Here is a 112,323-nt window from a genome sequence, read left to right on the forward strand (position 1 = left end):
GCTGTTGGCCGACCCCAAGCCTTTCGTCATGGAATACCGCATCGTGACCCGTCAGGGCAGCGTGCGCCATATTCGCGGCCAGGGCAACGTGATCCTCGACGATCAGGGCAGGCCGCTGCGCATGATCGGCACCAATATCGACATGACCGAGCTCAAGAGCCTCGCCGAAGCGCTGCACGAGGAGAAAGAGCGTTTGCACATCACCCTCGACGCCATCGGCGAAGGGGTGATCTCCACCGACAGCCACCTGCGCATTACCTTTATGAATCCGGTGGCCGAGCAGATGTGCGGCTGGCCGCTCGATCTGGCGATCGGTATGCCCGTCGCCGGCGTGGTGCGCCTGACCAACGGCAAAGACGGCCCGGAAATCGAAAACCTCACGCAATATCCACGGCAGTGGCCGGCGGATTACGCATTGGTGCTGCACAGCCGCGACGGGCGCTATTTCGACGTGCAGCAGTCTGTCTCACCGCTAAAAACCCTCGACGGTGAAACCATGGGCGCGGTGATGGTGCTGCAGGATGTCACCGCCTCGCGCGAACTGATGAAAAAGCTCAGCTACAGCGCCTCGCACGACGCGCTGACCGGCCTGCCGAACCGCGCCAGCTTCGAGAAGCAGCTGAAAGCGGCAATCGTCGCCGGCGGGGAACCGTCACCGCCGCATTCGCTGGTGTTCCTCGATCTGGATCGGTTCAAGGCGGTGAACGACACCGCCGGCCACGCGGCGGGCGATGCCTTGCTGCGGGACATCGCCCAGCTGATGCGGCACCAGCTGCGCAACAGCGACTGCCTGGCCCGGCTGGGCGGCGACGAATTCGGCCTGATCCTGTTCGACTGCCGGCCGGAGCAGGCCAAATCGCTGATGCAACAGGTGGTCAACCAAATCAGCCAGCATCCGTTCTACTGGGAAGGGAAAATTTATCGCGTCGGCGCCAGCGCCGGCATCACGCGCATCGGCGGCGACGCCAAAAGCAGCGAGCTGCTGGCCCAGGCCGACATCGCCTGCTACACCGCCAAGCACCACGGGCGCGGCCAGGTGTATCTGTATGAAGCGCGGCAAAAACAGCTGCTGGAGCGGCAGCATGAATTGCTGAGCCTGCAGGAAGTGCAGACGATCGTCAGCGAGGGGCAGCTGCGGCTGCTGACCCGCGCGGTCGCGCCGCCGGCGACGCCGCTGTCGGCCGCGTTCCACCAGGTGAAGCTGCAGGTGATGGCGCCGGACGATCGGCCGCTGCCGCACGAGGCATTCATCGCCGCCGCGCAGCTGTACGGCCTGATGCCGGACATCGACCGCTGGACGGTGGCGCAGCTGCTGGTGCACTGCGCCGACGACATCAAGCGCAAGGGGCTGTCGCTCGCGTTGCCGCTGGCCACCGACAGCCTGCTGAACACCGACTTCCAACGCGAGCTGACGGAAACGGTGCGCGCCTCCTCGCTGCCGCCGCGGGCACTGCTGTTCAGCGTCGATGAGGCCGTGGTGCTGGAACACGCCGCGCAGTGCCGGGCGTGTCTTCGCGAACTGCAGCAACTGGGCTGCCGGCTGATCGTCAATGGCTTCGGGCATAACATCAATGCCTTCGATGAACTGGGCGATCAGAAAATCGACATCATTCGCGTCGATGAACGCTTTATCACCAACGTGCACTGCAACCAGATGGATGAACTGATGGTCTCGATGCTCAACGGCGCGGCGCATCGGATCAAAGCGCAGACGCTCGCCGGGCCGGCCCACCAGCCGGTGACGCTGCAGGCGCTGCGCGATATCGGCGTCGATCTGGCGGATGGCGATCAGGTAGCGCTGGAGCAGCCGCTGGCGGTGTTGCTCAGCGACGGCTACTTCGGCATTCGCTAACCCCTCCCCCTCACCGGCGCCGTCTCGCGGGCGGCGCCGCACTCCCGTTATTCACATTGTGTTAACCCATGCGAGATTAGTGATATAAATAACACCTGAAGCTTAAACGATTAAATAAGATGAAACTCCCATGCGAACATCAGCGTATCCGTTGATTTTCCTCGACATGTGATGGCTCAGGGATAAGGGACTATGGAAAAGAAATGGTTTTCCGCCAGGGAACTGATGGGCAAGGCGGGGTTGCCTTCAACCCCGCAAGGGGTCAATTTGATGGCCCGGCGCGAAGGCTGGCTCAGCCGCCGCCGCAGCGGCGTGCAGGGCAAAGCGCTGGAATACCATATCGACAGCCTGCCGTACGGCGCGCGCAGCCTGTCGGCCTTGCGCGAGACAGACCCTCCGGGCTACGACGTCAAACGCCAGGATCCGATACGGGTCTGGATCGAGTATTACTACCACCTGACGCCGGCCGAGCGGGAAAAGCTGCTGGCGTTCCTGATGCGCGAGGGCATGAGCCGCCTGCTGCAGCTGATCGAGCCCCCCCGCTAGCCCGAATGCTCAATCCTCCCCTTCCGGCGCCCAGCCGTCGTTGTGCCACAGATGCAGCGTGGCGTAAGAGCGCCACGGGCGCCAACGTTCGGCATAGCGTTCGATCTGGCGCGGCGTCATGCCGGGGAAACGCTGTTTGATCAGGTAGTCGCCGGCCAGGAACACGTCCGGCCAAGACCAGGCGCGCATCGCGATATAGCTGGCGGTCCAGTTGCCGATGCCCGGCAGCGCGGTCAGCGCCCTGATGCCCTGGTCGATATCCAGCACGTTGTCGAGCTGCAGCCGCCCTTCGCCCAGCGCGCGGGCGATCTCGATCAGCGCCGCCGCGCGCTTCAGCTGCACCCCGAGCGGGCGCAGTGCTTCGGGCTGCAGCTGCGCCACCCGTTCGGCGCTGGGGAAAACGTGGGTAATGCCCTCGTGCGGCGCCGCCAGCGGCTCTCCCCAGCGTTCGGCCATCCGCCCGGCGAAGGTCGCCGCCATTTTCACGCTGACCAACTGCCCCAGCACCGCCCGCGCCGCCTGCTCGAAGCTGTTCACGCAGCCCGGCAGGCGCAGCCCCGGCGCATCGGCCGCCAGCGAGCCCAGCGCCTCATTGATGCGATCCGGCGCGGCGTCCAGATCAAACAGCAGGCGCACGCGACGCAGCACCTCCGTCGTCACCAAACTGAGCGCAGGCGCGATCTCGACCCTGACCCGGTTGCGCGCTTCCTCCGGCTGCACGCTGACCCAGCCGCGATATTCCGTGCCGCCCTGGTTGACGGCGATCGAACGCAGGTAGCGGCGTCCCTCGACCCGTTCCACGCCCTGCACGGCGCGCGCCTGCAGGAAATTCAGCATGCGATCCCAGTCATAAGGCGGCCGATAGCCCAGGTGAAACACCAACCCGCTGGCGGCGGCCCGCTCACCGCGCGCGCCGCCGCTGCGCAGCGCAGACGGGATCAGGCGATAGCGCGCCTTGAACAGCTCGTTGAAACGCCGCAGGCTGCCGAAACCGGCGGCGAACGCCACCTCGCTGAGCGGCAGATCGGTGTCCGCCAGCAGGCGTTTGGCCTGCAGCAACCGGTGCGACTGCGCGTAATCGATCGGCGAAGCGCCAAACTGTTCGGCGAAGATGCGCCGCAGGTGGCGATCGGAAATGCCAAGCCGCGCCGCCAGCGCTTCGCAGCTGTGTTCGGACAGATAGCCCTGCTCGATGAGCTGCACCGCCACCTGCGCATAGCGATTGCCCAGATCGATCAGCGCCAGGCCGGGCGCCAGCTCCGGCCGGCATTTAAGGCAGGGGCGAAAGCCCGCCAGCTCGGCCGCCGCCGCGCTCGGATAAAAGGTGCAGTTTTCCAGCTTCGGCGTGCGGGCGCTGCACACCGGGCGGCAATAGATGCCGGTGGAAGAGACGCCGACGAAAAAGCGGCCGTCGAATTTGCGGTCACGCGCGCGCAGCGCGTCGTACAACGCTTGCTGTTGAGTATTCATGGCAACGCTCGGGTTCGGTTTTTTCTGCATTATAGGGCTCGCCTGGCGCGCTGACGTGCGGAATTCGGACATTAAGTTAAGCATGCCGATGCCGCGCCCGCTAAATTTTTCGACACTCGCGCATTGGCGCATTGCCCGCCGGCCCCGTCTCGGGTAAAGTCGCCCCCCTTCATTGGCATGGGGACAAAAAAGAGATGTTTATTGGATTCGATTACGGGACAGCCAACTGTTCCGTCGCGGTGATGCGCGACCACGGCCCCGAGCTGCTGACGCTGGAAAACAACGAACCGTATCTGCCTTCGATGCTGTGCGCGCCGACCCGCGAAGCGGTGAGCGAATGCCTGCACCGCCATTGGCAGGTGCCGACCGGCAGCGAAGAAAACCAGCAGCTGCTGCGCCGCGCCATCAGTTACAACCGCGAAGAGGACATTCCGGTCAACGGCGACAGCGTATTGTTCGGCCTGCAGGCGCTGGCGCACTACATGGAAGATCCGGAAGAGGTGTATTTCGTGCGCTCGCCGAAATCCTTCCTCGGCGCCAACGGACTGAAACCGCAGCAGATCGCGCTGTTCGAAGACCTGGTGTGCGCCATGATGTTCCACATCAAACGCCAGGCGGAAAACGTGCTGCAGACCGGTATCGAGCAGGCGGTGATCGGCCGGCCGATCAACTTCCAGGGCATCGGCGGCGAAGAGGCCAACCGGCAGGCGCAGGGCATTTTGCAGCGCGCCGCCGAACGCGCCGGTTTCAAAGCCATTGAATTCCAGTTCGAGCCGGTGGCGGCGGGGCTGGACTTCGAGGCGACGCTGAGCGAAGAGCAAACCGTGCTGGTGGTGGACATCGGCGGCGGCACCACCGACTGCTCGGTGCTGCTGATGGGGCCGCAGTGGCGCGACCGCGCCGATCGCCAGCAAAGCCTGCTGGGCCACAGCGGCTGCCGGGTTGGCGGTAACGATCTGGACATCATGCTGGCCTTCAAACAGTTGATGCCGCTGTTCGGCCTGGGCGGCGAAACCGCGAAAGGCATCGCCCTGCCGGCGCTGCCTTACTGGAACGCGGTGGCGACCAACGACGTGCCGGCGCAAAACGACTTCTACAGCGCCGCCAACGGCCGCGTGCTGCGCGATCTGATCCTCGACGCGGCGGAGCCGGAAAAGGTCAAACGCCTGCTGAAAGTGTACCAGCAGCGCCTGAGCTACCGACTGGTGCGCGCGGCCGAAGAGAGTAAGATAGCCCTGTCCGGCCAAACCGCCATCAGCGCGCCGCTCGGCTTCGTGCAGGCCGATCTGGCGGAGAGCATCAGCCAGGCTCAGCTCGCCGACGCCATCTCGCAGCCGTTGATGCGCATCCAGGAACAGGTCAGCGCCGCGCTGGCCAGCAGCCAGACCGCGCCGCAGGTGATCTACCTGACCGGCGGCAGCGCGCGCTCCCCCCTGCTGCGCGCCGCGCTGCAACAGCAGCTGCCAGGCATTCCGATCGTTGGCGGCAACGACTTCGGCTCGGTCACCGCCGGGCTGGCGCGCTGGGCGCAAACGCTGTTCCGTTGACGGCCCAAGGGCGCGGCTCGTCGCGCCCTTGCTCATTGGAGGCTATACATCATGTCAACCATCCTTACCCTCGACAGCGCCAGGCTGCGCCTGCGCCCCTGGCGCGACGAAGATCTGCCGGCCTTCGCTGCGCTTAACGCCGATCCGCAGGTGATGCGCTATTTCCCGGCGACGATGACGGCCGAGGAAAGCCGCGCGCAGGCCGAACGCATCCGCGCCTTCATGCAACAACATGGCTGGGGGCTATGGGCGGTGGAAGTGAAAGACGGCGCGCCCTTTATCGGATTTGTCGGGCTGGCGCGGCCGGGCGACGATCTGCCCTGTTCCCCCTGCGTGGAGATTGGCTGGCGGCTGGCGGCGGCCCACTGGGGCAACGGCTACGCCGCTGAAGCGGCACGCGCGGCGCTGGCGTGCGCCTTCGACACGCTTCACTTGCCGGAAATGGTGTCCTTCACCGCCGAAAACAACCAACCGTCGCGCCGGGTGATGACGCGCATCGGCATGCAATTTGACGGCGAAACCTTCCTGCACCCACGCCTGCCGGCGGGCCATCCGCTGCAAAAGCACGTCTTGTACCGGCTGAACCGGCAAACGTGGCGCGAACGTCGCGGCGATTAATACAGCGTATCCTTCAGCCGCTGCGGCAGCGCCTGGTCGTACTCCTCACCGTCGAAGCGCGTTTGGCTCACCGTGGCCAAGATATGGCCGGGGCTGGGCAGCGCCGAACGTTCGAGGCGGCTGCCCTCTTCCCAGAGTCCCGAACGCAAGATCGCCCGGCTGCACTGGAAAAACACCGCCTCCACCCGAATGCGCAGCACCGAACGCGGCAGCTGATTGCGGTGGGCGAAGCGCTGCAGCACCGCCGGCGCCACCACGATCTCCGCCCGCCCGTTAATCCGCAGCGTTTCGCCGATGCCGGGGATCAGCAGCAGCAGCGCCACCCGGTTGTCGTGCAGAATATTGCGCAGGCTGTCGATGCGGTTATTGCCGCGCCGATCCGGCAGCAGCAGGGTTTTCTCGTCTTCGATATGGATAAAACCGGCCGGATCGCCGCGCGGCGAGACATCCATGCCGTCCGGCCCGACCGTCGAGAGGGCGGCAAACGGTGCCGCCTCGATAAACGGGCGGTACGCCGGGTGAATATAGCTGACTTCTTTAAACACCGAGGGCGCGGCGGGTTTGCCGTACAGCTGTTCCAGCGTCGCGAGGTCGTTGATGGTATCGCCAGACATTGCAGTTTCCTGAATAAGTCATATTGACCCCTTCAGCATAGAGCAAAATCGCCGGCGGCTCTTACTCAGCGCTGGCGTGGTTCAGCGTCTGAATGTCGTCCGCATCCAGCGTCAGGCGGGTGGCGCTGACCAACTCATCCAACTGCGGCAACGAGGTGGCGCTGACGATCGGCGCGGTGATGCTCGGGCGCGCAATCAGCCAGGCCAGCGAGACCTGCGCCGGGGAGCTGCCGTGCTTGCCCGCCACCTGATCCAGCGCCGCCAGAATGCGGAAACCGCGCGGGTTAAGGTAGCGTTCGACGATGCGATCGCCGCGCTGGCTTTTGCCCTCGTCCGCTTTGCTGCGGTATTTGCCGGTCAGGAAGCCGCTGGCCAGCGCGAAGAAGTTGATCACCCCGAGGCCATGGCGCTGCGCCACGCCTTCCAGCTCGGCCTCATACCCTTCGCGTGCATACAGGTTATATTCCGGCTGCAGGGTTTCGTAGCGCGCCAGCCCGTTGCTTTCGCTCACCCGCAGCGCTTCTTCCAGGCGATCCGCCTGATAATTGGAGGCGCCGATCGCCCGCACCTTGCCGGCCTTGATCAGCGCATCGAACGCCGCCAGCGTCTCTTCCAGCGGCGTATCGCGGTCATCGTCGTGCGACTGGTAGAGATCGATATAATCGGTTTGCAGACGGCGCAGCGAGTCCTCCACCGCCTGCTGAATATAGCGCGGCGACAGCCCCTGTTTGCCTTCCCCCATCGGTTTGCCCACCTTGGTGGCGATGATCACCTGGTCGCGCTTGCCGCTCTTCTTGAGCCATTCGCCGATGACGGTTTCCGATTCGCCGCCCCGGTTGCCCGGCGCCCAGCTGGAATAGACATCGGCGGTATCGATAAAGTTGAGCTGATTGTCCACCAGCGCATCCAGCAGGCTGAAAGAGGTCGCTTGATCCGCCGTCCAGCCGAACACGTTGCCGCCGAAGGTTAACGCCGGCACCTGAATGCCCGAACGGCCCAGTTGTTTCTTGCTCATCACAAAGGCTCCATGGGTTAAATGATTTGCCTGTTAATTATTAGCGCCAAATGCAGGAAATCGTTAAAACGCATTGGCTATAAGCCGGAATAAATCACTTATAAACATAGCACGCTCAAATCACCCACTTATTAGGACAATGCTGACGGTTCCTCCATATTTCCTTCATTTTTATGCCGTCTTCGCTGGCTAAACTAGTATCCTGTAAGGAGTGTCATTTTTGTGGCAATGAGTGCCCGCGTCCCTGCCTTTTGGAGAGAATTTTCACCACCATGAATGCAAAACCCCAACGTCGTTCCCTGCTGCTGCGCCTGCTGGTTGCGGCGATTGCGATCATCGTCGCCGTTCTGGCCTGGCGCCATTTCAGCGCCGCCCAACCGGCCACCGGGACGACGCCGGGCGCGCACCAGGCCGCCGGTAAAACGGGAGCGGGCCGCGCGGCGGGCGGCAGACGCGGCGCGCCGATGTCGCCGGTGCAGGCGGCGACCGCCACCCGCCAGACGGTGCCGCGCTATCTTTCCGGCTTGGGCACCGCCACCGCCGCCAATACCGTGACCGTCACCAGCCGGGTCGATGGCCAGCTGATGGCGATCCACTTTACCGAAGGCCAGCAGGTCAAAGCCGGCGATCTGCTGGCGGAAATCGATCCCCGGCCGTTCCAGGTGCAGTTGACCCAGGCTCAGGGGCAGTTAGCAAAAGATCAGGCCACGCTGGCCAACGCCCGGCGCGATCTGGCGCGCTATCAGCAGCTGGTGAAAACCAATCTGGTTTCCCGTCAGGAGCTGGATACGCAAGCCTCGCTGGTGCAGCAGACCGAAGGCGCGATCAAGGCCGATCAGGGCGCGGTCGACAGCGCCAAACTGCAGATCACCTACAGCCGCATCACCGCGCCAATCGACGGCCGCGTCGGCCTGAAACTGGTCGACGTCGGCAACTACGTCACCAGCGGCAGCACCACCGGTCTGGTGGTGATCACGCAAACGCACCCGATCGACGTGGTGTTCACGCTGCCCGAAGGCAACATCGCCGATCTGCTCAAGGCGCAAAAAGCCGGGCCGGTGGGCGTCGAAGCCTGGGATCGCACCAACCAGAACAAGCTGACGACCGGTTCGCTGCTGAGCCTGGACAACCAAATTGATACCGCCACCGGCACCATCAAGCTGAAAGCGCGCTTCACCAACGAAGATGACGCGCTGTTCCCCAACCAGTTCGTCAACGCGCGGCTGCAGGTGGATACCCTGCACGATGCGGTGGTTATCCCGACCGCCGCGCTGCAGATGGGCAACGAGGGCAACTTCGTCTGGACGCTCGGCGAAGACAACAGGGTCAGCAAACATCGGGTCACCGCCGGCGTGCAGGACAGCCGGCAGGTGGTGATCAGCGCCGGCCTCAACGCCGGCGATCGGGTGGTGACCGACGGCATCGATCGCCTGACCGAAGGCATGCAGGTGGAAGTGCTAGCGCCGGCGGCGGCCAACGCCAAGCGCGAACCTGACGTTCAGAGGAAGCCCTGATGCAGGTGATGCCTCCCAACGCCGGCGGCGGTCCGTCCCGCCTGTTTATTCTGCGTCCGGTCGCCACCACGCTGCTGATGGTGGCGATATTGCTGGCGGGGATTATCGGCTATCGCGCGCTGCCGGTGTCCGCCCTGCCGGAGGTGGATTACCCCACCATCCAGGTGGTGACGCTGTATCCCGGCGCCAGCCCGGACGTGGTGACCTCCGCCATTACCGCGCCGTTGGAACGCCAGTTCGGCCAGATGTCCGGCCTCAAACAAATGGCGTCGCAAAGCTCCGGCGGCGCCTCGGTGGTCACGCTGCAGTTCCAGCTGGCGCTGCCGCTCGACGTCGCGGAGCAGGAAGTGCAGGCGGCGATCAACTCCGCCACCAACCTGCTGCCGACCGATCTGCCCTACCCGCCGATCTACAGCAAGGTTAACCCGGCCGATCCGCCGATCCTGACGCTGGCCGTGACCTCCACCGCCATGCCGATGACGCAGGTGGAAGACATGGTGGAAACCCGCGTGGCGCAAAAAATTTCTCAGGTGACCGGCGTCGGCCTGGTGACGCTGGCCGGCGGCCAACGCCCGGCGGTGCGCGTAAAATTGAACGCCGCGGCGGTCGCCGCCTATGGCCTGAACAGTGAAACCATCCGCGCCGCCATCAGCAACGCCAACGTCAACTCGGCGAAAGGCAGCCTGGACGGCCCGACCCGCTCGGTCACCCTGTCCGCCAACGACCAAATGAAATCCGCCGACGACTATCGCCAGCTGATCGTCGCCTATCAGAACGGCGCGGCGATCCGCCTGCAGGATATCGCCACCATCGAACAAGGAGCGGAAAACACCCGGCTGGCGGCCTGGGCCAACAAGCAACAGGCGATCGTGCTGAACATTCAGCGCCAGCCCGGCGTCAACGTCATCACCACCGCCGACAGCATCCGCGAAATGCTGCCGACGCTGATTAAAAGCCTGCCCAAGTCGGTCGACGTCAAGGTGCTGACCGATCGCACCACCACCATCCGCGCCTCGGTCAGCGACGTGCAGTTCGAGCTGCTGCTGGCGATCGCGCTGGTGGTGATGGTGATCTACGTGTTCCTGCGCAACGTGCCGGCGACCATTATCCCCAGCGTGGCGGTGCCGCTGTCGCTGGTCGGCACCTTCGCCGCCATGTACTTCCTCGGCTTCTCCATCAACAACCTGACGCTGATGGCGCTGACCATCGCCACCGGCTTCGTGGTGGACGACGCCATCGTGGTGATCGAGAACATCTCGCGCTACATCGAGAAAGGGGAAAAACCGCTCGACGCCGCGCTGAAAGGCGCCGGCGAGATCGGCTTCACCATCATCTCGCTGACCTTCTCGCTGGTGGCGGTGCTGATCCCGCTGCTGTTCATGGGCGACATCGTCGGCCGCCTGTTCCGCGAGTTCGCCGTCACGCTGGCGGTAGCGATTTTGATCTCCGCCGTGGTGTCGCTGACGCTGACGCCGATGATGTGCGCGCGCATGCTCAGCCACGAATCGCTGCGCAAGCAGAACCGGTTTTCCGCCGCCTCCGAGCGCTTTTTCGACCGGGTGATCGCGCGATACGGCCAGTGGCTGAAAACGGTGCTTAACCATCCCTGGCTGACGCTCGGCGTGGCCGTCGGCACCCTGGCGCTGACGGTATTGCTGTACCTGCTGATCCCGAAAGGCTTCTTCCCGGTGCAGGACAACGGCATCATTCAGGGCACGCTGGAAGCGCCGCAGAGCGTCTCGTTCAGCAATATGGCCGAGCGCCAGCAGCAGGTCGCGGCGCAGATCCTCAAAGATCCGGCGGTGGAAAGCCTGACCTCGTTCGTCGGCGTCGACGGCAGCAACGCCACGCTCAACAGCGGCCGGCTGCAGATCAATCTGAAGCCGCTGAGCGAACGCAGCGAGCGCATTCCGGCGATCATCAGCCGCCTGCAGCAGCAGACGGCGCAGTTCCCCGGCGTGAAGCTGTATCTGCAGCCGGTGCAGGATCTGACCATCGATACCCAGGTCAGCCGCACCCAGTACCAGTTCACCCTGCAGGCGATGTCGCTGGACGATCTCAGCCTGTGGGTGCCGCAGCTGATGGATGAGCTGAAGCAAACCCCGCAGCTGGCGGACGTCACCAGCGACTGGCAGGATCAGGGGCTGGTGGCCTACGTCAACGTCGATCGCGATTCGGCCTCCCGCCTCGGCGTCACCATGAGCGACGTGGACAATGCGCTGTACAACGCGTTCGGCCAGCGCCTGATCTCCACCATCTACACCCAGGCCAACCAATACCGCGTGGTGCTGGAGCACGACGTCAGCGCGACGCCGGGGCTGGCGGCGCTCAATGAGATCCGTCTGAGCGGCAACGACGGCGCCGTGGTGCCGCTGAGCGCCATCGCCAAAATCGAAGAGCGCTTCGGCCCGCTGTCGGTCAACCATCTCGACCAGTTCCCGTCGGCCACCGTTTCGTTCAACGTCGCCGACGGCTACTCGCTCGGCGAGGCGGTCGACGCGGTCACCCAGGCGGAAGAAAATCTCAACATGCCGAGGGACATCACCACCCAATTCCAGGGGGCGACCCTGGCCTTCCAGGCGGCGCTCGGCAGCACGCTGTGGCTGATTTTAGCGGCGGTGGTGGCGATGTACATCGTGCTGGGCGTGCTGTATGAAAGCTTCATTCATCCGGTCACCATCCTCTCCACCCTGCCGACCGCCGGGGTCGGCGCGCTGCTCGCGCTGATGATGGCCGGCAGCGAGCTGGACGTGATCGCCATCATCGGCATCATCCTGCTGATCGGCATCGTGAAGAAGAACGCCATCATGATGATCGACTTCGCGCTGGCGGCGGAACGCGAACAGGGCTTATCGCCGCGCGACGCCATCTATCAGGCCTGCCTGCTGCGTTTTAGGCCGATCCTGATGACCACGCTGGCGGCCTTGCTCGGCGCACTGCCGCTGATGCTGAGCACCGGTGTCGGCGCGGAGCTGCGGCATCCGCTCGGCGTCTGTATGGTCGGCGGTTTGATCATGAGCCAGATCCTGACGCTGTTCACCACGCCGGTGATCTACCTGCTGTTTGACAAACTGGCGCGCAACACGCATCGCCAGCCGGATACGCAGGAGCTACAGTGAAATTCTTCGCCCTGTTCATTCACCGGCCGGTGGCCACCACCCTGCTGACGCTGGCCATCGCCATCAGCGGCGCGATCGGTTTTCGCCTGCTGCCGGTGTCGCCGCTGCCGCAGGTGGACTTTCCGGTGATTTCGATCAGCGCGTCGCTGCCGGGCGCCTCGCCGGAAACCATGGCGTCCTCGGTGGCGACGCCGCTGGAGCGCGCATTGGGCCGCATCGCCGGGGTTAACGAAATGACCTCGATGAGCTCGCTCGGCAGTACCCGGGTCATTTTGCAGTTCGATCTCGATCGCGACATCAACGGCGCCGCGCGCGACGTGCAGGCGGCGATCAACGCCGCGCAAAGCCTGCTGCCGACCGGCATGCCGAGCCGCCCCAGCTACCGCAAGGTCAACCCTTCCGACGCGCCGATCATGATCCTGACGCTGACCTCGGACACCTACAGCCAGGGGCAGCTTTACGATTTCGCCTCCACCCAGCTGGCGCAGAAGATCAGCCAGACCGAGGGCGTCGGCGACGTTTCCGTGGGCGGCAGCTCACTGCCGGCGGTGCGGGTGGAGCTGAACCCTTCGGCGCTGTTCAATCAGGGCGTGTCGCTGGACACCGTACGGCAGGCCATCGCCAACGCCAACGTGCGCCGCCCGCAGGGCGCCGTGGAAAACCCGCAGCAGCGCTGGCAGATCCAGGCCAACGACGCGCTGAAAACCGCCGATGCCTACCGTCCGCTGATCGTTCATTACAACAACGGCTCGGCGGTGCGTTTGGCCGACGTGGCCGAGGTCAACGACTCGGTGCAAGACGTGCGCAACGCCGGGATGACCGACGCCAAACCGGCGATCATTCTGGCCATCAGCCGCGCGCCGGACGCCAACATCATCGAAACCGTCGATCGCATTCGCGCCGAGCTGCCCGCCCTGCAGGAGAATATCCCGGCCTCGATTAAACTCAGCGTCGCGCAGGATCGTTCGCCGACCATTCGCGCGTCGCTGGCCGAGGTGGAACAGTCGCTGGCGATCGCCATCGGGTTGGTGATCCTGGTGGTGTTCATCTTCCTGCGCTCCGGGCGCGCCACGCTGATCCCGGCGGTCGCCGTGCCGGTGTCGCTGATCGGCTCGTTCGCCGCCATGTATCTGTGCGGGTTCAGCCTCAACAACCTGTCGCTGATGGCGCTGACCATCGCCACCGGCTTTGTGGTGGACGACGCCATCGTGGTGCTGGAAAACATTTCCCGCCATGTCGAAGCCGGCATGAAACCGATCAACGCCGCGCTGCTGGGCGCGCGGGAAGTCGGCTTCACCGTGCTGTCGATGAGCGTTTCGCTGGTGGCGGTGTTTATCCCGCTGCTGCTGATGGAAGGCCTGCCGGGGCGCCTGTTCCGCGAGTTCGCCGTCACCCTGTCGGTATCGATCGGGCTGTCGCTCATCGTCTCGCTGACGCTCACGCCGATGATGTGCGCCTACCTGCTGCGCCACCAGCCGCCGCGTTCGCAGCGGCGGGCGCGCGGCTTCGGCAAAATGCTGCTGGCGCTGCAGCAGGGCTACGGACGCTCGCTGAACTGGGTGCTCGGCCACTCGCGCTGGGTGCTGGCGGTGTTCCTCGCCACCCTTGCGCTCAACGTCTGGCTGTATATCAGCATCCCGAAAACCTTCTTCCCGGAACAGGATACCGGGCGCCTGATGGGCTTTATCCAGGCCGACCAAAGCATTTCGTTCCAGGCGATGCGCGGCAAACTGGAAGACTTCATGAAAATCGTGCGCGAAGATCCGGACGTGGAAAACGTCACCGGTTTTACCGGCGGCTCGCGCACCAACAGCGGTTCGATGTTCATCTCACTGAAACCCCTGTCGATACGCAGCGACGACGCGCAGAAAGTGATCGCCCGCCTGCGCGCTCGCCTGGCCAAAGAACCGGGCGCCAGCCTGTTTCTGATGGCGGTGCAGGATATCCGCGTCGGCGGCCGGCAGGCCAACGCCAGCTACCAATATACGCTGCTGGCGGACGATCTCGCCGCGCTGCGCGAATGGGAGCCGAAGATCCGCACCGCGCTGGCCGCATTGCCCGAGCTGGCGGACGTCAACTCGGATCAACAGGATAAAGGCTCGGAAATGGATATGGTCTACGATCGCGAAACCATGGCGCGCCTCGGCATTTCGGTGTCCGACGCCAACAACCTGCTGAACAACGCCTTCGGCCAGCGGCAGATTTCGACCATCTATCAGCCGCTCAATCAATACAAGGTGGTGATGGAAGTGGCGCCGCCCTACACCCAGGACGTGAGCTCGCTGGACAAAATGTTCATCATCAACAACGAAGGCAAGGCGATTCCGCTCTCTTATTTCGCCAGTTGGCGGCCGGCCAACGCGCCGCTGTCGGTCAACCATCAGGGGCTGTCCGCCGCCTCGACCATCTCCTTTAACCTGCCGGACGGCGGCAGCCTGTCGGACGCCACCGCCGCGGTAGAGCGCACCATGACTCAGCTCGGCGTGCCGTCCACGGTGCGCGGCGCGTTCGCCGGCACCGCCCAGGTATTCCAGGACACCCTGAAGTCGCAGCTGATCCTGATCCTGGCGGCGATCGCCACGGTGTATATCGTGCTCGGCGTGCTGTACGAGAGCTATATCCATCCGCTGACCATCCTTTCCACGCTGCCTTCCGCCGGCGTGGGGGCGCTGCTGGCGCTCGAGCTGTTCGGCGCACCGTTCAGCCTGATCGCGCTGATAGGCATCATGCTGTTGATCGGCATCGTGAAGAAAAACGCCATCATGATGGTCGACTTCGCGCTCGAGGCGCAGCGCAACGGCGGCATCAGCGCCCGCGAGGCGATTTTCCAGGCCAGCCTGCTGCGTTTCCGGCCGATCATGATGACCACGCTGGCGGCGTTGTTCGGCGCGCTGCCGCTGGTGCTGACCAGCGGCGACGGCGCGGAGCTGCGCCAGCCGCTCGGCATCACCATCGCCGGCGGTCTGGTGATGAGCCAGCTGCTGACGCTGTACACCACCCCGGTGGTCTACCTTTACTTCGACCGGCTGCAGGCGAAGTTCCGCCGCAACAAGCAACTGGCCCCGCTGCCCCATTAATGGCTGACCGATGCTGATGAAACACACCGCCACGGTACGCTGGCAACTCTGGATAGTGGCGTTCGGCTTCTTTATGCAGACGCTGGATACCACTATCGTCAACACCGCCCTGCCCTCGATGGCCGCCAGCCTGGGGGAGAACCCGCTGCGCATGCAGTCGGTGATCGTCTCCTATGTGCTGACGGTGGCGGTGACGCTGCCGGCCAGCGGCTGGCTGGCGGATAAGGTCGGCGTACAGCGGGTGTTTTTCAGCGCCATCGTGCTGTTCACCCTCGGCTCCATTCTCTGCGCCCGCTCGGAAACCCTGAACGAACTGATCGCCGCGCGCGTGATTCAGGGCATCGGCGGCGCGATGATGGTGCCGGTCGGCCGCCTGACGGTGATGAAGATCGTGCCGCGCGAGCAGTACATGGCGGCGATGACCTTCGTGACGCTGCCGGGCCAGATCGGCCCGCTGATGGGGCCGGCGCTGGGCGGCTTTCTGGTGCAATACGCCAGCTGGCACTGGATTTTCCTGATCAACATTCCGGTGGGGATCGTAGGCGCCATCGCCACGCTGCTGCTGATGCCCAACTACCAAATGCAGACCCGACGCTTCGACCTCAGCGGCTTTATCCTGCTGGCGATCGGCATGGCGTCGCTGACGCTGGCGCTCGACGGCCACAAGGGCATGGGGCTCTCCGGCAGCGCCATCGCCGGCCTGGTGGCGCTGGGCGTAGCGGCGCTGTTGGGGTATGTTTGGCATGCCTACGGCAATAGCCGCGCCCTGTTCTCGCTGCGGCTGCTGCGCACCCCGACCTACAAAATCGGGCTGCTGGCCAGCCTGCTGGGGCGCATCGGCAGCGGCATGCTGCCGTTCATGACGCCGCTGTTCCTGCAGGTGGGCATGGGCTTTACGCCGTTCCACGCCGGGCTGATGATGATCCCGATGATCATCGGCAGCATGGGCATGAAACGCATCGTGGTGCAGGTGGTCAACCGCTTCGGCTACCGCAACGTGCTGGTGGCCGCCACGCTGCTGCTGGCGCTGGTCAGCCTGAGCTTCCTGCTGGCGGCGATGCTCGGCTGGCTGTGGCTGCTGCCGGTGGTGCTGTTCTTCCAGGGGATGGTCAACTCGCTGCGCTTCTCGGCGATGAACACCCTGACGCTGAAAGATCTGCCGGACCGGCTGGCCAGCAGCGGCAACAGCCTGTTGTCGATGGTCATGCAGCTGTCGATGAGCCTCGGCGTCAGCGTCGCCGGCATCTTGATCGGCAGCTTCGCCCATCACCAGGTGGTGGCCGATAGCCCGGCCATCCACGGCGCATTTATTTACAGCTACTGCTGTATGGCGTTGATTATCGCTCTGCCCGCGCTCGCCTTCGCGCGCGTGCCGGCCGATAGCGCGCCCAACCGCACGCTGACCAAAGAGCCGGGTACCGGCTCAACGAGGTTGCAATGAGGATAGGCATTACCGGGAAACTGTTCCTGGCCATTTTCGCTACCTGCATGTTGGTGTTGATCACCATGCATTGGGGGGTGCGCGTCAGCTTTGAGCGCGGCTTTATCGATTACATCAAGAGCAGCAACGAGCAGCGCATCAACATGCTGAGCGAAGCGCTGGAGGAACAGTACAGCCATCATGGCAACTGGGTATTCCTGCGCAACAACGATCAGGTGGTCTACCAAATCATGCGTTCGTTCGAGCAGAACAGCGACAGCAGCCACAACCTGCCGCCCAAGGGCTGGCGCACCCAGTTTTGGGTCGTGGACAGCCAGTTCAATCGCTTGGTCGGGCATTCTGGCCCCCTGCCGAAGGAGGGGCCACGCCACCCGATCCGCTACAACAACGAGATCGTCGGCTGGGTGCTCACCACCCCGGTCGAGCGCCTGACGCGCAATACCGACATCAACTTCGATCGCCAGCAGCGGCGCACCAGTTGGATCATCGTCGCGCTCTCCACCCTGTTGGCGGCGGCGGTGACCTGGCTGCTGTCGCGCGGCATGCTGGCCCCGGTCAAGCGCCTGGTGGCCGGCACCCACCGCCTGGCGGCGGGGGATTTCACCACCCGCGTGGCGGTCAGCAGCCAGGATGAACTGGGCAGGCTGGCGCACGACTTCAACCAGTTGGCCACCTCGCTGGAAAAAAACGAGCAGATGCGCCGCGCCTTTATGGCCGATGTATCGCACGAGCTGCGCACGCCGCTGGCGGTGCTGCGCGGCGAGCTGGAGGCGCTGCAGGATGGCGTGCGCCAGCCGACGCCGGCGTCGCTCAGCTCGCTGCAGGCCGAGGTCTCCACCTTGACCAAACTGGTCGACGACCTGCACCAGCTGTCGCTCTCCGATCTCGGCGCGCTGGCCTATCGCAAGGCGTCGGTGGACTGCGTGCACCTGGTGCAGATCGCCGTCGCCGCCTTCCGCGAACGCTTCCGCGCCAAAGGGCTGGAGATCGTCACCCATCTGCCGGCCCAGGCGCCGCTGTTCGGCGATCCCGATCGCCTGAACCAGCTGTTCAATAATCTGCTGGAAAACAGCCTGCGTTACACCGACGCCGGCGGCCGGCTGGAGATCGGCGCCGAGCTGCAGCCGGGGAGACTGATCCTTTACTGGCAGGACAGCGCGCCGGGCATCAGCGATCAGCAACTGACGCGCATTTTCGAACGTTTCTACCGGGCGGAGGGTTCACGCAACCGCGCCAGCGGCGGTTCCGGGCTGGGGCTGGCGATCTGCCACAACATCGTGGAAGCGCACGACGGGAAAATCCGCGCCGAGCATTCGCCTTTAGGCGGCGTGCGCATTACAGTAGAACTTGCTACCCCGATAAAAAATAAGGCGCCCTGATGGACATTCAGAATCAACCCGTGCAGATCATGATTGTTGAAGATGAGCCCAAGCTGGGCCAGCTGCTGGTGGATTATCTGCAGGCGGCGGGCTACGCCACCCGCTGGCTGACCAACGGCAACGAGGTGGTGCCGACCGTGCACCAGCATCCGCCGGCGCTGATCTTGCTCGACCTGATGTTGCCGGGGGCCGACGGCCTGACGGTGTGCCGCGAGCTGCGCCGCTTCAGCGACGTGCCCATCGTGATGGTGACGGCGAAAATCGAAGAAATTGACCGCCTGTTGGGGCTGGAGATCGGCGCCGACGATTACATCTGCAAACCCTACAGCCCGCGCGAAGTGGTGGCGCGGGTGAAAACCATCCTGCGCCGCAGCTATCGGCCGCAGGAGAACGCGCGGGAAGATGACCTGCTGCACATCGATGAACCGCGCTTCCAGGCCAGCTATCAGGGGCAGTTGCTGGATCTGACGCCGGCGGAGTTCCGCCTGCTGAAAACGCTGGCCAGCCAGCCGGGCAACGTGTTTTCTCGCGAGCAGCTGCTGAACAACCTGTACGACGACTACCGGGTAGTCACCGACCGCACCATCGACAGCCACATCAAAAACCTGCGCCGCAAGCTGGAACTGATCGACGGGGAAAAATCCTTTATCCGCTCGGTATACGGCGTGGGCTACCGCTGGGAAGCCGAGCCCTGCCGGCTGATGAACGGGATTTAGGGGGAAATCAGCGCGTCCAGTCTTCAACCGCCAGCCCAGGCACCAGGGTAAAAGCGCGATCGTTGGTCACCAGCGTCGCACCACGGCTCTGCGCATGAGCGGCGATCAGTTGATCCAGCGCGCCCATGATTTTGCCCCTTCTCTCCATGTTCGCGCGCATTTCACCGTAGCAGCGGGCGGCCTCGCTATCCCATGCATAGACCGTCACCGCGGCAAGAAAGGCCTCGACCGTGCTTTGCAACGCCTTGCTCCGCCGTTTAGCGACACCGTAAAGCAGTTCCGCTTCCGTGACGCTGGAAATGCACACGGCAGAAGGCGGGAGCTTTTCCATGAGGTTAAGCACCTGCGGATGCTGCCGAAACAAGTGGCTGACGGTATTGGTATCAAACATGTACATCGCCTACTCGTCCTCTGAGAATGGATCGCGGTCTGCACCCCCTTGCAGACGATCCTCCGCGCCAAGAAACTCTTGCGGCACCGGCGTTTGGGCGATAATGCTCAGCAGCGGTGCCCAGCTGTCCGGCTTTGCCGGATATTTGGATAAAATCACGTTACCCTCCCGATCGCGACGGATATAGACACGATCCGTATCAAATTCAAATTCCACCGGTAACCTCACCGCCTGATTTCTGCCGTTTTTAAACAGCTTTGCGATTCTTTCCATCCAGACACCTCCACAGCAGGCATAGGCCAAAGCATATGCCTGTAGCGTGTCGATGCCAAGATGCACCGCTCATTTTTTATCCACATTGACGAAACGGCCAAACAGTAACGCGCTATCTCACGGGTTGAAACCCTGTTCCCCTCGTTATGCGGCGCACTGCGCAATCATCGCGCCTTCCCTTAGCTTCCCGTGCGGCGCCAGGTTCACCGAATGAAAACTCCGCGCCGGCGCAAAAAAACTGCGCATTTTTTCGACTAAGCTGCTGTGAGGTTTAGCCGCCGATTTTCAAGCGATTGGCTACACTTACATCACGAATCGGAACCTACAGGAGAAGAACCATGGCAATCGGTCATTATGAGCTGAAAAAAGCAAAGAACGGGCAGTACCACTTCAACCTGAAAGCCAGTAACGGCGAGAGCATCCTGGCCAGCGAAATGTACGCCAGCAAAGCCTCGGCGGAGAACGGCATCGCTTCGGTGCAGACCAATTCACCGCACGAAGCGCAGTACGAACTGAAGCACAGCACCAGCAATCAGCCCTATTTTGTGCTGAAGGCAAAGAACCATCAGGTGATCGGCGTCAGCGAAATGTACAGCTCCGAAAGCGCCGCCAAAAACGGTATCCAATCGGTGATGAAAAACGGCCCGACCACCGATATCCGCGATTTGAGCGCCTGATCTTTCCCTTTCTCCCGCGCGGTGGCCCGCCGCCGCGCATTTTCCGTTTGACCAAGATCAATCTCCCCTGAATAAATCCGGTTAACTGCTGATTTCTTGCCGCGCTGCGGCTACAATTCCCCGCTTTTACTGCGCCATCAGGTGGCGTGGTGCTGACCTGAAATCAGACCGAGACACACTATGTTTACACCGGAACTTCTCTCCCCGGCCGGAACGCTGAAAAATATGCGTTACGCCTTCGCTTACGGCGCCGATGCGGTTTACGCCGGCCAGCCGCGCTACAGCCTGCGGGTGCGCAACAACGAGTTCAACCACGAGAATCTGGCGCAGGGCATCAATGAAGCCCATGCGCTGGGCAAAAAATTCTACGTGGTGGTAAACATCGCCCCGCACAACGCCAAGCTGAAAACCTTCCTGCGCGATCTGAAGCCGGTTATCGATATGGGCCCGGATGCGCTGATCATGTCCGATCCCGGCCTTATCATGATGGTGCGCGAAGCCTTCCCGCAGATGGACATCCACCTGTCGGTGCAGGCCAACGCCGTTAACTGGGCGACGGTGAAGTTCTGGCAGCAAATGGGCCTGACCCGCGTGATCCTCTCGCGCGAACTGTCGCTGGAAGAGATCGCCGAGATCCGCGCCGAAGTGCCGGACATGGAGCTGGAGATCTTCGTGCACGGCGCGCTGTGCATGGCCTACTCCGGCCGCTGCCTGCTGTCCGGCTACATCAACAAGCGCGATCCCAACCAGGGCACCTGCACCAACGCCTGCCGCTGGCAGTACAAAGCGGAGGAAGGCAAAGAGGACGACACCGGCAATATCGTGCACCTGCACGAGCCGATCCCGGTGCAAACCGTCGAGCCGACGCTGGGCATCGGCGCGCCGACCGACAAGGTGTTCATGCTGTCTGAAGCGCAAAAGCCAGGCGAATATATGAGCGCCTTCGAAGACGAGCACGGCACCTATATCATGAACTCCAAGGATCTGCGCGCCATCCAGCACGTGGAGCGTCTGACGCAGCTCGGCGTGCACTCGCTGAAGATCGAAGGCCGCACCAAATCCTTCTACTACTGCGCCCGCACCGCCCAGGTCTACCGCCGCGCCATCGACGACGCGGCCGCCGGCAAACCCTTCGATCCGACTCTGCTTACGACGCTGGAAGGCCTGGCGCACCGTGGCTACACCGAAGGCTTCCTGCGCCGCCACGTGCACGAAGCGCAGCAGAATTACGACTACGGCTCCTCGCTCTCCGAGCGCCAGCAGTTCGTCGGCGAATTCACCGGCGTGCGCCGCGATGGCTGGGCGGAAGTCGACGTGAAGAATAAGTTCGCGCTCGGCGACAGCGTCGAGATGATGACGCCGGGCGGCAACGTGGTGTTCACCCTCGAGAGCATGCAAAATAAGAAAGGCGAGCCGATTGAGGTGGCGCCGGGCAACGGCCATATCGTTTATTTGCCGATCCCGCAGGATATCGATCTCAATTATGCGTTGCTGATCCGCAATTTGGCGGAAGAAAATAGCGCCGGGGCATAAAAATGAATCGCCGTCATTCGGCGGCGATTTTTAGCAAATATTAGAATTGGATCACATCAATGTGCGCGCAGCTTGGTTACTATCACGCTGCTTAAAACGAACAACGAAAATATTTGCATAGCAATACTAGGAACCACCTCCTTAGCCGGCCCAATCTCCCTTGGGCTGGCTTTTTCTTTATGGGTGCGCCTATTTTTTTCGCCGCGCCGATTTCCATAACTTATTCCCGTTATCCGTTTTAATAATAATAATCACGCCGCTTCGATATATAAATAACGCTACAGCGATTAATCCTCTCGTCTTTAAAACCTGGCTTATTTCCGGGTAAAATTCAGATAAATTCGCCTTGTTTCTTATTCACTGAACGCCGGGAAATAACCAGAATTAGCTGAATATTCTGATGGCCTGGTGGCGGCAGCTGGTTTATCTTGAGGCATTCTTGGTTTTCCGCCGGAGGATATCGGCAATGCCTCAACACTCACATGCGCCCGCCCTGCTTATCATCAACGGCAAAGGCGCCGGTAACGAAGAGCTGCGTCAGGCGGTCAAACGCCTGCGCGCAGAGCAAATCACGCTGCACGTGCGCGTGACCTGGGAGCACGGCGACGCCGCGCGCTATGTCGCAGAAGCCACGCAGCTCGGCGTCGGCACCGTCGTCGCCGGCGGCGGTGACGGCACCATCAACGAAGTGGCCGCCGCGCTGGTGCAACTGCCGGCGCACAACCGGCCGGCGCTGGGCATCCTGCCGCTCGGCACCGCCAACGACTTCGCCATGGCCTGCAACATCCCCCCTTCGCCGGAACAGGCGCTGCAGCTGGCGATCAAGGGCCGCTCGGTGCCGATCGATCTGGCGAAGGTCAACGGCGAGCGCTACTTCATCAACATGGCCACCGGCGGCTTCGGCACCCGCATCACCACCGAAACGCCGGAGAAGCTGAAGGCGGCTCTCGGCGGCGTGTCCTACTTCGTGCACGGCTTGCTGCGCATGGATACGCTGCAGGCCGACCGCTGTGAAATCCGCGGGCCGGACTTCCGCTGGGCCGGCGAGGCGCTGGTGATCGGCATCGGCAACGGCAAGCAGGCTGGCGGCGGCCAGGAGCTGTGCCCCAGCGCGCTGATCAACGACGGCCTGCTGCAGCTGCGCCTGCTGATCGCCGATGAGCTGCTGCCGGCGCTGGTCGCCGCCCTGTTCAACGACGAAGAGAGCAACAGCATCCTCAGCGCGGCGCTGCCGTGGCTCGAGATCGACGCGCCGCATGAGATGACCTTCAACCTCGACGGCGAACCGCTCAAGGGTCGCCATTTCCGCATCGAAGTGCTGCCGCAGGCCATCGAATGCCGCCTGCCGCCTAACTGCGCCCTGCTGGGCTGACCTTGTCGGGCGCAGCCGCTGCGCCCCGTTTCTTCCCCCGTTTACCCGCTTCCGCTCGCGATCAAATGTGATCCTCTCCGGCAAATTCATCAAATCATACTTGTATGGTAGTTAGTTCATGACGTATTTTCGCGCTATCTCTCCGCAGCTACAGGATGTGAAGGTTATGAAAATCGTCAACGCCGAGGTGTTCGTCACCTGCCCGGGGCGCAATTTTGTCACGCTGAAAATCACCACCGATGACGGCATCGTCGGCCTCGGTGACGCCACGCTAAATGGCCGCGAATTGCCGGTGGCCTCTTACCTGAAAGATCACCTCTGCCCGCAGCTGATCGGCCGCGACGCGCAGCGGATCGAAGACCTCTGGCAATTCTTCTACAAAGGCGCTTACTGGCGGCGCGGCCCGGTGACCATGTCGGCCATTTCCGCTGTCGACATGGCGCTGTGGGACATCAAGGCCAAGGCCGCCAACATGCCGCTGTATCAGCTGTTGGGCGGCGCCTCGCGCTCTGGTGTGATGGTGTATTGCCACACCACCGGCCACTCGATCGACGAGGTGCTCGACGACTACGCCAAACATAAAGAACAAGGCTTCAAGGCGATCCGCGTTCAATGCGGCGTGCCGGGTATGAAAACCACCTACGGCATGGCCAAGGGCAAAGGCCAGGCCTATGAGCCGGCCACCAAGGGCGACTGGCCGGAAGAGCAGCTGTGGTCGACGGAAAAATACCTCGATTTCACCCCCAAACTGTTCGACGCGGTGCGCAACAGGTTCGGCTTCAACGAACATCTGCTGCACGACATGCACCACCGCCTGACGCCGATCGAAGCGGCGCGCTTCGGCAAAAGCGCCGAACCGTATCGCCTGTTCTGGATGGAAGATCCGACGCCGGCGGAAAATCAGGCCTGTTTCCGCCTGATCCGCCAGCATACCGTCACGCCGATCGCCGTCGGCGAGGTGTTCAACAGTATCTGGGACTGCAAACAGCTGATCGAAGAACAGCTGATCGACTACATCCGCACCACCCTGACGCACGCGGGTGGCATTACCGGCATGCGGCGCATCGCCGACTTCGCCTCGCTGTATCAGGTGCGCACCGGCTCCCACGGCCCTTCCGATCTGTCGCCAATCTGCATGGCGGCGGCGCTGCATTTCGATCTGTGGGTGCCGAATTTCGGCGTGCAGGAATACATGGGCTATTCCGAGCAAATGCTCGAGGTGTTCCCGCACAGTTGGACGTTCGACGACGGCTATATGCATCCGGGCGACAAGCCGGGCATCGGCATCGAGTTCGATGAGAAGCTGGCGGCCCGCTACCCGTATGAACCGGCCTACCTGCCGGTCGCGCGTCTGGAGGATGGCACCTTATGGAACTGGTAAACACCATGCGCAGCGTCGTGATCGAACAGCCCGGGCGCCTGGCGCTGCAGACGCGCGCGCTGCCGCAGCCGGCGGCCGGCGAGGTGCGGGTCAAGGTGAAATTCGCCGGCATCTGCGGCTCCGACGTCCATATCTATCACGGCCATAACCCGTTCGCCCGCTATCCGCGGGTGATCGGCCACGAGTTCTTCGGCCTGATCGATGCGCTGGGCAAAGGCGTCGATCCAGCGCGCCTCGGTGAACGCGTCTCGGTAGATCCGGTGGTGAGCTGCGGCCACTGCTATCCCTGTTCAGTCGGCCGCCCCAACGTCTGCACCTCGCTGCAGGTGATCGGCGTGCACCGCGACGGCGGCTTCAGCGACTACGCCTGCGTGCCGGCGCGCAACGCCTATCCGATTCCGCCCACCATCAGCGATCGCCACGCCGCGATGATCGAACCCTTCACCATCGCCGCCAACATCACCGCCCATCTGCAACCGCGCCCCGACGACATCGCGCTGATCTACGGCGCCGGGCCGATGGGGCTCACGGTGATCCAGACGCTGAAAGGCGTGTACGGCGTCAAGCAGGTGTGGGTCGTCGATCGCATCGCCGAACGGCTGGACATGGCGCGCGCCAACGGCGCCGACGAGACGTTCAACAACGCCGAGGCCGCATTGCCGCAGATGCTGCAGCAGCGCGGCATTCAGCCGACGCTGATCGTCGATGCCGCCTGCCACCCCGCCATTTTGCCGGAGGCGATCAATCTGGCCTCGCCGGCGGCGCGCATCGGCATCATGGGCTTTTCCGGCGACGCCTGCACCCTGACCCAGCAGAGCATCACCAGCAAGGAGCTGTCGATCTTCTCCTCGCGCCTGAACAGCGCGCGCTTCCCGCAGGTGATCGGCTGGATGGCAGACGGCAAGCTAGACCCGCAGCGGCTGCTCACCCACTGCGTGCCCGCCGCCGACGTCGAACGGGCGATGCTGATGTTCGAGCGGGATCAGCGCACCTGCTGCAAGGTGCTGCTGCAGTTCGAGTAACGCCAAGGCAGCATCGGGGCATTGGGCGGCACCCGCCGCCCGTGCAAACAACGAAGCATCACGATTAAAACGACACCCAGTGGAGCGCTTTATGTTTAAAAACCTGCGTTGGACCATCGTGTTCCTGCTGTTCATGGTCTACATGATCAACTACCTCGACCGCGTGGCGCTGTCGATCACCGTGCCAATGATCGAACAGGATCTGATGCTGAACGCCGAACAGTTCGGCCTGATTTTCGGCAGCTTCTTCTTCGGCTACGCCATCTTCAACTTCGTCGGCGGGCTGGCGGTCGACCGTTTCGGCCCGACGCTGGTGCTGGGCGTGGCGGTCGGTCTGTGGTCTATCTTCTGCGGCATGACGGCGATCGCCACCGGTTTTTACTCGATGCTGATCCTGCGCATCCTGTTCGGCATGGCCGAAGGGCCGATCTGCGCCTCGGCCAACAAGATGATCAACGGCTGGTTCCCGAAGAAGCAGGCGGCGACCGCCATGGGCCTGCTCAGCGCCGGTTCGCCTTTGGGCGGCGCGGTGGCCGGGCCAATCGTCGGCTATCTGGCGCTGGCGTTCGGCTGGCGACCGGCGTTTATGATCATCTGCGCCATCGGCATCGTCTGGATGCTGGTGTGGTTCTTCGTGGTGGCGGATAACCCGGCGAAAAGCCAGCGCGTCAGCGCCGAAGAACGGGCGCTGATCGCGCGGCTGAAACAGGAAAACCTCGGCGAGGAAAGCGCGCTGAGCGACGCCGCGCACGGGCTGGGTTACTACCTGAAGCAGCCGATCATTCTGGTCACCGCCTTCGCCTTCTTCTGCTACAACTACATTCTGTTCTTCTTCCTGAGCTGGTTCCCCTCGTATCTGGTGCAGGCGCACAACCTGAACATCAAAGAGATGAGCCTGACCACGATGATCCCGTGGATCGTCGGCTTCGTCGGGCTGGCGCTCGGCGGCTATATTTCCGACAAGATCTTCAACATCACCGGCAAATTGCTGCTGTCGCGCAAGATCGTGCTGGTCACCAGCCTGCTGGCGGCGGCGGTGTGCGTGGCGCTGGCGGGCACCGTCAGCAGCGTGGTGCCGGCAGTGATGCTGATGTCGGTGTCGATCTTCTTCCTTTACATCACCGGTGCTCTCTACTGGGCGATCATCCAGGACGTGGTGCATAAATCCCGGGTCGGCGGCGCCAGCGGGTTCATTCATTTGATCGGCAGCGTCTCCGGCATCATCGGGCCGATCGTCACCGGCTACATCGTGCAGAACACCGGCAAATTCGACAGCGCCTTTATGCTGGCGGGCGGCGTCGCCGCGCTGGGCGCGCTGCTGGTGCTGCTGGTGATCAAGGCGCCGCGCGCGACGGCGGGCGTGCAAATCTTAAAACCATAACGCCAGGCGGGGCGGCTTCGCCCCTTTGCTTACCTCTCCAGGGACATTGAACATGAGACTTTCCGATCACAGCGCGCTGCCGGCCGCCGTTCTCCGGCCCGGCTACGCACGTAAGCGCGTGAAACCGCGCATGGTGCATATCGGCTTCGGCGCGTTTCACCGCGCGCACCAGGCGATGTACGCCGACAGGCTGGCCAGCGAGCACGGCAGCGACTGGGGCTACTGCGAAATCAGCATGCAGCACGGCCAGCAAAAGATCGCCGACCTGCAGCAACAGGATCTGCTGTTCTCGGTGGCAGAGATGGACGACGACGGCTTGCGGGGCCGGGTCATCGGCGTGGTGCGCCAGGCGCTGCACCTGCAAACCGACGGGCTGGCGGCGGTGCTGGCGGCCCTGACGCAGCCTGAGATCGCCATCGTCTCGCTGACCATCAGCGAAAAGGGCTATTGCCACCAGCCCGCCAGCGGCCGGCTGATGACGGAACACCCGGCGATCGCGCATGATATCGCCCACCCGGCACGGCCACAGTCGGCGCCGGGGCTGCTGCTGGCGGCGCTGCGCCTGCGCCGCGAACGCGGGCTGCCGCCGTTCGCCGTGATGTCCTGCGACAATATGCCGGCCAACGGCCGGGTCACGCGCCAGGTGCTGCTCGACCTGGCGCAGCGGCAGGATCCGGCGCTGGCCGACTGGGTGCGTCAAGCGGTCGCCTTCCCTTCCACCATGGTGGATCGCATCGTGCCGGCGATGACGCAGGAAGCCCGCGGGCAGCTGTTTGCCTGCCTGGGCGGCGTCGAGGATGAGGTCGGCGTGGCCTGCGAGCCGTTCAGCCAGTGGGTCATTGAGGATCGCTTTCCCCAGGGGCGCCCGGCCTGGGAAAAGGTCGGCGCCGAGCTGGTGAGCGACGTGCTGCCGTACGAGGAGATGAAGCTGCGCATGCTGAACGGCAGCCATTCGTTCCTCGCCTACCTCGGCTATTTGGCCGGTTATCAGCACATCGGCGACTGCATGCAGGACGCGGATTTTGTCCGCGCCGCCCGTCACCTGATGCTGGCGGAACAGGCGCCGACCCTGCAGGTGCCGAACGTCGATTTGGCGCAGTATGCCGACTCGCTGCTGCGGCGTTTCCGCAACCGCGCGCTGAAGCACCGCACCGCACAGATCGCCGTGGACGGCACGCAAAAGCTGCCGCAGCGGCTGCTGGACGCGATCCGCTGGCATCTGGCGCATGGCAGCCGCTTCGACTGCCTGGCGCTGGGCGTCGCCGGCTGGATGCGCTACGTCGGCGGCCGCGATGGGCAAGGCGCGCCGATCGACATCAGCGATCCGCTGCGCGACCCCATCGTCGCGTTGGTCGCCGGCAGCGAGGAAGGCCGGCCCCGCGTCCTGGCGCTGCTGCAGCTCGACAGCGTCTTCGGCCAGGATCTGCCCGACTCGCCTGACTTCGTCCGCGCCGTCAGCCACGCTTATCATCAACTGCTGAGCCTGGGGGCCAAAGCCGCCGTCGCCGCTCTGCCGCTTACCGACTGGGAGGTTTCCGATGACCGTCACCACGCATAACGCCGTCAATACCGGCAATCAACCGCTGCTGCGGCGCGTCGCCAGCGCTTCGGCCATCGGCACCGCCGCCGAATATTATGATTTCTTCGCTTACGGCACCGCTGCGGTGCTGTTCTTCGGCCAGCTGTTTTTCCCCAGCGCCGATCCACTGATCAGCACGCTGGCGGCCTTCGCCACCTACGCGGTCGGTTTCCTGGCGCGCCCGCTGGGCGGCATCGTGTTCGGCCACATCGGCGACAAGGTCGGCCGCAAGAAGGCGCTGGTGATCACCATCCTGATCGTCGGCCTCGGCACCTTCTGCATCGGCCTGCTGCCCACCTATGAGCAGATCGGCATCTGGGCGCCGCTCGCGCTGATCTTTATCCGCGTGCTGCAGGGCTTCGGCGTCGGCGGCGAACAGGCCGGCGCGGTGCTGATGACCGCCGAATACGCGCCGCCGTCGCGGCGCGGCTTCTACGCCAGCTGGGTACAGATCGGCGCGCCCGCCGGTTTCCTGCTGCCATCGGGGCTGTTCGCGCTGCTGACCGCCGTGCTGTCGCCGGCGCAGATGCTGGACTGGGGCTGGCGCATTCCGTTCCTGCTCAGCCTGCTGCTGGTGATCGTCGGGCTGTTTATTCGCCTGAAGATCGACGAGTCGCCGGTGTTTACCCAGATCCGCGCCACCAAGGCGGTGGAGAGCCGGCCGGTGGTGGAAGTGGCCCGCCGCTACCCCGGCCTTATCGGCAAAGGGGTGTGCGCCAAGCTGATTGAAGCTTGCGCCTTCGCCATGTTCACCGTGATCGTGCTGGCCTACGGCAAGGCCAACCACCTCAACGAAACCATTCTGCTGGAGGCGATGATCGTGGCGGTGCTGCTGGAGATTTTCGCCATTCCGCTGATGGGCCGCCTCTCCGATCGGGTTGGGCGAAAACCGGTATACATCGCCGGCGCGCTGCTGCAGGTGGTGTGCATCGTGCCGTTCTTTATGGCGATCAACCTCGATAATTTCTGGGTGACGCAGATCGCCATGATCGTGGTGCTGACCTTCGGCCACAGTATGTGCTACGCGCCGCAGGCCTCCTACTTCCCGGAGCTGTTCCCCACCCGCGTGCGCTGCAGCGGCATCGCGCTGATCTGGCAGATCGGATCGCTGATCGGCAGCGGCATTCTCGGGCTGCTGGCGGTGAAGATCCTGCAGGTGACCGGCGGCCACTACTACGGGCTGGCGGGTTACATGATGGTGTTGGGCGTGGTGTCGGCCATCGGCCTGAGCCTGATGCCGGAAACCGCGCCAGGGCGGCGCAAGCAGGAATATCAGGATTGGCATCACTGAATTACCCTGCCCGGCGGGTGGATTTATCCACCCGCCCTCAACCAATAATCTGCTAGTATGGTGGCATTCGAATTCCAGCCAGATGCCTGATTGTCGCCATGTCTGAAACGTACAGTCTCACCAACAACGTCCCGGTCAACCAACAGATCTATCGCTTCCTGCGCAAGGATATCGTCGACTGCACCATCCCCCCCGGCACCCTGTTGTCCGAGAAAGAGATTTCTACGCGCTTTTGCGTTTCGCGCCAGCCGGTGCGCGAAGCCTTCATCAAGCTGGCGGAGGCCGGCCTGGTGCAGATCCTGCCGCAACGCGGCACCTTCGTGATGAAAATCTCCGCCAAGCGCGTGGCCGACGGGCGCTTTATCCGCCAGGCGGTGGAATGCGCCATCGTGCGCCGCGCGGCCGAGCGCGCCACCCCGGCGCAGCTGATGACGCTGGAGCATAACCTGCACCGCCAGGCGCTGGCGGCGCAGAACGGGCAAACGCGCGAGTTTCTGGCGCTGGACGACGAATTCCACCAGCTGCTGACCCAGTTCGCCGACTGCCCGCTGGCGTGGGAGACCATCGAAACCATCAAGGCCACCATGGATCGGGTGCGTTTCCTCAGCCTGAGCGAAGTCTCGCCGCCGGAGAGCCTGATCAAGCAGCACTACCGCATCTACGAGGCGCTGAAAGCGCGCGATGCCGAGGCGGCGGAGCGCGCCATCCACGATCACCTGCAGGAGATGATCTACTCCATCACCCCGATTGCCCAGCAGAACACCGAGTGGTTCGAGATCGAATAATCAATCGTTTAGCGCGCCGGGGGCGATCGTCCCCGCGTATTTGGCCTCGCAAATGGCATTTCCTCTCAATCGCATCTATTGTTTGTCCTTGCCGGATCCAGTTCGGTAGTATCGCTTTACAGCTTCAATCACCGCTTTTTTACTGCGCCGGTGGTCAAAAACCCTTGCATTGCCGGTGTATGAAGAAGCTTAATCGGGAGTGAATCATGACTGATATTGTGCAGTTGCTAGGAAAGGAAGCGGAAGATCTGCTGCAACACCGCTGTACCACTATCCCCGCCGAGAATCTCTACCTGCCGGGCGACGACTTCGTCGACCGCGTAATGATCGATAACAACCGCCCCAACAGCGTGCTGCGTTCTATGCAAACCCTGTTCAACCACGGCCGCCTGGCCGGCACCGGCTACCTGTCGATCCTGCCGGTCGATCAGGGCATCGAGCACTCCGCCGCCGCCTCGTTCGCCGCCAACCCGCTGTATTTCGATCCGAAGAACATCGTCGAGCTGGCGATTGAAGCCGGCTGTAACTGCGTCGCCTCCACCTACGGCGTGCTGGCGTCGGTATCGCGCCGCTACGCGCATAAAATTCCGTTCCTGGTCAAACTCAACCACAACGAAACGCTGAGCTACCCGACCCAGTACGACCAGACCCTGTACGCCAGCGTCGAGCAGGCGTTCAACATGGGCGCGGTGGCGGTCGGCGCTACCATTTACTTCGGCTCCGAGCAGTCGCGCCGCCAGATCGAAGAGATCTCGATCGCCTTCGAGCGCGCGCATGAGCTGGGCATGGTCACCGTGTTGTGGGCCTATCTGCGCAACCCGGCATTCAACAAGGACGGCGTGGACTACCACTCCAGCGCCGATCTGACCGGCCAGGCCAACCACATCGCCGCCACCATCGGCGCCGACATCGTCAAACAGAAAATGGCGGAAAACAACGGCGGCTACCGCGCGGTGAAATTCGGCTATACCGACGATCGCGTCTACACCAAGCTGACCACCGATCACCCGATCGATCTGGTGCGCTACCAGTTAGCCAACTGCTACATGGGCCGCGCTGGGCTGATCAACTCCGGCGGCGCCGCCGGTGAGAACGATCTGCAGGAATCGGTGCGCACCGCGGTGATCAACAAACGCGCCGGCGGCATGGGCCTGATCCTGGGGCGCAAGGCGTTCAAGAAATCGATGAAAGACGGCGTGGCGCTGATCAACGCCGTGCAAGACGCCTACCTGGACAAGAAGGTCACCATCGCCTGATGTGACGGACCGCCTGTCCTCAAGCCCGGTTCGCCGGGCTTTTTTGTGCATCGAGGGAGGTCTTGACAAGGAAATAATGCAACCGAATGTATTTTATGAGCAAAAATAAGAGCTGGTTTTTATTTAATCTCCCTGGGCTTTTTTTATTCCAAATATGCGAAAGAGAACGACATAAATCATTAAAGATTGAAAGTTAACCTTATCAAATTTCAAATTCCCCACCTTTTCCGAAAACACAAAAACTTAGCGCATTAATAATTATTATAGTTCATTGTTATTTATGGACTTTTGGCTAAATTTTACGCTAGTTAATCCACATTTTTATGGTGGTGCCATCATGAAAGTCAATATTGTAATCATCTCCCTGCTCATCCTTTCGCTATCGTCTTGCGCGCTATTTAAATCTCCGGCCTCTAGGCATGAGTTGAAACCTGGAGAAACGTATTGGTTTGACTATGACTCAACAAGAAGCAGCGCCATTTATATTCCCGCAGACTCAAATATCAAGTACTGCGTGGCTCCACCGCCTGATGTCGCGCAGTCCGTTATTGCCGCGCTGAAAGCTGAAATGAGCACGGAACAAATTCAAAAAGTCAGTGGCGATGCAGAGTTCAGCACCGCCGTAGTCGATCTGGCTCGGCGCACCACCACGGTAAATTTTATCCGCGATACGTTGTATCGCGTCTGCGAAGCCAGACTACAAGGCCCGCTCACCGCGACGGAAAAAGAAATTTTCCTGGCCGCGATAGCCGCCGCCAAAGATATGGCAATCGCTGAAAAAGACAAACAAAAGCAAGAACTGGCCCAAACGGCCGAAAGAAACGGTGCTTCCGTAGAGACAATACAAAAGATTCTCGAGCAGTAACAGAAACACGCTAACAACGGCGATTTCCGTATACCCCCTCCCCAAAGCCCGGTTCACCGGGCTTTTTTGTGCCCGCGCTCTCCCCCTCATGCCACAGACCTTATCTTTCTTTCACTTTAAACTTTCAAAATAAAATATTTATCTTTCAAATTGTGATCTATTTAAAACAAATGGCCCAACAAAGTGACTACTGTAAGGCCCATGGCGACAGAGCCGCCGTTCGCTCCAGGCCATATCAGTCCATTACAGGAGAACATAATGATTGAGCTAATCACCCACGGCGCCGAGTGGTTTATCGGCCTGTTTCAGAAAGGCGGTGAAGTGTTTGTCGGCATGGTGACCGGCATTTTACCTTTGTTGATCAGCCTGTTGGTTATCATGAACGCGCTGATCAAATTTGTTGGCCAGGAACGTATCGAACGATTGGCGCAGCGCTGCGCGGGCAACCCCGTGTCGCGTTATCTGCTGCTGCCGCTGATCGGCACCTTTGTCTTCTGCAACCCGATGACCCTCAGCCTGGGGCGCTTCATGCCGGAGAAATACAAGCCGAGCTACTACGCGGCGGCCTCCTACAGCTGCCACTCGATGAACGGCCTGTTCCCGCACATCAATCCGGGCGAACTGTTCGTTTACCTCGGCATCGCCAGCGGCCTGACCACCCTCGGCCTGCCGCTCGGCCCGCTGGCGGTGAGTTATTTCCTGGTGGGGCTGTTCACCAACTTCTTCCGCGGCTGGGTCACCGATCTCACCACCAGCCTGTTCGAACGCAAGATGGGCATCCGTCTGGATCGCCAGGTGCAACTTTAATTCGTGGAGTGCAGCATGAGTGCTTATATTCGTATTGAAAAAGGCGCCAGCGGCTGGGGCGGCCCCCTGGAGCTGCCGATAGAGCCCGGCAAGAAAGTGGTGTACATCACCGCCGGCACCCGACCTTCGATCGTCGATCGCCTCAGCGAATTGACCGGCTGGCCGGCCGTCGACGGCTTCAAAGAAGGTGAACCGCCGGCGGAAGAGATCGGGGTGGCGGTGATCGACTGCGGCGGCACCCTGCGCTGCGGCCTGTATCCGAAACGCCGCATTCCGACGGTCAACATCCACGCCACCGGCCAGTCCGGCCCGCTGGCGCAGTTTATCCTCGAAGACATCTATGTCTCCGGCGTGCGCGACCACAACATCAGCCGAATCGAAGCGGCAGATAGCCAACCCGCCGCCACCGTTGCAGCGCCGCCCAAGGCGCGCGACTACGACACCAGCAAGAAGATCACCGAGCAAAGCGACGGGCTGCTGGCGAAGGTCGGCATGGGCATGGGATCGGTGGTGGCGGTGTTCTTCCAGGCCGGGCGCGACACCATCGACACCGTGCTGAAGACCATCCTGCCGTTCATGGCGTTCGTCTCGGCCTTGATCGGCATAATCATGGCCTCCGGCCTCGGGGACTTTATCGCTCACGGCCTGACGCCGCTCGCCAACAGCCCGATCGGCCTGGTGACGCTGGCGCTGATCTGCTCATTCCCGCTGCTGTCGCCGTTCCTCGGCCCCGGCGCGGTCATCGCCCAGGTGATCGGCGTGCTGGTCGGGGTGCAGATCGGTCTCGGCCATATTCCGCCGCAGCTGGCGCTGCCCGCGCTGTTCGCCATCAACGCGCAGGCCGCCTGCGACTTCATTCCGGTCGGCCTGTCGCTGGCGGAAGCCAAGCAGGACACCGTGCGGGTCGGCGTGCCTTCGGTGCTGGTCGGCCGCTTCCTGACCGGCGCGCCGACGGTGTTGATCGCCTGGGCCGCCTCGGCCTTCATTTATCAATAAGCTGATTTCCTGGGAGACGTTTATGCACACCATTTTTCACACCACCATCACGCAGATCGGCGGCTGCGCCCGCGACGCGTTGCTGGACAACATGCTGATCACCTTCCGTGAAGGCGCGCCGGCGGATATCGAAGAGTTCTGCTTCATCCACCGCCACGGCGCGACCGCCGGTGAGCTGCAGGTCGGCGGCGTGATGGAACTGGCGCAGCGGCGCTACGCCATCACCGCCGTCGGCAGCGTCGCCACGCAGAATCTGCGCGAGCTGGGCCACATCACCGTGCGCTTCGACGGCGAAGCCGAAGCCGAATTCCCCGGCTCGATCCACGTATCCGGCCCGACGCCGACCGATATCCCGTTGGGCAGCACGCTGTCATTTATCGCATAAGGAGTAGACCATGTCTGAAGTAGCTGTAGTGATTGGCGGCGGCCAAACGTTAGGCGCCTTTTTGTCCCACGGGCTGGCGCAGGCCGGTTATCGGGTGGCGGTGGCCGATCTGAACGCCGACAATGCCAATCAGGTGGCACAGCAGATCAACGAAGCGTTTGGCGCAGGCAGCGCCTGCGGTTTTCAGGCCGACGCCACCGACGAACAGAGCGTGATGGCGCTGGCGGCGGCGGTTGACCGGGCGTTCGGCCAGGCCAACCTGCTGGTGTACAGCGCCGGCATTGCCAAGGCGGCGCCGATCACCGATTTCCCGCTGGGCGACTTCGATCGCTCGCTGCAGGTGAACCTGGTGGGTTATTTCCTCTGCGCCCGCGAGTTCTCGCGCCTGATGATCCGCGACGGCATCGCCGGACGCATCATTCAGATCAACTCCAAGTCCGGCAAGGTCGGCAGCAAGCACAACTCCGGCTACAGCGCCGCCAAGTTCGGCGGCGTGGGGCTGACGCAGTCGCTGGCGCTCGATCTGGCGGAATACGGCATTACCGTGCATTCGCTGATGCTCGGCAACCTGCTGAAGTCGCCGATGTTCCAGTCGCTGCTGCCGCAGTACGCGCAAAAACTGGGCATCGCGCCGGACCAGGTGGAGCAGTACTACATCGACAAGGTGCCGCTGAAGCGCGGCTGCGACTACCAGGACGTGCTGAACACCCTGCTGTTCTACGCCAGCGACAAGGCCTCTTACTGCACCGGCCAATCGATCAACATCACCGGCGGCCAGGTGATGTTCTGACGCCATCGACGCCCCCTTCGGCGGAAGGGGGCCTAAGGAGAACCCCATGACTCAAGCTCTGATCGCCTTCGCGCTGCTGGCCTGGCTGCTGCAAATCGCCTTTGGCTGGTGGCAACTGCAGCGCTTCAACCGCGCCTTCGACGGCCTGTGCCGGCTGGGCGCCGTCGGCGTCGGCGTCGGCCGTTCCGGCGGCCGTTTCCGCCCGCGAGTGGTGCTGGCGCTGGCCTTCGACGCCGAGCGACGGGTGTGCGGCAGCCTGTTGCTGCGCGGCCTGACCGTTTTCGCCCGGCCCCGCCCGCTGCCTCGATTGCACGGTTTGCATCAGCGGGATTTGCGCCCGGATGTGATCTTCCCCGAGGATCGCGCATGCCAGTCTGCACTATCGTTAGCGATTGAACCCAAATCGTGATATTTTCACATTAAAAGACATTACCTTTCATAGTGAATTATTCAGCGAGGGGAAATGCCCAACTCTTGTGAACGGGAATCGCGATGAAACCAAAGCAGCGGCAGGCCGCTATCCTTGAATATCTGCAGCGGCACGGCAAAACGGCAGTGGATGCCCTGGCCGAGCATTTCTCCACCACCGGCACCACCATCCGCAAGGATCTCACCCTGCTGGAAGAAGAAGGCGAGGTGATCCGCACCTACGGCGGCGTGGTGCTCAGCCGCGACGACGGCGATCAGCCGATCGACCGCAAAACCCATATCAACACCGAGAAAAAACGCCACATCGCCAGCGCCGCCGTGGCGCTGATCGCCGACGGCGACTCGCTGATCTTCGACGCCGGCAGCACGGTGCTGCAGATGGTGCCGCACCTGGCGCAGTTCAATAACATCACGGTGATGACCAACAGCCTGACCATCGTCAACGCGCTGGTGGAGCTGGACAACGATCAGACCATCCTGATGCCGGGCGGCACCTACCGCAAAAAATCGGCCTCGTTCCACGGCAGCCTGGCCGAATCGGCGTTTCAGCAGTTCAGCTTCGACAAGCTGTTTATCGGCGCGGACGGCGTCGATCTCAACGCCGGCGTCACCACCTTCAACGAAGTGCACAACGTCAGCAAAGCGATGTGCGAAGCCGCCGGCCGCATTATTCTGTTGGTAGACTCCTCGAAATTCGGCCGCAAGAGCCCGAACGTGGTGTGCGAACTCAGCGCCGTCGACACGTTGATCACCGACCGAGACATCAACCCCGATTACCTCGCCGCGCTGCAGGCGAAAGGCATCAATATCCTTCTGGTAGGAGACCCCGATGAGTAACGCCAACGCCCTGCTCGCCTTCGCCCGCGAAACGCTGGAGATCGAGCTGACCGAAGCGCAACGCCTGCTGGCGCGCCTGGACGACAACTTCATCTGCGCCTGCGAACTGCTGCTGAACTGCCGCGGCAAAGCGGTGATTTCCGGCATCGGCAAATCCGGCCACATCGGCAAGAAAATCGCCGCCTCGCTGGCCAGCACCGGCACGCCGTCGTTCTTTGTGCACCCGGCGGAGGCGCTGCACGGCGATCTCGGCATGATCGGCGCCGACGACGTGGTGGTGTTCATCTCCTACTCCGGCCGCGCCAAAGAGCTGGATCTGATCCTGCCGCTATTGGCGGAGAACGGCATTCCGGTGATCGCCGTCACCGGCGGCAAAGAGTCGCCGCTGGCGCAGGCCGCCGCCTGCGTGCTGGATATCGGCGTCGAGCGCGAAGCCTGCCCGATGGGGCTGGCACCGACCTCCAGCGCGGTCAACACGCTGATGATGGGTGATGCTCTGGCGATGGCGCTGATGCGCCAGCGCGGTTTCAACGCGGAAGATTTCGCCCGCTCGCACCCGGGCGGCAGCCTGGGGGCGCGCCTGTTGAACCGCGTGCATCACCTGATGCGCACCGGCGATCGCCTGCCGCGCGTGAGCGAAAGCGCCAACGTGATGAAAGCGATGCTGGAACTGAGCCGCACCGGGCTCGGGTTAGTGGCGGTCTGCGACGCGCAGCAGCGGGTGGTGGGCGTGTTTACCGACGGCGACCTGCGCCGCTGGCTGGTGAAGGGCAACAGCCTGCAGGATCCGCTCAGCCCGGCAATCACCCGCCCGGGCTATCGGCTGCCGGAGCAGTGGCGCGCCGGCGAGGCGCTGGAGGCGCTGCACGAACAGCACATCAGCGCGGCCCCGGTGGTCGATATGGACGGCGTGCTGGTGGGGGCGCTCAACCTGCACGATCTGCATCAGGCAGGCATCGGCTGACCAACGCCGGGGGCGCCATCACCGGCGCCCCCGCTCAGATCATTTCCAGTCGGGATTGTTCTCGAACTGCTGCTTCAGCAGCGCCTTCATGTCGTCATCCGGCTTGCCGAGCCACTGATACTTGGCATACTTCTTCGGATGGTCGACGGCTTCCGGCCGGTCTTCCACCGCCACCCGCACGCCCCAGGCCTGGGATTTGTCCGCGCTGAACGCCACGATCAAAAAGTTGTTGCCGCAGTCGTGCGGTTTGCACAGATTGCCGACCAGATACTCTTTGCCCTTCCAGCTCAGGTTCTGCGCCGGCGCCGAGGTGCCGACGCCCTTGCGCGCCCAGCCCGGCATCCGCGCCTGGCCTTTCACCATGTTTTGCCAGCTGGCCTGATACCCCGGCTGCTGAATCAAATCCGACGTGGTGACGATCTGCTGAGCAAAGCTGCCCGCGCTGAAGCTGAGCAGTGCGCCGAAGAGGGCGCAACGCAGCGCCTGGTGTCCCGTCATAGTCCTTCTCCCTAGGTTAAATCAGGTTTCGCCCGTCAAACCGGGCCTGAACTAGTCAGACCACGGTTGCGGCAAAAAGTTGACTCACCACCAGGCGTGGAAATGATGCACCGGCCCGATGCCGTGCCCCACTTCCAGCGTGTCCGCCTGTTGCAGTGCTTGTTGCAGGTAGTCCTTGGCGGCGGCCACTGTAGCCGCCCAGTCGGCATGGCGCGGGCGCAGCGCCGCCAGCGCGGCCGAGAGCGTGCAACCGGTGCCGTGGGTGTGGCGGGTGGCGACGCGCGGCGCGGTAAAGCGCTGCTCGCCTTCTGCGGTAAACAGCCAGTCCGGGCTCTCGCTTTCGCTCAGGTGGCCGCCCTTCATCAGCACCGCCCGGCAGCCCATCGCCAGTAGCGCCCGCCCCTGCTCGCGCATCTGCGCTTCATCTTCCGCCGGCGCGCACGCCAGCAGCGCTGCCGCTTCCGGCAGGTTCGGCGTAATGATCGACACCAGCGGCAACAGCTCGCGCCGAATAGACGCCACCGCCTCCGGCGCCAACAACGGATCGCCGCTTTTCGCCAGCATCACGGTGTCCAGCACCACGAACTCCGGCCGGTAATGGCGCAACCGTTCGGCCACCGCCTGCACGATGTCGGCATTGGCCAACATGCCGATCTTGACGCTGTCGATGCGCACGTCGCTGAACACCGAGTCCAGCTGCGCGGCGACGAACGCCGGATCGATGTAATACACCGACTGCACGCCGCGGGTATTCTGCGCCACCAGCGCGGTGATCACCGAGGTGCCGTAGGCGCCGAGCGCCGAGAAGGCCTTCAAATCGGCCTGAATGCCGGCGCCGCCGCTGGGATCGGTGCCGGCGATGGTCAGGGCGTTAATGCGTTTCATCACAGATCCTCCCCGCGCAGCTGATACAGGGCGTCGAGGAACGCCGGCGTAAAGCTGCCCGGCCCGGTGGCCTGTCTGGCCGCGAGGCCGCCGCAGTGGGACATCACCCGGCAAGCGGTCGCCACGTTGTCCAGGCGATCGCCCGGCAGCGCGCAAAACGCTGCCACGACCGCCGACAGCGCGCAGCCGGTGCCCACCACCCGCGTCATCAGCGGGGAACCGCCTTCGATCGCCCAATCGCGTTGGCCGTCGGTGACGTAATCCACCGCGCCGGTGACCGCCACCACCGCGCCGCTGCGCTGCGCCAGCTCACGCGCGGCGGGCAATGCCGCCAGCGAATCGTCGCCGCTGTCCACGCCGCGGCCGCTGGCCAGCAACCCGCTGAGCGCCATGATTTCCGAGGCGTTGCCGCGTATCGCCGCCGGTTTCTCGTCCAGCAGCTGTTTAGCAAAGGCGGTGCGGTAGGAGAGCGCGCCGACCGCCACCGGATCCAGCGTCCAGGGCTTGCCGGCCTGATTGGCGGCGGCCACCGCCGCCCGCATCGATTCGGCGCGCAGCGCATTGAGGGTACCGACGTTGATCAGCAGGCCGTCGGCCAGCGCGCTGAACTGCGCCGCCTCTTGCGGCTCCACCACCATCGCCGGGGAGGCACCGAGCGCCAATAGCACGTTGGCGGTCAGCGATTGCACCACTTCGTTGGTCAGGCAGTGGATCAGCGGAGGCCGCTGTTGGAATTGGGTCAGACAGGCCGCGGCGCGCGCGCCGGGTAGTGCATCAGGTCGAGCGATCATATTCCTCCCAACCGGCGTTCAAGAAGGCGGCGCCGGCTGGGCGGCCGTGACTTCCCTACGCTGGCATTATCCAGATCAGGTAATACGGGTATTTCTCAGCCTTCACGTAGAAGGGCACCCCGAGTCATGAAAATCAATAGGTTGTGATCAACTTGCGTTAATCCCTGCAGGGGATCATGCCAGCGGCGACGCGGACAAACAAGCGAATAAATTGCCCGGCGGGCATACGCCGCGCTATGCGCTATAGTGAGCACAAACCACCGGGAGATGCCATGCAGATAAGACCTTATCAAGAAACCGATCGCCCCTTCCTGCGCACGCTGTACTTGGCATCGCGCAAGTCGGCGTTCGGCTGGCGCGATACCTCAAACTATCAGTTGGAAGATTTCGACGGCGCGACGCTGGGCGAAGCGATTTGGGTGGCGGAAGACGGCGGCACGCTGCTGGGATTCGTCTCCGTCTACCGCGAAGACAACTTCATTCATAACCTGTATGTCGATCCCCATCAGCCGCCGCGCGGCGTCGGCAGTGCGCTGCTGCAGGCGGCGGAAGCTACCTTCACCGCCACCGGCTCGCTGAAATGCCTGGTGAAGAATGAAAAGGCGCTGGCGTTCTACCGCAAACACGGCTGGCGCATCATCTCTACCGGCAACGACGGCGAAGAAGATTATTACCTGATGCATTCGCCGGCCCGCTAACGCCGCCTTTCCCGTCACAGAACTCATTAATGATAATGGATTTCATTATCACTTAAGCATACCCTTCCTTGTCTCTCTCAATGAACTTTGCAAGGAAGGTTATGCAACATCAAACGGATACACGCTTCCCCGATGCCGCGGCGGCGGACTACGATCGCCGTATTCTGACCCTGGTGCCCGGCTATCAGTTTGCTCAGGCGCTGCTGACGGCGACGCTCGCGCAGACGCTGCCGAATGACGCCATGCTGTTGCTGGCCGGCTGCGGCACCGGCAGCGAACTGTCGGCGCTGGCCGCCGCCAACGCCAGCTGGCGTTTCAGCGCAGTGGAACCCTCCGCCGGCATGCTGGCGGCCGCGCGCGCCAAAGCCGAAGCCGCGGGTTATGCACAGCGGGTGAGCTTCCAGCCCACCTTGCTGCAACAAGCGCCGCAAACCCGCCACGACGCGGCGGTGTGTTCATTGGTGCTGCACTTTATCGCCGACGATGGCGCCAAACTGGATTTCCTGCAGCAGTTGGCGCAGCGCCTTTCCCCCGCCGCGCCGCTGCTGCTGTTCGACTATCAACCGGATGGCCTGCCCGCCAGCCACTACCAACACTGGCTGCAAAGCGCCGGGCATTCCGCGGCGCAGGCGCAGGAGGTGATCGAACGCACCCGCCGCAACTGGCACCCGATGACGGCGGCACGCAGCCGTCTCCTCTTGGCGGAAAGCGGCTTCACCGCGCCTCAGCAGTTGTGCGGTGCGCTGGGCTTCCAGCTTTCACTGCTCCACCGCCGCCGCTGAGGGCGGCATGCCGCGCAGCGTCAGCCGCCAAAACAGCAACGCGCTCAGGCTGACGCCCGCCCCCAGCCAGCAGACGCCGCTCCAGCCCGCCCAGGCATACATATGGGTGCCGGCAAAGGCGCCCAGCGCGCTGCCGACGGCGTAAAACAGCATGTAGCAGCCCACCAGCCGGCTGTGCGACTGCGGGTTGGCGCTGAAGATCATGCTCTGGTTCAGCACGTGGATCGCCTGGCCCGCCAGATCCAGCAGCACAATGCCCGCCACCAGCCAAACCAGGCCGCTGCCGAGCAAACCGAGCGGCAGCCAGGCCAGCGTCAACAGCAGCAGACACACGCCGCTGGCCGCCTGCCCCAGCCCGCGATCCGCCAGATGCCCGGCGCGCACCGCCGCCAGCGCGCCTACCGCACCGACCAGACCGAACGCCCCCACCGCGGCATGGGTGAAGTTGAACGGCGCCTGGCTCAGCGGCAACACCAGCGAACTCCAAAAGAGGCTGAAGGCGCCGAACATCAGCAGCGCCAGCATGCCACGAATTTGTAGCGTGCGGTCATGCAGCAGCAGGGTCAGCATTGAACGCAGCAGCGCGGGATAACTCAGCGTACTGGGAGCGGTGCGCGGCGCAGGTAGCAGGCGCGACAGGATCGGCAGCAATACCAGCGTCACCCCGGCAGAGAAGAAGTACACCGTGCGCCAGCCGCCGACATCCGCCAGCGCGCCGGACAGGATGCGCGCCAGCAGCAACCCCAACACCACTCCGCCCTGCGCCGCGCCGACCACCCGCCCGCGCTCCTGCGGCGCCGCCAGTGCTGCGGCGAAAGCGATCAGCCCCTGCGTCATGGCGGTACCCAATAAGCCTATCAGCAACATCCCCGCCAGCAGCCAGGGCGCGCTGTGCGCCCAGCCCACCAGCAGCAGCGCGCCGATCAGCCCCAGCAGTTGCCCCGCCAGCAACCAATGCCGGTTCAGCCGATCCCCGAGCGGCACCACCAACAGCAGCGCCAGCGCGCAGCCCAGTTGGGTCACGGTGATCACCATGCCGACCGCCGCCAGGCTGATGGAAAAATCATGGGCGATAGCGTCCAGCAGCGGCTGCGCATAGTAAACGTTGGCCACGCTAAAGGCGCTGGCGGCGGCCAACAGCAGCACCAGAGGGGCCGGCAGGCCCCCCAGCGCCGCACAGGGGGGATCCAGCAGTTTGTCGCTCATCGCATACCTCAATCTGGTTTCATTATTAAACCCAATGAACTTTAGGCGCAGAGGTTTTATAATGCAACCAGAATGTGCAGCTGGAGATAACCGTCGTGAAACGTAAAAGCCTGGAAGACGCGCCGTGCCCGGTGGCGCGCACGCTGGATGTGATTGGCGACTGGTGGTCGCTGCTGATCGTGCGTGACGCCTTCGACGGCGTCACCCGCTTCAGCGAATTTCAAAAAGGGCTGGGGATGGCGAAGAACATCCTTGCCACCCGCCTGCGCGCGCTGGTGACACACGGCGTGCTGGAAATCGTGCCCGCCGCAAACGGCAGCGCCTATCAGGAATATGTGCTGACCGAGAAAGGCCGCGCGCTGTTTCCGGTGATCGTCGGCCTGCGCCAGTGGGGGGAAGATCATCTGTTCGCCGAGGGAGAAGCGCACTCAACGCTGGTGGAAAGCGACAGCGGCCGCCCCGTCCCGCGCCTGACGCCGATCGGCAGCGCCGGGCAGACGCTCACCCCGCTGAATACCCGGGTGGTGAAGGTGGAGGAACGGTGATGAGAGTTAGTGGCGGTGCCCGCAGCTCACCCGCTGAAAAACCTGGCGGATAAAGAGCCATTCCAGACACCCGGCCAACAGATAAACCGCGCCAAAAACGAGCGCACCAAACCATTCCGTATCGTTAAAATGGAAAAACCCACTGGCGTCAATCAGCCAAGCGGTTTGATTCTGGTTTAGCTTGGGTACAGGAAAAAGCTTTATTGTCAGCACAGCCAGCCCAACAACAGCCAATGCGTTAGCGAGCAACAGGGCAAGTTTTTTCATAGCCTTTCACCTCGATAGTCCCATATGCCTGTAATGTCGTTCCCGGAACTATGGCTGTTTTCGATTTCAGCAATGCAGCTCGCAGACGATTGAATTCGTTTTGGGAATAAAAGGTTACACATCCTTCGGATAATCCAAGTGGACCGATTGGATGCAACCTGAATTGCCCACGCATAATGCCGTTAATCCATGTTCTATCGTTAACTGTTCCATCATCTCTGTATAAAGCAAACCAACTATTGTGATCTACATTGGTCACAATATCTTTTATGAAAGTAATAGTCTGCGACTTTAAACCACCGGATGGCCGATCCACAATCCAGTAAGTACCGGCTGGTATAGCCCCGTGATTGGGAACATCTGTGCATCCTGGTTGATTTGTATACTGTTTATTACCAGAAAACACAGAGAACATCCCAACCCCTTGACACAACAGTGTGTTTATTTTGTTTCCATTATGAACTAAAAAGCAGCGAAGCATTTTATTTCCCCATCCTTTGGCTGAGCACCGATAATATCCAGCAAATAAGATTCTATCTATCTTATTGATTTTGTGAATATTGTTAACTCGTGATGATAGAATCAGCAATGAGTAAGGCCCAATCAGCATTGATGGCGCATGCATCACCTTCCGCTATTGCATCTATTCTCTAACAGCTTCCGCAATCCCCTGCAGGTAATGTATAGTCCGCGTTTTACGGAGATCCCATGCTGACCAACTCATCCATTCGTTTGAACAAATACATTAGCGAGAGCGGTATCTGCTCACGCCGCGACGCCGATCGATACATCGAACAGGGCAACGTTTTCATCAACGGTAAACGCGCCACCGTTGGCGCTCAGGTATTTGCCGGCGATGTGGTGAAGGTTAACGGTCAGTTGATCGAACCGCGCAATGAAGAAGATCTGGTGCTGATCGCGCTGAACAAGCCGGTCGGCATCGTCACCACCACCGAAGACGGCGAGCGCGACAACATCGCCGACTTCGTCAACCACAGCAAACGCATTTTCCCGATCGGCCGCTTGGACAAGGATTCGCAGGGGCTGATCTTTCTGACCAACCACGGTGACCTGGTCAACAAGATCCTGCGCGCCGGCAACAATCACGAGAAAGAGTATCTGGTGACGGTCAACAAGCCGGTGACCGACGAGTTTATTCGCGGCATGGGCGCCGGCGTGCCGATGCTGGGCACGGTGACCAAAAAGTGCAAGGTGAAGAAAGAGGCACCTTTCGTGTTCCGCATCACGCTGGTGCAGGGGCTGAACCGCCAGATCCGCCGCATGTGCGAACACTTCGGCTACGAGGTCACCAAGCTGGAACGCACGCGCATCATGAACGTCAGCCTGAAAGGCTTGCCGCTGGGCGAATGGCGCGATCTGACCGATGACGAGCTGATCGAGCTGTTCAAACTGATTGAAGGCTCTTCATCCGAGGCCAAGCCGGCGAAGAAGGCCCCGGCCAAATCCGCCGCGGCGAAAAAACCGAGTGCCGGCGGCCCCAAAAGCGCCGACAAAGCCGCTGCGCCGGCCGGCCGCAAGCGCTTTACCCAGCCAGGGCGCAAGAAAAAAGGGCGTTAAACGCCCTTTTACCCTCGCTCAGCCCGCACTTGCGTGGGCTTGGCGAGGGCGAAAGCCTGAGCACCACTTAGACGAGTCTGATTGAAAGCGAGGAAAAACTCAGAGGGTAAGAGTCACTATTTTTTTAACAGCGTGGTCTTACCGTCAGGCTCTTGAGCGAAAGTCTTCCCATCCAGACTGATAAAAACTCTTTTATTAACATCACCATTAATAATCATCGCTATATCCTTATAGATACATTTATTCTTGGTATCACCCTCGCTAAGACAATGATAGTCATCAATACTTCCATCATTGCTGCCAGTCGGAGCGGCAACATAGCCGTCAAAATTCATTACGGCAACGGTAAAATGATTCTCGTCCTTGATAATATGATACTTATCCTGAAGTTTATCTTTATTATCATTCCACCAAGATATTTTACCTTCCGTGGTCAGCGGAAGGTATTGAACATAAACAGCAGCACCATCAACCCGCACAACATTAGCCGGCCTGACAAGCACCCAAACCAACCAAAGAGCCGCTACGGCGACCAAAGAAAAGAACGCAACCTTTTTTTTGTTAAGCATAGTTTTCACCTGTCACTATTATTTTCGCGCCAAAGTTGGTGAAAAAGGGTCTAAACGCGAACTCTTTATACCTTTGAAGTACAAACCAAATCCTGAAAAACCCAATAGAACTAAACTTTAATTTACTAATATCTTCTTTATCTAACCCAAAATGATCCTGAGCTTTATAGCTAATCACAGCAGTATATTTATTATCTTGAAAAAACAAAGAATCAATACTGATCTCTGTACTATTGACCTCATGTACACTGACTCCCATTCCATTTATGCAGTCTTCCCAGCGAACATACTTTGGCAAACGGCTTTGTGATAACTGAAGAGTAAATGCATCTTTATTCAACTGATATGAGTTAAAATCAAAGGTATCGAGAACACTTTTAATTCGAATTAGCGTACTATTTTCTGATTTATCGCTCAGTATCAGCCTTTTATAGGCCAAGTCCATTTGAACATCTTGAAAGTCAGTTCCGTTATTGTACTGCATATGATTGAAAAGTTTAACTATCAACCCTTGATAAACGCCAGTAAAAGAAAAGTATCTCGATGCAGCTCTCAGCTCATCAAAAAGCATTGCAACCGCCTTTTCTTTTCCAGCTGCCGGAATATTTCGCGTTGCCGGATGGTCATAGGGCGATTTATAAGTACTCCAATCGATAAACGTTGATACTTGCCCCAAACGATATCGTTGCTTAAGTGTACGTTCATCCATATCGCCATATTGCATATCATCAGCAAAACGGTCGTTAAAAGGCTTCTTGCTGGTGAAAATCGTTAACGGCCTTGTCAAGTCACGCATTGGAAAATCAGTCCCTTGCCCATGCTAAGAAGAACATTAATCATACAGGCAATCCCGCCCTGCTCATATCGGGAAATGTCTTAGCGCCCCCTTACGCAGGCTCACGGGAAACTTAATGTTCACCATAAAAAAGGCCCGCATCAAGCGGGCCAGTCAGTACCAGAGAAGTCTAGAGGAAGAATCAGAACGACCAGCGCAGGTTGGCGTTGACCGAATTCACGCGGGTATCGGCGCCGAATTGCCCCTGATAGCCGACATCCAGCGTCGCGGCGCGCGACAGTTTCACGCTCACGCCGATATCGCCCACCATCACGTTGTCATCCACGGCCTGGCCCTGAGTGACGAACGCGTCGCTGCCGGCAAACGCCATGCGCGATGAGGTGTTCTTATCGCCGTAGGCGTGTTGCCAGCCGAGCGAGCCATAAAGGCTGACGTTCTTCGGCAGTTCGGTCACGCCGCGCACCCCGAGCGTGGAGTAGAAGGTGTTCATCGTTTCATTGCGCACGCTCAGCGCCGCCGCGCCCCCCGTCTCCTGGAAGCTGTCGGTATGCAGGCGGATATAGCTCAGGTTGATGAACGGTTCGACGTTCATCTCCGGCTGGCCGAAACGGTAACCCGCTTCGGTGAACGCCAGCAGCGAGTTGGCGTCGTAGTCCGACTTCAGCCGATCCGAGAAGCCGCTGAAATCGACGTTGCGCTTGCCTTCAATCTTGTGCCAGGTGTAACCCAGCGCGCCGCGCAGCGAGAACGCATCCTGCTGCCCCGCCGCATACAGGCCGAGGTGGTAGTTGTCGGTATCGGCCTTGGAACGGCGGCTGTCGACGTCGTAGTCGCCGCGGCTGTAACCGAAGTAGCCGCCGATGCGCACGTTATGATCAGTCAGCTTGCGATCCGCCCCCAACAGGAAGCCGGTGGTGTTGCCATCCAGCTTGCCCACGTTGCCGTTGCCGCTGTTTTTGCCCCAGGAACTGAAGGTCTGCCCCCAGACGCCGCTGTTTTGCGCCTGCGCCGGTTGCACCAGCGACATCGCCAACGGCGGTATCGGCAGGCTGTCGTTGTCGAACAGGCGCAGCATGCGCTGGTTCAGCACGTTGAACAGCTGGGTGCTGCTGGCGATCAGGTTAGACTGCATCGACGGATAGACTTCGCCGGACAGCTGATTAAACGCCTCGCGCGCTTCCGGCGCACTCAGCAGCAGCAGCGAGTTGTATAGCGCCAACGAAGGGCCGCTCTGCGTCAGCGTCGAGAGCGCACCGGCGGTATTCCACTGGTTGCCGCTTTCGGCCACCGTTTGGAAAATGCCCGGCTTGCCGCTGCCTGGGTTCTCGCCCCCCGGATTTTCACCGCCTGGGTTTTCTCCGCCCGGGTTCTCGCCCCCTGGATTCTCACCGCCTGGGTTTTCTCCACCCGGGTTTTCGCCCCCTGGATTTTCACCGCCCGTGTCTTTCTGCGCGATGGTCAGATCCACGGCGTTGGCGCTGTGATTCAGCGCTACATCGAGGAAGGCAGACTTGGAGACCGCCGCCGCGAACTGGCCGTCAATGCCGCCGTCCGAGGTCAGAATGCGATAGCTTTGGCCGGTTTTATAGCTGGTTTGCGGATCCAGCGCCGTAACCTGCACCTTGGCCCGATCGCTGATGGTGGTTTTGCCCGCCACCAGCAGCTGGTCGCTGCGGCCGTCGCCGGCGATATCGACGTCGTAGAAGGATTCGCCGATAAAGTTCAGGTAGCGTTTCAGCGTCAGCGTGCCGATATTGCCGTCGCCGGGCGAGATATGGCCGCCGGACTGGATCTCGGTCTGGCCCAGCGTGCCGTTGCCGCCCAATGTGCCGCCGGCCTTGATCGACGCGGCGCTGCTGTAGCCCTGCCCGTTATTGACGTCGGAACCCGCCGTCGCGTTGAGGATCAGCGTGCCGCCGTTCTCTGCGCTGAGGGTTTGGATCTCGAAGATGTCGTCTTCTTTCTGGGTATTGATGTCGCTGGCGATGATGAGCTTGCCGCCGCGCGCGGTGATGTTGGCCTGCAGCTCAGAGAGATCGCCGTTCAGCGTCGTGTGCCCGGCGCTGTTGATCACCTCGCCTTCGCCGCTCATCTTGTTGCTGAAAACGTAATTGCCGTCGGTATGGTTAAAGTACACATAGCTGCGGAACAATCCGCCCCGCAGGGCGATCGCCGTCTGGGCATCGATGGTGCCTGCGGCGCCCGCCGCGCCGAGCGTCGGCTCGGTCAACCCGGTGCCGGTATCCATATTGCCGCGGCTGCCGATAATCAGCGCGCCGCGGTTCGAGCCGGAGCCGGTCTTGCCCAGCACCACTTCGTTGCCGCCGGCGGAGAATGTCCCGCCGTCCATGACCGCCAACACGCCGTTGCCGTAATCGCCGACGTTGACGCTGCTGCCGCTGGTAAACCGTGAGCCGTTGCCGGCGATCGTCAACTCGGCGGTTTTACGCGCGCCGGAGACGCCCGCCACTTCGATGCTGCCAACGCTGACCGCGCCGCCGTTCAGCACGTCCAGATCGCCGTAAAGCGTGAGCGCGCGGCCGACGTTCCATTGGGAATTGGCCCCGGTGACCGTGGCTTTCGGGCTCAGCGTATCGGTCTCGCCCGGCCCGCTGCCATTGCCTATGCGCGCGTCAAAGGCGGTGTTCAGCACCGCGCCGTCTTCAATCGCCAGCGTGGATCGTGCCCCTAAATCGGTGCCGACGCTGAGAAAATTGCTGGTGACGCGGGAGCCGGCGCCGGTGGCGATCAGATGGCTGTCGTAGCCACGCGTGGTGCCGACCACGATCTCTTTCGCGCTGGCCAGCGCGCCGTCTTCAACCCGCAGGGTGCCCCGCCCCAGATTCAGGCCGCCGCGCAGCACGAACTGATCGTTCACCGCGTTCAGCTCGGCGTTCGGCCCGCGGACCGTGACCAGGCTTTCATGAATTTGGCCGTTGAACATCCGGCCGATATTGATGTTATAGGCGCTGATCTTGCCATTATCGATCAGCAGGTTGCCGCTTTGATTACGGCCGACGTAAACGTCCCCGGTGTAGGCCAATGATTCGGTAATTTTTGCGTCGCCATCAAAAATGGCATCATCTGCGCGAGCGATATCGGCGGGCGCCAGCATCAACAGCGGCGCAGAAAATAGAGCGAGGTAAAGTTTGGAAAGCGGTGTTTTAACCGCTAAAGGATGCGATGTCTTGTCATTCACGGGCTATCTCCGTACTCGTTGGCGTGATGGCGCGAAATTTATTGTTATAGGGAAACTCAATGCACTAGAGGAGGTGTAAGGCGTTATTTCGCGCACGCCGGTTTAGTGATCGTCGAAGCAAAAGCTTATTGCCCCCCGGCGCTGACGCTCCGACGATGGAAAACCAGGAAGCGGCAATACCGCCCCCAAAGCGAATTATTTATGCGTGACCACCGGCGTACAGGTCGGCGCGCTCAGCGACGGCGACGAACCTAAAATTCCCGGCATCATCAGCGACGAGCAATCGAAAATGCGGCCTTTTTCCGTGGTGGCGCGATAAGAAAGTTTTTGCCCGCCCAGCGCATCCGGCGGTGCGCCATTGACATTGGTCACGGTAATTTCGTCCGATGAGCCCAGGCCCAGCATTTTGGCGGTTTCCGCCTGCAGTAATGGAATGGCCTGATCGGTTTTCAGGGTGGAACAACCGGCTATCATCATCGTAACGGTTAAAGCGATAAGTGGTTTTTTCATAAATTATCCTTTATAACCAATCAGTTAAAATTATCGATTGGCTTTATGTTTTCTCTTATCCAAATCCTCGAATAATATATTTCCCTTTCCTAAACGAAAAAACCCTCCTAAAGTAGGGAGGGTTGATAATAATTCATCAGACCTATCTGAACTGTGAAGGCGAAAGGAGAATCCTTTGGGGCAGGATTATGCGTTGGTCGTTGATGACCATCCATTGGTAGCAAGCGGTATCGCTAACTTTCTCAGCACGCATTGCCGATTCAAACAGGCACATGTGGTGACCAATGAAGAAAATTGCTACCGTCATATTAGGGAAAATGGCCCACCGCGTTTACTGGTGATCGATTTTTGGCTCTCTTCCGGTACGGCGTTGAAATTACTCAAAGAAGTAAAACAACGTTATTCTCAGGTGCGTATTTTGGTGGTCAGCGGCGACGAAAATAACGATATCTGGCAGAAAGTGCACAATGCCGGCGGGCATGGGTTCGTATTAAAAAATGAACCCCCGGAATTATTCGCCAGAGCGGTTTTTGCGTTGAATAATAATCATGAGTGGTTCCCGGAAGGAAATGAATCCGCCATTAAAAACAGTCATGAACATTTAAATAAATTCAATTTAACGCCGAGACAAATCGACGTATTGACTATGATGCTGCGCGGCCTGCCGAATAAAAGGATCGCGACGCAGCTGTCTATTTCCGAACCCACCGTGAAAGAGCATATCAGTAATATCTTGAAAAAGATCGGCGTCAACAGCCGGGTAGAAGCCATCACGCTGTTGCACGGCAAACGGGATCCGTCGCAATGAAGTTTTTCCAGAATTTACAAAATGATGGCATCTCCTCACGCGCGCAGATCCGCCTGCTGGACAACACCTTCATGCGGTTGGTGTTCAGCTTCACTGCCGTGCCTTTCGTCGGCATCCCGTTCGCCATCTGGATTTATTTGCTGGGGGATGAACTCGGCCCAACCATTGCCTGGATCATGGTTTACCTGCTATGCGCCGTGGCGATCAGAATATGGCATCGGCGCTACCAACGCGAGGCCAAAGAAAATGATGAAGACGCCGTGCTGCGCCGCTGGCTGCCGCGCATTAATAAGGTGGCGTTTATTCACGGGTTGGGGATCTCATCACTCTATTTAATTACCCCGCAGACCCATAACTTTGACTTTTTTCTGCTGCTCAATATCAGCATCGCCGCGATCGTCGCCGCCAACGCAACGCATCTGACGCCGGTTATCAGCACCTTTACCCGCTTTTTCTTCGCTTCCTGGGGGCTGCTGAACCTCGGCATCATCTGGCGGCTGGAAGACGTGATGTTCATCGTGCTGATGCTGAACTTGCTGTACGGCTTCGCCATTTACCGCCACGCGTTAACCTCGCATGCGTTCTTTATCCAGCAGGCGTTGCTCGAAGAACAAAGCTCGCGCCTGGCGGAACAGTTCCGGCAAGCTAAAGAGGAGGCGGAACAGGCGCTGCTGGACAAGAACCAGTTCCTGACCACCGCCAGCCACGATCTGCGCCAGCCGGTGCACGCCATGGGCTTTCTGATCGAAGCCATCATCCACAAGAACCGCGACGACAGCCTGACGCCACAGCTGCTGGATCTGCAGCAGAGCGTGCGTTCGGTGCATTTGATGTTCAATTCATTGCTCGATCTCAGCAAGATCGAGTCCGGCAACGTGCGCACCGCCGCCACCCATGTGGATATCGGCGCCCTGCTCGACTCGGTGATCACCCTGTTCCGCGAAGAGGCCAACAGCCGCGCCCTGGCGCTGCGCACCTGGCGGCCTAAACGGCGCATCAGCGTGATGGGCGATCCGCTACTGGTGCGGCAATCGTTGATCAACCTGATCCAAAACGCCCTGCGCTACACGCAACGGGGCGGCGTGCTGATCGCCATCCGCCCGCGCGGCGCCGAGTGCCTGGTGGAAGTATGGGACACCGGCGTGGGCATCGCCGACGAAGAGAAAAGCAAAATCTTCTCCCCTTACTACCGCCCCGAACTGGCGTGGAAAATCGACAGCGCCGGCCACGGGCTGGGGCTGGCGGTAGTGGCGCGCTGCGCCAAGCTAATGAAGGTGAAGTACGGCATGCACTCCGTCGAAGGCAAAGGTTCGCGCTTCTGGATGCGCTTCACGCAATACATCGGCGAAGACAAAGCGCCGGAAACCGCGGCCGCCTACGACAACACCGCCACGCCCATCCGCTATGCGCCGCTGCGCGGCGCCTGCCTGGTGGTGGACGACGATCCCTTGGTGACCTCCGCCTGGGAGAGCCTGATGAGCACCTGGGGCATCACCGTGCGCTGCGCGGCCTCCGCCGAGGAAGCCTTCGCCATCGTCGACGACGGTTTTACGCCGTTCGCCGTGCTGTGCGACCAGCGCCTGCGTTCCGGCGAGAGCGGTTTCGACATCCTGAAAGCGCTGTTCGAACGCCTGCCGGACGTGAGCGGCGCCATGGTCAGCGGCGAGTTCAACTCACAGATATTGCAAGAGGCCGAGCAGGAAGGCTATCTGGTGCTGCGCAAACCGCTGGAGCCGGCCAGGCTGCATGCGCTGCTGACGCAGTGGGGGGCGGGCTAAGGGTGGTTTGGTGCTGACAACATGGTGATGCCAAGGATCATGCGGAGAGCTCTCTACGAGAAACTGTGCATCCATCTGCTTGTTCAGGCGCTATGATTCAAACACCTTATATCCCGTCGATATGACAAGATTGTATGTATGGTGGAAACGGTCCCTCTCATAATTTTTCCCTGGAGCGCGCGCACTCATCAGATTTATCTTTCATTGAAAATGGCAGCAATCTCAACAAAACAACGGCCTTCTCTCACCACCATCTTGTTCGTAGGATTCTGAAACATGGAAAAGATATATCTAAGGTTTCCGCGTTATTACCGTAGCAATTGCTCTGTTTTCATCCTCGCTCCTCCTGGCGTTTCCTATGAGCTGTCGGCTTTCATATGAACCATAAACATGTTCTTCATCGTCAATAACTTGGCTGGAGCCTCAACATAAAAAACGTTAAAAAACATAAAACTACCCACACTAATAAACTATTAAGCGATGAGAATGTTTAGAATCTTTTCGATTAAAACCAGAAAAAACAATCGTTAATTTGTTATTTTCGAAATAAAAAAAATGATTTTCTAATTAAAAATAGATTTTTACTCCAAAAAAATAAGCTCATGATTAATTTTTGCACTTAAAAACTCACGGGCTTTACAAATTGTCTTTTTATGTAAAAATAGTATGATAAAATCTAAGCAACTGAAAATACTTGCAAGGTTAATTATGTACACAGCTAAGGAATCAATTGAGCGTGATGGTTTTGTCGTCATTCGTAACCTTTTCACCCCAGAAGAAATGGCTCGGATGAACTCTTCCATACACACCTTTTTTCAAAAAAAGGGCGTAACTTACCGTTACGGACTGACTCAACCAAACATTGCTGTTGAAGAGCCTGATTTCTCATGGGTAATTAGTCATCCAAAGGTATTAGAAGCCTACCGTTCTGTATTTGGCCAGGACGAATTTGTTTTTACATCCCATGCAGATATTCATCACAACATGGGATTCGGTTGGCATAAAGACGACGCCAAAGGTGCATATTTTTCCGAGCCATATTTCACGTCCGATTGCCGAGTGTACAAAATGGGGATCTACATGAATGATCACTCCTCTGATGGAAACGGTATGTCGGTAAGGATAGGTTCTCATCTTAAAAACAACCTAACGGAAGGAGAGGCCATCTCATTAGCCACTAAGCCCGGAGATGTTGTAATTTTTGATGTAAGAATTACGCACGCAGGTAAAGAATATGATGTTATTGAGAAAGGATTGCTGAAGATAGGAAGGATGCTTGGTGATATGAATGGCAAGTCAGAAATTGGCCGTAAAGTACGTGACTTTTATTGCAGTTTGAAATCTGGAAAGCCAAAGCGTAGCTTCTTCTTTACATTCGGTGCACCAAACACTTTCACTTACGACTTCTCCCGCACAAATATGCGTAGGCAGCTAGAACAGTCTGGAGGCAACGAATATATTTTATCAGAAAAGTTGTCTAATGAACTGCATAGCAATGGCGTTAGAACTCTGAAATTTGAAGATGGTTTGTAACTTATCTGACCGAGGCAACTCGGTTAGACGTTATCATAACGATATTTTTCTCATTTAAGCGCTTTGAGCATGCCCAGAAAAGAGAATTTCAATGAAAAATAACCGCGTTGAGTCACTTGATTATCTCCGTGGATTAATGGCCTTATCCGTTGTAATCTATCATTATATTTCATGGTCAATGTCTACCGGTTCGTCAGTTGACGTTATCGGCAGTCAGTTCATACTAGGGAAACTGGGTATCTATGCAGTTTCTATTTTTTATATTCTTAGTGGTGTTAGTCTAGCGTATATCTACGAAGGAAAAATAACATCCACACGTCAAGTTTCAGCATTCGCCATAAAGCGTGTATTTAGGATATTCCCTTTATTTTGGATAGCCGTAACCGGGATGATTATTTTTAGCTGGCTTTTGGCGACGGTGAATGGCCTAGCATATGACTTCCCATATTACAAAGCATTTTTAAATTATACACTATTATTTGGATTTATTGAACCAACAGCTTACTTATCCACCGGAGCCTGGTCAATCGGCAATGAACTTGTATTTTATTTCATATTCTGCCTTACTTATTTTTTATCTTCATCGTACAGATATACCTTCCCGATTGTAATGGTGTTAAGTATCATTTCTGGATTTTACTTCGCTTTTAGCGTTCTTGACTCCTCATCACCGCTTGCCGAACAGTGGGCTAACTACATAAACCCTTTTAACCAATTATTCCTCTTTATGTGTGGCGCTGCAATTGGTAAATATGCACCGAAGTTAACAATGCGCAACAGCTCTCTGTTATCAATTTGCTTATTATCAACTTTGGCATTCATTTTTTATCCTGTTTCCGGAGATAAAATAAACCTGGTTTCAGGAAACAATAGAATTGTCATCTCCACTTTATGCGTGGCATTTGTTTTTTCGCTTTACAAATTAAACCCCAGCTACAATAACGTATTGACTAATGCCCTGAGAAAACTGGGTGAAATATCATACTCAATTTACTTAATGCACCCTATAGTAGCAATACCCGTGACGTTTATAGCAAAGAAGATGGGAGTTCCGATCGGCTTTGGATACGCTACATCGTTCATTATTGTCATTATTGTTGGGTTTGCTACCTATCACCTTGTGGAAAAACCCATGATGCGTGTGGGAGCAAACATAGCCTCTTGGTTAAAAAAGGATGCCGCCATCACGCAAAATCTAGTCAAATAATCTTACCAGGATATATTGAATAGTCCGTCTCGTGAACAACTGACTCTCCCAGTTGTTCACCCTGATTGCCGATTCATTGCTATCTAGCGTTCTTACGCCTGTAGCGTAAATATGCCAATACATGACAAATCAATAGTTGATCAGTAATACAAAGCAGCAGCAACTTTGTATGGCGCAGTTTGGAACAACGAGCTCAGTATACGGCAGCACGGGTAGCGTACCTGAGCAAGCACAGATGCTCACAGCACAACCAAGCTCCTAAAAGAGAAAACCCCCGCGTGGCAAAGCCGCAACGGGGGTTTTTAAATAATCACTGATAGTCAGTAATTAGCCGTTCATCATTCCCACTCAATCGTCGCCGGCGGCTTGCCGCTGATGTCGTACACCACGCGGGAGATGCCGTCCACTTCGTTGATGATGCGGTTGGAAACGCGGCCGAGGAAGTCATACGGCAGGTGCGCCCAGTGCGCGGTCATGAAGTCGATGGTTTCTACCGCACGCAGGGAGACCACCCAGTCGTATTTGCGGCCGTCGCCCATCACGCCGACCGAACGCACCGGCAGGAACACGGTGAACGCCTGGCTGACTTTGTTGTACAGATCGGCTTTGTGCAGCTCTTCGATGAAGATGGCGTCGGCGCGGCGCAGCAGATCGCAGTACTCTTTCTTCACTTCGCCCAGCACGCGCACGCCCAGACCCGGGCCCGGGAACGGGTGACGGAACAGCATGTCGTACGGCAGGCCCAGCTCCAGGCCGATCTTGCGCACTTCGTCTTTGAACAGCTCTTTCAGCGGCTCGACCAGGCCCAGTTTCATCTCTTTCGGCAGGCCGCCCACGTTGTGGTGCGATTTGATCACGTGCGCTTTGCCGGTGGCGGAAGCGGCGGATTCGATCACGTCCGGGTAGATGGTGCCCTGCGCCAGCCATTTCACCTGCTCTTGCTTGCAGGCTTCTTCGTCGAACACTTCAACGAACACGCGGCCGATGATTTTACGCTTGGCTTCCGGCTCGTCCACACCCGCCAGTGCGGTCAGGAAGCGGTTTTCCGCTTCGACGTGCACGATGTTCAGGCCGAAATGGTCACCGAACATTTCCATCACCTGCTTGGCTTCGTTCAGGCGCAGCAGGCCGTTATCGACGAATACGCAGGTCAGGCGTTTGCCGATGGCGCGGTGCAGCAGCATCGCGGTCACGGAGGAGTCGACGCCGCCGGACAGGCCGAGGATCACGTGGTCTTCACCCACCTGCTCGCGGATGCGCTCGACCGCATCTTCGATGATGGTGGCCGGGGTCCACAGGGCTTCACACTGGCAGATGTCCAGTACGAAGCGCTCCAGCATGCGCTGGCCCTGACGGGTGTGGGTCACTTCCGGGTGGAACTGCACGCCGTAGAAGCGTTTTTCTTCGTTGGCCATAATGGCGAACGGGCAGGTGTCGGTGCTGGCGACGGTCACGAAGTCGGACGGGATCGCGGTCACTTTGTCGCCGTGGCTCATCCACACGTCCAGCAGCGGTTTGCCGGCCGGGCTGATGGCGTCTTCGATGTCGCGCAGCAGCGCGCTCTCGTTGACGATTTCCACCTGCGCATAGCCGAACTCGCGTTCGGTGGAACCCTGCACATGGCCACCCAGTTGCATCGCCATGGTCTGCATGCCGTAGCACACGCCCAGCACCGGCACACCGGCGTTGAACACATAGTCCGGGGCGCGCGGGCTGCCGGCTTCGGTGGTGCTTTCCGGGCCGCCGGACAGGATGATGCCGCTTGGGTTGAATTCGCGGATCTGCTCTTCGCTAACGTCCCAGGCCCACAGTTCGCAGTAAACGCCGATTTCGCGCACGCGGCGGGCGACCAGTTGGGTGTATTGCGAACCGAAGTCCAGTATCAGGATGCGATGCTTATGGATATTTTGTGTCATGTGAGGCGAATTCCAGCAACAAGAGAAAAAGAGCGAAAATGTGTGTTTCGGGATGGGGCTTAACGCCCCATCCCGGCCTCTCACTCAGGAGAGGTTAAGGCATTAGCCCATGCGGTAGTTCGGCGACTCTTTGGTGATGGTCACGTCGTGCACGTGGCTTTCCTGAATGCCGGCGCCGCTGATGCGCACGAACTCCGCCTTGGTGCGCAGATCGTCGATGGTGGCGCAGCCGGTCAGGCCCATGCAGGAGCGCAGGCCGCCCATCTGCTGGTGCACGATGGCTTTCAGCATGCCTTTATAGGCGACGCGGCCTTCGATACCTTCCGGCACCAGTTTGTCGGCGGCGTTATCGGTCTGGAAGTAACGGTCGGAAGAGCCTTTGGACATCGCGCCCAGCGAGCCCATGCCGCGGTAAGATTTGAACGAACGGCCCTGATACAGCTCGATTTCGCCCGGGGATTCTTCGGTGCCCGCCAGCATGGAACCGACCATCACGCAGGATGCGCCCGCGGCGATCGCTTTGGCGATGTCGCCGGAGAAGCGGATGCCGCCGTCGGCGATAACCGGGATGCCGGTGCCTTCCAGCGCTTCCACCGCGTCGGCGATGGCGGTGATCTGCGGTACGCCCACGCCGGTCACGATGCGGGTGGTACAGATGGAGCCAGGGCCGATACCCACTTTCACCGCGCTCACGCCGGCTTCAGCCAGCGCTTTGGCGCCCGCTGCGGTCGCAACGTTGCCGCCGACGATCTGCAGATCCGGGTATTTGGCGCGGGTTTCGCGGATGCGCTGCAACACGCCTTCGGAGTGGCCGTGCGAGGAGTCGATCAGCAGAACGTCAACGCCTGCCGCCACCAGCGCGTCAACGCGCTCTTCGTTGCCGGCGCCGGCGCCGACCGCCGCGCCCACGCGCAGACGGCCGTGCTCGTCTTTACAGGCGTTCGGTTTGCGTTCCGCTTTCTGGAAGTCTTTAACGGTGATCATGCCCAGCAGGTGGAAGCTGTCGTCCACCACCAGCGCTTTTTCTACGCGCTTTTCGTGCATCTTCTGCAGCACCACGTCGCGCGCTTCACCTTCTTTCACGGTGACCAGGCGATCTTTTGGCGTCATGACCGCGGTGACCGGCTGGGTCAGATCGGTCACGAAGCGCACGTCGCGGCCGGTGATGATGCCGACCAGCTCATTGTCTTCGGTGACGACCGGGTAACCGGCAAAGCCGTTGCGCGCGGTCAGCTCTTTCACTTCCTGCAGCGTGGTGGATGGGGTAACGGTCTGCGGGTCGGTAACTACGCCGCTTTCATGTTTCTTCACGCGGCTGACTTCTTCAGCCTGGCGCTCGATGGACATGTTTTTGTGGATGAAGCCCAGGCCGCCTTCCTGCGCCAGCGCGATGGCCAGGCCGGATTCGGTAACGGTATCCATGGCTGCGGACAGCATAGGGATGTTCAGGCGGATGGTTTTGGTCAGTTGGGTGCCGAGCTCTGCGGTGTTAGGCAGAACCGTGGAGTGGGCTGGAACCAGGAGGACGTCGTCAAACGTCAGAGCTTCTTTAGCGATACGTAGCATGGGCAATATCTCACCAGGGTGGGCTGTGAAAAAGATAAAATATTGCCGCGGCATTATACAGAGCGGAATCGGTTGCCTCCAGCACTTTCTTACAAAAAGTCTTGATTACCTTTTTCAGCCATGTAGTATCGACCAATTAAGTGATTGTTTTGAAATTTGATCTGGGTCACATGTCGCTACCTGTTTCGCCTTCCATTTTTACCGTAAGCCGCCTCAATCAGACGGTTCGCCAACTGCTGGAAATGGAAATGGGGCAGATTTGGCTCTCCGCCGAGATCTCCAACCTCTCCCAGCCCGCCTCCGGCCACTGGTATTTCACGCTGAAAGACGATCGCGCCCAGGTGCGCTGCGCGATGTTCCGCAACAGCAACCGCCGCGTCACCTTCCGGCCGCAAAACGGCCAGCAGGTATTGGTGCGCGCCAGCATCACGCTGTATGAACCGCGCGGCGACTACCAGCTGATCGCCGAGAGCATGCAGCCCGCCGGCGACGGCCTGCTGCAGCAACAGTTCGAGCAGCTGAAACAGCGCCTGAGCGCCGAAGGGCTGTTCGATCAGCAGTTCAAGCAGCCGCTGCCCGCCCCGGCCAAACGCGTCGGGGTGATCACCTCCGCCAGCGGCGCGGCGCTGCACGATATTCTGCAGGTATTGCAGCGGCGCGATCCGTCGCTGCCGATCGTCATCTACCCCACCTCGGTGCAGGGCGCCGAAGCGCCGATGCAGATCGTGCGCGCCATCGAGGCCGCCAACCGCCGCGACGAATGCGACGTGCTGATCGTCGGCCGCGGCGGCGGTTCGCTGGAAGATCTGTGGAGCTTCAACGACGAACGCGTGGCGCGGGCGATCTTCGCCAGCCGCATTCCGATCGTCAGCGCCGTCGGCCATGAAACCGACGTCACCATCGCCGATTTCGTCGCCGATCTGCGCGCGCCGACCCCTTCCGCCGCCGCCGAACTGGTCAGCCGCAATCAGCTCGAGCTGTTGCGCCAGCTGCAATCGCAGCAGCAGCGGCTGGAGATGGCGATGGATTACTACCTGGCGCAGCGCCAGCAGCAGTTCACCCGCATTCACCACCGTTTACAGCAGCAGCATCCGCATCTGCGCCTGGCGCGCCAGCAGACGCTGCTGTTCAAGCTGCAGCGCCGGATGGAAGACGGCATGCAGCAACAGCTGCGCCTGGCCGCCCGCCGCAGCGAACGCGCCCAGCAGCGGCTGGCACAGGTGCAGCCGCAGGGCCGCATTCACCGCTACCAACAGCGCGTGCAGCAGCAGGAATACCGCCTGCAGCAAGCGATGGAGCGGCAGCTCAACGCCTACCGCCAGCGCTTCGGCGTGGCCTGCAGCCAGTTGGAAACCGTCAGCCCGCTGGCGACGCTGGCGCGCGGCTACAGCGTGACGCAAACCCCACGCGGCGAGCTGCTGAAAACCACCAAACAGGCGCAGGTCGGCGAACTGCTGAAAACCCGCCTGCAGGACGGCTGGGTGGAAAGCGAGGTGAAAACCATCACCGTCGCCAAGAAGCCGCGCAAGAAACGCGCGGCCGAGTAACCCCTACTCCAACGTAAAACGCTCGCCCGGTTCGCCGTTCACCCACAACGCGCGCATTTCGCCTTCCGGCAGGCTGAGCGCCAACGTGCGCCAGGCCGGGCGGAAACGCCCTTCCGTCGTGATATCCAGCATGATGCGCTGATTGTCGCAGCGCATTTCCCAACGCAACCACAGCGCATCGCCCTGTCGCCAGCCTTCGCTTTCACCGTCGTCCTCAAACAACAGCCCGCTGCTTGCGCCGCGGCCCTTGAGCGGAAACAGCCGCAGCTCGCGCCGATCGTCGGCGGCCACGTCCACATGCGCCAGCCGCTGCGACAGCGGCAGCGCCGCCCCGGCGCGCACCAGCAGCGGCAAACGCTCCAGCGGCGCCGCCAGCGTCACCGTCTGGCCGCCGCCGAACCATTGGCCGCTGTAGAAGCAGTACCAGCCTTCGCCGTTGTCCGGCAGATACACCGAACGCCGGCGCTGCCCCGGCTCCACCACGCTGGCCACCAGCAGATCGCGGCCGATCAGAAAATCGTCGTTCTCGCCGAAGGTGCGCGCATCCTGTTCATGATCGAGGAAGGTCGGGCGCAGCATCGGTTCGTCATCCGCGCAGGCCTGCCACAACAGAGTGTAGAAATACGGCATCAGCCGGTAACGCAGGTTGATCGCCTCGCGCACCGCCGGGGTGGCGGCCGGGTACATCCAGGGCTCGTTGACCGTGGCGTCGTCGTTCCAGGAATGAATGGTGAAACGCGGATGCATCACGCCGTTTTGCACCCAGCGCACCAGCAGCTCCGCATCCGGTTTGTCGCCCGAGAAGCCGCCGACGTCGTGGCCGAGGTTATACAGCCCGGACAGGCTCATGCCCAGCCCCATGCGGATGTTGTAGCGCAGCGTCTGCCAGCTGGTGCGGTTGTCGCCGCTCCAGGTCTGCACGTAGCGCTGCATGCCGGCGCAGCCGGAGCGCGAGATCAGATACGGCCGCTTCTGCGGCGCGAAGCGCTGCTGGGCCTCCATCGAGGCGCGCATCATCAGCAGCGGCATCACCGGGCGGATGTGCTTGATGGCGATTGGCCGCCCGAAGCCGTGGCAGCGCGCTTCGCCGTCCCACACTTCGTACTCGTTGTTGTCGTTCCAGGTCGAGTCGATGCCCATCTCCAGCAGTTGCTGCGTGACGCCCTGCTGCCACCAGCGCACCGCCGCCGGGTTGGTGAAGTCGAGGTGCGATCCTTCGTCGTCCCAGAAGCTGGAGCGCTCGGGCGCGTCGCTTTGCGAATCGCGGATAAACAGCCCCTGCGCCGCCACCGCCTGATACTGCGGGTGATCCTGCAGCAGGCACGGCTTGATGTTGGCCGCCAGCCTGAGGCCGGCGTCGTGAAACGCCTGGCTCAGTTGCTTGGGCTGCGGCACCTTGTCGTAATTCCAGTTGAACACGTAGCGCTTGTTGTTGATCGAGGTGTAGCCCGACGACAGCTGGAAAGAGTCGCAGGGAATGGCGTGTTGACGGCACAGCGCGATGAACTGCTGCAGCTGCTGCTGGGCATCCGGCGCGTCGGTGTAGTGCATGGTCGAGCCGCTGTAGCCCAGGCTCCACTTCGGTCCGAAGTGGGTGCGGCCGGTCAGGCGCACGAAGGCCTTAGTGACGTCCAAGACCTTCGGCCCGAGGAACAGGTAGTAATCCAGATCGCCCGCTTCGGCCTGATAGCGGCGATAGGCCGCGTGGTAGTTGTCGATCTCGTTGCCCAGATCCAACCAGCAGCTGCTCAGGTTGTCGTAAAACAGGCCGAAGCTCGCCTCCGGCCCGCGGGTGATGGTGAACGGAATGTGCTTGTACAGCGGATCGGTGCTGGCGGCGTTGTAGCCCATGGCGTCCAGGTTACGCATCTCGAAGCGGCGGCCGGTGCGCTCCAGATCGCCGGCCTTCTCCCCCAGGCCGTAATAACGCTCATCGGCGAAACGCCGCTGATAGTGCGCCACGCCGTCGCCGTGCGCATTGAGCAGGTAGGCGCTGGTCGGCCGATCCGCCGCCAGCGGCCGCCATTCGCCGGCGGCGTTGCAATATTCCCATTCCAGCCACAGCGGCTGATGCACCGTCACGCGCAGCAGCGGCGTGCTGACCACCAGCCGATCGCCCTCCTGGCGCAGCTGGTAGCCCGGCAGGCTGAAGCCGGCGACGCTGAGCCGATCGCGCCCCTCCCAGGGCACATCCTCCTGCGGCGCGATGCTCCAGGTGCGATCCAGCGCCAGTTCGCCCTCACGTTTGATCAACACGCGGAACAGACCGTCTTCCAGCACGTACAGGCAGAAACGGTGGCGTTCATCGACCAGCAGCTCAACGTGGTCGGCATGCTGCGCCGCCAGCGTCCAGTTTTTCAAGGTTTTCATAAGCATTCCACTTAGCTGTGTGAAGGTGTTTTCTTACCGCCGCGTTCGGCGATCAGGGCAATCAGGAACAGGGCACCGATCAGATCGAAGAAGCCCATGGCGATGAACAGCGGGTTGAAGCCGATGGTGTCGGATACCGCGCCGATCAGCAGCGTGAACAGGAAGCTGGCGATCCAGGCGCTGGATCCGCGCATGCCGTTGACCGTCGCCATCTGGTTTTTATCGAACGACTCCACCACCAGCGCGCTGAGCATGCAGGAGATCACCTGGTGGCCGAAGCCGCCGATCGAGATCAGCGCGATCGCCACATAGGGATCTTGGGTGATCGCCACGAACGCCAGCGACACCATCAGGAAAGCGCCGGTCACCGAGCTGGCGACCACCGAGTTGACGCGGCTGCAGCCGAACCATTTGCGGTACAGGGTGGTGAGATAGCCGCTGGCGACGCTGCCGATATCCGCCGCCAGAAACGGCAGCCAGGCGAACATCGCGATCTGTTTCAGATCCATGCCGCGTTCGGTGGCCAGGTACAGCGGCACCCAGAAGCTGAATACCGCCCAGGCCGGCTCGGCGAGAAAGGCCGGGATGGCGATGCCGTAAAACTTCTTGTTCTTGCACAGGCTGGCCAGCGAGGTGAGGAACGGCAGCTTAGGCAGCACCGGTTCGTTGTCTTCGCGGATCAGATCCAGCTCTTGCTGGCTGAGGTTCGGGTGCTGCTGCGGCGAGTGGTAGAACAGCCACCACAGCACCACCCAGATCAGCGCCAGCCCGCCGGAGAACAGGAAGGCGCCCTGCCAGCCGAAGGAGACGTGAGCGATGACGATGATCGGCGGCGCCAGCATGGCGCCGATGGAGAAACCGACGCCGGCCCAGCCGGCGGCGATCGGCCGCTCCTTCTTCGGGAACCAGTCGGAGATCGCCTTGGCGTTGGCCGGGGTGGCCGCCGCCTCCGCGCCCCCCATGAAGAAACGCAGAATGGCCAGTTGCAGCCAGCTGCCTGCGCCGGCGTGCAGCATGCACACCACCGCCCAAATACCGGCGCAGATCAGAAAGCCCATCTTCAGGCCGATAACGTCGATCAGCCAGCCGCAGATCGGCTGAAACACCGTGTAAGCCAGTTGGAACGACGCCACCACCCAGGCATATTGCTCGGTGCTCATGTTCAGGCTGGTTTTCAGCTCCGGCGCCAGAATGCCCAGCGAGTTGCGGGTGATGTAGTTGACCGTGACGCCCAGCAAGAACAGCGCCAGCATCCACCAGCGCAGCGATTTGAACTTGCGCCGGCCGCTCTGCGCGACCGCCTGATTGATCTCCACACTCATCGGTTCTCTCCCCGCGGCCGCCGGCTACGGCGACGCGCGTTTTGGTAGGGTACGTTGTGCTATCAAACACGGGGCGGTGAAAACGGGTCGGCGCCATATCATTGGCCGACAGACAATCACAACCCCATGATTTATTTTTGTTTTCATTTTCGCACACCGTTAAAATTGGACTGACATGTCGCTAAAATTGGTGTACCAATGCAGACTACTCAGCGAGAGCGCGCAGCGAAACGCTGTTTTTTGCAAAGATTTTCACAGGCGGGTGAAAAAATAGTCATAATGACCAAGAAATCCGGTCAAGACGCTGAAAATCTGCAATGAAAATATTCTCACGGACGAATTTGAAGGAGATCACAGAATGAACGGAAAGCTGAAAATTCAGGAGATCGCTCGCCAAACCGGGCTGTCGATCAGCACCGTTTCCCGCGTGCTGGCGGGCAAGGCCAACACCAGCGCCGAGGCGCGCCGCAAGGTGCTGGACTGTGCGCAGCAAAACGGCATTCTGCAGGGCATTTCCAGCGGCCGACTGATGCTGAACAACGTGATGGTGTTCGCGCCGCAGCGCGCGTTCGACGTGCGCACCGACATCTTCTACTACAAGGTCATTCAGGGTATCGCCGCCGCGCTGATGGAGCACGAGGTGCGCATCCGCTACTGCGGGCTGGAAGAGCAACACAGCGACGGCGCGCTGTTTCTGGAAAAGATGAGCGACCCGCACACCGAAGCGGCGCTGATCATCGGCATCGACGACGAGCATATCCACACCCTGGCCGCCGATCTGCACAAGCCCTGCGTGCTGATCAACTGCAGCGATCGGCAGATGCGGCTGGACAGCGTCTCGCCGGATCATCAACTGATCGGCGACTATTCCGCCAGCTACCTGTTCCAGCAGGGGCACAGCCATATCCTCAATCTGCAATGCCTGCGCCGCCACACCATGGAGCTGCGGCTGGCGGGCATCCGCCAGGCCTACGCCCGGCATCATCTGCCGTTCGACGACGGCCGCCATCTGATCACCACCTCCGGCTTCGGTGGCGAAGAGGCCGAGCAGGCGCTGACCACCTATCTCGATGGCATCCACGGCCACTCCCCGCTGCCGACGGCGATCCTGGCCGGCGGCGACTACATGGCGGTCGGGGCGGTCAAAGCGCTCAACAAGCGGGGGCTGAGCGTGCCGGGCGACGTCTCGGTGATGAGCACCGACGGCTTCAATCTGGCGGAAATCCACGATGTGCCGCTGACCTCGGTGCAGGTGCCGCGCGACGAACTGGGTTACGAGGCGATCCAGCTGCTGCAGCGGCGCATGCTGCGCGCCGACGCGCCGCCGTGCAATCTGCTGCTGCACGGCCGGCTGGCGGTGCGCGCCTCGGTGCGACGCATCAGCCCGCACAAGACCGCGCCGGCGGTGAGCACGCATGACCACAGGCTTTATGACGAGTAGGCTACACTTAGGCACAGTGCATTCATTCGATGAGGTAAAATTTTTGCCTAAGGAGAGCCACTATGCCAGCCCAGCGCATGCGTTCCGTCATTCCTCCCTACATGCTGCGCCGCATCATTGAACACGGCAACGCCCCGCAGCGCGACTGCGCGCTGCACACGCTGAACCACGTGCAAAGCCTGCTCGGCAACAAGCCGCTGCGTTCGCCGACCGAGAAAAACGCCCGAGCCGGCGAAGCGCTCCGCGATATCTACGACGCCCAGAACGGCACCCAACTGCCCGGCAAACAGGTGCGCAAAGAGGGCCAGCCCAGCAACCACGACGTGGCGGTGGACGAAGCCTACGACTACCTCGGCGTCACCTACGATTTCTTCTGGCAGGCCTACCGCCGCAATTCACTGGATAACCAGGGGCTGCCGCTGGTCGGCAGCGTACACTACGGCAAGGAGTACCAGAACGCCTTCTGGAACGGCCAGCAGATGGTGTTCGGCGACGGCGACGGCGAGATCTTCAACCGTTTCACCATCGCCATCGACGTGGTCGGCCACGAGCTGGCGCACGGCGTGACCGAGAGCGAAGCCGGGTTGATCTACTACCAGCAGTCCGGGGCGCTCAACGAGTCGTTGTCCGACGTATTCGGCTCGTTGGTCAAGCAGTTCCACCTGCAGCAAACCGCCGATAAAGCCGACTGGCTGATCGGCGCCGGGCTGCTCGCCGAGGGCATCAAAGGCAAAGGGCTGCGCTCGATGTCGGCACCCGGCACCGCCTACGACGATCCGCTGCTGGGCAAAGACCCGCAGCCCGCCAGCATGAAGGATTATATCCAGACCAAGGAAGACAACGGCGGCGTGCACCTCAACTCCGGCATCCCCAACCGCGCCTTCTACCTGGCGGCGACGGCGCTGGGCGGCTTCGCCTGGGAGAAAGCCGGTTACGTCTGGTATGACACGGTGTGCGACAAAGCGCTGCCGCAAAACGCCGACTTCGCCACCTTCGCCCGCACCACGGTGAAACATGCGCAGGCGCGTTTCGATCAGAGCGTGGCGGACAAGGTGCAGCAAGCCTGGCATCAGGTGGGGGTGGAATAATGAAACCGCTGCCGACGCTCAATCAGGATACGGTCATTGAGCTGGCGCGCGAGGGAGGCTTTGCCTACATTCCCAAACTGGCGGGCCAGCGCCGCATCGCGCTGGCCGATATCACGCCGGAGCAGCGGCAGCGCCTGAATCAGTTGCTGAACCAGACGCTGCCCTATGCGCAGGAAGAAGGCCAGCCCACCTCCCCCGGCTGCGGCGACCAGCGCTACTACCGCGTGCAAATCAACTACACCAGCCCCACCCTGAGCACTGAGATCGTGCTGTTAATCCCGGAAAGCAGCGCGCCGCAGGCGCTGGTGGATCTGTGGAAAACCGGCCAGGTGGATGAGTGAGGGCTTACAGCGGCTGATAGCTGAAATTCACCCGTTTTTTGGAGATCAGCCCGTGCCCGTTCTGGCACAGGTAATCCACCGCCCCGCAGGCTTTCAATTCTTGCAGCGGCTGCCCGCACGCCGGGCAGCTCGCCAGCTGCCGATAATCGCGCTGGCAGGCTTCACAATGGTAGTGACCCGCTACCCACTTCATGGTCTGACGGCAGTGCGGACAGTGCGCTTCCATAACGACTCCAGGTTAAATCGCGCCCCATGAGCGCAAGAAATAAATCCCCAACGCGGTGGTGAAGAACGAACCGACGGTGGTGATGGCGATAATGTTGGCCGCCAGCGTGGCGTTGCCGCCCATGGCGCGCGTCATCACATAGCTGCCCGACGCGGTCGGCGTGGCGGAAAACAGGAAGATAATGCCCAGCGCAGCCCCCTGAAACCCGCACAGCCAGCCGGCCAGCGTCATCAGGCACGGCACCAGAAACAGCTTGGCCGCCGACGACAGCGCCGCCACGTTGGACGAACGGAACATGGCGCGAAAATCCAGGCTGGCGCCGGTGCACAGCAGCGCCAGCGGCAGCGACAGCGCAGAGATATAGCTGCCGGTTTGGCGGATCACGGTCGGGATGCCCAGCCCGGTTTGCGCGTACAGCAGCCCGCACACCAGGCCGATGATCAGCGGGTTGGTAACGATGCTGCGCAGCAAAGACAGGTGGCTGATTTTCTTGCCCTGCCCGCCCTGCAGGCTGCGCGTGAGGGTGATGACCGACAGTATGTTGAACAGGATCACCGTCACCGTCAGGTACAGCGAAGCGAGCGCAATGCCTTCGCTGCCGTAGGCGGTCATGGCGTAGGCCAGGCCAACGATGGCGGTATTGGCACGGAAACCGCCCTGCACGAACACCCCGCGCTCACGCGGTTCTTTCACCAGCCACTTGGCGGCCAGCTCCAGGAGCAGGAAGGTCGCCAGCGTGCCGACCGCGCCGAACAGCACCAGCGGCAGGTTGCCGAGCAGCTGCGGATGGTTGGTGGCGATGCTGAAAAACAGCAGGCACGGCAGCGCCAGATTGAACACCAGGCGGGTCGCGCCGTCGACGAAGCGGTCATCCATCAGGCGCCAATGGCGCAGCAGGATCCCCAACAGCATCATCAGCAGATTCGGCACGGTGACGTTAAACGCAAAACTCCAGGTTTCCCAGGACATGGTGTTCCTTCAGGCAGGCGAGGTAATCTTCAGATAATAAAACGATTTCGGGCCAATAAAAAAGGGGCGCGGCATCACTGCCGCGCCCCTCATGAGCGATTACTTGCTCTTTTTCAGGTGGCTCATCAGGCGCTTGCGCTTACGCATCTGGGTCGGCGTCAGCAGGTTGCGTTTGCCGGCGAACGGGTTGTCGCCCTCTTTGAACTGGATGCGGATCGGCGTCCCCATCACGTTCAGCGAGCGGCGGAAGTAGTTCATCAGGTAGCGTTTGTACGAATCGGCCAGATCGCTGACCTGGTTGCCGTGGATCACCACGATCGGCGGGTTGTAACCGCCGGCGTGAGCATATTTCAGCTTCACACGGCGGCCGCGCACCAGCGGTGGCTGGTGATCGTCAACCGCCATCTGCATGATTTTGGTCAGCATCGAGGTGTTTACGCGGCGGGTTGCGCACTCGTAGGCTTCCTGCACCGATTCGAACAGGTTGCCGACGCCGCTGCCGTGCAGCGCGGAAATGAAGTGCACGCGCGCGAAGTCAACGAAGCCCAGACGCAGGTCGAGCATCTCTTTCACGTGCTCGCGATCTTCTTCACTCATGCCGTCCCACTTGTTGACCGCAATCACCAGTGAGCGCCCACTATTGAGGATAAAGCCGAGCAGCGAGAGATCCTGATCGGAGATGCCTTCACGCGCGTCGATCACCAGCAGCACCACGTTGGCGTCTTCAATCGCCTGCAGGGTCTTGATCACCGAGAACTTCTCGACGGTTTCAGTCACCTTGCCGCGTTTACGCACCCCGGCGGTGTCGATCAGCACGTATTCGCGTTCGTCACGCACCATCGGAATGTAGATGCTGTCGCGGGTAGTGCCCGGCATGTCATACACCACCACGCGCTCCTCGCCGAGGATGCGGTTAGTGAGCGTAGACTTACCGACGTTCGGACGGCCGACGATCGCCAGCTTGATCGGCAGATCCTGCGGGTTGAACGCTTCTTCTGGCTCTTCGTCTTCTTCGCCTTCCAGCGTTTCGCCGTTTTGCTCGGCCCAGTAAGCGGCGTTGGCCTCTTCCTCGGTCAGCTCGACGTCTTCCGGCTTTTCCGGCACGAACGGCACCAGCACGTGTTCGATCAGTTGGGTCACGCCACGGCCGTGGGAAGCGGCGATAGCGAACACTTCACCCAGGCCGAGCGAGTAGAAATCGGCGGTGGCGGTGTCCGGATCCAGACCGTCGGTCTTGTTGGCCACCAGGAAGGTCGCCTTCTGGCGGCTGCGCAGGTGCTGGGCGATGCCCTGATCCGCCGGCATCAGGCCGGCGCGGGCGTCGACCATGAACAGCACGATGTCCGCCTCTTCGATCGCCAGCAGCGACTGACCGGCCATGCGCGTTTCGACGCCGTCTTCGGTGCCGTCGATACCGCCGGTATCGACGATGATGAATTCATTGCCTTCGATTTCAGCACGACCATACTTGCGGTCACGCGTCAGCCCCGGGAAATCCGCCACCAGCGCATCGCGCGTATGGGTTAAACGGTTGAACAAGGTGGATTTACCCACATTCGGGCGCCCGACCAGCGCGACGACAGGTATCATTGTTGAAGCCTCATTACTTAATAATCAATGCGTTACTGCACTGTGGATAGACACCAGCGGTGCAGCTTATAAAAATACGAAACGGCCCCTGAACATTCAGGAGCCGTTTTCAAGCCTTGCGACGAGCGGCGTTAGCGGGTGAAAGCGTAAACTTTCCCGCCGCGAGCCTGGATGATCAGCTTGTCGCCGGCCACCATCGGCGCAGACAGGAAGCCGGAGCTGTCCACTTCCTGCTGGGCGACAAAACGGCCATCGGTGGTGTTAATCCAGTGCAGATAACCTTCGGCGTCACCGGTCACCAGATAACCATTATACATCACCGGCGGCGTCAGGTTGCGGTGCAGCAGATCGCTCTGCGTCCACACGGTCACGCCGCCTTCGGTGCTGAGCGCGACTACGCGATCGTTCTGGTCGATCAGGTAGATGCGGCCCGCGTCGACGATGAAATCGTTCACCGAACCCAGCTCGCGTTTCCAGATAATCTGGCCGGAACGCAGATCCAGCGCCGTCAGGTTGCCGTTGTAGCCCAGCGCGTAGACCACGCCGTCAACGATCACCGGCGTGGTGTCCACGTCGTTCAGGCGATCGATTTCGGTCGCGCCGCTCGGCTGAGAAATACGCTGTTGCCAGATCAGTTGGCCCTGCTGCATCAGCACGGCGCTGACGCGGCCGTTGTCACCGCCGACGATGGCGGCGCCAAAGGCGACGGCCGGCGCGGATTCACCGCGCAGCGACAGCGAAGGCATGTCCAGGTTAACCGTCCATTTCACCGCGCCGTCGGCTTCGTTCAACGCCTGCAGCATGCCGTTGGAGGTGTGCACCAACACCATGCCGTCGCTGACAACCGGACGGGAGATCGCTTCGCCGGCCACTTTAGTCTGCCAGGCGATGGCGCCGTCGGCGGTGTTCAATGCGTAAACCACCGCTTTTTCGCTGCCGACGTAAACCTTGTCGCCCGCGACCGTCAGGCCGCCCGACAGCAGCGCAGACAGGTTGCTGGAGAAGAAGCCGGTCTTCTCGGAGAGATTGACCTTCCACTTCTCGTTGCCGCTGTCGGCGTCCATCGCTTTCACGATGCCGAAGCGATCGGCGGCGTAAATGGTGCTGTCCTGATAGGCCGGACGCAGGTGGGAGTAATACTCACCGATACCGTCGCCCACCGAGGTGCTCCACGCCTTGTTCGGCGTAAACTGATTTTCAACTTTCGGCAACGGCGACATGGTAACCACGTCTTCTTCGCTGTTAAACAGCGAGCAACCACTCAGCAAGGCAGCGGAAACCAGTCCGACCAAGAGTGTTTTACGCAATTGCATGGGAATTCCCCTTAGCTGGACAAGTTATTCAATTTCATGCGCAGCAGTACCTGCAGCGCCTGAGAAGCGTTGGACTCAATGCCTTTGCTGTAAGCTTCGCGCGCGCCCTTGGCGTCGCCCTTGGCCAGCAGCACATCGCCGCGCACATCCTGCATCATCGCCGCCCAGCCTTCGCCTTTCACGCCATCCAGCGTTTTCAGCGCTTCATCCAGCTTTTTCTCCTGCAGCTGGACGCGCGCCAGACGCAGGTCGATCATCGCCAACAGGTTGTCGTCTTTGGTCTGGCCCTGCGCCAGCGCCAATTGCTGTTCCGCCTTGGCGAAATCATTCTGTTCGACAAAGTGCTTGGCCAACTGCAGCGCGGCCAATACGCCGTAGCTGTTGCCGTTAGCCTGGACAAATTTCTCCGCGGCAGCCACATCATCCGGCTTGCCGGCCGCCAGACGATCGCTGGCTTCCTGATAGGATTGCGACGCAGCCATCATGTTGGAGTTTTCATGGCTCTGCCAGTAACGCCAGCCAACCAGGGCACCAATTCCGAGCACCACGCCCACCGCCAGCGCTTTGCCGTTCTCGGCAAAGAACCGACGCAGTGCGTCGACTTGTTCGTTTTCAGTGGTATAGACTTCCACGGTGTCCTTCTCCTTAACCTAACATCAAAGCCAGACGCGCAGCGACTTCGCTTTGCGCCAGCGTTTCTTGTTCACCACTGCGCAGGTCTTTCACCACCACCTGCTGCGCCGCCACTTCGCTCTCACCCAGGATCAGCGCGATACGCGCGCCCCATTTGTCCGCACGGGTGATCTGCTTCTTGAAGTTGCCGCCGCCGTAATTGGTCATCAGCTTCAGCTGCGGCGCCGCGTCGCGCACCTGTTCAGCCAGCTGCATCGCCGCGCTCTGGGTGCCCGCGCCGGAAGAGATGACGTACACGTCGATAGCCGACGGCGCCTTGAATTCCGGGTTAACCGCCTGCACCAGCAACACCAGGCGTTCGAGGCCCATGGCGAAACCGACCGCCGGGGTGGCACGGCCACCCAGTTGCTCGACCAGGCCGTCGTAACGGCCGCCCGCGCAGACGGTGCCCTGCGCGCCCAGGCTGGTGGTCACCCACTCAAACACGGTGCGATTGTAGTAATCCAGACCGCGCACCAGGCGCTCGTTAACGGTATATGGGATACCTGCCTGCGCCAAAAGTTCACACAGACCGGCGAAGTGAGCACGGGATTCTTCATCCAGGTACTCGGACAGGCGCGGCGCGTCGTTCAGCAGCGCCTGCACCTCAGGATTCTTGGAGTCCAGCACGCGCAGCGGGTTGCTGTACATGCGGCGTTTGCAGTCTTCGTCCAGCACCTCGACGTGCTGCTCCAGGAATGCCACCAACGCGTCGCGGTAGTTGGCGCGCGCCTCCAGCGAACCGATGGAGTTCAGCTCCAGCTTGACGTGCTCGGCGATGCCCAGCGCTTTCCACCAGCGGGCCGTCAGCAGGATCAGCTCGGCGTCGACGTCCGGGCCTTGCAGGCCGAACACTTCCGCGCCCAGCTGATGGAACTGACGGTAACGGCCCTTCTGCGGGCGCTCGTAGCGGAACATCGGGCCGATGTACCACAGACGCTGTTCCTGATTGTACAGCAGACCATGTTCGATGCCGGCGCGCACGCAGCCGGCCGTCCCTTCCGGACGCAGCGTCAGGCTTTCGCCGTTGCGGTCTTCGAAGGTATACATCTCTTTTTCCACGACGTCGGTCACTTCACCGATCGCGCGTTTGAATAACGGGGTCTGCTCTACAATCGGCAACCGGATTTCGCTGTAACCGTAGCTGCCCAGCACCTGCTTGAGGGTGCCTTCAATACGCTGCCATAATGCCGTTTCTTCCGGCAGGTAGTCGTTCATGCCGCGAATGGCTTGAATGTTCTTTGCCACGTGAGTTCTCTGTCCGTTGTCTGTAAAAATGAACCTGATTATAGGGACTTTGCCGCCCGGTATTCAACGCGGATGCGGTTTTCTGCCCTTCAGGTTCATAAACAAGCGGGCCAACAGGCCCGCCGTGTAGCGATAACGCTTATTTTTCCAGCAGGTTGACCGTGATGCGGTTGCTTTCGTCCATCATCGCGGCCTTGGCGCGAATTTTCGCTTCCAGCTGGTCGATCATCTGTTCGTTGTCGAAACGCTCTTTCTGGCGCACGCCGTCTTCATAGAAGCCGCTCTTCTTGTGGCCGCCGGTTACGCCCATGGTGGACACCAGCGCTTCGCCCGGGCCGTTCACCACGCAGCCGATGATCGAGACGTCCATCGGCGTGATGATGTCTTCCAGGCGCTGCTCCAGCGCGTTCACCGTGCCGATCACGTCGAATTCCTGACGCGAACAGGTCGGGCAGGCGATAAAGTTGATACCGCGCGCGCGGATGCGCAGCGACTTCAGGATATCGAAACCGACCTTCACTTCTTCGACCGGATCCGCCGCCAGCGAGATGCGCAGGGTGTCACCGATGCCTTCAGACAGCAGCATGCCCAGGCCGATGGCCGATTTGACCGACCCACTGCGCGCGCCGCCGGCTTCGGTGATGCCCAGATGCAGCGGCTGATCGATGCGCGAGGCCAGCAGGCGGTAAGACTGTACCGCCAGGAACACGTCCGACGCCTTGACGCTGACCTTGAACTGGTCGAAGTTGAGGCGATCGAGGATGTCCACGTGGCGCATGGCGGATTCCAGCAGCGCTTCCGGCGTAGGTTCGCCGTACTTTTCCTGCAGGTCTTTCTCCAGCGAGCCGCCGTTGACGCCGATGCGAATCGGGATGTTCTTGTCGCGGGCGCAGTCCACCACCGAGCGAATGCGCGATTCGTTGCCGATGTTGCCCGGGTTGATGCGCAGGCAGTCTACGCCGTATTCGGCAACCTGCAGCGCGATGCGATAATCGAAGTGGATATCGGCGACCAGCGGCACGTTGACCTGCTGCTTGATCAGCTTGAACGCCTCGGCGGCGTCCATGGTAGGAACCGAAACGCGGACGATGTCGACGCCCACGCGCTCCAGCGCTTTGATCTGATTAACCGTTGCTTCAACATCGGTGGTACGGGTGTTGGTCATCGACTGCACGGCAATCGGCGCGCCATCACCAATAGGCACCTTGCCGACGTAAATGCGTGTAGATTTTCGACGGTTGATGGGCGCTTGGTTATGCATTACTTACTCTCCATTGCTGCTCTGACATCACGACCGGTGCCGCGCGATTACTGCGCGGCGACGGTCAGGCGAGCAACACGGTTTGACTTAACGAACCGGCTTAAATCAACCGGTTTACCCTGATACTGGATCTGAACTGCCGCCGGCGCGCCGATGGTCAGTTTATACGGCGCAGTGCCGGCCAGGTTCAGCTTGCCACCCTGCTTCTGGGTGCCGCTGAACAGCGTCTTACCGCTCGCGTCGGTCACCTGCAGCCAGCAGTCGGCGGAGAAATCCATCACCAGCGCATTCGGATCGGCCGCTGGCGCAGCCACGCCCGCATCGGCGGTCGGCAACGGCGCCTGTGCCGCCGGCGCGGTTTCCGGCAGGGTGGTCTGGCTTGGCGACACCACGGCAGGCTGCTGCTGAGCCGCGCTCGGCGCCTGGGCGGTCGCCGCCGGCGCCTGAGCCGCTGCGCCAGTATCGGCCGGCGCGGCGCTGTTGTCGGTCAACGGCACGTTGGTGCCGGCATCGGCATTGCCGTCGGTCAGCGGCACGGACTGCCCTTCGTTATTCTGCGAAAGTTGCGCGGAGGACTGATCGGCCATGGTGGCGATCTCTTCCTGCTGGGCCTTGTGGTTTTGCCACCACCAGGCGCCGGTCAGGCCGATCACCACGAACACGATAAGCCAGGTGAAGCTCATCAGCCAGCCGTCGCGTTTCTTGCGGCGCTTGCCCAGCGAGAAGCTTTGCATCGGCGCCACTTTCGCCATCTTCAACGGCGCCTGCTTGGCCAGCATCGGCAGCAGTTCGTCTTCCGGCAAATGCACCAGCTTGGCGTAGGAACGGATGTAGCCGCGCACGAAGGTGGACGCGAGGTCAGCGGACACGCTGTCTTCCTCGATATCGCGCACGGTGGACATTTTGAGACACAGGCGTTCTGCAACGGTCTGTTGGCTCAGCCCGAGTTGCTCACGGGCCTGACGCAGGCGCTGGCCCGTCGTCATGGATACGGTTTTATCTTGGGAGGCTTCAGTATTCATTAGCTAAGAACTGCTGGTACTGTTTGGATTGTGGAAAACTTCGCGCTAGCTGCTTGCCATAGCGTTGAACGCTATCCTGACGGCCGGCTAACGCGGCGAAACGAATCTGTAACCATAAGCTGCTGGCGCTGGCCGGCAGAACATGCTGATAAACATCCAATAAAAGTTGCGACTGGGCGCGCTTCCCTTCTCCAAATTGCTTTTCGGCCTCCGCCAACAGCGGAGTGCCTTTGTCCGGATCGACTTTCAGCGCGCGACTCAACAGCGTGCGCGCCTCATCGTTTTGTCCGGCCTTGAGAAAACAGTAACCTGCGTTTTCCAGGCTGTCGGCGACCTGGCCATAATCGGGCGCCAGCGCCGCAGCGCTAAACTGCTGTTGCGCCGGTACATACTGCCCTAAACCGCAAAGAAACGCACCGTAATTATTCAATACGGTGCCATTGCCCGGCGCAAGTTTGAGCGCCTGCCGATAACGCTGTTCGGCCGCGGCATTTTCACCGATCCGCTGTTCATAGAGCGCCATGCCCAACTGCGTGCGGTAATCCTGCGGGGCCGCGTCCAGCGCCTTTTCCAGGTTCTGGCGCGCGGCGTCCATATCGCCTTGCTGCAGGTACTCCAGGCCCAGCTGCAACCGCGTTTGGCCCGCCTCAGAGACTTGCGCTTCCTTTTCCGGCGTTGAACCGGAACACCCGGCCAACAACCCGGCCGCCAGCCACACACCCCACAGTTTCAGCTTCATGCCCGCATTCATTTCCTTATCGGCCGTCAGCTAACGCCCGCCAGCGACACGCTTTCGCATAACAGGCTGTTAGATAACAAAAAATGGTGCTATAGGATTCAGACCGCCCGTACGTTGATAGGTTCCCCGGCCATTTTCTTCTTCAGGGTACGCTTGGTACGGTCGATCACTTCACCCGCCAGTTGCCCGCAGGCGGCGTCGATATCGTCACCACGGGTTTTACGAACAATAGTCGTAAAGCCGTATTCCATCAACACCTTGGAGAAACGATCCACCCGGCTGTTGGAGCTGCGGCCGTAAGGGGCGCCCGGGAACGGGTTCCATGGGATCAGGTTGATCTTGCACGGCGTGTCTTTCAGCACTTCCGCCAGCTGATGCGCATCGTCGGTGCTATCGTTGATATGATCCAGCATCACGTACTCGACGGTCACGCGGCCCTGGTTGGCGTTGGATTTCTCCAGATAGCGGCGCACCGCGGACAGGAAGGTCTCGATGTTGTACTTGCGGTTGATCGGCACGATCTCATCGCGGATGGTGTCGTTCGGCGCGTGCAGCGAGATCGCCAGCGCCACGTCGATCATGTCGCCCAGCTTGTCCAACGCCGGCACCACGCCGGAGGTAGACAGGGTCACGCGGCGTTTGGACAGGCCAAAGCCGAAGTCGTCGAGCATGATTTCCATCGCCGGCACCACGTTGTTCAGGTTGAGCAGCGGCTCGCCCATCCCCATCATTACCACGTTGGTGATCGGGCGTTGGCCGGTCACCTTCAGCGCGCCGATGATTTTCGCCGCGCGCCACACCTGGCCGATGATTTCCGACACGCGCAGGTTGCGGTTGAAGCCCTGCTGCGCCGTCGAACAGAATTTGCACTCCAGCGCGCAGCCCACCTGCGAGGAGACGCACAGCGTCGCGCGGTCGGCTTCCGGGATGTACACGGTTTCGACCTGCTGATCGCCGACTTTTATCGCCCACTTGATGGTGCCGTCGGCCGAACGCTGTTCTTCCGCCACTTCCGGCGCGCGGATTTCCGCCACGCGTTGCAGCTTGCCGCGCAGGACTTTGTTGATGTCGGTCATCTGCTCGAAATCGTCGCAGCAGTAGTGGTAAATCCACTTCATCACCTGATCGGCGCGGAACGGTTTCTCGCCCATTTCGGCGAAGAACTCGCGCATTTGCTGGCGGTTCAGGTCCAGCAGGTTGATTTTGGCCGCAGCCGGTTGCTCCACGTTAACGGAGGGGGTAGTCAGCGAATTATTTTCAGACACGGTGTGCTCGGACGTGATGGGTTCTAACATAATGATCTCTGGCCTCGTTATTACACGTTATGGCGCTAAAGAATGGACAGTAAGTTGTGCATTTCAGCCCGCATGATTCGGGTGGCGGCACTAAAAACACGCCCCTGACAAGTCGTCTTATCAGGGGCGCGGCATTGTACAAATTTTAGTAGCGGGTGGCTACGGCTGAAAGGCATTCAGGGCATTTTTATTGTATCAGCCGGTGAATGCCTGGTTATCAGCCAAGAAACGGCACGATTAACGTGCGCAGATTTCGCTTTCGTTGAAGAAGTAAGCGATTTCGCGCTGTGCGGATTCAACGGAATCGGAACCGTGAACGGCGTTAGCGGTGAAGCTGTCCGCGTAGTCGGCACGCAGGGTACCGGCCAGCGCGTTGTCCGGGTTGGTTGCGCCCATGATGTCGCGGTTGCGCTGCACGGCGTTTTCAGATTCCAGAACCTGCACCATGATTGGGCCGGAGGTCATGAACTCAACCAGACCGTCGAAGAATGGGCGGCCTTTGTGCTCAGCGTAGAAGCCTTCAGCTTGCTCGCGAGTCAGACGCAGCATTTTAGCGGCGATGATTTTGAAACCGGCGCGCTCGAAACGAGCGTAGATAGCGCCGATGTCGTTGTTGGCTACAGCGTTTGGTTTAACGATGGAAAAGGTACGTTCTACGGTCATGATGGCCTCTGTATGACTTCCAAAACAGGCCGGTCTGCAATGTTGCCGGCCTTCTCAAGTGGCGCAGATTATATGTGCGCCGTTAACGCTTGCCTACGGGAAAAACAACATTTCATTAAAAAAATATGATCTTCATGATTCATTTTCGACCACGCGGCGGCGCTACTGGGTCTTGTCGGTAGACGGGATCAAATTGCGCAGCCAACTGCCCCAGCGGCGCTGATAAAACGGCTGCGTATGGGAGATCAGATAGTGGCTGATGCCGCGCTCGTTCTCCGACACCAGGCAGAAATCCACCGGTTCGTCGTTCGGCGCCGTTTCGCTGGCGACGCTGCCGGCCTCGTTGATCAACGCCTCGATCTCCGCCGGCTCGGCGTCCACTTCCAGCCCGATCAGCAGATTCGGCTTCTCGTCCGCCGCCTGATCGTGCATCAGCGCCAGAAACGCGCGGCGCACCGGCTTGCGCTGGCTGAACAGCGTGGTCAACGCGTCCACCATCGCCGACGGATACTCTTCGGGCTGCCCCAGCAGGATTTGGGTCTCTTTATCGACGTAATGCTCCACCGGTTTGACGACGCCGCCGGTCGCCAGCAGCATCGCCACCTCTTCCGGATAGAACTCCTTGCCGTACTCCGCCTTCGGGTTGAGGAACAGATCCGCACCCTGGGTGATTTCGAACAGCACCCGCGCCGGCATGGCGATGAACGGCTGTTCGTCCTCAACAGCTTTCTGCAGCGCTTCCAGCGAGGTGAAGAACGGAATGATGCTGCCGCCGTCCTGCTTCTCCCAATGCTGGATATTGACCGGCGTATCCGCGTTCAGCGCGATGTCGCCGTCCTGCTGCACCTGCTCGCTGTCGCCGAGGATCAGCACCGTGGCGTCGAGCAGTTCACGGAAGAACGCCGGGCGGTGGGCCGGCTCCGTCACCGCCAGCTTCAGCAGGCGTTCAAGTTCGTTCTCGCTCGGGGCGGCATCGTGATGATGGGCACTCATGACAAACTCCAGGGATCAAATAGCGAGGCCCAGCATGCTGGGCCCCGAAGATAATGCGCATTCTAGCGCCCGACGCGGCGGGCGTTCAATTATTTGGCTTTGCTCAGCAGCAGGTTGGCCAGGGTACGCACGCCCAGACCGGTCGCGCCGGCCGACCACTGCTCCACCGCGCCTTTGCGGTAGGTGGCGGAACAGTCGATGTGCAGCCAGCCTTGTTGGTAATTCTTGACGAAGTGCGACAGGAAGGCCGCCGCGGTGCTGGCGCCGGCGGTGTAGGCCGGGCCGGCCACGTTGTTCAGCTCGGCGAAGTTGGACGGCAGTTGGCTGCGGTGGAACTCGGCCAGCGGCAGACGCCAGAACGGCTCTTGCTCGGCGGTGGCGCTGTTCAGCAGCTCCTGCGCCAGCGCGTCGTCGAAGCTGAACAGCGCATGGTAGTCGTTGCCGACCGCGGTTTTGGCGGCACCGGTCAGGGTGGCGCAGTCGATAATCAGCTGCGGGTTCTGCTCAGAAGCGTCGATCAGGCCGTCGGCCAGCACCAGGCGCCCTTCCGCATCGGTGTTCATCACCTCGACGGTTTTGCCGTTGCGGTAGCGAATGATGTCACCCAGTTTGAAGGCGTTGCCGCTGACCATGTTGTCGGCGCAGCACAGGTACAGCTTCACGCGCTGCTTCAGGCCGCGCGCCGCCGCCAGCGCCAGGGCGCCGGTGATGGTGGCCGCGCCGCCCATGTCAGCCTTCATCGAATCCATAAAGGCGCTCTGTTTCAGGCTATAACCGCCGGTATCGAAGGTGATGCCCTTGCCGACCAGGCAAGCGAACACCGGCGCGTCCGGGTTACCGGTCGGGTTGAAGTCCAGCGCCAGCAGCACCGGCGGGCGCTCGGAACCGCGGCCGACGGTGTGGATACCCGCATAGTTCTGCTCGCGCAGATCTTCGCCCTTGGTAATGCGATAGCTGACAGCATCGCAGCCGACGTCGCACATCAGATCGACGGCACGGGTCGCCAGTTGCTCCGGCCCCAGCTCTTCCGCCGGCATGTTGATGGTGTCACGTACCCAGTCGACGATCTTCAGGCGCTTATCCAGCTCCTGACGTGCGGCTTCCGGCAGCTCGGCCCATTCGACGTTGCGTTGCCCTTTCGGCCCGCGGTAACCCTGCCAAAACGCCCAGCTGTTTTCCAAGTCCCAACCGTCGCCGGCGAGTTTGACGTTTTTGATGCCCTGACCGTCAATTTTGCGGCCCGCACGCTGGATCGCGCCCAGCTTGTCGGCGCCGGTCAGGTGGATGGTCATCCCTTCGCCGTTGGTGCTGAGCAGCGCTTTTTCGCCCCAACGGGCATCGGCAGGTTGTTGCGACAGCGTGACCTGCATGAATTCTGTTGTCATAGCCTTCTTACTCCGGATGTTCCCTTTATTATTTCATTAGGGCTTTATTGCATACCCTATGGATTTCAAATTGCAGCTAGGCGCCCAGCGATCTCATCCCCAGGAGCTTACTCAGGTAAGTGACTGGGGTGTGATCGTGCAGGTAACAACGCTGCGGTTTGAAAGACGACGGGTATGTCGGATACAAAATAAACGGGCCGCCCATGGCAGCCCGTTACGCTATTTACTCCGCTTCATCTAACCAGACCAGCAGGATCGCTTCCAGTATTTTTTCGTTGGAAGCCTGCGGATCGTCGTCGAACTCTTCCAGATCGCAGATCCACTGATGCATGTCGGTAAAACGCACGGTTTTCGGATCGGTGTCCGGGTATTGGTCGTACAGGGCTTCGCCGATTTCTCGGCTGTCGGTCCACTTCAGTCCCATTATGATCTCCGGGTTGGCGCTGCGGCTAACAATTAATGCTCACGCGCGTGGTTGACGGTGTAGCGCGGCATTTCGACCACCAGATCTTCGTCGGCAACCAGCGCCTGGCAGCTCAGACGGCTTTCCGGCTCCAGCCCCCAGGCTTTGTCCAACATGTCGTCTTCCAGCTCGCTGCTCTCTTCCAGCGAATCGAAGCCTTCACGCACGATGCAGTGGCAGGTGGTGCAGGCGCAGGATTTCTCGCAGGCGTGCTCGATTTCAATGCCGTTGCGCAGCGCAACGTTGAGGATCGACTCCCCTTTTTCGGCTTCCAGAACCGCCCCTTCCGGGCAAAGATCTTGATGGGGCAGGAAAACAATTTTAGGCATGGTTAAACCTCATCCACAGAATGGCCAGCCAGCGCGCGGCGAATGGAAGCGTCCATGCGGCGCGCGGCAAAATCTTGCGTTTGTGCATCTAATGTTTTGATGGCGTCTTCGATAGCGGCGGGATCTTCCCCCTGCACCGCCTGCTGCAACGCCTGGGTCGCGGCGGCGATCGCCTGGCTTTCCGCCTCGCTCAGCAGCGCGGCGTCGGTGGCCAGCGCGCCCTGCAGGCTTTCCAGCACCCGCGCGGCTTCCACGCGTTGCTCCGCCAGCTTGCGCGCGCCCACGTCGCTTTGCGCGTTGGCCATCGAATCCTTGATCATGCCGGCGATTTCGCTGTCCGACAGGCCATACGACGGCTTGACCTGGATCGACGCTTCCACGCCGGTGGATTTCTCCATCGCGGTGACGCTCAGCAGACCGTCGGCATCCACCTGGAAGGTGACGCGAATGTGCGCCCCCCCGGCAGGCAGCGGCGGCAGGCCGCGCAGCGTGAAGCGCGCCAGCGAACGGCAATCCTGCACCAGCTCGCGCTCGCCCTGCAGCACGTGGATCATCATCGCGCTCTGGCCGTCTTTGAAGGTGGTGAACTCCTGCGCACGCGCCACCGGAATGGTGGTGTTGCGCGGGATCACTTTCTCCACCAGGCCGCCCATGGTTTCGAGGCCCAGCGACAGCGGGATCACGTCCAGCAGCAGCATGTCGCTGTCCGGCTTGTTGCCCACCAGGATGTCGGCCTGGATCGCGGCGCCGATGGCGACCACTTTATCCGGATCGATCGACGTCAGCGGCGTGCGGCCGAAGAAGGCCCCCACCTGCTCACGCACCAACGGCACGCGAGTGGAACCGCCGACCATCACCGCTTCCAGCACCTCGTCGGCGGCGACGCCGGCGTCTTTCAGCGCGCGGCGGCAGGCCATCAGCGTACGTTTCACCAGCGGAGCGATCAGCGCTTCGAACTGGGCGCGGGTCACCTCACCCTGCCAGCCGGCCACCTCGACGCGCACGCTGTCGGCATCACTCAACGCGATTTTAGCGGCGATGGCGGCGTCCAGCAGCTGGCGCTGCACGCCGTGGTCGCTGCGATCGGCCACGCCGGCCTGCTCGCGCAGCCAGTCGGCCAGCAGGTGATCGAAGTCGTCGCCGCCCAGCGCGGAATCGCCGCCGGTGGCCAGCACTTCGAACACGCCGCGGCTGAGGCGCAGAATGGAGATATCAAAGGTGCCGCCGCCCAGATCGTAAACCGCGATCACCCCTTCCTGGCCGGAGTCCAGCCCGTAGGCGATCGCCGCCGCGGTCGGTTCGTTCAGCAGGCGCAGGACATGCAGGCCGGCCAGACGCGCCGCGTCTTTGGTGCCCTGGCGCTGCGCGTCGTCGAAGTAGGCGGGAACGGTGATCACCACGCCATCCAGCTCCCCTTCCAGCGCCGCTTGCGCGCGCGCGGACAGGGCCCGCAGGATATCGGCGGAGACGCCGACCGGGTTAACCGGACCGGCGGCGGTGACGATCAGCGGCAGGCCGTTGTCGCTGGCCTGGAATTGATACGGCAGGTTCGGGTAACGCTGCTGCACGTCCGCCAACGAGCGACCCATCATGCGCTTGATGGAGCTGACGGTATTGGCCGGATCCTGCGCCGCCTGTTGGCGCGCCTCCCAGCCGACGCGCTGCGCGTCCGCCTGATAATGCACCACCGAAGGCAGCAAATGGCGGCCCTGTTCGTCGGCCAGCGTTTCCGCTTGCCCGCTGCGCACCGTGGCGACCAGCGAGTTGGTGGTGCCTAAGTCGATGCCGGCGGCCAAGCGTCGCTGGTGCGGCGCGGCGCTGAGGCCAGGCTCACTAATTTGTAATAAGGCCATGTTGAAGCTTCCACAATCAGAATCAGAATCAGAAGGTGTTACTCAAAACCCAGCAGTTTTTCTTCGAGTTGTTCAACCTGTTGCTGGAGTTTGTCCAAAAAGCGCAGCTTGCGCACGGTGTCGGCGGCGTCCGCCCACTGCTCGCCGTCCAGCTGCTGCAGCATCAGCGCACTGCGCTGTTTGATGGAGGCGGTCAGCCGCGCGCCGAAATCGGCCAGCAGGCTTTCCGCCTCCGGCTTGCGCTCAATGGCGTCGAGCTCTTCGCGCAGCTCCAGCTGTTCCATCAGAAACGCGGTGTCGCGCATCGTATGCTGTTCGTTGCCCAGATCGAAGCCGTGCAAAGATAGCATATACTCCGCGCGTTTTAACGGGTGCTTCAGCGACTGGTAGGCTTCGTTGATGGTCGCCGCCTGCTGCAACGCCATCAGGCGTTCGCGCTCCGGCTGGTTGGCGAAACGATCGGGGTGAAATTGGCGCTGCAGATCCTGGAAGCGGGACGCAAGCAGGCTGCCGTCCACGGTGTAGCGAACTGGCAGCCCGAATAAAGTAAAGTAATCCATAGCGTGCTCTGGGCGTTAGCGGATGAAGTTCCCCCGCCGAAACGGGGGAGCACGATGGACTGTCAGACGTTGAAACTCTCGCCGCAGCCGCATTCGCTTGAGACGTTCGGGTTGTTGAACTTGAAGCCTTCGTTCAGGCCTTCCTTAACGAAATCAAGCTCGGTGCCGTCAAGGTAAACCAGGCTCTTGCCGTCGATGATCACCTTGATGCCTTTGTCTTCAAACACGATGTCGTCATCGTTGGCTTCGTCAACAAATTCCAGCACGTAGGCCATTCCGGAGCAGCCGGAAGTTCGCACTCCCAGACGCAGGCCGAGACCCTTGCCGCGGTTCGTCAAAAACGCCTGAACACGCTGCGCAGCGCTGTCGCTCATGGTAATAGACATCACAACCTCACACTTCAAATCAAAGCCCGGCGTGGCCGGGCCGACTCAGACAAATTACTCGGCGCTATGCTTGCTCTTATAGTCGGCAATCGCTGCTTTGATGGCGTCTTCAGCCAGGATCGAGCAGTGAATTTTGACCGGCGGCAATTCCAGCTCTTCGGCGATCTGGGTGTTTTTGATCGCTTCAGCCTGATCGAGCGACTTGCCTTTCATCCATTCGGTCACCAGCGAGCTGGAGGCGATGGCGGAACCGCAGCCGTAAGTTTTAAAGCGCGCGTCTTCGATGATGCCTTCATCGTTAACCTTGATCTGCAGCTTCATGACGTCGCCGCAAGCCGGCGCCCCTACCATGCCGCTACCGACGGTAGGATCTTCGTTGTCGAAGGAACCCACGTTGCGCGGGTTTTCATAATGATCGATTACTTTTTCGCTGTAAGCCATGACCTTGCTCCTGAAACCTGAGAATTAATGATGCGCCCATTCGATGCTGTTGATGTCCACGCCCTGCTTGAACATCTCCCACAGCGGAGACAGATCGCGCAGACGGCCGATGGATTTACGCACCAGTTGAATGGTGTAGTCGATCTCTTCTTCCGTGGTGAAACGCCCCAGGGAGAAACGGATCGAGCTGTGCGCCAATTCATCGCTCATGCCCAGCGCGCGCAGCACGTAGGACGGCTCGAGGCTGGCGGAGGTACAGGCTGAACCGGAGGAAACGGCCAGGTCTTTCAGCGCCATGATCAGCGATTCGCCTTCAACGTAGTTGAAGCTGACGTTCAGGATGTTCGGTGCGCCGTGCTCCAGATCGCCGTTCAGATACACTTCTTCCATATCTTTTACGCCGTTCCACAGACGATCGCGCAGGGTGCGCAGACGCGCCATCTCTTCGGTCATCTCTTCTTTGGCGATGCGGTAAGCTTCGCCCATGCCGACGATCTGGTGGACAGGCAGGGTGCCGGAACGCATGCCGCGCTCGTGACCGCCGCCGTGTACCTGCGCTTCGATGCGGATGCGCGGCTTGCGGCGCACGTACAGCGCGCCGATGCCTTTCGGGCCATAGATTTTGTGGCCGGAGAACGACATCAGGTCGACTTTCAGCTTGCTCAGATCGATAGGCAGTTTGCCCACGCTCTGGGTGGCGTCAACGTGGTAGATGATACCGCGCGCGCGGCACATTTCGCCGATCGCTTCGATGTCCTGCACCACGCCGATTTCGTTATTGACGTGCATGATGGAGACCAGAATGGTGTCATCGCGCAGCGCCGCTTCGAGATCCTGCAGGCTGATAATGCCGTTGCTCTGCGGCGCCAGATAGGTCACTTCGAACCCTTCGCGCTCCAGCTGACGGCAGGTGTCCAGCACGGCTTTGTGTTCGGTTTTGCTGGTGATGATGTGCTTGCCTTTTTTCTGGTAGAAATTGGCAGCGCCTTTGATCGCCAGGTTGTCGGATTCGGTCGCCCCGGAGGTGAAGACGATTTCGCGCGGATCGGCGCCCACCAGTTCGGCGATTTGGTTACGGGCGATGTCTACCGCCTCTTCCGCCTGCCAACCGAAACGGTGGGAACGGGAAGCCGGGTTGCCGAAAGTGCCGTCCAGGGTCAAAAACTGCATCATCTTCTCAGCAACGCGCGGGTCAACCGGCGTCGTTGCTGAGTAATCCAGATAAATCGGTAATTTCATTGCTCTTGTGCTCCGTACATCACTTCCAAAAACTAAAATAATTTCGCCAGCTGCTTATGCGCGCAGATTAACGTTGATAGTTTCTTGCGGACGACCGTTGGCCGTGCGGCGCGTATCGTTGTTTTGACGATCCGCCACCACCAGCACTTCCTGGTTGTTGACCAGTTCTGCCAGCGTAATGTTGTTCAGGAACCCGCTGATGCGCTCGCTCAGATCGCGCCACAGGGCGTGGGTCAAGCAGCGATCGCCGCCCTGACAGCCTTCTTTGCCCTGGCACCGGGTTGCATCTACCGATTCATCGACGGCAGTGATGACAGCGCCAACGGCGATCTCACCCGCGTCTTTACCCAGCAGATAACCACCGCCCGGGCCGCGCACGCTGGCCACCAGGCCATTCTTGCGCAGACGGGAGAATAATTGTTCCAGATAAGAGAGCGAAATACCCTGGCGTTCGGAAATGTCCGCCAGTGGCACCGGCCCTTCCTGGGAATGCAGCGCTACGTCGAGCATAGCGGTTACGGCATAACGGCCTTTGGATGTCAGTCTCATAGCTCAATGGTTACCTGTTGGTCAAATATGGCCGAAAGTCTGACATTCCTGAGTAAAACAGTCAACTATTTAACCTAGTAATTGACTCAAGTATTAGCACGTTTTGAACTTAGCAAGAACAAAGGTATATAAAATACATGTTATAACCTTTGGATAACTAATACTATTGTCACCCGCCGCTATACCACATCAATTAATTACCTTGATGTTTATCCTGTTTCTCGATCGACGTCAGCATGCCGCGCAGGATATTCAGCTCCTGCCCTTCCGGGCGCGCGCGGGTGAACAGCCGACGCAGGCGGCTCATCACCTGGCCCGGATGGGACGGGCGAATAAAGCCGGTGCGCTGCAGCGTCTGCTCCAGGTGCTGATAGAAACGCTCGAGGTCATCCACCAGCGGATACGGCGTCTCTTCCAGCTGCGGCGCGCCCGCCTGTTGGCGATCGAGGTAAGCCACGCGCACTTCATACGCCAGGATCTGCACCGCCATCGCCAGGTTCAGCGAGCTGTAGTCCGGGTTGGCCGGAATGGCGACGTGGTAGTGGCACTTCTGCAATTCATCGTTGGTCAGCCCGACGCGTTCGCGGCCGAACACCAGCGCCACCGGCGCGTGTTCGCCCTCGTGCACCGCGCGCACGCCGCATTCACGCGGCTCCAGCATCGGCCACGGCAAGGTGCGAGAACGGGCGCTGGTGCCCACCACCAGGCTACAGCCGGCGATGGCGTCATCGAGGGTGTCGACGATAGTGGCGTTGCCGATCACGTCACTGGCGCCGGCGGCCAGGGCGATGGCCTGAGAATCGGGTTTGATCAGCGGATTAACCAGATAAAGGTTGGTTAAACCCATGGTTTTCATGGCTCTGGCGGTCGAGCCCATGTTGCCGGTATGTGAAGTCTCTACCAGAACAATGCGGATATTGTGCAGCATACAAACTCTGAGCGTGGCGGAAAATCGCAGCATCTTAACACAGCCGTAGGCAATTTGCCGAACAGCTGCTATACTTCGCGCCGTTTCCTGTTCTTTAACATCCTAGTTGGAAGATACCCATGCATCCGATGCTGACTATCGCCGTGCGCGCTGCGCGCAAGGCCGGTAACCTGATTGCCAAAAACTACGAAACCCCGGACGCTGTAGAAGCGAGCCAGAAAGGGACCAATGACTTCGTCACCAACGTCGATCGCGATGCAGAGCATCTGATCATCGACGTCATCCGCAAGTCTTATCCGCAACACAGTATCGTGAGCGAAGAACGCGGTGAGCTGATCGGCGAAGATCGCGATGTGCAATGGGTGATCGATCCACTGGATGGCACTGCAAACTTCATCAAACGTTTCCCTCATTTCTCCGTTTCCATCGCCGTACGCATCAAAGGCCGTACTGAAGTGGCCGTGGTTTACGATCCGATGCGCAACGAACTGTTCACCGCCACTCGCGGCCAGGGCGCACAGCTCAACGGCTACCGCCTGCGCGGCACCAACGCCAAAGATCTGGATGGCACCATCCTGGCAACCGGCTTCCCGTTCAAGGTCAAACAGCACGCAACACCTTACATCAACATCGTCGGCAAGCTGTTCACCCAGTGCGCGGACTTCCGCCGCACCGGTTCCGCCGCGCTGGATCTGGCCTATGTGGCCGCCGGCCGCGTAGACGGGTTCTTCGAAATCGGCCTGAAGCCGTGGGATTTCGCCGCGGGCGAACTGCTGGTGCGTGAAGCCGGCGGCCTGGTGACCGACTTCGTCGGCGGCCACAACCACTTCAGCTCCGGCAACGTGGTGGCAGGCAACCCGCGCGTAGTGAAAGCCATGCTGGCCACCATGCGTGAAGAACTGAGCGAAGCGCTGAAGCGTTAATCGCCAGAAGCGAATCGAAAAAAGCGCTGCCGATGCAGCGCTTTTTTTATGCCCGTTAGCGGGAGAAGGGCCGGATGCCACCGCCGAATTCCGGCTGCGCGCTGACGTACAGCAACAGCCCGGCGGCCAACAGGATCAGGCCGCCGGCCAGCGCCAACGCCCCCCAGGCCACCGCGCTCCAGGCGGCGGGCGCGCGCGAACGGCTGAGGCGCACCGCCAGCCGGCGGCTGTAATGCACCAGCAGTGCCAGCATCGAGATGGTCAACGAGGTGCCGAACGCCATCGCCAGCGCGGAAATCACGCCCCAGCCGAACACGCCGATCACCTTGGAGAACAGCAGCACCAAAATCGCCCCCGAACAGGGGCGCATGCCCATCGCCAGCACGATGGCGGCCTGAGTGCGCCAGTCGCTTCCCGCCTGCAGCTCGCTGTCGCTCGGCAGATGCCGGTGGCCGCAGCCGCAGTGGGCGCTGTGCACATGATCCGCCGCCAGCGGCGTCAGGCTGTTGATGCGCAGCGCCGGCGCCGGGCGCATCGCCTTGATCGCCGCAAACAGGCGTTTCAGCGCGCGCCAACTCAGCAGCACGCCAAGCAGCATCACCAGAATAAAGCTGCCCTTCTCCAGCCAGAAACTGCTTTGGTGCAGCTGGCGCGAAGAGAGCTGCAATACCACCAGCATCAGCGTGACCAGCGCGATCGCTACCCCACCCTGCACCAGCGAGGCGGCGAAGGTCAGCTTCAGGCTGCTTTTCAGCCGCGCCGGATGGGTAGCCAGGTAGGTGGCGATCACCACTTTGCCGTGGCCGGGGCCGAGCGCATGCAAGACGCCATAGCCGAGGCTGAACAGCATCAGCGCCAGCCCGGCCTGCTGCGGCGCGGCCTTCACCTGCTGCAACAGCCCCGCCATCTGCTGGTGCAGCGCTTTTTGCCACACCACGCTCTGCATCAGCAGCTGCGGCCAATAGTGCCACGCCAGCAGCGCGGCGGCCGCCAGCGCCAGCGTGAACGGCAGCAGCGGCCACAGGCCGAAGGCCCAGTGGCGCCGGCTCGTCGTCGGTTGCGAGAGATTTAACGACATTGCAGCGTCACCCGCTGGGCGAACTGCTGCCCCAGCGCCAGGTCTTCGCCGGGCGAGTCGTTCTTGTCGAGCGACAGCGCATAGGCCTGCAGCGACGCATTCGGCTTCGGCGTCATCAGCTTGTAGCTACACAGCTGCGCCATCTCCGGCGGCAGATGCAGCGCATTTTGGTCTTTATAGGTCATATCCACAAAATAAGTCGGATCGTAAGTCGAAAGTTCGAACGGCTTGCCCGCCAGCGGCTGCGGCTCGGCCAACGGCAGCACGAACTCCAGCACCGCCTGGTTGCCCTGACGCGACAGGTGATATTCACTGGGCAAGTTCAGGTATTTCACCGGTTTGCCGTCGCGGTAAAGATCGGTGAAATAGTGCTGCCCCAGCACGTTGGCCATCACTTCCGCCGCCAGCTTTTTCCACACTTCCGAATCGCTCTTGGCGTTTTTCGCATCGTAGAGCAGATCCGCCGAGGTGATTTCATCCATCACCCACACCATTTTCAGGCCGACCAGCCGCTGGTCTTTGGCGACGAAGGTGGTATTCATGTCGATAAAGCTGTGCGGATGAGCGATCGCACCGGCGCTGAACACGGCGCCGAAGGCAGCCAAAAGACGACGTAACTTCATCATTATCCTGTCTTACCTGCATTTGTTATAACGTAACACAAATAGATGCCTAACGGCCCGCCTCTCCCGGCGATATTTGTGACGAAAGTTGTAAGCCGAAGTAAAAGCCGCGCGGTAATCCTGCCGTCACAAAGCCTTTTGCTATGCTTAGGCATAATCGCAACCTTTTATGCCGGAAGGTGATAATGAGCCTGGACACCTCTCCCGTGCCCGAGCTCTCCGGACAACAACGGCGCTGCCATCTGCTGCTGATGCTGTACACGCCGGAGCCCGAGTTACAGCTGGAGACCCTAAGCCGAATCAACGGCGTCGCCCCCCCGATAACCCGGCAAGATATAGCCGAGGTGGCCAGTGAAATCCAGCGTTTCCATCACCTGGAGATCGCCGTCGATCCCGACCATGGCTACCAACTGCGGGGCAGCGTGCTCGACCAACGCCTGTGCCTGATCCACTGGCTGCGGCGGGCCCTGCGCTGCAGCCCGCGGTTTGTCGAAGGCGATTTCGCCCCGCGCCTGCGGCAAGCGCTGGCGACCGATGCCGCCCCGGCGTCTGCGCTGGCAGAGGCGATCGACGCCTGCGAGCCGCTGCTCAGCCGCCACTTCGATGCGCGCGACCGCCAATTCCTGCAGCATTACCTGCTCTACTGCGCCTGGCAAAATCGCCTGCAGCAGCATCCGCGTTTCGACGCCGTTCAGCGCGACTGGCTGCGGAAAAAGCCGGAACAGCAAGCCGCCGCCTGGCTGCATCAGGCCTGCAACCGGCTGTTTAACCAGCCGCCGCAGGCAGACGAGCGCGATTTTTTGGCGCTCACCTTCACCATGTTGAAAAATCACAGCTACCACAGCAACGACTCAGCGCAAGAGCGGAGATTGATGGCGGCGATCGACAACATGGTTGAGCGCTTCCAGCAACTTTCCGGCATGGCCTTCAGCAGCAAGGCGGAGCTGGTCAGCCAGCTGTTCGCCCATCTGGCGCCGGCGCTGGAGCGCTGCCGTTTCGCCATCGGCATCGACAATATGCTGCTGGAAGAAGTGGTGCGCAAATACCCGCGGCTGATGCGCACCACGCAGGAAGCGCTGAAACCGCTGGAGCAGGAGTACGGCGTGCATTTTTCCAACGAGGAGGCGGGTCTGGTGGCCATCAGCTTCGGCGCCTGGCTGATGCAGGACAACGCGCTGCAGGAAAAGCAGGTGCTGCTGCTGACGCTGGACAACCCGCAGCTGGAAGAGGAAGTGGAATATCAGATCCGAGAGCTCACGCTGCTGCCGCTGAACATCAAGTACCTGCCGCTGAGCGACTATCTGCGCAGCGGAGCGCCGCAGGGCATCACGCTGGTGATCACCCCTTATGCGGCGGTGCACAGCGATCCGCACCCGCCGCTGGTCTATACCGAACTGCCGCTGGAAACCCGGCAGCGCCAGGCGATCCGCGCGCTGCTGGAAGCCCCTTAATCAGCGGCTGACGCTGACCGCCGGCGGCCGGATGAACAAGGCCGGCACCGCGACCGCCGCCATCACCCAGAATACCCCGCCCTGCCAATGTTCGAACAGGAACCCGGCAATGACTGTCATGACGGCGATGCCGCCGCCCATCGCCAGCGCCGAATACACCGCCTGCAGTTGGATCACCTCTTGCCCCTGACGCGCGGCGATAAAACGCATCGCCGCCAAATGGCAGACGGTGAAAGTGCCGCAGTGCAGGATCTGGATCAGCAGCAGCCAGCCCAGCTCGGTGCTGTAGGCCATCAGGCTCCAGCGCAACACGCCGCAGCAGGCGGAGAGCAACAGCAGGTTGCGCGCATTCCAGCGGCGGAACAGCACGTTGCTGCTGGCGAAAATAATCACCTCCGCCACCACGCCCAGCGACCACAGATAGCCGATGGTCGAGGCCGAATAGCCGGCCTCCTGCCAGTAAATGGAGCCGAAGCTGTAGTAGCCGGCGTGCGCCCCTTGCAGCAGCGTGACGCACAGCAGGAAGCGCCAGACCGGCCCTTCTTTCAGCAGCGCCCACAGCGAACGTTCGGTTCCGCTGTGCGTGCGCGCTTCGCCCTGCGGCATGACGCTCGGCTTCAACAGCATGCCCAGCAGCATCGCCAGCACGCTGAAAATCAGGCTGTAGAGAATGGCGTTATGGCCCCACACCGCTACCAGCTGCCCGGTCAGCGCCGAGCCGATGACGAACGCCAGCGAGCCCCACAGCCGCACCCGGCCGTAGTCCATACGGATCTGCTTTTGCCAGGTGGCGGCCAACGCGTCGGTCAGCGGCACCAGCGGCGAGAAGAACAGGTTGAAACCCGCTATCACCAGCATCAGCCAACCCCAGCCGTTGCCGAAACAGAAACCGACCGCAAAGGCCAGGGTCAGCAGCGCCAGCAGCCGCAGGGCGGAGACTAAATGAGAGGGATCTTTAACGCGGGGCGCAATCAGTAAGCTGCCGAGGAAGCGGGCCACCAAGCCGGCGCCGAGCAGCATGCCGATGGTTTCGGGCGCGATGCCCTCGCCTTTCAGCCACACGCCCCAGAACGGTAAGAAGATGCCATAGGAAAAGAAGTAGGTGAAATAACTGAGCGCGAGCCAACGCGTGGATTGCAGAACCATGATCCCTCCGGAGTGAGGGCAATACTTTGACAGAGCTCACACCGACCCGCAATCTTCATTCCACTTCAATGCGTTAGAGTGCCAGACAGCTCACAGTTTGCCGCGAGCGGCCACAAAAAAGGGCCGGTGTCAAGCCCTTCGTGCAAATCACGCGAGGCTTGAAACCATATACGGGGCAATAGGTTAGCTCTGTTTCGTGCCGCTTGCAGGGGATGCGGCGTTGTGGGCTGGGAGCCACATGAGAGCCCTGGGAAAGCAAGCCGGGTCGCGCTGTAGCGGTGACGATTGCCAAGGGACGGTGGGCTTATTCGGTCATCATAGCCCAATGGTTGGCTGCGCTCCAGAACTAAGAACGTGCAGCGTTGGCGGAACCTTCAAAGGATGGCGGTAGCCCCGAACCCTAATCAACAGCTTGACCTGAGCCGGCGAGATCGGCTTTGACTTCTGCTCCAATGCATAAAAAGTGTCCGCAACACCGTTTGAGGGACATGCAACAAGGTGTATAGTCAAGAGCAGCAAAAGTTCACTGTATCTTTCCGGTCACCATAGGGGGAAAAATGGCTGATAAAAAAGTAGTTTTCATTGCATTCGCTATCGAGGACGAGAGGCAGAGGGATTTCCTTAAAGGACAATCGTTGAGTCCACGAGCTCCTTACGAATTTGTAGATATGTCGGTTAAAGAACCGTATGACAAGGATTGGAAAGATCGCGTCCGCACTCGCATCAGACGGTCTCACGGTGTAATAGTGCTGGTGAGCAAAAATTCTCTCAATTCAAGCGGTCAGAAATGGGAAATTCAATGCGCCAAAGAGGAAAATAAGCCGATTCGTGGAATCTGGGCCTATTCGACAGATCGAACACAAATTTCTGGCGTTACCACTTATGCGTGGAGTGACAAGAATATTAGCGATTTTATCGACTCGCTATAGGTCAAGGTCATGCGCAAAGCACTAATAGTAGGGATTGATCATTACGCAAATATAAATTCCCTCAGCGGCTGCGTTAACGATGCCCACTCTGTCAAGGCGGTTTTGGAGCGACACGCCGATGGGACTGTCAATTTTGCAACTCCCCGAGTGATAACTGGAACAGGTCCAGCCGACATTGTTGAAAAGCATTTCCTCAAAGATGCTGTACGAGAGCTTTTTAGCGGCGATGCAGATATTGCGCTGTTCTATTTTGCCGGGCATGGATACATTGAGGATACCGGCGGCTTCCTTTGCGCAGGAGATTGCAGAACGGGCGATGATGGACTTGCTTTGTCGGAAGTTATGACTCTAGCCAACAACTCTAGGGCAAAGAATAAAGTCATTATTCTGGACAGCTGCCATAGTGGTATTGCAGGAGACACCTCGAATCTGGCCGGATTTGCTGAAATAAAAGAAGGAACAACAATCCTCACTGCATCAACAGCAGAGCAATATGCCATGGAAGCTCCGGGCGGCGGCTCTGGTGTTTTTACAAACTTATTTGTTGATGCGCTTGGCGGGGCTGCTGCGAACCTTGTTGGCGATGTTACCCCAGGTAGCGTCTACGCTCACATTGATCAATCACTTGGCCCATGGGCGCAGCGTCCTGTATTTAAGACAAACGTTAAAACTTTTGTTTCTCTAAGGAAGGCTGCACCTCCAATTGGCCTGGCCGATCTCCAGGCCATAATAAGGCATTTCCCGAGTGCAGATTATCAATTACCCCTAGATCCCTCATATGAGCCGGAACGCTCCGAGGAACAGCGCAATGACCCAACCATTCCAGCGCCCAATCCAGTGAATAACGCTATATTCGCCATCCTTCAGCGATATGTAAAAGTTAATCTTGTTCGGCCTGTTGGCGCACCCCATATGTGGCACGCTGCCATGCAGAGAAAAGCTTGCGAGTTAACAGTGTTAGGTCAGCATTATTGGAATCTCGTAAAAGAAGGCTTAATATAGGTCTTGAAATGACAGACAACTTATCTCTATTGTCACGCAAAGATCTCATAGAGAAACTAGCCGCTATTGAACATGAACGCTGGGCTCATTGGCAAAGCTATCTGCATGAGCAATGTGTGCGTCAAGAAGATGGCTCGCTTATAATTCCCGCCAAGCTTGCAGAGCGTTGGGAAAAGCAAATAGCCACCCCATATACAAGCCTAAGCGATGAAGAGAAAAATAGTGATCGAGAGCAAGTTTATAGGTACTTGCCAGTTATAGAGTCAGAGCTAAGCTCGGATTGGAGATGAGTTCCGAGTCCTCTTAAGATGCTAAATTTATATATCTATTTTCGGATTTTCCTGAATCCCCGATCCCCCGCCATGAAGGCTTCCAGCATGTGCGGGATCAGCGTCGCTGCATCGACAGATTCGCCATAGGTTTGCGCATGGAGCTGCGCATAGCGGTCGAGTTCGTCTTTCAGACTGGCCGGGCATGTAAAAGTCAGCTTGACGCTGCTGCTGGACGGCAGCGGCCCCAGCCGCAATTTCTTGGTTGGCGTGCTCATCGTGATGTTCCTCGATTGAACATGAGCGGCTGGTAGGGGCGAAGCGTCAAATCGCGCGCAACGATGATCCGCACCGGCAGGCCCGGCCGACTGGTCAAGGTCGGCTGGATGTTCATGTTGCGGCGGGTCATCTCCTGGCCGACCTGATTGATGCTGTCCTGCGCGCTGTCGCGCCCGGCGATGATGATGCGATCGCCGTCCTGACGGTTCTCCGGCGCGGCCAGTTCGGCGCCGACGCCCAGCAGCGTCGTCAGCGCCGCCCCGGCGAAGATGCGGCCCCAGTGGTAGTCCACGTCGTCTTCCAGCCCGGCATAGCCGGCCGGATCGGTGCCCACCAGGTTGTCGAGCGTGAGCGAAGACGTGTCCGGCAGGATGATCCGGTTCCAGACGACTTGAACGCGGCTCTGCCCGTAGCTGACCTGGCTGTTGTAGCGGCCGAGGATGCGCGAACCCTGCGGGATCAGCAGGAACTTGCCCGTGGCCGTGTCATAGACCGGCTCCGTGACCGTGGCGATCACGTCGCCCGGCAAGTCTGACTTGATGCCCGTCACCAGCGCGCCGGCGATCACCGTCCCGGCCATGACCTGATACGGCGAAGCCGGCAGGGTCAGGTTGCCGGAATTGCGGGTTTCCGTAGAAGCGCCTTGCAGGAACGCCTCCTTCTGTTCCTGCCGGTTCTGTACGGTGGTCGGATCGGCGGGCTGGGCCGCCGTCGAGGCCGGCCCGGCCGCCATCGGATCGAAGGCCGCATTGGCAGAGAAGCCCGGCGCAGCGGCGACCTGCGACTGCGCCACCGGCACGGCGCCTTGCGTGCCCGTGCGGAAGAACACCGACGATGCGGCCGCTTCCTCGGCCTCCTTCAACCGGGCCAGGCGCTCGGCCTCGGCCGGGTCGTGGCCTGGCGGCGCGTAGCCGACCGTCGGCTGCTGCTGTGCATTGACGATGGCCGGGCCAAGATCGCCCGGCAGCGGCGGCCCAAGTTCCGGCATCTCGGGCGGCAAGGCGGGCGGCAGTTGGGAATAGTCGGTCGGCAGCCGCTCCAGTCCTTCGGAGCGCGAAACGCGATCGACGTTGTACAGCTCGGTGGATTCGCCTGCGCCGCGCCGCTGCGGTTGCAGCGACCACATCAGCGCGCCCAGCACCGCCACCGACAGGCCGCCGGCGAGGATCGCCAGCACGCGCCGGTTCAAGCGCGTGACCGGGCGCGGCTGGGCGCGCAGCGCCACCGTTTCCGGGGCCACCTTGTCCGCCTGCGGGATGGCAAGGTCGGGAGTGTCGTCCTGGCTCATGCTCAATTCCTCCGCGCCACGCCGTCGGTGCGCTCGATCCGCACCACGTCGCCCTTGTCCCCACCCAGGCGCAGTTCGGCCGCGCCGAACAGGCGATCCACGATGTAGTACGGCGAGCGGAAACGGTAGTTCACCAGTTGTCCGTCACCTTGCGCGCCGATGACGAACAAGGGCGGCAGCTCACCCTGGGCGATGCCGGCCGGGAACTGGATATAGACCTTCTCGCCGTCATCGAAGGCGCGCAGCGGTTTCCACGACGGTTTGCCGCCGCTGATCGCGTAGCGGAAGCGGATGCGCTCCAGCGACAGGCCGGCATCAACCGGCGCGGCGGCGTTGGCCGCCTGTGCCTGGCGCTGCAACGCCAGCATCCGGTCGCGCGGGTAGTCCCAGGAGACGGATGCCATCCACGCGCGCTCGGTCGAGGTCAGCTCCAGCAGATAGGTGCGGCGATTGGTGGTGATGACCAGATTCGTCTTGAGGCCCGAACGCACGGGCTTGACCAGCACATTGACGCGCAGCTCGTCGCCGGCACCGCTGGATGTGTCGCCGACGATCCAGCGCACGGTGTCGCCGGCGGCCACCGTCACCAGTTCCTCGCCCGGCTGGAGCGAAACCACGGTCACACGCCCCGGCGCGGCATAGACCTGATAGAGCGCGCCATCGGTGAAGGGCCAGACTTGAATCGCATTGACGTAGCCTTCGCGTGTGGGCGCGATGCGCGCCTCTGCATTGGCCTTCGACACGCGCACGGTCTCGTCGGCCGGTTCCGGCGCGGGCTTGGCCTCGTCCACCTCCGGCAGCGGCTTTAGCTGCGCCGGCAGCGCCAGCGGCTCGGGAATGGCAACAACCTCCACCGGCTGGGGCGGTTCGGGCAGCGGCTGGGCCTGCACCGGCTCATCGAGCGAGATGGTTGGCGGCGGCTTGCCCTGAGTGGCGCAGCCCGAGAACAGGACAGTCGAGGCCAGCAGGATCAACGGCAAAGCGTAAAAGCGGAAAGGCAGGTTCATGGCTTGGCTCCTTCGGAAGAATCCAGTTCGCGGCTCCACGACAGGCCGTTGACGTAGATACCCAGCGGGTTCTTGCGCAGGCGCTGCTCGCTGCGCGGGGTTTGCAGGACGGTGGAAAGCACCGCGTTCCAGCGTTCGGTGCCGGCGGGTGCGCCGTTGACGTACCGCTGTTCCGTCCAGCGGACGTTGAACGAGGCATCGCTCGCGCGCGTGACGCTGGTGATCTGCACCGTCACCGACTCGCGGCCGACGCGGGCGAACGGATCGTTCTTGCTGGCGTAATCGTTGAGCACGGCCGCGCCGCGGTCGGTGGTGTAGTCGTAGGCATCGAGCCAGTTCTGCCGCACGACGATGGGGTCGATGGACAGCGAGCGCACCAGACTGACGAAGTGCGCCAAGTGGTAGGCGATCTGCGCATCAGCCGGCTTGTATGGCGTGGCGGCCTCGCCGACCGCACGCACTTGTCCGGCCTGATCGACCTCGATGACGTAGGGCGTCACGATGGACTGCGCCGAGCGCCAGACCAGGCCGCCGGCCATCAGCAGCGCCAGCACCAGGCAACCGAAGGCCATCAAACGCCAGTTCTTCGCCTGCACGCGGGCCGAGCCGATGCGCTCGTCCCACACCTGGGCGGCGGCTTGATACGGGGTGGCAGGCTGCGGCGTATCGGCATAGCGCACCTGCGGTCGCTTGAATCGCATAAGGGTTCTCCTTGGTGGTCAGGTATCGGAATCGCGCAGGCTCGGGCCTTGCCCCGAGCCGCCGCCGTCGCCACCGCGAAGCGTGTGGGCGGCGGTGGTCGCGGCATGGGTGATCTGCTGGCGGCGGTGCATCCGCTTGGCCCAGGCGGGCTGCTCTTGCTTCTGCGAGCCGGCGGCGCCGTCCGCGCCGTCGCCTGCGGCGGATTGGCCGGACGCGGCCCCTGCGCCGTCATCGCCCGAAGATCCGTTCCAGCCGGAACGGAAGGAACTGGTCATCTTCTGCCCGGCGGCGGACGCGCCCGACGCGGCACGGCGGCCAGCGGCCTGTGCGCCGGTCTTGGCGATGTTGCCAAGACCAGCCGCCGCGCCTTTGGCCCCGCCGCCCGCAGCGGCGGAGCCGGCCTGGAACGCCGACCGGGCGCTGCCTGCCGCCGACGTGGCGGCACGCGCCCCAGCGCCGGCCAACTTGGCGGCGGCTGGCGCCATGCGCGCCCCGGCTGCTACGGCACCACCTACGCCGGTCGCGGCGGCACCGATGGCAACGCCCGTGCCGACAGCGCCGACAGCGGCACCGGCCATCGCGCCCGCGCCAAGCTGCGGCGCACCGGACACCAGGCCCGTGGCGATGCCGGGGCCGAAGATGCCCAGTGCCAGCAGCGCGAGCGAGGCCAGCATCACCACCAGGGCATGGTCGATGGAAGGCTCATCCGGCACGGTCTGGAATTCGGCGAACAGCCCCGAGCCGATGCCGACGATCACGGCCAGCACCAGCACCTTGATCCCGGCCGATACCACGTTGCCCAGCACCTTCTCGGCCAGGAAGCTGGTCTTGTTCCACAAGGCGAACGGCACCAGCACGAAGCCCGCCAGCGTGGTCAGCTTGAACTCGATCAGCGTGATGAAAAGCTGCACGGCCAGCACGAAGAAGCAGAGGATGACGACCAGCCACGCCAGGAACATCACCACGATCGGGTCGATGTTCGTGAACACTTCGGGGAAGCCAGCCATGTCGCCGATCTGTTCCAGAATCGGCGCACCCGCGTCGATGCCGGTCTTCGCCAGCCGCCCCGGTTGCAGGAAGTTCTCCATCGTGATGGCCGAGCCGGTGGCCGTAATCCCCAGGCCGGCGAACGAGCGGAACACGATGCCGGCCAGCCAGTTGAAGTTGCCGATGATGTAGGCGAACGCACCGACGTAGAGCACCTTGCGCAGCAGCTTGGCGATCACGTCCTCGCCCTGGCCGGTGGCGTGGCTCATGGCCCAATACAGGCCGGCGATGGTCATGTCGATGACGATGAGCGTGGCGGTCAGGAACGCCACTTCGCCTTGCAGCAGGCCGAAACCCGAGTCGATGTAGCGCGAGAAGGTATCGAGGAAGCGGTCGATGATGGTCACGTCGTTCATGGCGTGTCCTCCGGTGGGGCGAGCGGCGCGTTGCCTTCTTGCATGTCGTCGTCGGGTGTATCGAAGCTCGGCGGGATTGGCGGCAGTTCGGCCAGCGAGTCGTACTCGTCCGGCCCGGTATGGCCTGCGAAGAAGCGCTGCCGGAAGGCTTCGGCGGCGGCGCGGCAGGCGTCCTCGCCCACGGCCTGCCGGTCAGCCGCGCATTGCCCGCGCAGCGCCTTGAGCCGCACGGGATCGGCGGCCAAGGCGTCGGCCAGGTTCTCGGCCGGCTGCTGGCCGCAAGCGGTCAGCAGCACGGCCAGCAGGACACAAGCGCATCGCATGGCCGCCTCCGTCAGTTGTTGGGGTAGAAATTGACGGACTGCGGCGTGTACGACGTGCCGGTGCCAAGGAAGCGCCTGCGCACTTCGCGGGCGCGCTCGGTGGCCGCCGCCTGCCGCGCGAGTTCCAGCGAAGCGGCCCGGTCTTGCGTGATCTGGAGCTGCTGCGCCTGGATCGACTGCTTGGCCTGGAGCGCGAGAAGCTGGTTGGTCGCCTGCATGGCTTGCAGCGCGCCGGTGGCCGACTGGCTCTGGCTCACGAGGTCGGCCAGCGCGCTTTCGTCCTGCGCCAGGTTCTGCGACACCTGGGCTTGCATCCGCATCGCGGTGTGCAGGCCGTTCAAGGTGTTCTGCCAACGCTCGCGGGCGTCCTGCGCCATGCGGTCGCCGCTGACGGTGGCGGCGTACTGCTCGGGATAAAGGCGGGCGAACTCCCGATCCATGTTCGTCACGTCGTAGGCCAGTCCCTGTGCCTCGGCGATCAGGCGTTCGGTGGTGGCCAGCGTAGAGCGCAGCCGGTTGACGATGTTGAAGTCGAGATTCGCCAGGTTGCGCGCCTGGTTCATCAGCATCTGCGCTTCGTTCTGGAGCTGGTGGATCTGGTTGTTGATCTGCTCCATCGTGCGGATCGCCGTCAGCGTGTTCTGGACGAGGTTGGTGGGATCGACCACGACCCATTGCGCCTGGACGGTAGAGACGGTGCAGAGCATGGCCGCGACAGTGGCGGCGAGAAGACGCTTTTTCATGGCTGGTTCTCCGATAGTTGGGACAAGAAGGAAGCAGCCGCCGGTGCGGACGGCAGCAGGTCGGCGGCCCAGTCGAGGCCGCGATGGCGCAGCCACGCGCCCGCGAAGCCGGGAGCGCCGGCTTGTGCAAGCACGCGGTCAATGTCGCGTTGGTCTTGGGGGGTGGATGCGCCCGCGAAGGCGAGCGCCACCGGCCCCAGGTCGAGGTCGAACAGGCGGTTGCCGAGGCGCGACTGGTAGTAGTAGTCGCGCTTGGGCTGCGCGGTGGCGACGATCTCGATCTGACGGCTGTTGAGCCCGAAGCCTTCGTAGATCGTGCGAATCTGCGGCTCGGTCGCCTGCGGATTCGGCAGGAAAATCCGACTCGCGCAGCTCTCGATGATGGCTGGCGCGATAGTCGAATCCTTGATGTCGGCCAGCGATTGCGTGGCGAAGATGACGCTGACGTTCTTCTTGCGCAGCGTCTTGAGCCATTGCCGGATGCGGGCGGCGAAAGACGGCTCATCGAGGAACAGCCAGGCTTCATCGAGGATCAGCAGCGTGGGTGCGCCGTCGAAACGCTCATCGAAGCGGGCGAACAGGTAGCGCAGCACTGCCTGCACAGCGGCGGGGCTGTGCATCAGTTCTTCCATCTCGAAGCCCTGCACGGCGCCGAGGCCAAGACGGTCGGCGTCCGCGTCCAGCAGCTTGCCGTGCGCGCCGCCGAGCACATACGGGGCGAGCGCCTGTCGCAGCGCGTTGGATTGCAGCAGCACGGAAAGCCCGGTCATCGTGCGCTGCTCCACCGGCGCCCCGGCCAGGCTGCCCAGCGCCGACCAGATCGCCGCTTTCTCGTCCGGGCCGACGGTCACGCCTTCATGCAGCAAGCGGCCTTCCACCCATTCGGCCGCCCAGGTGCGGTAGCCCTCATGGTCGATGCGCGCGAGCGGCTGGAAGGCAATGCCGCCATCGGCGCCCAGGTCGTAGTGTTCGCCGCCCAGGCCGAGGATGGTGGCGCGCATCGAGCGGCCCATGTCGAAGGCAAAGACCCGCGAGCCGAAGTAGCGGCGGAACTGCAAGACCAGCTTGGCGAGCAGGACCGACTTGCCCATGCCGGTCGGGCCAGCGACCAGCGTATGCCCCACGTCGCCGATGTGCGTCACCAGCCGGAACGGCGTCGCGCCATCGGTGCGCGTCACGATCATCGGCGGCCCGTCGAGGTGATCGTTCTTCTCCGGCCCGGCCCACACCGCCGACAGCGGCATCATGTGCGCCAGATTCAGCGTCGAGACGATGGGCTGGCGCACGTTCGCATAGGCATTGCCGGGAATGGACGACAGCCACGCATCGACGGCATTGAGGGTTTCGGGGATGGTGACGAAGCCCCGGCCCTGGATGACGCGCTCCACCATGCGCAGCTTCTCGTCGGCCAGGGTCGGGTCGGCATCGAGCACCGTCACCGTGGCGGTGAGATAGCCGAACGCGACCTGATCGCTGCCCAGCTCCTGCAAGGCGGCGTCGGCGTCGGCCGCCTTGTTGCTGGCGTCGGTATCGACCAGCGGGCTTTCCTGCTGGAAGATGGTTTCGCGCAGCAGCGCCACCACGTTCTTGCGCTTGGCGAACCACTGACGGCGCAGGCGGCCGAGTTCCTTTTCCGCCTCGGCCTTGTCCATGCAGACAAAGCGCGTGCTCCAGCGGTAGCCAAAGCCCAGGCGGTTGAGGTCGTCCAGAATCCCCGGCCAGGTCGAAGTCGGAAAGCCACGCACCGACACCACGCGCAGGTGCTGGTCGCCCAGCACGGGCGCCAGGCCACCGACCAGCGCGGAGTCGGCCAGCAGCGCGTCGATGTGAAACGGCACTTCGGGCACGCCCACGCGGTAGCATCGTGTCGAGACGGTCGCGTGCAGATAGGTCAGCGTTTCAGCGTCATCGAGCCAGGCGATTTCCGGCATCACGCCATCGAGCAGGTCGAAGACGCGATCGGTTTCCGCGATGAAGGTATCGAGCCGGCCACGCCAGTCCACACCATCGCCGGGCGAGTTCTCGTAGAGCAGCTTGGCAGCGCGGGCGCGCGATTCCTCGGGCGGCAGGTACGCGAGCGTCAGGTGATAGCCACTCTCGAAGTGATGCCCCGATTCCTCGAAGGCCGCGCGGCGTTCTTCATCGACCAGCCAGGACAGTGGCTCGGGGAAGTCGGAATGCGGATAGTCCGCCGCCGGCCGGCGCTCGGCCTCGATGAACAAGGCCCAGCCCGACCCCAAGCGGCGCAGCGCGTTGTTGAGCCGCGCCGACGTGGCGATCAACTCGCCCTGCGTAGCGCTGTCCAGATCAGGTCCGCGAAAGCGCGCCGTGCGCTGGAAACTGCCATCCTTGTTCAAGACGACACCCGGCGCGATCAGCCCGGCCCAGGGCAGCCAGTCGGCCAGCAGCGCGGGCCGCTGGCGGTATTCGGCAAGGTTCAGCATGGCATCCCCCTCATACGTCCAGCAGCGGCTTGTGCTTGATGTGCCGGGCGAAGACCTGCATGAACTGCGGATCGACGCGCGCGCCCCAGACCGCCAGCGAATGGCCGACAATCCAGAGCACGACACCGGGAATCCACAGCTGCAGGCCCAGCCCGACGGCGGCAGCCAGCGTGCCGTTGGCGATCGCCACGGTGCGCGGCGCACCGCCCAGCAGGATCGGCTCGGTGAGCGAGCGGCGCAGCGGCACCTCGAAGCCCGGAAGATCGCTGGCCGTGTTCATACGACGGCCCCGCCGGAGAAGCTGAAGAACGACAGGAAGAACGAGGACGCGGCGAACGCGATGGACAGGCCGAACACGATCTGGATCAGCTTGCGAAAGCCGCCCGACGTGTCGCCAAAGGCCAGCGCCAGGCCGGTGGCGATGATGATGATGACCGCGACGATGCGCGCCACCGGCCCTTGGATCGACTCCAGGATGGATTGCAGCGGGCCTTCCCAGGGCATCGAGGAACCGGCGGCCTGCGCCGTGCCCGCCAGCAAGAGCATCAGCGCGGCCAGCAGCAGCCCTTGTCCGGCGGGACGGGCCAGGCAGCGCAACCGTGCCAGCATGGGCAGCCGAGAAAGCGGATTTACGGAAAGACGGAAAGCATCAACGGGCGTCATGGCAGTTCTCCAGAGGGTTGGTCAGGGGACGGGGAAGGCGCAGCGGCGGCGGCTGCATGAAGAACCGGCGGCAGCTCGGGAAACGGCGCTTCCAGCGCGTCCGCCAGCCGGTAGCCGGCGGCGTCGAAACCGACGACGCGGGCGATGCTTTCAACGCGGCGCTTGCGGCCACGTCCGGCGATGTGGATGACGACGTTGACCGCCTCGGCGATCAGCGCACGCGGCGGGTTCACGGCCACTTCGAGAATCAGTTGCTCCAGCCGCAGCAGCGCGCCCAGCGCGGAGCCGGCGTGGATCGTGGCGACGCCGCCAGGGTGGCCGGTGCCCCACACCTTGATGAGATCCAGCGCTTCGCCGCCGCGTACTTCGCCGACGATCACCCGGTCTGGGCGCAGGCGCATCGTGGCGCGCACCAGCTCCTGCATCGACACCACGCCCGCACGGGTGCGCAGCGGTACATGGTCACGGGCCGCGCATTGCAGTTCGATGGTGTCTTCGAGTACCAGCACGCGATCGCCGGTGGCGGCGATCTCGGCCAGCAGCGCGTTAGCGAGTGTCGTCTTGCCGGTGCTGGTGCCGCCGGCGATCAGGACGTTCTGCCGCTCGCGCACGGCGCGGCGCAGGAAGTCCGCCTGCCCGGCGGTCAGGATGCCGTCGGCCACATAGCGATCCAGGCCGATGATGCTCACGGCGCGCTTGCGCAGCGCGAACGCCGGGCCGGGTGCGGCCGGCGGCAAGATGCCCTCGAAACGCTCGCCGGTTTCGGGCAGCTCGGCGGTCAAGAGCGGTTGGCCGCGATGCACTTCCGCGCCGACATGCGCTGCGACCAGACGAATGATGCGTTCGCCATCGGCTTCGGGAAGTTCGACGCCCAGCGGCGTGCGACCCGACGACAGGCGATCGACCCACAGGGTACGGTCGGGATTGAGCATGATTTCCACCACGTCCGGGTCTTCGAGCGCGGTGGCGATCAGCGGCCCCATTGCCGTGCGCAACATCTGGATGCGGCGATCCAGCGAAGTCGCGGCCGACGAACGTGGCTCGGGCGGGAACTGCGGAACGGCGCTCATGAGGCACGCTCCGCAGCACGTTCATGGGCTTCGGCCAATGCCGCCGCGTCATCCATGCGTGCGGTGTCCGGGTGCAGTTCTTCCACCACGTCGCGCACGAGGCTGCGGCCGCGCAGCAGGTGGCGGCCAAGCTGTTCGACGAACTGCTCGAAGCGCGCCTTGCCCTGGGCGCGGGCCGCTTCCTGATGCGCTTCGGGAACCGGCGTGCTGACGGTCAGGAAGTAGCGGACGAACAGCGCCAGCGTTTCGATCTGGATGTTCTGGTCGCGCTCCAGGCGTTCGGTCTGCCGCGACAGGCGATCCAGCCGCTTGGCAATGGCGGCCTCGCGCTGATCGCCCGCGTCGGGAGACAGCCAGGACGCCAAGGCAGCGGCAACGATGCTGGACTTCGACACGCCTTTCTTGGCGGCCAGTTCGTCCAGACGCTTGGCGTGCTCGTGCTGGATGAACAGGTTGAGGCGGTATTGGCTCATAAGTTGATTCCGTCGTTAGGGTCGAGGGAAGCCAGCCGGGCCGTGCGCTGCATGGCCGGATCGAGCTGGCCGGGAAGCGCGGCAAAGGCAGGCAGCGGCAAGTCGTCGTCGTCATCGAGCAGCGCCAGGTCGTTGGCGGCTGGCGCTTGTTCAGGGTGGTACTCGGCAACCTCGGATAGCTCCGGCTGCCGGCGCGGGCCACCGTCGTCGGTGCCGCCCAGGCCATCGGCGGGTGCCACGGCCGGCGCGGCAGGCACGGCCGGAATCGCCAGGCCGCTCCAGTCGTCGGGGCGCGATGGCGGCGCGTCGGCGTACTGCCCGTCCGCCAGCGGGGGCGGCGGCAGCACGCGGCGCTTGAAATTGGCGTCGGCGTAGTAGCGCAGTTTCTTCGCCCGAATAGGCGCGACGCTGGACACCATCACCACGGCGTCATCTGGCGGAAGCTGCATCACTTCGCCTGGGGTGAGCAGCGGACGTGCGGTTTCCTGCCGGGACACCATCAGATGCCCGAGCCACGGCGCGAGCCGGTGGCCCGCGTAGTTGCGCTGCGCGCGCAGCTCGGTGGCCGTTCCCAGCGTTTCGGAAATGCGCTTGGCCGTGCGTTCGTCGTTGGTGGCGAAGGTCACACGCACATGGCAGTTGTCCAGAATCGAATGGTTCTGGCCGTAGGCTTTGTCGATCTGGTTGAGCGACTGCGCGATAAGGAAGCTGCGGATGCCGTAGCCGGCCATGAAGGCCAACGCCGTCTCGAAGAAGTCCAGACGGCCCAGCGCCGGAAACTCGTCCAGCATCAGCAGCAGCTTGTGGCGGCGGTCGATGCCGTCGCTGCCATCGAGCGATTCGGTGAGGCGCCGGCCGATCTGGTTGAGGATCAGCCGGATCAGCGGCTTGGTGCGGCTGATGTCCGAAGGCGGCACCACCAGATACAGCGACACCGGATGCTCGGAAGCAATCAGATCGGCGATACGCCAGTCGCAGCGCGAGGTGACTTCGGCCACCGTGGGATCGCGGTACAGACCCAGGAACGACATGGCGGTGCTCAGGACGCCGGAGCGTTCGTTGTCCGACTTGTTGAGCACTTCGCGCGCAGCGGAGGCCACCACCGGATGCGGGCCATCGCCGAGGTGGGGCGTGGTCATCATCCGGTGCAAGGTCAGCTCGAAGGGGCTGGCCGGGTCGGACAGGAAGTTGGCGACGCCGCGCAGCGTCTTGTCCTTGCCCGCATAGAGCACGTGCAGGATGGCGCCCACCAGCAGCGCATGTGAGGTTTTCTCCCAGTGGTTGCGCTTCTCCAGCGCCCCTTCGGGATCGACCAGGATGTCGGCGATGTTCTGCACGTCGCGCACTTCATGCGCACCGCGCCGCACTTCCAGCAGCGGGTTGTAGGCCGCCGACTTGGCATCGGTGGGGTTGAACAGCAGGCAATGCGAGAAGCGCGAACGCCAGCCAGCCGTAATCTGCCAGTTCTCGCCCTTGATGTCGTGGATGACGGCCGAGGCAGGCCACGACAGCAGCGTCGGCACCACCAGGCCCACGCCTTTGCCCGAGCGCGTGGGTGCGAAGGACAGGACGTGTTCCGGGCCTTCATGCCGCAGGTACTGGCGATCATGCTGGCCGAGGAACACACCGGCCGGCTGCGTCAGGCCCGCCTTGCGGATGTCGGCGGCATCGGCCCAACGCGCCGAACCGTAGGTCGTGACCAGCTTGGCCTGCCGTGAGCGCCACACCGACATGGCGATGGCGACCAGCACGGCCAGTAGGCCGCTACCGCCGGCAATCGCACCGCCTACGTCGAAAATGTGCGGCGCATAGGCATCGAAGAAGAACCACCACTCGAACAGTCGCCAAGGGTGATAGACCGGCGTGCCAAAGAAGTCGAACCAGGGCGAGCCAAGACGTACTTGATGTCCGAGAGCGGCCGCTGTCCATTGCGTTGCACTCCATACGCCGGCGATCACGATGCTGAAAACAGCGGCGATCTGCCCGAACAGCACGCCCTGACCTTGCATGACTGGCCTCCGATTTCTCCTGCGCTGATTCCTCGCTCACACGCGGCACAAGGACGTGCCGCATCGCGTGAGGATCGGTGCCGGGTCGGTGCCGGTCAAAGACCGTTATCGGAAGAAAGGTCGAGTAATTGGAAAGAATTAGGGCCGCATCGGGCCAAGGAAAAACGCCGCAAGCGAAGGCGCATTGCGGCGTGTCGGGCAGAAAATGAAAAGTTCGTGGCGAATCGCCAGCGATCAGAACTTGGGCGGGTTCTCCGGCGGCGTATAAGGTGTGTTGCCATCACCATAGAACCGCTTGCGCGTGGCCTCGGCTACCCGGTTGCACAACACGTCGCCGAGCGTGGCGCGATCGGTCTTGCACTGCTGTCGCAGCTCTTTCAGGCGCACGGGATCGGATGCCAGTTCTTCAACGGTTGGCACGCTTTCCGTCTTTGGCGTATCGGCGGGGCCGCAGGCGGTCAGCACCACGGCCAGCGAAAACAGCATTGCCTTCTTCATGGCTTGGGTTCCTCAGGGGTGTCGGCATCAAGGCCCGATGTCGGCCTGTTGTCTTCGGGTGATTCGATGGCCTGCACGCGCTCGATGAAGCGGGCCAGCGTTTCCGAGGGTTCGCCATCCAGGCGCAGCAGATAGGTCGTGAGCAGCGGCGAACGTCCCGCCAGCGGCCGTGCCACCACGCCTTGCTCCCGGCTGGCGGTGATGTGCGCGGCGCCAGTCAAGCCCAGGGCGAAACCGGCCGAAACCAGGGCCATCATCAAGTCGCAGGACGCGACCCGCTCGGCGACCAGCGGTTCCATGTCCACCCGGCGCAGCACGCGCTCGACCTGCCGCGCATGGCCCTCGCACGCCTGCGGATCGCACAGCACCAGCGGGTAGCGCAGCAGTTCTTCCAGCGGGATGCGCTTGTGGGTCAGCAGGGGATGCCGTGCGGGCACAGCCACCATCAGCGGGTCGCTCCAGACGGGCAAGGCGACGATGCCATCGCCGGCTTCATCGGCACGGGCGAACCCTACGTCATACAGGTCGTCGTGCAGCCCCTTGATCTGCTGTGACAACGGCACTTCGAAGAAACGAATTTCGACTTCCGGTTCCTCCTGTCGGCACAGTGCCAGCAAGGCAGGTAGCCGCGAAGGCGTGATGCCATCGGACAAAGCGATACGCAACTGGCCGTGAAAGCCATTGGCGGCCGCCTTCACGCTCTCCCGTGCCTGCTGTATGGCTGCGAAGACGCGCGGCACATGCGCCAGGAACAACGTGCCCGCTCGCGTTAGTCGGGTTCTACGCGTGGTGCGGGCGAACAGCACCACGCCCAGTTCTTCTTCCAGTTCCTTGATGGCGCGCGACAGCGGCGACTGCTCGATATGCAGCCGCTCCGCCGCACGGGCGAAGTGGAGTTCTTCGGCCACGGCCAAGAAGCAACGCAAGTGGCGTAGCTCCATCCGTCCTCCCTTCTTCACTACGCTTATCGAACTACAGCCGAACATCGGGGTGCGGAGCCCCCCCCCCACATGTCGATCCCCAGCCGGCCCGCCCAACGACTATCGGCTTGCTGCCGGGGCTTGTGTATCTCGCCGGCTGTTCCCGAGGTAGGGAAGCAAGCTCAAGAGCCCGAGAATGGCCAGCGTGACGCCGACCCACAACGGCGAACGCACGCCGTAACCGGCCGCAATGCCCAGGCCCCCGACCCATGCACCGACCCCCAAGCCGATGTTGATCACCGAGGTATGGACGGTATTCACCAGCGCGCCCGGATGCGCAGTCTTCATGACACGGGCGATCATGGCGGGATTCATGGGAACGCCGACCAGGCCGATCACGATCAGTGAGGCAAGGCTGAGGGCCTGGCTTTGGGCGAAGACGGCGAACAGCGCCAACGTGGCGCCCAGCACGATCAGGCCCCACGCCATGATGGGCATGGTGTGCCTGTCCGCATAGCGTCCCACCACCATATTGCCTACCACGTTCGCTGCCCCATAGATTCCCAGCAGCCAAGGGATGGAGGACGCAGCGAAGCCGGTCACTTCGGTCAGGATCGGCGCGAAGTAGCTGAAGGCCGCGAACGTCGCGCCGATGATCAGTCCACTGGTGGCGTAGGCCGCCCACAGGTGGCGATTCTTGAACTCTGCCAATTCCGCGCCGAGGCTGATCGTTTCGGAAGCCTTGGCGCGCGGCACCATGAATGTGATGACCACCGCGCACAGCACGGTCAGAGCGACCACCAGCCAGAAACTGGCACGCCAGCCCCAATGCTGGTCGATGACCGTGGCAACGGGAACGCCCAGCACGGTTGCCAGCATCAGTCCGCCGACCACGATGGACGCCGCACGTCCGCGCGACGCCATGCCCACGATCTCGGCACAGATCGCCAGCGACACGCCGAAGCAGGCGGAGCCAGCCACACCCGTGGCGACTCGGGCGATGGCCATGATCTCGTAGCTTGTCGCGGACGCTGCCACCGATTGCGCAATCGCGTAGAAGCCCAACAGCCAGAGCAGCGCCTTCTTGTTGGGCACGCGCAGCTTGAGCAGGCCGACGGTGAGCAATGGCCCACCGACGACCATGCCTATCGCATAAAGCGAAATGAGGGTGCCGATCTGCGTCACTGACACGCCGAAGGCTTGGGTCAGCGACGGCATCATGCCCGCCACCATGAACTCGGATGTGGTCAACGAAAAGATCGTCAGCCCCAGGATGTAAACCACTAACGGCATGGAAATTCCTTCTATAGTTTATCAATCAGTACAGAATTGGACAAAAAGAACCGGCCATCGGCCGACGTTCGATCTTCTGGAGTCAGAGCTTGGCTATCGTTCCTTCCAGCACATCGGACAGGAACGCACGATCAGGCATGGATTGCCCAAGGATGCGCAGCCCGTAGTAACTCGCCAGGAATGCGCGTGTCACCTCCAGGGCAGGCCGGTCACTGGACAACTCGCCATTGCGTTGACCGACGGCGATGACATGGCAGAGTGCCGCTTCCAGCTTGGTGACGTACGCACGGTTGATCCGGTCGATCACTGGGTCTTTGCTACTGCGTTCCATGACCGAGAACAGGGCCATGCAACTGCGACGCTTGGTCGGATCAAGGTCGCCATCCACGCCCCATTGCAGCAACGCCCGCAATCGTTCCTTGGCAGTTCCAACGCCCTTGAGGATGTCCGTCTGTGCCTGGAGTCCCAATTCCTGATAACGGCGCAAGGCTTGCTCATAGAGGTTCTGTTTGCTGCCAAAGGCATGGTAGAGGCTGCCACGTCCCAAGCCTGTGCGCTCACACAGTTCCTGCGTTGAACTGGCTTCGTAGCCGTTCGTCCAGAACACATCCATCGCAGCGTCGATAACGGCACTGTCATCGTATTCCTTGGGTCTTCCGCTCATGGCCGCTGTCCTTCAACGCAATTCATGTACGGGATTAGATCAATACTTTATCAATCGGTCAAGAATAAGCCTTGTCTTAGCCATCTGCGTTGGTTGGCTCCCTGCCCAGCAGATGCCAACCACGCGCCGGCCGTCCAGCACGTGCCGACACGCCAGGCCGGTTGAGGCGCCTTCGTGGCGGATCGAACACGATCAGAACTTTGGCGGATTCTCCGGCGGCGTATAGGGCACCTTGCCATCGCCATAGAACCGCTTGCGCGTGGCCTCGGCCACCCGGTTGCACAGCTCATCGCCCAGCTTCGCGCGTTCCAGTCTGCATTGCTGGCGCAGTTCTTTCAGGCGCACAGGGTCGGATGCCAATTCTTCAACGGTTGGCACGCTTTCCGTCTTTGGCGTTTCGGCGGGGCCGCAGGCGGTCAGCACCACGGCCAGCGAAAACAGCATTGCCTTCTTCATGGCTTGGGTTCCTCCGAGGGATCAGGGATATGGCCTGGCGCTGGCCTGGCATCTTCGGGGGACTCGATGGCCTGCACGCGCTCGATGAAGCGGGCCAGCGTTTCCGAGGGTTCGCCATCCAGGCGCAGCAGATAGGTCGTGAGCAGCGGCGAACGTCCCGCCAGCGGCCGTGCCACCACGCCTTGCTCCCGGCTGGCGGTGATGTGCGCGGCGCCAGTCAAGCCCAGGGCGAAACCGGCCGAAACCAGGGCCATCATCAAGTCGCAGGACGCGACCCGCTCGGCGACCAGCGGTTCCATGTCCACCCGGCGCAGCACGCGCTCGACCTGCCGCGCATGGCCCTCGCACGCCTGCGGATCGCACAGCACCAGCGGGTAGCGCAGCAGTTCTTCCAGCGGGATGCGCTTGTGGGTCAGCAGGGGATGCCGTGCGGGCACAGCCACCATCAGCGGGTCGCTCCAGACGGGCATGGCGACGATGCCATCGCCGACTTCATCGGCGCGGGCAAAACCCACGTCGTACAGGTCGTCGTGCAGACCCTTGATCTGTTGCGACAGCGGCACTTCGGTCAGGCGGATTTCGACCTCGGGTTCCTCCTGCCGGCACAGCGCCAGCAAAGCCGGCAGGCGCGACGGCGTGATGCCGTCGGACAGCGCGATGCGCAACTGGCCATGAAAGCCGTTGGCTGCCGCCTTCACGCTGTCGCGTGCCTGCTGCAAGGCAGCGAAGATGCGCGGCACATGCTCGAAGAACAACTTGCCCGCGCGGGTCAGCCGCGTGCTGCGCGTGGTGCGGGCGAACAGCACCACGCCCAGTTCTTCTTCCAGTTCCTTGATGGCACGCGACAGCGGCGACTGCTCGATGTGCAGTTTCTCCGCCGCACGGGCGAAGTGCAGTTCTTCGGCTACGGCGAGGAAACAGCGTAGGTGGCGAAGCTCCATCGCGTGCCGCTCCGCGTCAGCCTGCGGGCCGCTGTGCTTTTGCCAGCATCAGCAACAGCACGCAAACCAGCAACGCCGCGCCCAGGTTGTAGAGCATCCCTGCGACAAAGGCCGAGGCGTATTGGCCCGCTTGCGGTACTGCCCCATTACCTGCAAGCGCCGCACCGAACAGGATGCCGACCACAGCCACGCCCAGCGCCGCGCCGACCTGCTGGACGGTCGATACCACGCCCGCTGCCATGCCGGCCTGGGCTTCATCGACAAAGCCCAGCACCAGATTCAGCAGCGGCGTCATGATGAAGCCCTGGCCCGCGCCGACCACGACCAGCACGGGAATCAGCCGCATGGGCACCAGCTCCGCGCCTGCCATCCGTACCTGCGCGATCAGCAGCCCGATGGAAACCGCATAGACCAGCGCACCCGCGACGATGGCGCGGGT

At 61.3% G+C, this 112,323-nt stretch carries 109 protein-coding genes and 1 riboswitch (2 of these 110 only partly in view); of the genes, 45 read left to right on the forward strand and 64 right to left on the reverse strand.

Annotated elements, in window-relative coordinates:
• Nucleotides 1-1,852 carry the 3' portion of a diguanylate cyclase gene (locus ACJ8HN_RS18460; protein ID WP_442523797.1) on the forward strand. It extends 1,475 nt beyond the left edge of the window, so only the last 1,852 of its 3,327 coding nucleotides appear in the window; its start codon lies beyond the left edge, outside the window; its stop codon occupies nt 1,850-1,852.
• 192 nt (nt 1,853-2,044) lie between these two features.
• The gene (locus tag ACJ8HN_RS18465) at nt 2,045-2,398 is read left to right on the forward strand and encodes a DNA-binding protein (RefSeq protein ID WP_033635531.1); all 354 of its coding nucleotides are present in this window, start codon (nt 2,045-2,047) and stop codon (nt 2,396-2,398) included.
• A 9-nt stretch (nt 2,399-2,407) separates the two neighbouring features.
• Here ACJ8HN_RS18465 and alkA read toward each other — a convergent pair whose 3' ends face one another.
• Complete coding sequence (gene alkA / locus ACJ8HN_RS18470) at nt 2,408-3,898, reverse strand: DNA-3-methyladenine glycosylase 2 (protein WP_060423946.1); 1,491 nt, start codon at nt 3,896-3,898, stop codon at nt 2,408-2,410.
• 164 nt (nt 3,899-4,062) lie between these two features.
• Here alkA and yegD point away from each other — a divergent pair, with 164 nt between their 5' ends.
• Together yegD and ACJ8HN_RS18480 are read left to right on the forward strand one after the other, a co-directional pair.
• Nucleotides 4,063-5,415, forward strand: coding sequence for a molecular chaperone (yegD, locus tag ACJ8HN_RS18475; RefSeq protein WP_033648831.1), 1,353 nt, complete (start codon nt 4,063-4,065; stop codon nt 5,413-5,415).
• A 51-nt stretch (nt 5,416-5,466) separates the two neighbouring features.
• Nucleotides 5,467-6,033, forward strand: coding sequence for a GNAT family N-acetyltransferase (locus ACJ8HN_RS18480; protein WP_442523798.1), 567 nt, complete (start codon nt 5,467-5,469; stop codon nt 6,031-6,033).
• Here the strand turns inward: ACJ8HN_RS18480 and ACJ8HN_RS18485 are convergent.
• Together ACJ8HN_RS18485 and ACJ8HN_RS18490 are read right to left on the reverse strand one after the other, a co-directional pair.
• The gene (locus ACJ8HN_RS18485) at nt 6,030-6,647 is read right to left on the reverse strand and encodes a pyridoxamine 5'-phosphate oxidase family protein (protein ID WP_060439452.1); all 618 of its coding nucleotides are present in this window, start codon (nt 6,645-6,647) and stop codon (nt 6,030-6,032) included. The genes ACJ8HN_RS18480 and ACJ8HN_RS18485 overlap by 4 nt on opposite strands.
• 61 nt (nt 6,648-6,708) lie before the next feature.
• Complete coding sequence (locus ACJ8HN_RS18490) at nt 6,709-7,662, reverse strand: aldo/keto reductase (protein ID WP_041036271.1); 954 nt, start codon at nt 7,660-7,662, stop codon at nt 6,709-6,711.
• A gap of 272 nt (nt 7,663-7,934) precedes the next feature.
• On the opposite strand from ACJ8HN_RS18490, the gene ACJ8HN_RS18495 reads away from it, so the two are divergent.
• From ACJ8HN_RS18495 to baeR, 6 genes are read left to right on the forward strand one after another with little or no spacing between them, the layout of a single operon-like run.
• Entirely contained in the window at nt 7,935-9,176 is a 1,242-nt protein-coding gene (locus ACJ8HN_RS18495) for an MdtA/MuxA family multidrug efflux RND transporter periplasmic adaptor subunit (protein WP_442523799.1), read from the forward strand.
• Nucleotides 9,176-12,295 (forward strand): MdtB/MuxB family multidrug efflux RND transporter permease subunit, encoded by a 3,120-nt coding sequence (locus tag ACJ8HN_RS18500; RefSeq protein ID WP_049194873.1) that lies wholly within the window; start codon nt 9,176-9,178, stop codon nt 12,293-12,295. The genes ACJ8HN_RS18495 and ACJ8HN_RS18500 overlap by 1 nt, the downstream gene beginning before the upstream one ends.
• Entirely contained in the window at nt 12,292-15,372 is a 3,081-nt protein-coding gene (gene mdtC, locus ACJ8HN_RS18505) for a multidrug efflux RND transporter permease subunit MdtC (protein ID WP_442523800.1), read from the forward strand. Before ACJ8HN_RS18500 ends, mdtC begins: the two co-directional genes overlap by 4 nt.
• A gap of 10 nt (nt 15,373-15,382) precedes the next feature.
• Entirely contained in the window at nt 15,383-16,813 is a 1,431-nt protein-coding gene (locus ACJ8HN_RS18510; protein ID WP_442523801.1) for an MFS transporter, read from the forward strand.
• Nucleotides 16,810-18,192, forward strand: coding sequence for a two-component system sensor histidine kinase BaeS (gene baeS / locus ACJ8HN_RS18515; protein ID WP_442523802.1), 1,383 nt, complete (start codon nt 16,810-16,812; stop codon nt 18,190-18,192). Before ACJ8HN_RS18510 ends, baeS begins: the two co-directional genes overlap by 4 nt.
• Nucleotides 18,192-18,908, forward strand: a complete 717-nt coding sequence (gene baeR / locus ACJ8HN_RS18520) for a two-component system response regulator BaeR (protein WP_063990502.1) — start codon at nt 18,192-18,194, stop codon at nt 18,906-18,908. Before baeS ends, baeR begins: the two co-directional genes overlap by 1 nt.
• Nucleotides 18,909-18,915: 7 nt before the next feature.
• Here baeR and ACJ8HN_RS18525 read toward each other — a convergent pair whose 3' ends face one another.
• Together ACJ8HN_RS18525 and ACJ8HN_RS18530 are read right to left on the reverse strand one after the other, a co-directional pair.
• Nucleotides 18,916-19,305, reverse strand: a complete 390-nt coding sequence (locus tag ACJ8HN_RS18525; protein WP_442523803.1) for a type II toxin-antitoxin system VapC family toxin — start codon at nt 19,303-19,305, stop codon at nt 18,916-18,918.
• A 3-nt stretch (nt 19,306-19,308) separates the two neighbouring features.
• Nucleotides 19,309-19,572: an antitoxin gene (locus tag ACJ8HN_RS18530; protein ID WP_442523804.1), complete on the reverse strand. Its 264-nt coding sequence runs from the start codon at nt 19,570-19,572 to the stop codon at nt 19,309-19,311.
• Nucleotides 19,573-19,910: 338 nt separating this feature from the next.
• Between ACJ8HN_RS18530 and ACJ8HN_RS18535 the strand changes: the two genes are divergently transcribed.
• The 18 genes from ACJ8HN_RS18535 (at nt 19,911) to gutQ (ending at nt 37,922) form a co-directional block, all read left to right on the forward strand.
• Entirely contained in the window at nt 19,911-20,249 is a 339-nt protein-coding gene (locus ACJ8HN_RS18535; RefSeq protein WP_033648841.1) for a YegP family protein, read from the forward strand.
• A 180-nt stretch (nt 20,250-20,429) separates the two neighbouring features.
• On the forward strand, nt 20,430-21,782 hold the full coding sequence (gene trhP / locus ACJ8HN_RS18540; protein ID WP_033635545.1) for a prephenate-dependent tRNA uridine(34) hydroxylase TrhP: 1,353 nt from the start codon (nt 20,430-20,432) through the stop codon (nt 21,780-21,782).
• A gap of 466 nt (nt 21,783-22,248) precedes the next feature.
• Nucleotides 22,249-23,154 (forward strand): lipid kinase YegS, encoded by a 906-nt coding sequence (yegS, locus tag ACJ8HN_RS18545; RefSeq protein ID WP_033635546.1) that lies wholly within the window; start codon nt 22,249-22,251, stop codon nt 23,152-23,154.
• 166 nt (nt 23,155-23,320) lie between these two features.
• A complete protein-coding gene (gene manD, locus ACJ8HN_RS18550) occupies nt 23,321-24,535 on the forward strand; it encodes a D-mannonate dehydratase ManD (RefSeq protein ID WP_047570971.1) in 1,215 nt (404 codons plus the stop codon).
• Nucleotides 24,536-24,540: 5 nt separating this feature from the next.
• Entirely contained in the window at nt 24,541-25,557 is a 1,017-nt protein-coding gene (locus ACJ8HN_RS18555) for a Zn-dependent oxidoreductase (RefSeq protein ID WP_442523846.1), read from the forward strand.
• Between the two features lie 91 nt (nt 25,558-25,648).
• On the forward strand, nt 25,649-26,938 hold the full coding sequence (locus tag ACJ8HN_RS18560; RefSeq protein ID WP_033648844.1) for an MFS transporter: 1,290 nt from the start codon (nt 25,649-25,651) through the stop codon (nt 26,936-26,938).
• A gap of 52 nt (nt 26,939-26,990) precedes the next feature.
• Entirely contained in the window at nt 26,991-28,496 is a 1,506-nt protein-coding gene (locus ACJ8HN_RS18565; RefSeq protein ID WP_442523805.1) for a mannitol dehydrogenase family protein, read from the forward strand.
• Nucleotides 28,477-29,808 carry an MFS transporter gene (locus ACJ8HN_RS18570; RefSeq protein WP_442523806.1) on the forward strand — a complete coding sequence of 444 codons (1,332 nt, stop codon included), beginning with the start codon at nt 28,477-28,479 and terminating at the stop codon, nt 29,806-29,808. The genes ACJ8HN_RS18565 and ACJ8HN_RS18570 overlap by 20 nt, the downstream gene beginning before the upstream one ends.
• 98 nt (nt 29,809-29,906) lie before the next feature.
• Nucleotides 29,907-30,593, forward strand: a complete 687-nt coding sequence (locus tag ACJ8HN_RS18575) for a GntR family transcriptional regulator (RefSeq protein ID WP_033635552.1) — start codon at nt 29,907-29,909, stop codon at nt 30,591-30,593.
• 206 nt (nt 30,594-30,799) lie between these two features.
• Entirely contained in the window at nt 30,800-31,849 is a 1,050-nt protein-coding gene (gene fbaB, locus ACJ8HN_RS18580; RefSeq protein ID WP_033635553.1) for a class I fructose-bisphosphate aldolase, read from the forward strand.
• Between the two features lie 337 nt (nt 31,850-32,186).
• Nucleotides 32,187-32,714 carry a hypothetical protein gene (locus ACJ8HN_RS18585; protein ID WP_033648847.1) on the forward strand — a complete coding sequence of 176 codons (528 nt, stop codon included), beginning with the start codon at nt 32,187-32,189 and terminating at the stop codon, nt 32,712-32,714.
• Between the two features lie 258 nt (nt 32,715-32,972).
• Nucleotides 32,973-33,521, forward strand: a complete 549-nt coding sequence (gene srlA, locus ACJ8HN_RS18590) for a PTS glucitol/sorbitol transporter subunit IIC (protein WP_004941528.1) — start codon at nt 32,973-32,975, stop codon at nt 33,519-33,521.
• A gap of 15 nt (nt 33,522-33,536) precedes the next feature.
• The gene (gene srlE, locus ACJ8HN_RS18595) at nt 33,537-34,517 is read left to right on the forward strand and encodes a PTS glucitol/sorbitol transporter subunit IIB (protein WP_033635556.1); all 981 of its coding nucleotides are present in this window, start codon (nt 33,537-33,539) and stop codon (nt 34,515-34,517) included.
• A 22-nt stretch (nt 34,518-34,539) separates the two neighbouring features.
• Entirely contained in the window at nt 34,540-34,902 is a 363-nt protein-coding gene (gene srlB, locus ACJ8HN_RS18600) for a PTS glucitol/sorbitol transporter subunit IIA (RefSeq protein WP_021504438.1), read from the forward strand.
• 10 nt (nt 34,903-34,912) lie between these two features.
• A complete protein-coding gene (srlD, locus tag ACJ8HN_RS18605) occupies nt 34,913-35,692 on the forward strand; it encodes a sorbitol-6-phosphate dehydrogenase (RefSeq protein ID WP_041036296.1) in 780 nt (259 codons plus the stop codon).
• Between the two features lie 46 nt (nt 35,693-35,738).
• On the forward strand, nt 35,739-36,101 hold the full coding sequence (gene gutM / locus ACJ8HN_RS18610; protein ID WP_060436621.1) for a transcriptional regulator GutM: 363 nt from the start codon (nt 35,739-35,741) through the stop codon (nt 36,099-36,101).
• Between the two features lie 83 nt (nt 36,102-36,184).
• Complete coding sequence (gene srlR / locus ACJ8HN_RS18615) at nt 36,185-36,958, forward strand: glucitol operon DNA-binding transcriptional repressor SrlR (RefSeq protein ID WP_033635559.1); 774 nt, start codon at nt 36,185-36,187, stop codon at nt 36,956-36,958.
• Entirely contained in the window at nt 36,951-37,922 is a 972-nt protein-coding gene (gene gutQ / locus ACJ8HN_RS18620) for an arabinose-5-phosphate isomerase GutQ (RefSeq protein WP_442523807.1), read from the forward strand. The genes srlR and gutQ overlap by 8 nt, the downstream gene beginning before the upstream one ends.
• Before the next feature lie 39 nt (nt 37,923-37,961).
• On the opposite strand, the gene ACJ8HN_RS18625 is transcribed toward gutQ, so the two are convergent.
• From ACJ8HN_RS18625 to thiM, 3 genes are all read right to left on the reverse strand, one after another.
• The gene (locus ACJ8HN_RS18625) at nt 37,962-38,420 is read right to left on the reverse strand and encodes an inhibitor of vertebrate lysozyme family protein (protein WP_442523808.1); all 459 of its coding nucleotides are present in this window, start codon (nt 38,418-38,420) and stop codon (nt 37,962-37,964) included.
• Nucleotides 38,421-38,504: 84 nt separating this feature from the next.
• Entirely contained in the window at nt 38,505-39,305 is an 801-nt protein-coding gene (thiD, locus tag ACJ8HN_RS18630) for a bifunctional hydroxymethylpyrimidine kinase/phosphomethylpyrimidine kinase (protein WP_033648851.1), read from the reverse strand.
• The gene (gene thiM / locus ACJ8HN_RS18635; protein WP_041036301.1) at nt 39,305-40,096 is read right to left on the reverse strand and encodes a hydroxyethylthiazole kinase; all 792 of its coding nucleotides are present in this window, start codon (nt 40,094-40,096) and stop codon (nt 39,305-39,307) included. Before thiM ends, thiD begins: the two co-directional genes overlap by 1 nt.
• Nucleotides 40,097-40,131: 35 nt before the next feature.
• Nucleotides 40,132-40,228: riboswitch (TPP riboswitch) on the reverse strand.
• A 140-nt stretch (nt 40,229-40,368) separates the two neighbouring features.
• Between thiM and ACJ8HN_RS18640 the strand changes: the two genes are divergently transcribed.
• Both ACJ8HN_RS18640 and ACJ8HN_RS18645 read left to right on the forward strand, forming a co-directional pair.
• Nucleotides 40,369-40,794: a GNAT family N-acetyltransferase gene (locus ACJ8HN_RS18640; protein ID WP_442523809.1), complete on the forward strand. Its 426-nt coding sequence runs from the start codon at nt 40,369-40,371 to the stop codon at nt 40,792-40,794.
• A gap of 101 nt (nt 40,795-40,895) precedes the next feature.
• Nucleotides 40,896-41,576, forward strand: coding sequence for a class I SAM-dependent methyltransferase (locus ACJ8HN_RS18645; RefSeq protein WP_049213338.1), 681 nt, complete (start codon nt 40,896-40,898; stop codon nt 41,574-41,576).
• Here ACJ8HN_RS18645 and ACJ8HN_RS18650 read toward each other — a convergent pair.
• On the reverse strand, nt 41,553-42,782 hold the full coding sequence (locus ACJ8HN_RS18650) for an MFS transporter (protein WP_442523810.1): 1,230 nt from the start codon (nt 42,780-42,782) through the stop codon (nt 41,553-41,555). The two genes, ACJ8HN_RS18645 and ACJ8HN_RS18650, sit on opposite strands and share 24 nt — an antisense overlap.
• 95 nt (nt 42,783-42,877) lie before the next feature.
• Here ACJ8HN_RS18650 and ACJ8HN_RS18655 point away from each other — a divergent pair, with 95 nt between their 5' ends.
• Nucleotides 42,878-43,327 (forward strand): winged helix-turn-helix transcriptional regulator, encoded by a 450-nt coding sequence (locus ACJ8HN_RS18655; protein ID WP_041038082.1) that lies wholly within the window; start codon nt 42,878-42,880, stop codon nt 43,325-43,327.
• 6 nt (nt 43,328-43,333) lie between these two features.
• Here the strand turns inward: ACJ8HN_RS18655 and ACJ8HN_RS18660 are convergent, their stop codons facing one another.
• Nucleotides 43,334-43,594, reverse strand: a complete 261-nt coding sequence (locus ACJ8HN_RS18660; protein WP_442523811.1) for a DUF1158 family protein — start codon at nt 43,592-43,594, stop codon at nt 43,334-43,336.
• Entirely contained in the window at nt 43,566-44,219 is a 654-nt protein-coding gene (locus tag ACJ8HN_RS18665) for a DUF2778 domain-containing protein (protein ID WP_442523812.1), read from the reverse strand. The genes ACJ8HN_RS18660 and ACJ8HN_RS18665 overlap by 29 nt, the downstream gene beginning before the upstream one ends.
• An 83-nt stretch (nt 44,220-44,302) precedes the next feature.
• Here ACJ8HN_RS18665 and rluF point away from each other — a divergent pair, with 83 nt between their 5' ends.
• Nucleotides 44,303-45,172: a 23S rRNA pseudouridine(2604) synthase RluF gene (gene rluF / locus ACJ8HN_RS18670; protein WP_021504493.1), complete on the forward strand. Its 870-nt coding sequence runs from the start codon at nt 44,303-44,305 to the stop codon at nt 45,170-45,172.
• A 116-nt stretch (nt 45,173-45,288) separates the two neighbouring features.
• On the opposite strand, the gene ACJ8HN_RS18675 is transcribed toward rluF, so the two are convergent.
• From ACJ8HN_RS18675 to ACJ8HN_RS18690, 4 genes are all read right to left on the reverse strand, one after another.
• Nucleotides 45,289-45,741 carry a DUF943 family protein gene (locus tag ACJ8HN_RS18675; protein ID WP_072270156.1) on the reverse strand — a complete coding sequence of 151 codons (453 nt, stop codon included), beginning with the start codon at nt 45,739-45,741 and terminating at the stop codon, nt 45,289-45,291.
• Complete coding sequence (locus ACJ8HN_RS18680) at nt 45,734-46,537, reverse strand: DUF3289 family protein (protein WP_033655342.1); 804 nt, start codon at nt 46,535-46,537, stop codon at nt 45,734-45,736. The genes ACJ8HN_RS18675 and ACJ8HN_RS18680 overlap by 8 nt, the downstream gene beginning before the upstream one ends.
• Nucleotides 46,538-46,718: 181 nt before the next feature.
• A complete protein-coding gene (locus tag ACJ8HN_RS18685) occupies nt 46,719-49,736 on the reverse strand; it encodes an autotransporter outer membrane beta-barrel domain-containing protein (protein ID WP_442523813.1) in 3,018 nt (1,005 codons plus the stop codon).
• Between the two features lie 195 nt (nt 49,737-49,931).
• Nucleotides 49,932-50,246, reverse strand: a complete 315-nt coding sequence (locus ACJ8HN_RS18690) for a hypothetical protein (protein WP_041036313.1) — start codon at nt 50,244-50,246, stop codon at nt 49,932-49,934.
• Nucleotides 50,247-50,421: 175 nt separating this feature from the next.
• Here ACJ8HN_RS18690 and ACJ8HN_RS18695 point away from each other — a divergent pair, with 175 nt between their 5' ends.
• The 4 genes from ACJ8HN_RS18695 to ACJ8HN_RS18710 all read left to right on the forward strand — a co-directional run bounded on the left by ACJ8HN_RS18695 (nt 50,422) and on the right by ACJ8HN_RS18710 (nt 55,572).
• Nucleotides 50,422-51,054 (forward strand): LuxR C-terminal-related transcriptional regulator, encoded by a 633-nt coding sequence (locus tag ACJ8HN_RS18695; RefSeq protein WP_442523814.1) that lies wholly within the window; start codon nt 50,422-50,424, stop codon nt 51,052-51,054.
• On the forward strand, nt 51,051-52,832 hold the full coding sequence (locus tag ACJ8HN_RS18700; RefSeq protein WP_033654272.1) for a hybrid sensor histidine kinase/response regulator: 1,782 nt from the start codon (nt 51,051-51,053) through the stop codon (nt 52,830-52,832). Before ACJ8HN_RS18695 ends, ACJ8HN_RS18700 begins: the two co-directional genes overlap by 4 nt.
• A 708-nt stretch (nt 52,833-53,540) precedes the next feature.
• Nucleotides 53,541-54,365: a phytanoyl-CoA dioxygenase family protein gene (locus tag ACJ8HN_RS18705; protein ID WP_060423909.1), complete on the forward strand. Its 825-nt coding sequence runs from the start codon at nt 53,541-53,543 to the stop codon at nt 54,363-54,365.
• A 91-nt stretch (nt 54,366-54,456) separates the two neighbouring features.
• The gene (locus ACJ8HN_RS18710) at nt 54,457-55,572 is read left to right on the forward strand and encodes an acyltransferase family protein (protein ID WP_072008421.1); all 1,116 of its coding nucleotides are present in this window, start codon (nt 54,457-54,459) and stop codon (nt 55,570-55,572) included.
• Nucleotides 55,573-55,910: 338 nt separating this feature from the next.
• On the opposite strand, the gene guaA is transcribed toward ACJ8HN_RS18710, so the two are convergent.
• Both guaA and guaB read right to left on the reverse strand, forming a co-directional pair.
• Nucleotides 55,911-57,488: a glutamine-hydrolyzing GMP synthase gene (gene guaA / locus ACJ8HN_RS18715; protein WP_033654273.1), complete on the reverse strand. Its 1,578-nt coding sequence runs from the start codon at nt 57,486-57,488 to the stop codon at nt 55,911-55,913.
• Between the two features lie 102 nt (nt 57,489-57,590).
• The gene (gene guaB / locus ACJ8HN_RS18720) at nt 57,591-59,054 is read right to left on the reverse strand and encodes an IMP dehydrogenase (RefSeq protein ID WP_033635581.1); all 1,464 of its coding nucleotides are present in this window, start codon (nt 59,052-59,054) and stop codon (nt 57,591-57,593) included.
• Between the two features lie 170 nt (nt 59,055-59,224).
• On the opposite strand from guaB, the gene xseA reads away from it, so the two are divergent.
• Nucleotides 59,225-60,601: an exodeoxyribonuclease VII large subunit gene (xseA, locus tag ACJ8HN_RS18725; protein WP_031299944.1), complete on the forward strand. Its 1,377-nt coding sequence runs from the start codon at nt 59,225-59,227 to the stop codon at nt 60,599-60,601.
• A gap of 3 nt (nt 60,602-60,604) precedes the next feature.
• On the opposite strand, the gene ACJ8HN_RS18730 is transcribed toward xseA, so the two are convergent.
• Both ACJ8HN_RS18730 and ACJ8HN_RS18735 read right to left on the reverse strand, forming a co-directional pair.
• On the reverse strand, nt 60,605-62,971 hold the full coding sequence (locus tag ACJ8HN_RS18730; protein WP_442523815.1) for a glycoside hydrolase family 31 protein: 2,367 nt from the start codon (nt 62,969-62,971) through the stop codon (nt 60,605-60,607).
• An 11-nt stretch (nt 62,972-62,982) separates the two neighbouring features.
• On the reverse strand, nt 62,983-64,293 hold the full coding sequence (locus ACJ8HN_RS18735; RefSeq protein WP_033635583.1) for an MFS transporter: 1,311 nt from the start codon (nt 64,291-64,293) through the stop codon (nt 62,983-62,985).
• 358 nt (nt 64,294-64,651) lie between these two features.
• On the opposite strand from ACJ8HN_RS18735, the gene ACJ8HN_RS18740 reads away from it, so the two are divergent.
• From ACJ8HN_RS18740 to ACJ8HN_RS18750, 3 genes are all read left to right on the forward strand, one after another.
• Nucleotides 64,652-65,734: a LacI family DNA-binding transcriptional regulator gene (locus tag ACJ8HN_RS18740; RefSeq protein ID WP_033654276.1), complete on the forward strand. Its 1,083-nt coding sequence runs from the start codon at nt 64,652-64,654 to the stop codon at nt 65,732-65,734.
• 62 nt (nt 65,735-65,796) lie between these two features.
• Nucleotides 65,797-66,822, forward strand: a complete 1,026-nt coding sequence (locus ACJ8HN_RS18745; RefSeq protein WP_033648910.1) for a M4 family metallopeptidase — start codon at nt 65,797-65,799, stop codon at nt 66,820-66,822.
• Nucleotides 66,822-67,163, forward strand: a complete 342-nt coding sequence (locus tag ACJ8HN_RS18750) for a protealysin inhibitor emfourin (RefSeq protein WP_033635587.1) — start codon at nt 66,822-66,824, stop codon at nt 67,161-67,163. The genes ACJ8HN_RS18745 and ACJ8HN_RS18750 overlap by 1 nt, the downstream gene beginning before the upstream one ends.
• 4 nt (nt 67,164-67,167) lie before the next feature.
• Here ACJ8HN_RS18750 and ACJ8HN_RS18755 read toward each other — a convergent pair whose 3' ends face one another.
• The 22 genes from ACJ8HN_RS18755 to trmJ form a co-directional block, all read right to left on the reverse strand.
• Nucleotides 67,168-67,389: a zinc ribbon domain-containing protein gene (locus ACJ8HN_RS18755; protein WP_033654277.1), complete on the reverse strand. Its 222-nt coding sequence runs from the start codon at nt 67,387-67,389 to the stop codon at nt 67,168-67,170.
• Nucleotides 67,390-67,401: 12 nt separating this feature from the next.
• Nucleotides 67,402-68,358: an AEC family transporter gene (locus ACJ8HN_RS18760; RefSeq protein ID WP_033648913.1), complete on the reverse strand. Its 957-nt coding sequence runs from the start codon at nt 68,356-68,358 to the stop codon at nt 67,402-67,404.
• Between the two features lie 99 nt (nt 68,359-68,457).
• The gene (gene der / locus ACJ8HN_RS18765; RefSeq protein ID WP_004941442.1) at nt 68,458-69,948 is read right to left on the reverse strand and encodes a ribosome biogenesis GTPase Der; all 1,491 of its coding nucleotides are present in this window, start codon (nt 69,946-69,948) and stop codon (nt 68,458-68,460) included.
• 131 nt (nt 69,949-70,079) lie between these two features.
• Nucleotides 70,080-71,261: an outer membrane protein assembly factor BamB gene (gene bamB, locus ACJ8HN_RS18770; RefSeq protein WP_193169494.1), complete on the reverse strand. Its 1,182-nt coding sequence runs from the start codon at nt 71,259-71,261 to the stop codon at nt 70,080-70,082.
• An 11-nt stretch (nt 71,262-71,272) separates the two neighbouring features.
• On the reverse strand, nt 71,273-71,893 hold the full coding sequence (locus tag ACJ8HN_RS18775; RefSeq protein ID WP_033635592.1) for a YfgM family protein: 621 nt from the start codon (nt 71,891-71,893) through the stop codon (nt 71,273-71,275).
• A gap of 13 nt (nt 71,894-71,906) precedes the next feature.
• Complete coding sequence (gene hisS, locus ACJ8HN_RS18780; protein ID WP_033635593.1) at nt 71,907-73,181, reverse strand: histidine--tRNA ligase; 1,275 nt, start codon at nt 73,179-73,181, stop codon at nt 71,907-71,909.
• A 139-nt stretch (nt 73,182-73,320) separates the two neighbouring features.
• Complete coding sequence (gene ispG / locus ACJ8HN_RS18785) at nt 73,321-74,442, reverse strand: flavodoxin-dependent (E)-4-hydroxy-3-methylbut-2-enyl-diphosphate synthase (protein WP_016929756.1); 1,122 nt, start codon at nt 74,440-74,442, stop codon at nt 73,321-73,323.
• 47 nt (nt 74,443-74,489) lie between these two features.
• Nucleotides 74,490-75,464, reverse strand: a complete 975-nt coding sequence (gene rodZ / locus ACJ8HN_RS18790) for a cytoskeleton protein RodZ (protein WP_060457263.1) — start codon at nt 75,462-75,464, stop codon at nt 74,490-74,492.
• Entirely contained in the window at nt 75,454-76,203 is a 750-nt protein-coding gene (gene pilW, locus ACJ8HN_RS18795; protein WP_164105150.1) for a type IV pilus biogenesis/stability protein PilW, read from the reverse strand. Before pilW ends, rodZ begins: the two co-directional genes overlap by 11 nt.
• Nucleotides 76,204-76,301: 98 nt before the next feature.
• A complete protein-coding gene (locus tag ACJ8HN_RS18800) occupies nt 76,302-77,498 on the reverse strand; it encodes a bifunctional tRNA (adenosine(37)-C2)-methyltransferase TrmG/ribosomal RNA large subunit methyltransferase RlmN (RefSeq protein ID WP_004941426.1) in 1,197 nt (398 codons plus the stop codon).
• Nucleotides 77,499-77,735: 237 nt separating this feature from the next.
• A complete protein-coding gene (gene ndk, locus ACJ8HN_RS18805) occupies nt 77,736-78,161 on the reverse strand; it encodes a nucleoside-diphosphate kinase (RefSeq protein ID WP_004941424.1) in 426 nt (141 codons plus the stop codon).
• A 162-nt stretch (nt 78,162-78,323) separates the two neighbouring features.
• On the reverse strand, nt 78,324-79,154 hold the full coding sequence (gene sseB, locus ACJ8HN_RS18810) for an enhanced serine sensitivity protein SseB (protein WP_033635596.1): 831 nt from the start codon (nt 79,152-79,154) through the stop codon (nt 78,324-78,326).
• Nucleotides 79,155-79,243: 89 nt separating this feature from the next.
• On the reverse strand, nt 79,244-80,539 hold the full coding sequence (gene pepB / locus ACJ8HN_RS18815) for an aminopeptidase PepB (protein ID WP_060453057.1): 1,296 nt from the start codon (nt 80,537-80,539) through the stop codon (nt 79,244-79,246).
• Between the two features lie 223 nt (nt 80,540-80,762).
• Nucleotides 80,763-80,963 carry a Fe-S cluster assembly protein IscX gene (gene iscX, locus ACJ8HN_RS18820; protein ID WP_006327336.1) on the reverse strand — a complete coding sequence of 67 codons (201 nt, stop codon included), beginning with the start codon at nt 80,961-80,963 and terminating at the stop codon, nt 80,763-80,765.
• 32 nt (nt 80,964-80,995) lie between these two features.
• Nucleotides 80,996-81,331: an ISC system 2Fe-2S type ferredoxin gene (gene fdx / locus ACJ8HN_RS18825; RefSeq protein WP_004941417.1), complete on the reverse strand. Its 336-nt coding sequence runs from the start codon at nt 81,329-81,331 to the stop codon at nt 80,996-80,998.
• Between the two features lie 2 nt (nt 81,332-81,333).
• Nucleotides 81,334-83,184, reverse strand: a complete 1,851-nt coding sequence (hscA, locus tag ACJ8HN_RS18830; protein WP_060442838.1) for a Fe-S protein assembly chaperone HscA — start codon at nt 83,182-83,184, stop codon at nt 81,334-81,336.
• A gap of 38 nt (nt 83,185-83,222) precedes the next feature.
• Complete coding sequence (gene hscB, locus ACJ8HN_RS18835; protein WP_442523816.1) at nt 83,223-83,744, reverse strand: co-chaperone HscB; 522 nt, start codon at nt 83,742-83,744, stop codon at nt 83,223-83,225.
• Between the two features lie 62 nt (nt 83,745-83,806).
• Nucleotides 83,807-84,130, reverse strand: coding sequence for an iron-sulfur cluster assembly protein IscA (gene iscA, locus ACJ8HN_RS18840; protein ID WP_004941410.1), 324 nt, complete (start codon nt 84,128-84,130; stop codon nt 83,807-83,809).
• A 54-nt stretch (nt 84,131-84,184) separates the two neighbouring features.
• Nucleotides 84,185-84,571 carry a Fe-S cluster assembly scaffold IscU gene (gene iscU, locus ACJ8HN_RS18845; RefSeq protein ID WP_033635600.1) on the reverse strand — a complete coding sequence of 129 codons (387 nt, stop codon included), beginning with the start codon at nt 84,569-84,571 and terminating at the stop codon, nt 84,185-84,187.
• Between the two features lie 24 nt (nt 84,572-84,595).
• Nucleotides 84,596-85,810, reverse strand: coding sequence for a cysteine desulfurase (gene iscS, locus ACJ8HN_RS18850; protein ID WP_016929764.1), 1,215 nt, complete (start codon nt 85,808-85,810; stop codon nt 84,596-84,598).
• A 54-nt stretch (nt 85,811-85,864) separates the two neighbouring features.
• The gene (gene iscR / locus ACJ8HN_RS18855) at nt 85,865-86,359 is read right to left on the reverse strand and encodes a Fe-S cluster assembly transcriptional regulator IscR (RefSeq protein WP_004941404.1); all 495 of its coding nucleotides are present in this window, start codon (nt 86,357-86,359) and stop codon (nt 85,865-85,867) included.
• Between the two features lie 193 nt (nt 86,360-86,552).
• On the reverse strand, nt 86,553-87,287 hold the full coding sequence (gene trmJ, locus ACJ8HN_RS18860) for a tRNA (cytosine(32)/uridine(32)-2'-O)-methyltransferase TrmJ (RefSeq protein WP_025303916.1): 735 nt from the start codon (nt 87,285-87,287) through the stop codon (nt 86,553-86,555).
• A 119-nt stretch (nt 87,288-87,406) separates the two neighbouring features.
• On the opposite strand from trmJ, the gene suhB reads away from it, so the two are divergent.
• Entirely contained in the window at nt 87,407-88,210 is an 804-nt protein-coding gene (suhB, locus tag ACJ8HN_RS18865) for an inositol-1-monophosphatase (RefSeq protein WP_004941400.1), read from the forward strand.
• 55 nt (nt 88,211-88,265) lie between these two features.
• Here suhB and ACJ8HN_RS18870 read toward each other — a convergent pair whose 3' ends face one another.
• On the reverse strand, nt 88,266-89,288 hold the full coding sequence (locus ACJ8HN_RS18870; protein ID WP_442523817.1) for a nickel/cobalt transporter: 1,023 nt from the start codon (nt 89,286-89,288) through the stop codon (nt 88,266-88,268).
• Nucleotides 89,279-89,914 (reverse strand): DUF1007 family protein, encoded by a 636-nt coding sequence (locus ACJ8HN_RS18875; protein ID WP_033651572.1) that lies wholly within the window; start codon nt 89,912-89,914, stop codon nt 89,279-89,281. The genes ACJ8HN_RS18870 and ACJ8HN_RS18875 overlap by 10 nt, the downstream gene beginning before the upstream one ends.
• Nucleotides 89,915-90,096: 182 nt before the next feature.
• Here ACJ8HN_RS18875 and csiE point away from each other — a divergent pair, with 182 nt between their 5' ends.
• Complete coding sequence (gene csiE / locus ACJ8HN_RS18880) at nt 90,097-91,362, forward strand: stationary phase inducible protein CsiE (RefSeq protein WP_442523818.1); 1,266 nt, start codon at nt 90,097-90,099, stop codon at nt 91,360-91,362.
• On the opposite strand, the gene ACJ8HN_RS18885 is transcribed toward csiE, so the two are convergent.
• Nucleotides 91,363-92,508, reverse strand: coding sequence for a 3-phenylpropionate MFS transporter (locus ACJ8HN_RS18885; protein ID WP_033654288.1), 1,146 nt, complete (start codon nt 92,506-92,508; stop codon nt 91,363-91,365). It abuts the gene before it with no gap.
• A gap of 557 nt (nt 92,509-93,065) precedes the next feature.
• Here ACJ8HN_RS18885 and ACJ8HN_RS18890 point away from each other — a divergent pair.
• The 3 genes from ACJ8HN_RS18890 to ACJ8HN_RS18900 are packed head-to-tail and all read left to right on the forward strand — an operon-like array spanning nt 93,066 to nt 94,729.
• Nucleotides 93,066-93,437, forward strand: coding sequence for a TIR domain-containing protein (locus ACJ8HN_RS18890; protein WP_071540641.1), 372 nt, complete (start codon nt 93,066-93,068; stop codon nt 93,435-93,437).
• Between the two features lie 9 nt (nt 93,438-93,446).
• A complete protein-coding gene (locus ACJ8HN_RS18895) occupies nt 93,447-94,439 on the forward strand; it encodes a caspase family protein (protein ID WP_071540640.1) in 993 nt (330 codons plus the stop codon).
• Nucleotides 94,440-94,447: 8 nt separating this feature from the next.
• The gene (locus tag ACJ8HN_RS18900; RefSeq protein WP_071540639.1) at nt 94,448-94,729 is read left to right on the forward strand and encodes a hypothetical protein; all 282 of its coding nucleotides are present in this window, start codon (nt 94,448-94,450) and stop codon (nt 94,727-94,729) included.
• 35 nt (nt 94,730-94,764) lie between these two features.
• On the opposite strand, the gene ACJ8HN_RS18905 is transcribed toward ACJ8HN_RS18900, so the two are convergent.
• The 20 genes from ACJ8HN_RS18905 to ACJ8HN_RS19000 form a co-directional block, all read right to left on the reverse strand.
• Nucleotides 94,765-94,986, reverse strand: a complete 222-nt coding sequence (locus tag ACJ8HN_RS18905) for a DUF2274 domain-containing protein (protein WP_033938303.1) — start codon at nt 94,984-94,986, stop codon at nt 94,765-94,767.
• A complete protein-coding gene (locus tag ACJ8HN_RS18910; protein WP_033938305.1) occupies nt 94,983-96,275 on the reverse strand; it encodes a TrbI/VirB10 family protein in 1,293 nt (430 codons plus the stop codon). The genes ACJ8HN_RS18905 and ACJ8HN_RS18910 overlap by 4 nt, the downstream gene beginning before the upstream one ends.
• Nucleotides 96,276-96,277: 2 nt before the next feature.
• Nucleotides 96,278-97,282: a P-type conjugative transfer protein TrbG gene (trbG, locus tag ACJ8HN_RS18915; protein ID WP_033938307.1), complete on the reverse strand. Its 1,005-nt coding sequence runs from the start codon at nt 97,280-97,282 to the stop codon at nt 96,278-96,280.
• Nucleotides 97,279-97,983, reverse strand: a complete 705-nt coding sequence (gene trbF / locus ACJ8HN_RS18920; RefSeq protein ID WP_033938308.1) for a conjugal transfer protein TrbF — start codon at nt 97,981-97,983, stop codon at nt 97,279-97,281. The genes trbG and trbF overlap by 4 nt, the downstream gene beginning before the upstream one ends.
• Before the next feature lie 18 nt (nt 97,984-98,001).
• Nucleotides 98,002-99,387 carry a P-type conjugative transfer protein TrbL gene (gene trbL, locus ACJ8HN_RS18925; protein ID WP_058201252.1) on the reverse strand — a complete coding sequence of 462 codons (1,386 nt, stop codon included), beginning with the start codon at nt 99,385-99,387 and terminating at the stop codon, nt 98,002-98,004.
• A complete protein-coding gene (locus ACJ8HN_RS18930; RefSeq protein WP_033938311.1) occupies nt 99,384-99,710 on the reverse strand; it encodes a hypothetical protein in 327 nt (108 codons plus the stop codon). Before ACJ8HN_RS18930 ends, trbL begins: the two co-directional genes overlap by 4 nt.
• 11 nt (nt 99,711-99,721) lie before the next feature.
• A complete protein-coding gene (trbJ, locus tag ACJ8HN_RS18935) occupies nt 99,722-100,453 on the reverse strand; it encodes a P-type conjugative transfer protein TrbJ (RefSeq protein WP_033938313.1) in 732 nt (243 codons plus the stop codon).
• On the reverse strand, nt 100,450-102,897 hold the full coding sequence (gene trbE / locus ACJ8HN_RS18940; RefSeq protein ID WP_033938314.1) for a conjugal transfer protein TrbE: 2,448 nt from the start codon (nt 102,895-102,897) through the stop codon (nt 100,450-100,452). Before trbE ends, trbJ begins: the two co-directional genes overlap by 4 nt.
• 10 nt (nt 102,898-102,907) lie before the next feature.
• Nucleotides 102,908-103,177, reverse strand: coding sequence for a VirB3 family type IV secretion system protein (locus ACJ8HN_RS18945; RefSeq protein WP_033938315.1), 270 nt, complete (start codon nt 103,175-103,177; stop codon nt 102,908-102,910).
• Entirely contained in the window at nt 103,174-103,560 is a 387-nt protein-coding gene (locus ACJ8HN_RS18950) for a TrbC/VirB2 family protein (protein WP_033938316.1), read from the reverse strand. The genes ACJ8HN_RS18945 and ACJ8HN_RS18950 overlap by 4 nt, the downstream gene beginning before the upstream one ends.
• The gene (gene trbB, locus ACJ8HN_RS18955) at nt 103,557-104,630 is read right to left on the reverse strand and encodes a P-type conjugative transfer ATPase TrbB (RefSeq protein WP_033938317.1); all 1,074 of its coding nucleotides are present in this window, start codon (nt 104,628-104,630) and stop codon (nt 103,557-103,559) included. The genes ACJ8HN_RS18950 and trbB overlap by 4 nt, the downstream gene beginning before the upstream one ends.
• Nucleotides 104,627-105,103: a ribbon-helix-helix protein, CopG family gene (locus ACJ8HN_RS18960; RefSeq protein ID WP_033938318.1), complete on the reverse strand. Its 477-nt coding sequence runs from the start codon at nt 105,101-105,103 to the stop codon at nt 104,627-104,629. Before ACJ8HN_RS18960 ends, trbB begins: the two co-directional genes overlap by 4 nt.
• Nucleotides 105,100-107,112 (reverse strand): conjugal transfer protein TraG, encoded by a 2,013-nt coding sequence (locus ACJ8HN_RS18965; protein ID WP_033938319.1) that lies wholly within the window; start codon nt 107,110-107,112, stop codon nt 105,100-105,102. The genes ACJ8HN_RS18960 and ACJ8HN_RS18965 overlap by 4 nt, the downstream gene beginning before the upstream one ends.
• Before the next feature lie 234 nt (nt 107,113-107,346).
• Complete coding sequence (locus ACJ8HN_RS18970; RefSeq protein ID WP_033938320.1) at nt 107,347-107,610, reverse strand: EexN family lipoprotein; 264 nt, start codon at nt 107,608-107,610, stop codon at nt 107,347-107,349.
• Nucleotides 107,607-108,551 carry a LysR family transcriptional regulator gene (locus ACJ8HN_RS18975; protein WP_442523819.1) on the reverse strand — a complete coding sequence of 315 codons (945 nt, stop codon included), beginning with the start codon at nt 108,549-108,551 and terminating at the stop codon, nt 107,607-107,609. Before ACJ8HN_RS18975 ends, ACJ8HN_RS18970 begins: the two co-directional genes overlap by 4 nt.
• Before the next feature lie 99 nt (nt 108,552-108,650).
• Nucleotides 108,651-109,823, reverse strand: coding sequence for an MFS transporter (locus ACJ8HN_RS18980; RefSeq protein WP_033938322.1), 1,173 nt, complete (start codon nt 109,821-109,823; stop codon nt 108,651-108,653).
• Between the two features lie 82 nt (nt 109,824-109,905).
• Nucleotides 109,906-110,487 (reverse strand): TetR/AcrR family transcriptional regulator, encoded by a 582-nt coding sequence (locus ACJ8HN_RS18985; protein ID WP_033938323.1) that lies wholly within the window; start codon nt 110,485-110,487, stop codon nt 109,906-109,908.
• A 192-nt stretch (nt 110,488-110,679) separates the two neighbouring features.
• Nucleotides 110,680-110,943 carry an EexN family lipoprotein gene (locus ACJ8HN_RS18990; RefSeq protein ID WP_033938324.1) on the reverse strand — a complete coding sequence of 88 codons (264 nt, stop codon included), beginning with the start codon at nt 110,941-110,943 and terminating at the stop codon, nt 110,680-110,682.
• Entirely contained in the window at nt 110,940-111,884 is a 945-nt protein-coding gene (locus tag ACJ8HN_RS18995; protein WP_033938325.1) for a LysR family transcriptional regulator, read from the reverse strand. Before ACJ8HN_RS18995 ends, ACJ8HN_RS18990 begins: the two co-directional genes overlap by 4 nt.
• A gap of 16 nt (nt 111,885-111,900) precedes the next feature.
• Nucleotides 111,901-112,323, reverse strand: the 3' portion of a protein-coding gene (locus ACJ8HN_RS19000) for an MFS transporter (RefSeq protein ID WP_058201253.1). The gene runs 1,029 nt beyond the window's last position; the window shows 423 of its 1,452 coding nt (coding positions 1,030-1,452); its start codon lies beyond the right edge, outside the window; it ends in the stop codon at nt 111,901-111,903.

The sequence above is a fragment of the Serratia sp. CY29653 genome (assembly GCF_052169255.1).
GTDB lineage: Bacteria > Pseudomonadota > Gammaproteobacteria > Enterobacterales > Enterobacteriaceae > Serratia > Serratia sarumanii.

Excerpts from the sequence above, each read along its gene's own strand:
- ndk (WP_004941424.1), bottom strand. The coding sequence starts at position 78,161 with ATGACCGTAGAACGTACCTTTTCCATCGTTAAACCAAACGCTGTAGCC.
- pilW (WP_164105150.1), bottom strand. The coding sequence starts at position 76,203 with ATGAAGCTGAAACTGTGGGGTGTGTGGCTGGCGGCCGGGTTGTTGGCC.
- bamB (WP_193169494.1), bottom strand. The coding sequence starts at position 71,261 with ATGCAATTGCGTAAAACACTCTTGGTCGGACTGGTTTCCGCTGCCTTG.
- thiM (WP_041036301.1), bottom strand. The coding sequence starts at position 40,096 with ATGATCGCTCGACCTGATGCACTACCCGGCGCGCGCGCCGCGGCCTGT.
- iscA (WP_004941410.1), bottom strand. The coding sequence starts at position 84,130 with ATGTCTATTACCATGAGCGACAGCGCTGCGCAGCGTGTTCAGGCGTTT.
- ACJ8HN_RS18985 (WP_033938323.1), bottom strand. The coding sequence starts at position 110,487 with ATGAGCGGAAGACCCAAGGAATACGATGACAGTGCCGTTATCGACGCT.
- rluF (WP_021504493.1), top strand. The coding sequence starts at position 44,303 with ATGCTGACCAACTCATCCATTCGTTTGAACAAATACATTAGCGAGAGC.
- thiD (WP_033648851.1), bottom strand. The coding sequence starts at position 39,305 with ATGAAACGCATTAACGCCCTGACCATCGCCGGCACCGATCCCAGCGGC.
- ACJ8HN_RS18910 (WP_033938305.1), bottom strand. The coding sequence starts at position 96,275 with ATGAGCCAGGACGACACTCCCGACCTTGCCATCCCGCAGGCGGACAAG.
- trbE (WP_033938314.1), bottom strand. The coding sequence starts at position 102,897 with ATGCTGAACCTTGCCGAATACCGCCAGCGGCCCGCGCTGCTGGCCGAC.
- guaA (WP_033654273.1), bottom strand. The coding sequence starts at position 57,488 with ATGACACAAAATATCCATAAGCATCGCATCCTGATACTGGACTTCGGT.
- ACJ8HN_RS18585 (WP_033648847.1), top strand. The coding sequence starts at position 32,187 with ATGAAAGTCAATATTGTAATCATCTCCCTGCTCATCCTTTCGCTATCG.
- ACJ8HN_RS18510 (WP_442523801.1), top strand. The coding sequence starts at position 15,383 with ATGCTGATGAAACACACCGCCACGGTACGCTGGCAACTCTGGATAGTG.
- ACJ8HN_RS18530 (WP_442523804.1), bottom strand. The coding sequence starts at position 19,572 with ATGGAAAGAATCGCAAAGCTGTTTAAAAACGGCAGAAATCAGGCGGTG.
- der (WP_004941442.1), bottom strand. The coding sequence starts at position 69,948 with ATGATACCTGTCGTCGCGCTGGTCGGGCGCCCGAATGTGGGTAAATCC.
- ACJ8HN_RS18930 (WP_033938311.1), bottom strand. The coding sequence starts at position 99,710 with ATGCGATGCGCTTGTGTCCTGCTGGCCGTGCTGCTGACCGCTTGCGGC.
- ACJ8HN_RS18870 (WP_442523817.1), bottom strand. The coding sequence starts at position 89,288 with ATGTCGTTAAATCTCTCGCAACCGACGACGAGCCGGCGCCACTGGGCC.
- hscA (WP_060442838.1), bottom strand. The coding sequence starts at position 83,184 with ATGGCCTTATTACAAATTAGTGAGCCTGGCCTCAGCGCCGCGCCGCAC.
- ACJ8HN_RS18525 (WP_442523803.1), bottom strand. The coding sequence starts at position 19,305 with ATGTACATGTTTGATACCAATACCGTCAGCCACTTGTTTCGGCAGCAT.
- ACJ8HN_RS18495 (WP_442523799.1), top strand. The coding sequence starts at position 7,935 with ATGAATGCAAAACCCCAACGTCGTTCCCTGCTGCTGCGCCTGCTGGTT.
- trmJ (WP_025303916.1), bottom strand. The coding sequence starts at position 87,287 with ATGCTGCACAATATCCGCATTGTTCTGGTAGAGACTTCACATACCGGC.
- ispG (WP_016929756.1), bottom strand. The coding sequence starts at position 74,442 with ATGCATAACCAAGCGCCCATCAACCGTCGAAAATCTACACGCATTTAC.
- suhB (WP_004941400.1), top strand. The coding sequence starts at position 87,407 with ATGCATCCGATGCTGACTATCGCCGTGCGCGCTGCGCGCAAGGCCGGT.
- gutM (WP_060436621.1), top strand. The coding sequence starts at position 35,739 with ATGACTCAAGCTCTGATCGCCTTCGCGCTGCTGGCCTGGCTGCTGCAA.
- ACJ8HN_RS18625 (WP_442523808.1), bottom strand. The coding sequence starts at position 38,420 with ATGACGGGACACCAGGCGCTGCGTTGCGCCCTCTTCGGCGCACTGCTC.
- ACJ8HN_RS18535 (WP_033648841.1), top strand. The coding sequence starts at position 19,911 with ATGGCAATCGGTCATTATGAGCTGAAAAAAGCAAAGAACGGGCAGTAC.
- ACJ8HN_RS18750 (WP_033635587.1), top strand. The coding sequence starts at position 66,822 with ATGAAACCGCTGCCGACGCTCAATCAGGATACGGTCATTGAGCTGGCG.
- iscR (WP_004941404.1), bottom strand. The coding sequence starts at position 86,359 with ATGAGACTGACATCCAAAGGCCGTTATGCCGTAACCGCTATGCTCGAC.
- baeR (WP_063990502.1), top strand. The coding sequence starts at position 18,192 with ATGGACATTCAGAATCAACCCGTGCAGATCATGATTGTTGAAGATGAG.
- ACJ8HN_RS18700 (WP_033654272.1), top strand. The coding sequence starts at position 51,051 with ATGAAGTTTTTCCAGAATTTACAAAATGATGGCATCTCCTCACGCGCG.
- ACJ8HN_RS18895 (WP_071540640.1), top strand. The coding sequence starts at position 93,447 with ATGCGCAAAGCACTAATAGTAGGGATTGATCATTACGCAAATATAAAT.
- manD (WP_047570971.1), top strand. The coding sequence starts at position 23,321 with ATGAAAATCGTCAACGCCGAGGTGTTCGTCACCTGCCCGGGGCGCAAT.
- ACJ8HN_RS18990 (WP_033938324.1), bottom strand. The coding sequence starts at position 110,943 with ATGAAGAAGGCAATGCTGTTTTCGCTGGCCGTGGTGCTGACCGCCTGC.
- ACJ8HN_RS18665 (WP_442523812.1), bottom strand. The coding sequence starts at position 44,219 with ATGCATGCGCCATCAATGCTGATTGGGCCTTACTCATTGCTGATTCTA.
- ACJ8HN_RS18575 (WP_033635552.1), top strand. The coding sequence starts at position 29,907 with ATGTCTGAAACGTACAGTCTCACCAACAACGTCCCGGTCAACCAACAG.
- ACJ8HN_RS18675 (WP_072270156.1), bottom strand. The coding sequence starts at position 45,741 with ATGCTTAACAAAAAAAAGGTTGCGTTCTTTTCTTTGGTCGCCGTAGCG.
- ACJ8HN_RS18950 (WP_033938316.1), bottom strand. The coding sequence starts at position 103,560 with ATGACGCCCGTTGATGCTTTCCGTCTTTCCGTAAATCCGCTTTCTCGG.
- ACJ8HN_RS18735 (WP_033635583.1), bottom strand. The coding sequence starts at position 64,293 with ATGAGTGTGGAGATCAATCAGGCGGTCGCGCAGAGCGGCCGGCGCAAG.
- ACJ8HN_RS18570 (WP_442523806.1), top strand. The coding sequence starts at position 28,477 with ATGACCGTCACCACGCATAACGCCGTCAATACCGGCAATCAACCGCTG.
- pepB (WP_060453057.1), bottom strand. The coding sequence starts at position 80,539 with ATGACAACAGAATTCATGCAGGTCACGCTGTCGCAACAACCTGCCGAT.
- trbJ (WP_033938313.1), bottom strand. The coding sequence starts at position 100,453 with ATGAAAAAGCGTCTTCTCGCCGCCACTGTCGCGGCCATGCTCTGCACC.
- ACJ8HN_RS18745 (WP_033648910.1), top strand. The coding sequence starts at position 65,797 with ATGCCAGCCCAGCGCATGCGTTCCGTCATTCCTCCCTACATGCTGCGC.
- ACJ8HN_RS18660 (WP_442523811.1), bottom strand. The coding sequence starts at position 43,594 with ATGAAAAAACTTGCCCTGTTGCTCGCTAACGCATTGGCTGTTGTTGGG.
- alkA (WP_060423946.1), bottom strand. The coding sequence starts at position 3,898 with ATGCAGAAAAAACCGAACCCGAGCGTTGCCATGAATACTCAACAGCAA.
- ACJ8HN_RS18755 (WP_033654277.1), bottom strand. The coding sequence starts at position 67,389 with ATGGAAGCGCACTGTCCGCACTGCCGTCAGACCATGAAGTGGGTAGCG.
- rodZ (WP_060457263.1), bottom strand. The coding sequence starts at position 75,464 with ATGAATACTGAAGCCTCCCAAGATAAAACCGTATCCATGACGACGGGC.
- ACJ8HN_RS18730 (WP_442523815.1), bottom strand. The coding sequence starts at position 62,971 with ATGAAAACCTTGAAAAACTGGACGCTGGCGGCGCAGCATGCCGACCAC.
- ACJ8HN_RS18875 (WP_033651572.1), bottom strand. The coding sequence starts at position 89,914 with ATGATGAAGTTACGTCGTCTTTTGGCTGCCTTCGGCGCCGTGTTCAGC.
- srlB (WP_021504438.1), top strand. The coding sequence starts at position 34,540 with ATGCACACCATTTTTCACACCACCATCACGCAGATCGGCGGCTGCGCC.
- yegS (WP_033635546.1), top strand. The coding sequence starts at position 22,249 with ATGCCTCAACACTCACATGCGCCCGCCCTGCTTATCATCAACGGCAAA.
- iscU (WP_033635600.1), bottom strand. The coding sequence starts at position 84,571 with ATGGCTTACAGCGAAAAAGTAATCGATCATTATGAAAACCCGCGCAAC.
- ACJ8HN_RS18905 (WP_033938303.1), bottom strand. The coding sequence starts at position 94,986 with ATGAGCACGCCAACCAAGAAATTGCGGCTGGGGCCGCTGCCGTCCAGC.
- ACJ8HN_RS18705 (WP_060423909.1), top strand. The coding sequence starts at position 53,541 with ATGTACACAGCTAAGGAATCAATTGAGCGTGATGGTTTTGTCGTCATT.
- ACJ8HN_RS18980 (WP_033938322.1), bottom strand. The coding sequence starts at position 109,823 with ATGCCGTTAGTGGTTTACATCCTGGGGCTGACGATCTTTTCGTTGACC.
- ACJ8HN_RS18645 (WP_049213338.1), top strand. The coding sequence starts at position 40,896 with ATGCAACATCAAACGGATACACGCTTCCCCGATGCCGCGGCGGCGGAC.
- trbG (WP_033938307.1), bottom strand. The coding sequence starts at position 97,282 with ATGAACCTGCCTTTCCGCTTTTACGCTTTGCCGTTGATCCTGCTGGCC.
- ACJ8HN_RS18975 (WP_442523819.1), bottom strand. The coding sequence starts at position 108,551 with ATGGAGCTACGCCACTTGCGTTGCTTCTTGGCCGTGGCCGAAGAACTC.
- ACJ8HN_RS18480 (WP_442523798.1), top strand. The coding sequence starts at position 5,467 with ATGTCAACCATCCTTACCCTCGACAGCGCCAGGCTGCGCCTGCGCCCC.
- ACJ8HN_RS18960 (WP_033938318.1), bottom strand. The coding sequence starts at position 105,103 with ATGAGCCAATACCGCCTCAACCTGTTCATCCAGCACGAGCACGCCAAG.
- ACJ8HN_RS18970 (WP_033938320.1), bottom strand. The coding sequence starts at position 107,610 with ATGAAGAAGGCAATGCTGTTTTCGCTGGCCGTGGTGCTGACCGCCTGC.
- trhP (WP_033635545.1), top strand. The coding sequence starts at position 20,430 with ATGTTTACACCGGAACTTCTCTCCCCGGCCGGAACGCTGAAAAATATG.
- ACJ8HN_RS18995 (WP_033938325.1), bottom strand. The coding sequence starts at position 111,884 with ATGGAGCTTCGCCACCTACGCTGTTTCCTCGCCGTAGCCGAAGAACTG.
- ACJ8HN_RS18710 (WP_072008421.1), top strand. The coding sequence starts at position 54,457 with ATGAAAAATAACCGCGTTGAGTCACTTGATTATCTCCGTGGATTAATG.
- ACJ8HN_RS18885 (WP_033654288.1), bottom strand. The coding sequence starts at position 92,508 with ATGGTTCTGCAATCCACGCGTTGGCTCGCGCTCAGTTATTTCACCTAC.
- iscX (WP_006327336.1), bottom strand. The coding sequence starts at position 80,963 with ATGGGACTGAAGTGGACCGACAGCCGAGAAATCGGCGAAGCCCTGTAC.
- trbB (WP_033938317.1), bottom strand. The coding sequence starts at position 104,630 with ATGAGCGCCGTTCCGCAGTTCCCGCCCGAGCCACGTTCGTCGGCCGCG.
- ACJ8HN_RS18560 (WP_033648844.1), top strand. The coding sequence starts at position 25,649 with ATGTTTAAAAACCTGCGTTGGACCATCGTGTTCCTGCTGTTCATGGTC.
- iscS (WP_016929764.1), bottom strand. The coding sequence starts at position 85,810 with ATGAAATTACCGATTTATCTGGATTACTCAGCAACGACGCCGGTTGAC.
- ACJ8HN_RS18485 (WP_060439452.1), bottom strand. The coding sequence starts at position 6,647 with ATGTCTGGCGATACCATCAACGACCTCGCGACGCTGGAACAGCTGTAC.
- ACJ8HN_RS18555 (WP_442523846.1), top strand. The coding sequence starts at position 24,541 with ATGCGCAGCGTCGTGATCGAACAGCCCGGGCGCCTGGCGCTGCAGACG.
- ACJ8HN_RS18945 (WP_033938315.1), bottom strand. The coding sequence starts at position 103,177 with ATGAACACGGCCAGCGATCTTCCGGGCTTCGAGGTGCCGCTGCGCCGC.
- baeS (WP_442523802.1), top strand. The coding sequence starts at position 16,810 with ATGAGGATAGGCATTACCGGGAAACTGTTCCTGGCCATTTTCGCTACC.
- trbL (WP_058201252.1), bottom strand. The coding sequence starts at position 99,387 with ATGAACGACGTGACCATCATCGACCGCTTCCTCGATACCTTCTCGCGC.
- ACJ8HN_RS18650 (WP_442523810.1), bottom strand. The coding sequence starts at position 42,782 with ATGAGCGACAAACTGCTGGATCCCCCCTGTGCGGCGCTGGGGGGCCTG.
- csiE (WP_442523818.1), top strand. The coding sequence starts at position 90,097 with ATGAGCCTGGACACCTCTCCCGTGCCCGAGCTCTCCGGACAACAACGG.
- ACJ8HN_RS18800 (WP_004941426.1), bottom strand. The coding sequence starts at position 77,498 with ATGTTAGAACCCATCACGTCCGAGCACACCGTGTCTGAAAATAATTCG.
- yegD (WP_033648831.1), top strand. The coding sequence starts at position 4,063 with ATGTTTATTGGATTCGATTACGGGACAGCCAACTGTTCCGTCGCGGTG.
- guaB (WP_033635581.1), bottom strand. The coding sequence starts at position 59,054 with ATGCTACGTATCGCTAAAGAAGCTCTGACGTTTGACGACGTCCTCCTG.
- ACJ8HN_RS18640 (WP_442523809.1), top strand. The coding sequence starts at position 40,369 with ATGCAGATAAGACCTTATCAAGAAACCGATCGCCCCTTCCTGCGCACG.
- xseA (WP_031299944.1), top strand. The coding sequence starts at position 59,225 with ATGTCGCTACCTGTTTCGCCTTCCATTTTTACCGTAAGCCGCCTCAAT.
- ACJ8HN_RS18565 (WP_442523805.1), top strand. The coding sequence starts at position 26,991 with ATGAGACTTTCCGATCACAGCGCGCTGCCGGCCGCCGTTCTCCGGCCC.
- ACJ8HN_RS18680 (WP_033655342.1), bottom strand. The coding sequence starts at position 46,537 with ATGCGTGACTTGACAAGGCCGTTAACGATTTTCACCAGCAAGAAGCCT.
- srlR (WP_033635559.1), top strand. The coding sequence starts at position 36,185 with ATGAAACCAAAGCAGCGGCAGGCCGCTATCCTTGAATATCTGCAGCGG.
- ACJ8HN_RS18490 (WP_041036271.1), bottom strand. The coding sequence starts at position 7,662 with ATGAGCAAGAAACAACTGGGCCGTTCGGGCATTCAGGTGCCGGCGTTA.
- hscB (WP_442523816.1), bottom strand. The coding sequence starts at position 83,744 with ATGGATTACTTTACTTTATTCGGGCTGCCAGTTCGCTACACCGTGGAC.
- srlA (WP_004941528.1), top strand. The coding sequence starts at position 32,973 with ATGATTGAGCTAATCACCCACGGCGCCGAGTGGTTTATCGGCCTGTTT.
- ACJ8HN_RS18740 (WP_033654276.1), top strand. The coding sequence starts at position 64,652 with ATGAACGGAAAGCTGAAAATTCAGGAGATCGCTCGCCAAACCGGGCTG.
- fbaB (WP_033635553.1), top strand. The coding sequence starts at position 30,800 with ATGACTGATATTGTGCAGTTGCTAGGAAAGGAAGCGGAAGATCTGCTG.
- ACJ8HN_RS18900 (WP_071540639.1), top strand. The coding sequence starts at position 94,448 with ATGACAGACAACTTATCTCTATTGTCACGCAAAGATCTCATAGAGAAA.
- sseB (WP_033635596.1), bottom strand. The coding sequence starts at position 79,154 with ATGAGTGCCCATCATCACGATGCCGCCCCGAGCGAGAACGAACTTGAA.
- ACJ8HN_RS18965 (WP_033938319.1), bottom strand. The coding sequence starts at position 107,112 with ATGCAAGGTCAGGGCGTGCTGTTCGGGCAGATCGCCGCTGTTTTCAGC.
- ACJ8HN_RS18890 (WP_071540641.1), top strand. The coding sequence starts at position 93,066 with ATGGCTGATAAAAAAGTAGTTTTCATTGCATTCGCTATCGAGGACGAG.
- srlD (WP_041036296.1), top strand. The coding sequence starts at position 34,913 with ATGTCTGAAGTAGCTGTAGTGATTGGCGGCGGCCAAACGTTAGGCGCC.
- trbF (WP_033938308.1), bottom strand. The coding sequence starts at position 97,983 with ATGCGATTCAAGCGACCGCAGGTGCGCTATGCCGATACGCCGCAGCCT.
- ACJ8HN_RS18690 (WP_041036313.1), bottom strand. The coding sequence starts at position 50,246 with ATGAAAAAACCACTTATCGCTTTAACCGTTACGATGATGATAGCCGGT.
- srlE (WP_033635556.1), top strand. The coding sequence starts at position 33,537 with ATGAGTGCTTATATTCGTATTGAAAAAGGCGCCAGCGGCTGGGGCGGC.
- gutQ (WP_442523807.1), top strand. The coding sequence starts at position 36,951 with ATGAGTAACGCCAACGCCCTGCTCGCCTTCGCCCGCGAAACGCTGGAG.
- ACJ8HN_RS18465 (WP_033635531.1), top strand. The coding sequence starts at position 2,045 with ATGGAAAAGAAATGGTTTTCCGCCAGGGAACTGATGGGCAAGGCGGGG.
- ACJ8HN_RS18500 (WP_049194873.1), top strand. The coding sequence starts at position 9,176 with ATGCAGGTGATGCCTCCCAACGCCGGCGGCGGTCCGTCCCGCCTGTTT.
- fdx (WP_004941417.1), bottom strand. The coding sequence starts at position 81,331 with ATGCCTAAAATTGTTTTCCTGCCCCATCAAGATCTTTGCCCGGAAGGG.
- ACJ8HN_RS18760 (WP_033648913.1), bottom strand. The coding sequence starts at position 68,358 with ATGTCCTGGGAAACCTGGAGTTTTGCGTTTAACGTCACCGTGCCGAAT.